The following is a 114409-nucleotide window of genomic DNA, read 5'->3' as shown; positions in this document are numbered from 1 at the left end:
CCGGGCAGCGCGTAGTGGATGGTCATCGTCGCCGGTCCGCCGGAGGCCGAGCTGACCTCGACCGTCTTGATCGGCACCTCCTCATGGGTCGAGAACAGTTCGAGGAATGCCGAGCCCGCCGCGCCGGTCACGTCGGGGGTCATGGGCAGGCGCACCGACGGGAACCTGCCATCGGCGTCGTAGAACTGGCGCTCTCCCGACCGGACCTCGACGTCCGTGCAGTCCTGGGAGTACCGGCCGTTGAGGATCGGCACCATGCGGGAGAGCGCGCGGGGCACGCCTTCCCACCGCTCGTCCGGCAGGCCGGACTCCGCGCCGTAGGAGATGGACACCGAGCACAGGTCGGGAGCGGTGCCCGCCGCGCAGTCGGCGACCGCGACCGTGGCCCCGTTGAAGGTCGTCCCGCTGCGCTGGGCGATCAGCGGGAACGTGCCGGTCGAACCGTCGGATGCCGACCACGGCAAGGACAGCTGGGCCCTGACCATGATCGGGTCGAACCGGGCCACCGCGAAGTCCTGCCGGGTGGTGCTCGTCCGCTGGGCGAAGTAGCAGTGCAGCAGACCGTCCGCGCTGTCCAGCAGGGCGGGAGCGGACGCCAGCTCCGGCTGGGTCAGCAGCACCGCGGTCGCCGTACCCGCTCCCGCGGAGTGCACGGCGGAACTGGGCACCGGGTAGCCCTTGTCGCCGGCGCCGCTGTCGATCACCACGCACTCCAGCGTCGGCGCGGGTTCGGCGACGCTGCCGTCCTCGAACATCGTCAGGTCCAGCACGGCGAGCCCGGCGTAGTCACCGGGGGCGACCTGCTTCTCGACGGGGACGGTCATGGCCAGCCGCATCCCGCGGCGCACGGTGGTGGCGTTCTCGTCCGCCTTGGCGCGTTCCTGTTCGGCGTAGACGGCGACGGCCGGACCGGCGGCCGCGGCGAGTGGGACCCGCGCGCCGGCGATCGAGGCGGCGAGCGGGACGGTGAAGCGGTGCACGGAGGACTCGCGCAGGTCCATCGGGTCGAACTCGGCCTCCTTGCAGGACAGGTAGCTGACCGTGCCGTCGGCCGTCCTGGTCACGAGGTGCCAGCGGTGCAGGTCCATCTCGGAGGTCGGCCCGAGCGCGACGTCGAAGTCGGTGATGTCCTTGCCCAGCAACAGGGACAGCTCGATGGTCGGTTCCAGGAACGGCTCGCCCGCCATGTTGGTGGAGCCGAGGCTGTCGGCGTCACCGGCGGGCACGTCCCTGCGGCCACTGCGCCGGTAGCGGATCTCCCCGAGCCGCTGGAGCTGCCAGCGGGTCGGTTGCTCCTCTTCCGGGTCGCTCGGCCGCTGCTCCGGGTTCTGCACGAGGACGAACCGGTCCAGGTACAGGGAGTTGCCGGTGGAGCGGCGCAAGCAGCAGACGTGCCTGCCGTCGGTGACGACGCGGAACGGCGCGTCGGCCGGGGTGGGGGTCGTCGCGGCCGAGTCGACGGTGATCAGGTCCATCCCGGCCAGCCGCAGCATCGGCTTCCGGTCGGCGCTCGGCTCCGAGGGCTGGGTCAGCGACAGGGGAGACCACCCGCTCCACTCCCGTGGGCTCATCGGCTCGGCGTCGGGTTCGCGGACGTTGTAGTACAGGGTGTCCACGACGGCCTCCGCCTTGCGGGCGAACACCACCGTTGTGCCCTCCACGGTCACGCTGACCGGGTCGATGAGAGTGATCGCGGTGGTGTCGGTCGACGGCAGGACCAAGTTGGACGGAGACACGGGATTCCTCCAGGCAGACGACGTGAGCTCGGCCTAGAAGTCTGGGTCCGGGCGCGCGAGCCGTGCCCTAGGGAAATCGCCTAGTCCGCGTCGGCGGACGGGTGAAACCGGTCGCGCAGTTGCCTGCGCCCGGAGATGCCGAGTTTCCGGAACACGTTCGCCAGGTGGTACTCCACCGTCTTGCCGCTGACGAACAGCTCCGCGGCGATCTCCCGATTGGTCAGGCCACGACCGGCGAGCACGGCGACCTGGTTCTCACGCTCGGACAGCACAGGGCCCGCCGGGCCGCAGCCCGCCGCGGTCAGATCGCCCAACCTGGTCAGCGCCGCGGCGCAGCGCCGAGTGAACGGGGTCGCGCGCAGGGCCTGGTAGCGCCGGTGCGCCGAGCGCAGCCAGCGGACCCCCTCCACCGACGGGCCGTCCTCGGTGAGCAGCCTGCCCAGGGCCTCCTCCAGCATTGCGCGGTACAGCGGGGACTCGTGGCTCTCCTCCTCAGCGTGCGCGGCGTGTTCGTAGCGGGTCAGCGCGCCGGCGCGGTCGCCGCAGCGCACCCGGCGCCACCCGTCCAGCCGCGCGACGAGCACCCGCAGATACGGCACGGTCTCGGCGATCTCTGCGATCAGCCGGACCTCGCGCTCGGCCTCGGCCAGGCGTTCCGTTCCGATCAGCGCTTCCGCGAGCAGCGGCCGCCACCACAGCTGCCACCACACGTGAGTGCCGGTGACCGTCTCCTTCGGCAGGTCGCGCAGCGGCTCCGCCGCTTGGAGCATCCGCGGCCAGTCCGCCAGCGCCTGGGCACGGACCGCGCCAGCGATGGCGGCGTAGCGCGTGTCCTGCGGGGTACCCAGCATCCTGGCTTCCAGCAGCGCGGCCCGGACGTGCTGTTCGGCGCTCTCCTCGTCGCCGCGCCCGGCGGGCACCAGCACCGCGGCGAGCCGGGCGAGGCAGTGGTGGAAGATCTGCCCGCTGCCCTCGACCACGGCCAGCCCCTGGTAGGCGGTCAGCGCCGCGTCGTCCCACGCGCCGAGCAGGTACTGCACGGCGGCGAGGTAGGAGAAAGAGGCGTGGCCCATGGAACAGCGGGCCCCGGCGCGCTGGAGGCGGACCACGACTGTCAGGTCCGCCAGCGCGCCGGCGAGGTCGCCGCGCATGGCCCGGATGGCGCCGCGCCCCGCCAGGCTCTCGATGTCGGAGCGGCCCACGTCGACGGGGACCTCCGGCAGGTGGTCCAGGTCCCGCTCGGCCGCGAACATCCCGTGCACCCGGCTGCGCCCGATCGCCCGGATCATCCGGGTCGCGTCAACGGCTCTTTCGTCCAATGTGGACACCGACAGCGCCAGCTCAGCCGCCTCGACCGTCTCTTCGCCGTGCCCCCGCCACAGGTGCAGCGCGGCGAGGAAGGCCGCGGCCGTACCCAGCACCCACTCGAACAGCGGCGTCCCGGTCACCCCGTCGATCGCCGTCCGCAGCAGGGTTTGCGCCCTGGCCAGCTCGTTGTCCCGCAGCAGCGCCATCACGCCCTCGGTGCAGGCGCGCAGCGGCGAGGGGGCGCAGCCCTCGACCTCGTCGGACAGCCGCGCGGTCCAGTCGGTGCGGAAGTCGCGCAGCGACTGGAGGCATCCCGTCAGCAACCGGCGCTCGTACTCGGCGCGGGTCACCGACAACCGAGCCGACCACAGCAGGTAGTTGGCCGCCGTCTCGTACTCGGTCCGCTCGGCTTCGCGTTCGGCCGCCGCTTCGAGCTCGTCGGCGAGGACCGGGTCAGTGCCCGTGGCCGCCGCGACGCGGTGCACCCAGCCGCTGCGGCGGTCCACGAAGCGCACGGCCGCCCTGTGCAGCAGGGAGCGGCGGATCGGCGACAGGGTCGTGTACACGGCCTTGCGGTGCAAGGGGTGGCGGAACGCCACGAGGCTGGACGGGTCGTCGGGCCACCACTGCAACAGCTCCGCGGTGAGCGCGGGTTCCACGGCCGCGGCCGGATCGTCCACTTCGGCCAGATGCGCCAGCCGGGCAAGTGGGAACGGGGTGTCGAGCACGGCGAGCGCTTCCAGCAGTGCGCGGGTGGCGGGGGACTGGCGGCGCAACCACGTCAGGACCGTCGTGCCCAGCGACCGCGGCCAGGCGACCGGTTCGCCCCGCCCGCCGCCCTCGGCCAGCAGCACCCGCAGGTGCAGGGGGTGCCCGGACGTGTGCGCGCACATCCACCGCGCCGCGGTCGGGCTCACCGGCCCGACGTACCGGGCGGCCAGCTCCGCCACCTCCGACTCCTGGAGGCCGCGGAGCCGGATGCGGGTGACGCGGTCGTCGCCGTCGAGCACGAGGCGCCGCATGGCCGCGTCGCCGTCCCGTGCGATCACGATGACCAGCACGGAGTCGGCGCTGAGCCTGCGCAGCCCGAACGCGAACGCCTCCGCCGAGAGCTGGTCGGCCCACTGGACGTCGTCGATGACCACCGCGACCGGGCCGCCCGCTTGGAGCTCGCCGAGCCTGCCGAGCAGTTCGACAGCCCCGGCAACCGGGGAGGTCATCTCGGCGAGCGCGAGCCGCGGCAGGAGCTGCCCGAGCAGGCTGTACCCGCTGTCCGCGCTGTGCTGGTCCGCGGTCGCCGAAACCAGGGAGAAGCCGTCGAGGCCGTTGACGAACCGCTGCACCAGCGAGGTCTTGCCGATCCCCGCGGGACCCTCGACCACCGCGACCCGCGGCATCCCGTGCCGGGCCCGTCGTGCGCATTCGGCCAGCAGCCCCAGCTCCGTCCGCCTGCCGACGAACTCGGGAGCGTCCTGCCGCTGGCTGGCACGGGGCATGCGGGTTCTCCCTCCGGACCACGAACCCGTCCGAACGGGTTGGAACGCGTTGCTGCTGTCCCGGAAACTAATCGAACGGTCGGTCGCCCGCGCGGGAATCACCCGGACGAGCTGCCGGAATCCGTGCTCTCACAGTGAATCGGGTGAATTCCTTCTCGTCGGGTGTGGGGCGGCCCGGATTGGCCGAAGCGGACCGCTGACCGCTCGTGGTCAGTGTTCCGGCTGATCGACGGCCTGATCGCCACGCCCACCGACACCACCTACGCGGCGCGCGATTTCCTCTGCTGGGCACGGAAACAAGATGACCACACCCGGTTGTCACGCATTCGGAGGCGCCTGCGGGATGATGCGTTCAGGCCCGATGACGGAGAGAAGCTGTAGTTTCTCGTAGCTTTCGCTGCCGGGGGCGGCGGTGTAAACGAGAAGCATGTGTGACTGGTCGGGGTCGAGAAGTGTTTGGCAGGTCAACTCCAGGGCGCCGACCTCGGGGTGCGTGTAGCGTTTGACGCCGTTGTGGTGGATGCCGATTTCGTGTTCGTTCCAGACAGCGCGGAATTCTTCGCTGCGGGCGAGCAGGAGGTCCAGGAGGTGAGCGGCCCGTGATCCGGGCCCGCGGAGTGTGACCACCTTGCGCAGCCCGGAGGCGAAGACGCGGGAGTGCATCGCGTGGTCGTCGGGGTGGTACCGGGACCGGGTGGCCGGGTCGGTGAACCATCGGTAGCCGATGCTGCGGGCCGGGCCGGTGTGGTGGGTGGTGTCGCCGGTGACCGCGACGCCGAGCGGGGTCTGCCGGAGGGTCTCGCCGAGCTCGGTGACGATCTCGGCGGGGGTGTCGGTGAGCCGGTCGAAGATGCGGAGCAGGCCGGGACTGACGTGCTCGCTGTTCGCGCCTCTCGCGGGTGGGTTGTGCCCGGCGAGGCGGAACAGGTGGTCGCGTTCGTCGAGGGACAGGTGCAGGCCCTGCGCGATCGAGGCGATCATCTGCTCGGACGGGTGAGGTCCGCGCTCCCGTTCGAGCCGGCTGTAGTAGTCGGCGGAGATGTGGCAGAGCGTGGCGACCTCTTCGCGGCGCAAACCGGTGGTTCGGCGCCGTTGCCCGCGCGGGAGACCGACGTCTTCAGGTTGCAGTGACGCTCGACGGCGACGCAGGAACTCGGCGAGCCCAGCTCGATCGATCACGGCTGCTTCCTCCCTGGTGCCGGTGCGGTTTCGTTCTACCACCGGTGCCTGGTCTCAGCCTCGGATCGTTGATCCCCCCAAACGGCTGCGGGCTGCCTGGGATCGAGAGGCCGTGGATATCCCGGTGGGTCGGACTCAGACTGAGGTCGCATCCATTTTCCAGAGGAATGGCCACATGGCGAATCTCGCTGGAAAGTCGTTGTGGTCGCCGACGGCGAAATTCAGCAACTGAGCACCGGCCGCATCCACGAGAAACCAGGAGCAACACGTGGCACGCACACAACCGGACATCACCGTTCCCGACCTCGCTGGGAAGCTCGCCGTCGTCACCGGCGCCAGCGATGGCGTCGGACTGGGTTTGGCGGCCCGCCTCGCCGCCGCCGGTGCCGAGGTCGTCATGCCCGTCCGCAACCCTCGCAAGGGCGAAGCGGCGGTCGCCAAGATCAAGCAGCGGCACCCGGGAGCGGCACTGTCCCTGCGGGAGCTCGACCTGTCGTCGCTGGGCTCGGTCGCCGCGCTGGGAGCCGCGCTGCTCGGCGAGAACCGCCCGATCCACATCCTCGTCAACAACGCCGGTGTGATGACTCCACCGGACCGGCAGACCACCGCGGACGGGTTCGAGCTGCAGTTCGGCAGCAACCACCTGGGGCACTTCGCACTCGTCGCCCACCTGCTGCCGCTGCTGCGCGCGGGACGTGCCCGCGTGACCTCGCAGATCAGCGTCGCGGCCAACCAGTACGCCATCAACTGGGACGACCTGAACTGGGAACGGTCCTACCACGGCCGCCGCGCGTACAGCCAGTCCAAGATCGCGTTCGGCCTGTTCGGACTCGAACTGGACCGGCGCAGCCGGGCCGGAGGCTGGGGGATCACCAGCAACCTCGCCCACCCCGGCGTCGCCCCCACCAACCTCCTGGCAGCACGCTCCGAGGTCGGTCGGGCGCGGGACACCACCGGCGTGCGCGTCATCCGCGCTCTCGCCCGCCGCGGCATCCTTGTCGGGACGGTCGAGACCGCGCTGCTCCCGGCCCTGTTGGCCGCCACCTCGCCGGACGCACGCGGCACCCACCTGTACGGCCCCAGCGGTCTCGGGCACCTGTCCGGCGCGCCCGCCGAACAGGCCGTCTACTCGCGGCTGCGCAGCGAGGACGACGCCAAGCGCATGTGGCAGATCTCCGAGGACCTCACCCAGACCTCCTTCCCGGCCGACGAGCGTGCCCGACTCACGCCGGGATCGACAGGTCCTGGCAGTCATCGACCGCGGTGATCAGAGTGGTCAGCACCTGACGCCACGCCTCGGCAGGTCCAGGTCCGCACCCTGGCCGAGACCGGAGCCCTGCCCGACGTCGAACAGCTGGGACCGTTTGGACACCCGACGTCAGTCGACACAGGGGATGCCGCTGCCGTCCACGGCGCCGCCTTGCGGCCCGGCGGCTGGTGGTGTGCCGGTCGAGGAGGAGGTGGCACTCGGAGCCGACGAGCTGGTGGTGCCGACGGGGGCGTCGGCACCGTGCGGACCGAGGGCGGCAGGCAGGGTGAACCCGGTGCCGAGGGTGATCCGGATGTGTCCTTCCGGCACCCGCGTGTCGGCGCTCACCGGCAGCCCGCCGAGCAGACTCGCCGCGGAGGTGGCGTCGTCCTTCGCACCTGCCCCGTAGACGACCGACGAGGCGGCCGGGCCGAGGGTGGTGAGCTCGCCGGTGCGGAACCCATAGGAGGCCAGGGCTCGCGCCACCATCGCGGCCAGCCCGGTCCTGCCGGTGGTGTTCGGGATGTCGACCGTCGACGAGGCGTGCACCTGCGGTGTCTCGGGTGCCGGGGCGGCGGTACCGAACGCGGTACGCACGGCGGCGCGGACCTGCTCGACGTCGACCTTGTTGACGTCTTGGCCGTTGACCTTCTGGTATCCGGCGATCGGCAGCGTGGTGAACTGCACGTTCCCGCCGGTGAGGTTCTGCGCCTGCTGCGCGAAGGACAGGATGTCCCACCGGGCGGAGATCACCACGTCCTTCTTCGCCGCGTCGACGAGGTCCTGCAGCTTGCCCAGATCGGTGAACGTGCCCGCGCTGCGCAGCTTGTGCGCGGCGGAGGCGATGAACGCCTGCTGCCGGTGAGTGCGGTCGAGGTCGCCGTTGCCAAGGCCATGGCGCTGCCGGACGAACGCCAATGCCTGCGACCCGTTCACCGTCTGGTGCCCGGCGGGGAAGTCCGCCCCCGAGTAGCTGTCCTTGACCGGATGGTTCAGGCACACCTCGACCCCGCCGAGCACGGTCGCGAGGTCGTAGAACCCGGCCAGGTTGATCTCGGCGAACCGGTCTATCGGCACGTTCAGGAAGGTCCGCACCGTCTCGATCGTCTTGCGCCGCCCGGCCTCCCGGCCGAGGTGCTCAAGCTCCGCCTTGTCCGTGACCCCCTGCTTGGCCGCGTCCTGCTCGGCGTAGAACTTCGCCAGCCCGTAGGCCTCTTTGATCTTCGCGTGCGTGTACCCGGGAATCCCCGACACCGCGACGTTGTCGTCGCGCGGGATCGACACCGCGGCCACCTTGCCGCCGTTGCCGGGGATGTGCAGCAGGATCAGGGTGTTGGTGTTGTAGCCGCCCTGGGTGCCGTCGCCGGCGTGCAGCTGGTTCAGGATCTCTTGCGGCAGCTGGTTGCCGTCTTGGTCCTTGCGTGAGTCCAGGCCGATCAGCAGCAGGTTCATATCCCCGCCCAGCGACTTCGGCGCGTCCGTCCCCAGCGCGTCCGATGTGCTCAACCCGTCCACCAGGCCGTGCATCGTCATCGACGCCAACCCGGTCCCGGCAAGCACCAGCAGCGACGCCACCGCCGCCGCCACCCGTCCGGCGGTCAGGAAAGAACGCCGTCGACGCGCCGACGGCGTGGTCACCGGACCGGGCCGGACCGTCCGCGCATGAGAGGCCGAGACCCTTGATGCCGCGCGGGAAGCCGCTGGAGGCGGCAGCGGACGGCGAGCTGGTTGGCTCCGACACTGCTCGCGATCCATGTCCACCTCCGTCACCTAGCACCGACCGCCTCACCGGCTCGCGCAAAGGAAGCGTTCACCCGTCGGACGTATCACCCGCCCTGTGGTTGCCCGACCGCGAGGTGAGGGCGATCACGGTCGCAGATGCGGTCGAGCCTCCCTGTTGCCAGGACTCAGAAACGACCGCATCTGGGGGGCGACGGCAAGGACTGAGCTTGCGCTCGCGCGCGTGAAGGACGAGGTCGAAGCGGTCCCGGCGTGATGGCTCATCGCGACGACCACGACGGCGGACATCACCTGAGAAACAGCCCCATTGTCCACTATGGATAAACGGGCGTTATTGATGTGCAGACGGGTGACGGGCGACTGGCATGGAAAAGCAGGTCTAGTTCCCGGGGTTGGTCACCAAGCGGGTGCGGCGCAGTACTCGATCGACGAGCCGGGTTGTCCTCACGCGAACGGCGACACCGAGCAGGCCCACGACAGCGCCGAGAACCAGTCCCGCCAGCACATCGTGCGGGTAGTGCGCTCCCACGTAGACGCGGGACGCGGCCATCAGCAACGCGAAGACACCCGCGATGACACCCCATCCACGTCGCACCAGAAACACAGCCGCGGCGAACGCGGCGACCATGGCCGCGTGGTTGCTGGGAAAGGAGAAATCGGTCGGTGGGTCGCATGGCAGCAGGGGATGCGACCCTGCCACAACCCGGCAAGGTCGCACTTCGGCGACCAAGTGCTTGACCACCAAGTCGATGACGTAGGCGAGCACGACGGCGCAGGGCACCCATACGACGGCCGCCACGGCGGCCGCGCCGCGCGACTTCGCCCACCACAGCATCGCCATGAACGCCGGAACCAGCAGCGCCAGCCCGTACACGCTGAATGCGATGACCAGCCCGGCGAGCCACGGCGTCGACGCCGCGAAGTCGGTTACCGACAGGTACAAAGCGGCGTCGGAACTCACAGGATTCCCTTCGGTTGACGAACTTCCCCGTCGCTGGCGATGACGAGGCGAGGGGCGGCGCGACCGCGAGATGCGGTCCTACAGGCTGAGGAGGGCTCGGTCCGCCGGGAGGACCTGGAGCTTCCAGTCTCGCTGGAACCGCGCGCCGGATCCCTTGGCAGTTCCCTGTTTCCGGACATCAGGCCGGGTGATGATTCGAGCGTTGGCTTCCGGATGCGCCGCTCAGCCACCACGGTACCGGTCGCGCAGGACGGGGTCGGTTTCCCACCACAGGGCGCCGACGGAAGGCGAAGCCGCCTGGCGTGCGGTTTCCTCCTCGGCGTCGAGGTGCCGGTCGACATCGCGGGCGTGCCTTTCGTCCGCGCGCATCCAGCGCAGCAACAGCGCGGCGACGAAGGGCAGTCCGGCGAGGTCGCCACCGATCCAGATGATGCCCGCGCCGAGGATCTGGTCCAGTTGGACGTCTGGTCCCCAGCCGCGGTGGAGGGCTTGGTAGTAGTCGCCGGCGACCAGTGGTCCGAACCAGAGCACGAGCCCGACGACCCCGTCGACGATGGCTTCGGTGAGACTGATCGCGAACGACACGAGGTGCGGGTCGTCCCGAGGGGTGGGGTCCGCGCGCAGCCGCGTCCAGTAGTAGACGAATCCGCTGGCGGCGATCACCAGCAACAGCGGCTCGTCGACGTACGGGCGGCGGATCGTCCACTCGTACAACGGGGTCAGGTACAGCGCCGCTAGTGGCACGGCGAGCGCCGCTGTGATCAGCAGTGGGAAGGTCAGTGCCTTGGCGGCGGTGCCGCGCCCGACGCGCCGTAGTACGCGGGCGGTGGTCGCGGGCACCACCGCGAGCAGCAGCGTGACGGGTGCCCCGATCGCGATCAACAAGGGGGTGACCATCAGGGAGATGATCACTTGAGCGGCGCGTGCCCAGAACAGGGTGTGCGCGTAAACGCCCAAGAACGACGACGTCGCCACGAGATGAGTGGCCAAGCCCGAATGGAAGGCGATCGTGCGCGCCGCGGGCCACCGCTCACCTCTCAGGCGCACCCGGCGCACCGCCCACAGGTGGGCAGCGGCCAGGACGGCAACCAGGGCCAAGGCGACCGGAGCGACCTTCCACACCCCGGCAGCGCGCACCAGCGTGAGCGGTGGGAGGTTCTGGTTGTCGGACAGAAGCGGTAGCAGCGTCATCGGGCACCGTCACAGGAGACGTTGGCTGATCAGCATCGCGGTAGCGTCGCTGGACCGGGCGGTCAGGACCGGTGCCCGCGGTGCGAGCCACGCCGGACCTGTGGACCCGTCGATCCTCGCCGACACCAGTGAACTCGGCCTCAGGTTTGGGCGCTGTGAAACGAGGATGGGTCCTGCTGACCACGCGCCCGGAGTAGGTCGTCCTGCGAGTGTCGCGTTGGGGTCGGCCGACCCTCGCCTCCCGTCGGTCACTCCGACTGGGCCGGACTCGCCGTCGTGTTCTGGCGACTCGACGCGAGGACAGAGGTCGCAGCACGAATGGTTGCCACACCAGGAGGCCCTGCCCAGCAACTCACTACTGGCGCAAGACCCCGCCTCCGCATGCTCGCGCTGGTGGGTTGCTGTGGGGAAACCGCCGTTTCGTCCTCATTGCGGGACTTGGGCAGTGTGCCTCTCCCGCGATGAGGACGGTGCGGGACCTTTCGGTCAGCGCAGTCCTCGACCTCTATGGACGCAGGAGGCGACAGGGGCGGCTGGACACGTGGCCTCGAAAGCCATGGCGGACAACCGATCCCGAGGAGGACCTCGTCCCCTCGATCCTGGAGCGGATCGGCAAGTGGTACAACAGGTGAAGGCCGAGGCGAGAGCGGGCGGCGCGGTCAGGGCAGGACAGCCGTCCCGCTCTTCGCCAGAGTGACGCGGCCCCTCGGTCCGCGCAGGCACTCTGGCGTATGCGGGTCTTCGACCACCAACAGAATCCGCTGACTCGCGGCAGGCGACGACTGGTCCGGGAGTGGTGACATGTTCGGCATGAGCTTCGATCACCTGCTGATCCTGCTGGTCGCGGCGCTGTTCATCCTGGGGCCGGAGCGGCTGCCGGAAGCGGCCTCGTGGTTGGCTCGGACGGTGTCGACGATGCGCGGCTACGTTGTCAGCGCACAGCAACAGCTGCGGGCAGAGGCAGGGCAAGAGTTCGAGGAGCTGCGCAAACCCTTGCAGGAGCTCAGGTCTCTGAGCGGGCTGAGCCCCAGGGCGATGCTCGACAGCGACGTCTTCGACGATCACGATGTCCGTTCTGGCAACGGAACCCGCAGTCCAACAAGCGAACGGCACAACCGGCCGGAGGTGGCGACAGCGCCCCGCGCGGCGCAGCCGCTCCAGCCGGGCCAGCGACCACCGTTCGACCCCGACGCCACCTGACGAACCGGACACACATCCCTGACGCGGCTGTGATGCCGCATTTGTGCGCACTTGCCTGGAACCGCCGGGATTTCCTCGACGAACGGACCGCGGTTGCCCGTGCGTAGGCTGGACGGTGTGAACCTTCCGCGGATCGGAATCTCCTAGCCGCAGCGTCTGTGCGATCGCCCCGTCGACTCCCGTTGGCGGGCTCGGCGCGCCGACGATGCCTTCCTGTGTCTGTGGCTGTGTTGGCGGCAAGCGCGACAACAATGGGCCCAGGCCACGTGTTGCCGCCAGCACTCACGACCGCGTCGATGAGTGAGGTCACCGACCACGCCTACCGTGGGCCTGTTGGAGCAAGACGCTCATGAGCCACAACAAGACAACACCGTGCCGCCGGGGCCGCCGGGTCGCTGCGGTCCGCAGCGCACTGACCGGGTGGCTGGGCCGTCCGCTGGCGGATTTCCACCTGGTGCTCGCGATCCTCTGCCTGGCCACCGCGATCGGCCTGGTGATGGTGCTGTCCGCTTCCTCGGTCGAGTCCTACCGCTCGAACGGTTCCCCCTATTCCGTGTTCGAAAGGCAGGTCGTCTACGCCGCGGTCGGGCTCGTGCTGTTCTGGGTGGTCCTGGTGGTACCGCTGCGCAAGGTCCGGGCGCTGAGCACCCTCGCACTCCTCATCAGCGTGTTGTCTCTCGTGCTGGTGCTCACCCCGTTGGGAGGACGGATCAACGGTGGGCAGCACTGGTTCCGGCTGGGAGTGTTGTCCTACCAACCGGTCGAGGTCGCCAAGGTGGCCCTGGCGTTGTGGGGCGCGCACGTACTGGTCGCCAAGCGAGCGCTGCTGCACCGGTACCGGCACTTGCTCGTCCCGGTCGTGCCAATGGCGTTGCTGTTGTTCACCTTGGTGATGCTGCAGCCGGACCTCGGCAGCACGGTGATCTTGATGGTCGTGCTGGTCGCGTTGTTGTGGAACGTGGGCGCCCCGATGTGGTTGTTCGGCGCGATCGCTCTGGGCACGGCGGCAGGCGTGGTGGTGCTCGCCGTCGACGCTCCCTACCGGCTGGCCAGGGTGCTGTCGTTCCTCAACCCGCACGCCGATCCGCTCGGCGACGGACTACAGGCCCGCCAAGCGCTCTACGCACTGGCCGATGGCGGGTTGTTCGGCAAGGGCCTCGGGCAGGGCAGCGCGAAGTGGTTGTACCTTCCCCACGCGCACAACGACTTCATCTTCGCCGTCGTCGGCGAGGAGCTCGGCCTCGTGGGCTGTGTGGTGGTACTGGCGCTGTTCGCCCTGCTGGCCGTCGTGGGGACGCGGATCGCGCTGCGCAACACAGATCCCTGGATCAGGCTCGTCGCGAGCACCCTGACGATCTGGCTGGTCGCGCAGGCCGCGATCAACATCGGTTATGTGCTGGGGCTGCTTCCCGTCACCGGGATCCCGTTGCCGATGTTCTCCTCGGGCGGCACGTCGCTGGCGGGAACGATGCTGGGGATGGGCATCCTGGCGAGCTGTGCGCGGCACGAGCCCGAAGCGGTCGCCACTTTGCGCGCACTGGGGCCCGGTCGGGTTGGGACGCTGCTGCGTCTGCCCGCACCCGAGCCGTGCCGCCTTCCCATGAGGAGAAGAATCGCGCGACCGTTCGCGCCAGCACGCTCGCAGAGTCGGCGCCCCGCCACGTCCGAGCACGCCAGTCGGCGCCACCGTCGAATCACCGCCGCCGCGAGTGGAACAAGGCGCTACCGGAATTATCCGCCTGTACCAGATGATTCGGCCGAAACGGGTGTTTCGGGTGAGGCCGTGCCACGCGGCCGATTAGGTTGCTACCAGGCGCATCCCCGAACGGAGTTCTCACAGGGCAGAGGACTATATTCGCGGCATGGGCGCTATGAGCGTGACGCACTGGCTGATCGTGGTGCTGGTGGTAGTGCTGTTGTTCGGTGCCAAGAAGATTCCCGATGCCGCGCGTGGCGTCGGGCAGTCCATGCGCATCCTCAAAGCGGAGCTCGCAGCGGATGACCGCAGCACGAACCCGGCCCATGCCACACCGCCGTCCCCGACGCCTCCGCACCACGACCAGCTGACGGTCAAGCCGCCGCGCGAAGACGTGTGATCGTGCCGCTCCGGCAATGGGGCGTGGACCACGCCTACGCACGGGCGTGGTGCACTCCGTCCTCCTCGGCCAACACGGTGCGGCGGCTCCCATGACTCGGGGCAGTCGCCTGGGTAAGGGCGCAGTTCCTCATGCGCAACAAGGGGTTTTCATGCGCGGTCGCGCCGTGCGCGCAGCACGTGCGCGTCCAGCGGCAGCGGATGGCTGCCGGTGAGCTGGAAGCCCGCCTCGGCCAACAGCGCGCGGTAATGGGACTCGGTGCGTTCGCGACCACCGACGTTGCAGAGCATGTGGACGTCCCAGGGCACCGCGAGGGAATCGGCGCCCGCGGTCTCCGGGAGCAGGCGCTCGATGATCAGCAGCTCGGCGTGCTCGGGCATGTTCGCCGCGCAGGTGGTGAGAATCGTGTGGCACTGGGTGTCGTCCCAGTCGTGCAGGACCCGGGCCAAAAGGTACACATCGCCGTTCGCGGGCACGGACTCGGTGAAGTCGCCGGGAACCAGGGTGCAGCGATCGGCCACGGCGGCCAGGGTCTGCCCGGCCGTTGCCAAGGCGTGCGGACGGTCCATGAGGACACCGCGCGTCGCCGGGTTGGCGGTGAGGACCCGGGACAGCAGCTCTCCGTTGCCACCGGCGACATCGACCACGATCCGTGCGGCCGAGAAGTCGACCACGCGGGTGACCTCGGTGAACATGGCGCTGCTGGCGGCCATGGACTGGTGGAACAGCTCCGCCAGCCCGGGGTTGGCCGCCATGTGGGCGAAGTGGTGCGCGCCGAACACTCTCGCGTAGGACTCCTCGCCGGTGCGGACGGCATCGGTGAGCGCGGCGAAGGACTGGTAGAACGGGCCGCCGTACATCAGGGCGAGCGGCCGCATCGAGCCTTCGGCGTCCGAGCGCAGCAGGGAACCGAGGTCGGTGAGCGCGTGACCCGCTGCCGAGGTGTGCACAATGCCCAGGGCGGTCAGATAGCGCAGGAGCCTGTCCAGGCTGTCCTGGTCGGCGCCGGTGGCCGCGGCCAGGCCGGGCAGATCGGCGATCGTGGCGAGGTGGTCCGGCAGGCGCAGCTCGGCCGCGGTCGCGATGGCCTGGGTCGCCCAGGCGCCGGTCATCAGGCGCAGCAGGCCGGTGCCTGGCTCGGACTCGCGCTGGTGTTCGGCGAGCACCTGCGCGAACTGGCCCGCGCAGTTCAGTTCGAGGCGGCGCAGCGCCGGGGCAGGTTGGTGGGCGTCGCGGAAGTACAGGACGGTGGCGTCCTCGTGGACGTTGTAGCCACCCCCGTCGGGGCGCATCCGGGCCGCGATCATCGTCCGGAGTCCGTGGAGGACGATCGGGTCGGCGTCCGCGACGGCCAGCGCGAAGTGGTTCTCCCGGCCGTGCAGGCGTTCATCGGCGGCGATGTGGGCGAACTCCGGCGGGGTGGCCATGGCGAAGATCTCCAGCTCGCACCGCCTCCCCGCGCGGTCGGTCACCGGGGCGCGCAGGATGCCGATCGCCAGGTCGGCGGCGGGCACCGCGTATCGGCGGCTCAGGCGGTCCCGGACGACCGTGCTGGGGGTCATCGCGCCTGCGTCGAGGCCGTGCCGGGCCAGCTCCTCACCCAGCCCGTCGAGCGTGGTCGGGAAGATCAGCACAGCGGCGTGGGTGAGCGGGGCGTGGACGGCCAGTGCCGCGCGTTCGGCCCCGTTGAGGGACGGCATCGCCGAGGCGAGGATCGAATCAGTGTCGTTGGCGCCGATGAGCGTCCTCGCCGCGGCGAGCCGGGCGACGTCCTCAGCGCTCAGTGCTGCGGTGATCATCCTGGTCATGTCCACTCCAGTCAGGAGGTGCCACTGTGACGAGTTGATCTACTTTGCGGTGTTCGGCCACCTCGGCCGACCACGGTCGTGCTCCGCATGAGGAACTCGGCGAGGTAGCCGTCATGCGGCAAGACAGCCTCCATCAGGGCAGGTCAGGTACTCCCCAATGTGGACGTTGCGGATCGGCGGAGCCGCGACGAGGCGGTCGGGCAAGCCATGGTTCTCGGTGAACGCGATCAGCACCAAGGGGTTTCACAGGACGTTGACGCCGTCGCCCGCAGATCCGGCGCCACCGGGGAGCTCGACGGTCGTCGGCCCATCCGCGCCGCGCCGGGTGGACTGCTCCCCGGGTGCGCTTCGAGCGATCTCGCCCGGTCGACGGGAAGGCGGGCAGAAGCGCGTCGGCACTGTCCGGGCGACGTGCGAGGGTTTCGGCCACCGGCGACGGTGCCGGGACGACGCCTCCACTCGCCGTCGGCCTTCGACCGCACCGCCTCCAAGCGACGCGATGTCGTGGAAAGTGCTTCACCAGAAGCAGGCCGCGGACGGGTGATGATCAGCAACCGCACGCGGACCGATACCGTCGTCACCGACCAGCAAACTATCCACAGTGGACTGGCCAGGCCGTGTCCCGCACACGACGACGTCACCTCACCCCGGCCCCTCCTGCCCCCGCCGCCCCTCCTCGCGGCCCCTCATCCTCATTTCGCGTTGTGGCAACTTAACGCGTGATGGAGCGCTCTAATTTCGCGTTAAGTTGCCGAAACGCGAAAACCCCGGCCACGTCAGCACCCACGCGGCGGGGGGCCTGTGACTCGTGGACGGACCGGGCGGCGGGCAGTCGCCGCCCGGTCCGGTCGGGGTCAGGTCGACTTCTGCCCGTCGAGCGTCTCGCGCATGATGTCCGCGTGCCCGGCGTGCTGGGCGGTCTCGGCGATGACGTGCATCAGCACCCGGCGAACGCTGCGCATCGCTCCCGGCTCGTTCCAGGGCGCCTCCGGGAGCGGGTGCGTCGCCGACAGGTCGGGGACGGCGGCGACGACCTCCTCGGTCCGGGCGGCGACCTCCTCGTAGCGCGCGAGGATCCCGGCCAGCGTCTCACCGGGCAGCATCCGGAAGTCGTTCTGGTGGTCGATCGCCCACTGCGGGAACTCGCGTGCGGTACCGGCCGCGAAGTCGGCCCAGGTGACCCCCTCTGGCAGGTCGTAGCGCATCGCCGAAGGGCCCTCGACGGCGAACCGCATCCACCCCTCCTCGATGGACGCCACGTGTTTGATCAGGCCGCCCAGGCACAGCGCGCTGACCGTCGGGCGCTCGCCGGCCTGCTCGTCGCTGAGCCCGCGCGCGGTGGTGGTCAGCGCCGATCGCGCGGTCGCGAGCTGGGCGAGCAGGTCGGCCCGCTCGGCGTCGAGGGGTGAGAGGGGCGCGGTGGTCATGGTGTTCGGACCCTTCGAGGTGGTGTCGTTGTCTGGCACGAGCCCACAGTCGCAGGGGAAGAGGCCAGGTTGTGTCCGCTTCTCCGGGCACTATCGGAGTCATGCCGAAAACCTCAGCGCGACTGCTGTCCCTGCTCTCGTTGCTCCAGGCGCGCCGGGACTGGCCGGGGGCGTTGCTGGCTGAGCGGCTGGACATCAGCCCGCGCACCGTGCGCCGCGATGTCGATCGCTTGCGCGAGCTGGGTTATCCCATAGTGGCCATCAAAGGCCCTGACGGCGGGTATCGGCTCGACGCAGGCACGGAGCTGCCCCCGTTGCTGTTCGACGACGAGCAGGCCGTCGCGCTCGCCGTCGCGCTTCAGATCGCCACCACCACCGGTGCGGGCATCGAGGAAGCTGCGGCGCGCGCGTTGAACACCGTCCGGCAGGTCATGCCCGCACGGCTGCGCCGCCGGATCGACACCCTCCACGTCACCGCCGTCGAGATGCCCGCGACCACACCGAACCCACAGGTCGACAGCAGCGTGCTCATGGCGCTCAGCGCCGCCGTCCACGCCTGCGAGGTGCTGCGCTTCGACTACACCCCCGAAGGCGCGCAGACCCCACCGCGCCGGGTGCAGCCCCACCACCTCGTCACCTGGGGTGGGCGTTGGTACCTCGTCGCCTGGGACCTCGACCGCGACGACTGGCGCACCTTCCGCGCCGACCGGATCACCCCGCGCACTCCCACGGGTCCCCGCTTCACCCCGCGCGAGCTGCCAGGGGGGAACGTGGCCGCTTTCGTGGCCAGCAGGTTCCGGGGCTCCGACGGCACCGGTGACTGGCCCTGTCGCGGCGAGGTGATCCTCGACCTCCCCGCCGCCGAGGTGTCCCGCTACACCCGCGACGGGGTCGTCGAGGAGCTCGGCCCGAACCGCTGCCGGCTGGTCCTGGGCTCGTGGTCGTGGCCCGGTCTCGCCGCCGCCATCGGCAGGTTCGACGCCGAGATCGAGGTCGTCGGCCCGGCCGAGCTCAAGGACGCCTTCGCGCACCTGGCCCGCCGCTACGCCAAGGCGGCGACGTGACGCTCAGAAGACCGACCAGCCGGTCAGGGTCGTGAAGCGGTCCAGCGCCGCGACTCCCGCCACGGAGTTGCCGCGCGCGTCCAGGCCCGGACTCCACACGCACACGGTGCACCGCCCTGGCACCACGGCCAGTATCGCTCCGCTGACCCCGCTCTTGCCCGGCAGGCCGACGCGGTACGCGAACTGGCCCGCCGCGTCGTAGGTGCCGCACGTCAGCATCACCGCGTTGACGCGCTTGGCCTGGCTCCGCTCCAGCAGCCGGGTGCCGTCGTTGCGGATTCCGTGCCGTGCGAGGAAGAGACCGGCCAGGGCCAGCTCCGCGCAGTTCATGGTGATCGAGCACTGGCGCACGTACTGGTCGAGCACCTCCGGCACCGGCGTGCGCATGTTGCCGTAGGACGCCATGAAGTAGGCCAGCGCCCGGTTGCGGTCGGAGTGCGCCGCCTCGGAGGCCAGGACCTCCTCGTCCACTGTGATCGTCGGCGAGCCGCTTTCCTCGCGCAGGAAGGAGATCAGCTCCGCCGCGGCGTCCCCGGTCGCCGCGGCCAGCTCGTCGGTGACGACCAGGGCGCCCGCGTTGATGAACGGGTTCCTGGGGATGCCGTCCTCGTGTTCGAGCTGGACCAGCGAGTTGAACGGGTCGCCGGACGGCTCCCGGCCCACCCGGTCCCAGACCCGGTCCCCGCCTTCGCGGGCGAGGACCAGGGCCAGGGTGAAGACCTTCGACACGCTCTGCACCGAGAACGGCCGCCGCCAGTCGCCGACGCCGTGCACCGTGCCGTCGAGCTCCGCGACGGCCATGCCGAACAGGCCCGTGTCGACTCGGGCCAGTGCCGGGATGTAGTCGGCGGCGTTGCCCTTGCCGATGTCGTCTGCGACCTCGTCGGCGATCTTGGCGAGCAGGTCCGGGATGTGCACCTACTCGACCGTGACGCTCTTGGCGAGGTTGCGCGGGCGGTCGATGTCGCGGCCGAGCTTCGCGGCGAGGTGGTAGGCGAACAGCTGCAACGGGATGGTGAACAGGATCGGGTCCAGCTCGGTCTCGTTGCGCGGCACCCGCAGCTCCGCGTCGGCGAGCCCGGCGGGCAGCTCCGCGTTGGTCACCGCGATCACCGCGCCGTTGCGGGCCTTGATCTCCTCGATGGTGCCGATGTTCTTCGACAGCAGCTCGTCGTCCGGGACGATGATCACGGTCGGCATGGTGTTGTCGATCAGCGCGAGCGGGCCGTGCTTGAGCTCGGAGGCCTGGTACGCCTCGGCGTGCACGTAGGAGATCTCCTTGAGCTTCTGCGCGCCCTCGCGGGCGACCGGCCAGCCGCGCACGCGGCCGACGAAGAACATGCTCCTGGTGTCGGCGAAGCGCTGGGCGACCGCCGCGACCGCCTCCTCCTGCTGCAGGATCTCCTGGACCTGGCCGGGGAGCGCGCGCAGGCCCGCCACGATCCGCTTGCCGTCGGCGGTGGACAGGTCGCGGACGCGGCCGAGCAGCAGGCCGAGCATGGCCAGCGAGGTCGCGGTGTTGGTCAGCGCCTTGGTGGAGGCCACCGAGACCTCCGGGCCCGCGTGCAGGAAGATGCCGCTGCCGCACTCGCGGGCGATGGCGCTGCCCACCACGTTGACGACGCCGAGCAGCTGGCCGCCCTTGCGCTTGAGCTCCTGGGCCGCCGCCAGGGTGTCCAGGGTCTCGCCCGACTGGCTCAGCGCCACGTAGAGGGTGTCCGCCTCCACCACGGGGTTGCGGTAGCGGAACTCCGACGCGGGTTCGGCGTCGGCCGGGATGCGCGCGAGCTCCTCGACGAGCTGGGCGCCCATCTGGCCCGCGTAGTAGGAGGAGCCGCAGCCGAGGAACTTGACCCGGCGGATGGCGCGCAGCTCCCGGGGCTCCATGTTGATGCCGCCGAGGTGCGCGGTGGCGAAGCGCTCGTTGAGCCGCCCGCTCAGCGCCCTGCTCAGCGCGGTCGGCTGCTCGTGGATCTCCTTGCTCATGAAGTCCGCGGAGCCGCCGAGCTCGTAGTCGTCGACCACCAGGTCCACCGTGGTCGGCGACTTGACCACCGGGCTGGCCTCCAGGGCCAGGGTGCTGGTGTGGAACTCGTCGGCGCGCACGACGACCAGCTCGCCGTCGTCGAGGTAGACGACCTGCTGGGTGTGCCGGACCAGGGCGGCCACGTCGGAGGCGACGAACATCTCGCCCTCGCCGATGCCCAGCACGATGGGGCTGCCGTTGCGGGCCACCACCAGCTGGCCGGGGTCGTTCACGTCGAGCACGACGATGCCGTAGGTGCCCTCGACGCGGCGCAGCGCGGCGCGGACGGCCTCCTCCAGGGTCGGCGCGTCCGACCGGCCGATCAGGTGCGCCAGCGCCTCGGTGTCGGTCTCGGACGCGAAGACCACGCCCTCGGCGGTGAGCTGCGCGCGCAGCTGGTCGGCGTTCTCGATGATGCCGTTGTGCACCACCGCGATCCGGCCGGTGGCGTCCAGGTGCGGGTGCGCGTTGGCGTCGCTGGGCTCGCCGTGCGTCGCCCACCGGGTGTGCGCGATGCCGGTGGTGGCGGGGATCTCCTCGCGGATCAGGTTGCGGAGCTGCTGGACGCGGCCCTCGGTCTTGATGACGCGCAGCCCGTCCTGGTCGGGCGTGGCCAGGCCCGCGGAGTCATAGCCCCGGTACTCCAGCCGGTGCAGGCCCTCCACCAGGATCGGGGCCGCCTGCCGTTTGCCAACGTAGCCAACGATGCCGCACACGCCTGTCTGCTCCCTCTCACCCGTACACGATCCGCCGCAGCTGCCGCTCGCTGAACGCGGGGGCGGCGACCGGCCGCCGACGCAGCTCGGCGGAGATCACGCCCCAGATCTCGGCGTTGCGGTACTGCTGCCGCTGGAGTTCGGAGTGCCGTCGCCGAACGTAGTCCTCGGCGCTCTCGCCGAAGTACGCGACGACGTCGGCGACCACCCTGGCCGCCGTGGACGGGGGGAGGCCGGTGGTGGCCGACACGTGCCGGACCAGTTCGGCCGCCCCCTCGTCACTCACGAGGGGCGACCCTGTCAGACCGGACCCCATCGACTCAAGTTCCCTGCCCGAAATCGGGCAAGCCCCCTCATCGTAGCTGGTCACGGCGTTCGACGAACCACTCTCTTCCGAAGAGCGCCCCGAAGACGGGCAGCGGCAGCCGCGCCATCGTCGCGAAGAGGGAGGCGGTGCGCCCTGACCCGGACAGCTGGGAGCGGTGCGCGGCGAGCGCCGCCTGCTTCTGCCGCGCGTAGCGCCGCACGTCGTAACGGTGGGTGATCGCCGACCTGGGACTGTAGACCTCGGGCTCCTCGAACCCCGGCAGGATCCGCAGCAACCGCTTGACGGGCTCCTGCGGCATCGTGGCCTCCAGCACCCGCACCCCGGTCATCTCCGCGGCCCGCGCCGCGACGTGGTGCACCTTCACGTGGTCCCGGTGGCCGTACCCGCCGTTGGGGTCGTAGCTCAACAGCAGGTCGGCGCGCTCGGCCCGAAGCACCTCCGCCAGCCGCTCCGCGGCCTCCGTCACGTCGGCGCGGGCGAACCGCGGCCGGTCCGAGGGGTCGTCGTAGAGCAGCGGACCGTGCCCGCTGTCGGCGTAGCCGAGGTGCACTACCCGTTGCGCGCCAAGCACTTCGGCGCTCGCTCGCAGCTCGTCGAGCCGCACCTGGTCGGCCTCGTCCATGCAGCCGTCGGTGGCCACGACGATCACCACCCGGTGTCCCTCCGCGGCCATCCGTGCCAGGGTCCCGCCGGTGAGCAGGGCTTCGTCGTCGGGGTGCGCGTGAAAAGCGACAACACTTGCCATAACGGCCAATCATGCCAGCCTTGATGATCATGGCTGCTGGGCTTCGACGATGTGCCGGGAGAGGCGGTCCACCGCCTCGCCGAGTCGGCGGAAGTAGGTCGCCCGGCTCAGCGACATCGAGCGGGCGATCTTGTCGTGGCTCTCCCGCGCGTCGAAGAAGCGTCTGACCAGCGCCGTCCGCAGCTGCGCCTCGTGCGCCGTCTCACCGAACTCCAGGTCCACCGCCGAACGCAGCAGGGCGCGCACGTGGTCGGCCCGCTCCCGGCTGCCGACGCCGCGCGCCAAGGGGCTCTCCGCCAGCTCACCCACCGTCGCGAAGCTCTCCAGCGCCGCACGGACGTCCGCCGCGGTGAACCCGCGCCCCGCCGCCGGTGGTTCGAGGCCGAGCTCCCGGTAGACCACGTCGCGCTGCGTCACGTACAGCCCGCCGGGGCCGTAGTCGATGAGGTACACCAACACGCGGCGGCCGTCGAAGACCGTTTCGAGCTCCGGGACCTGCCGTCCGCCCATCGTCGAGCAGAAGGCGCGCACGCGGTGGTTGTGGCTGAACGCGGGCACCAGCGCGTAGCGGGGGTTGCGGACCTCCATGCGCAGCACCACCGACAGGTTCAGCATCGCCAGCACCTGCGAGCCGTCGCCGACCAGGTCCACGGTGTCGCGCCACACCACCGCCCGGCCGTCCGGGCTCAGGCGCAGGGCGTGGCGCAGCAGCCGCGCGCCGAACGGGTCGCTCCGCTCGCAGGCCGGGAGCGCCGACGAGGTGAGGAAGATCGCGTGGCCCACGGGGGAGCCCGCCGCGTCGCGGGCGACCGTGACGTTGGCCGGCCTCCCGGCGTAGTACGGCTCGCTGGCCGCCCACCACTCGCGGTGGCCGCGGGCGGTCAGCTCACGGCCGACGACCTCCGCGTCGCCGGGACGGACGCGGTCGGTGTGGAACCGGGAGCTGCCCTCCCAGCGGTAGCCCCAGCGGATCTCCGGGGTGTCCACCAGGTGCGCGAGATCGACCAGCGCACCGGCGTCGCCCGCGACCGCCCTGCCGTAGAAGTGGTCGCACAGCACGCGCTTGAGCTGGGTGACGCGTTCCGGGCGGCGGTCCCGGACACGCGCGAGGACCGGCATCCGGACCACGTCGTGCAGTGCGAGCGCATCGCCGTAGCTGTCCACGAAGGACCGTTCGGCGAGCCAGGCGAACGCCGCCTCGGCCGAGTTCGGCAGGGTCTGCCGCAGCAGCTCCACGGTGACCTCGCGGGCGATCGCGCAGACCGTCAGCGCGTCGTGGAAGGCCGGGTCCAGCTCGGCCTCGGTGACCACCTCGAACAGCGCGCTGACCGTGGTCGGCTGCGGCCGGGTCTCGCCCGTGGCCAGGTAGGCGCCCGCGGCCAGGGTCAGCGCCAGCGGTGAGCCCGCCGCCCACGTGCCGAGCCGCCCGGCGACCGCGCCGTCGGTGATCCCGTGCGCCGCGAGCAGGGCCAGCGCGTCGGCCTGCTCCAGCGCGGCCAGCGGCAGCTGCGCCACGACCTGGTCCCAGCCGTCCAGCCGCCAGCCGCTGTCCGGGGGCCGCCGCCCGCCGATCACCACCACGGAGTCCTTGTCCAGCTGGGGGAGCACGTCCTGGCGCAGGGTCCGGCCGCACGCGCCGATCCGCTCGAAGGAGTCGATGAACACCACCGGAGCGGGCTCGCCGCCGCGGGCCCGCGCCCCGGCGAGCGCGTCCGCGACCGCGCCCGGCACCGGGGCCAGCGAGCGAGCGTCCACCCAGTGGCAGCGGCGGCCCGCCTCGGTGGCCAGCCGCCGCATCACCCGCAGCAGGCTCGTCTTGCCCAGCCCGCCGGGGCCGTGCACGAACAGGACGGTGCGGTCGAGCGTGCCCGCGAGGGCCTGGCCGAACACCGCGATCTCGGCTGCCCGGCCGACGAAGCGGGACAGCTGCCTGCTCACCAGGCTGTCCCCGATGGTCGTCCGCCGGACGGGTGTTCGGCCTGCCGGATGGCCTGCTTCCAGCGTTGTCATGATCATGCCGCCTTCCGCGCGGAGCGGGTCCCGGTGCGGACCGCAAGGTCCACTCGGCGACCAGCATGATCGAGCCGGTCCGCGGAGGACATGAGTAGACGTTGCTCATTCCTGTCCCGGACGGCGGCAGAAGCCTACGGGGAGAACGCTCTCACCGACCGCGCGGGCGGTCTCACCTTCGTCTCAGCGGCTGTCCGCTCCGCCGGAGGGGCATTAGCGTGATCGGACCAGTCCGGCGGGGGCGAGGATCACGGAGGGGGCGCGTCGATGATGAGTCCGCTCTCCTCGGGCCCCGCGGTGCGGCCGGGGCGGGACGTGCCGCTGTTCGGCCGCGACGAGGAGCTCGGCCGCCTGTGCGCGCTGCTGCGGGACCCGCGCTACGCGGGCGCGGTGGTCGCAGGGCCGAGCGGGATCGGCCGGACCAGGCTGGTCGACGAGGCGGCGTCCTGGGCCTCGGAGCACGGGTGGCGTCCGATGCGCGTCGGCGGGTCGTGGCCGAACCGGCACTCGCTGCTCCTGGCCGCCACCGACCGGGTTCTCGGCGCGGGCGACCAGCGGCACCTGCTGCTCGTCGACGACGCGCAGCTGCTGGACGTGCCGACCGCCGGGCTTCTCCTCCAGCTCGCCCGGATGCGGTGGGCGCGCCTGGTGGTCGGTCTCAACACCGATCGCCCGGCGCCTGGCCCGGTGACGGAGCTGTGGAAGGAGGAGTACCTCGGCAGGGTCGAGCTCGGGCCGCTGGACTCGCACTCCGGCCGCAGGCTGGTACGGGCGCTGACCGATGACCGGCTGGACTACCGGGGCGCGATGCGCCTCGCGTGGTTGGCGCGCGGGAATCCCCAGCTGCTGCGGGAGCTCCTGCACGCCGCCGTCGACCGCGACGCGCTGACCGTCCACTCCGGACGGTGGTCGCTGCGCGGGGGAGTTCCGGTCTCGCCGCGCCTCGCCGGAGTGGTCGGCGCCCGGCTGGCGGAGCTGTCCGAGCCGCAGCTGCGCGGGCTTGAGCTGGTCGCGCTGTCCGGCCCCGCGCCGGTGGACCACGTCGAGCTCATGGTCGGCGCGGACGAGCTGCGGGCGCTCGAAGAGCGTGAGCTCGTTGAGGCGAAGGGGGACGAGGGCAGGTGGGAGGTCTCGATACGGCACCCGCTGGTCGCCGAGGTCCTGCGTGAGCGCATGCCGGCGCTGCGCCGCCGCCAGCTCGTGTCGGCATGGGTGGCGGCCAGTGAGCAGGTGCCCCCTTCCGACGAGCGGGGCAGGCTGCGGGTGGCGGGCTGGCGGTTGGAACTGGGGCAGGAGATCGAGGAGGAGACGCTCATCTGGGCTGCCCAGGCCGCGTACCTCCACCACGACCTGCCCGTGGCACAACGGTTCGCCCACGCCGCATGGACTTCACACGGAACCCCGGACGCCGCGATCTGTTACGCCAACGTGCTGATCGGCCTGGTGCGCCACGATGAGGCGGAGCGCGTGCTCTGCGATGCGGTCGAGAGCCACGGCGATGCCTGCGGGTCTCTGCGCTTCGCGCGATCCCGGAACGCGTTGGTGTCTGGTCGGATCAGCGACGCCATGGCGCTGTTGGAGAACGTCGAGGACCCGCGCCGTGCGGCTGATCTGGCATTCGTCGACTACGCCACCGGGCGACCGGCCGCGGCTTTGGAGAAGCTCGCCCCGTTGCTCGCGGTGGACTCACCCACCCCTGACGTGGTGATCGTGGCGATGGCGTCGTTCAACGCGGTGGGCCGCTCGGCGGAGTCGCTGGCCGTCTACGAACGGATCACCGCACGGCACAGGAGGTCTCCCAGCGAGTGCAACGCTTTCGCTTTCCACCACGAGATCTTCCAGGAGTTGGCCTGCTACGCCCGTGCGGCCGAAGGGGACCTGGCCGAGGCGATCGAGCATGCGCGCACGGCCTTCGAGAGCGCGGTCGGAGAGCAGCGCGTCCGCGTGCAGGCGCAGCGCGCGGTGGCGTTCGCGACCGTGCTGCTCGACGGCGGGCGAGTGCGCCAGACGTACGACCTGCTGCCGTCGTTCGGCTCGCAGGAGAGCCAGTGGGCGCGGTGGAGTGAGCGCGCGCTGCACATGTTCATGACCGCCGCCGCGCAGCTCGGTGAGGAGGAGGCGTGCACCAGCGCCGCTGAGTCGATCCGGCAGTACACGCCCGGCTCGCTGTCGGTGTTCGGCGCGGTGGCCACGGCGTGGCACATGTACGTCAGCTCGCGGCAGGAGGACGCTCGCGATCTTCTGCTCACGCACGCGAGACAGGCGTTGGCCAGCCGCGCGTACGGCAACCTCGCGATGCTCGTGCACACGTTGGGGCGCTTGGGAATGGCGGCCGATGCCGGACAACTCGGTGTTGTGCGGGGCGAGGGGTTGAGCCGGTTCGTGCGGGCGAGACTCGACTACTGTCGCGCGATCGCCGACGCCGACGAGGCGTTGCTGACCGAGATCGCCGATGTCTTTGAGCGGGCGGATGCGCGGCTCTACGCAGCCGAGGCGTTGGCGGAGCTTGCCGCGTCGCAACGCCGAACCGGACAGGGGCGGCGGGCCACCGCGACCGCGCGACGGGCGCGGAGCCTCGCCGAGCGGTGTCAGGGCGCGCGTACACCCGCGCTGTGCCTGGTCAACGAGATTGAGGCGTTGTCGCGGCGGGAGCAGGAGGTCGTCGAGCTGGCCGTGCGTGGTCTCACCGATCCACAGATCGCCGCGCGACTCGGTGTCTCCGTGCGCACGGTGAACAACCACCTCTACCGCGCTTATCAGAAGCTCGGCGCGTGCTGCCGCGAGGAGTTGGACGGCATGGTCTGGCCGCAGTCTCGGCAGCACGGGTGAGGCTGTCTCAAAACCGTCTCAGACAAGGGAAACAGGGCCGATCGGCGGCTTGTCCGGTCGTGTGATCGCTGGTGCGCTACTGGCCGGTCAGTAACCCACGAGGGAGGCCCCGGTGCGTGTTCTCGCCGTCCTGTCGACCGACCGTTGACGCGGTCGGTCCGGCACGTTCTTTTGTCCACATTCGACTGTCTGAAGTGGACTGTTCGAAGCGTCCCCTGCTGGTGTCGGCCCGCTTCACCGCTCGGACTGCGCACAACGAGGTCTGCATGCGCGACTGAGCGGCAAACCCCTGCGAAACAAGGAGAAACCATGCGAACTGCGGCAACTACCGCGGTGACGTTGATGATGTTCTTGACCGCCGGCGCGGCCGTGGCGAACCCGGACCCCGCGTCGGCGTTGAGCGAGGGCAAGGACTCGGTCGCCCGCGAGCTCGCCGCCGATCCCGGACTGGTCTCCCGCATCGGCGTGAGCCTGGCGACGGCGTCGAAGGTCGATCTCGCGCCGCTGACCGAGGGTGCGCTGCGGCACCAGGTGGACGCGGTCGGCTCGCACCTGCGCGCGACCAAGAAGCTGCCCGCCGACCTCGGGCCGTTGCTCCAGGTCCGCGCGGGCAACCGGGCCGCCCAGGCCGGCACGGCGGACGCGCTCGTGGTGGCGGAACCGGCCAGCGACGAGGTCAAGACCGTCACCGCCTACGACTCGCGTGGCGGCGTGCACCGGATCTCCGCCGACGCGCCGCCCACCGACCGGCCGCTGCTCGTCGTCGGTGTCGACCACCAGCGGGTGCTGACCGCGAACCTGGCCAAGCTGCGGCAGGAGCTGCGCAGGCTCGGCGTCCGCGCCGACGAGCCCGGCACGAAGGACGCGGGCGGCTACGACGCGGCGAAGATCACCTCGATCCGGCTGGCCAAGGACCACGAGCCGGACCTGCGCGGGGACGCGGAGATCTACACGCTGGTCGCGGGCGTCGGGCCGGACAACAAGCCGGTCGTGGACACGATCCAGATGCCCTACCTCGACCACGACAAGACGACCTACACCCCGAACCAGGTCCTGGTGAACTGGTCGCACTTCAAGTACGCCGCCGCCGACGCGGTGATGATGGAGGAGGACGACAACTTCAGCTACGAGGAGCTGGCCAGGGCCGCGGTGAAGGCGATCCTCACCGTGGCGGGCGCCGGTGAGTACGTCCAGGTCGTCGACGCGATCCTGGCCGCCGTTCCGGACGACTTCTGGACCAACGACGCGGACTACGTCGACTCCTGGTACACGATCCGCAAGCAGCCCGTCGGCGCGGTGACCACCCTCAACGGGGCCCGCGCCAACGGCGTGATGACCTTGCAGACCATCCACGTCCCCGCGACGTAGTGCGGAGTGCGGCGGACGGTCAGGCCAGCAGCTTCGCCAGTGCGGGAACGACCGTCCGCCGCACGTTGATCATGTCGTGCCCGGCGGGCACCTCCGCGTAGTGCGCGACGTCGTAGCCCTTCGCCAGCACGGTGTCCCGGAAGGCGCGGCTCACGTCGACCATCGACACGTCCTCGACTCCGGGCATTCCGAGCGGGACGTTCTCCAGCGAGCCAACGGTGATCGCGAGCCGCACGGGCCGCCGGTCGCGGTCCCGGTACTCGCGGGTCAGCCACTGCGGGACCCCGCCGGGCGGTGCGAACCAGAACGACCCCGACATGATCAGCGCGGCCCCGAACGCGTCGGCTCGCTCAAGCGCGACCCACGCCGTCGCCAGGCCGCCGTAGCTCATCCCGCTGATCACGACACGCGCCGGGTCGGTGCTCACCGCGTAGTGCTCGCGAAGCCACGGCAGCAGCTCGTCGGCGAGCGCGGCGGGCAGCTGCGGGCTGCACGCCAGCTCCTGCATGCGCGAGCTGACTGTGCGGTTGTGCCAGAGCACCAGGATCACCGGTGGGATCGCGCCCCTGGCGATGGCGCCGTCGAACACCTCGGGCAGGCGGCAGTGTTGGATGAGCATCTCGCCGTCGACCGCGACAACGACCGGGTAGCTCGCCGAGGCGTCGTAGTCCGGCGGCAGGTACACGCTCACCGTGCGCTCGTCGAAGAGCACGTGCTCGTCGAGCGTGCCGCGCAGCGGTGTGCCGTCGAGGTAGGGGAACGGCTCCGCCTTCGGCAGGGTGAGCAGCGTTTCGGGCCCGAGTCCGCCCATCTCTGCCGGGAAGGCCAGCTCCGGGTTGAACTCGTCGGTGCGGGCCGAGGCGGCCAGCTCGCCCATGAACGCGGTCATGGCCTCCTGGTCGGCGACGATCGCGAGCTGCTCGGCCGCCGAGCCGGGGCTGGGCGGGGGATCGACGTGGAAGCGGTAGCTGGTGCTCACCCGTGGGTCGGCCGCGACCGAGTGGTACCAGACGTCGGTGCCGGGCACCCGGGTCATCGGCGTCATTATCCGCGGCGGCGGCAACGGGACCAGCGGGGTGGCGACCGCGACCGACTCGGCGCGGGTGATGTGCACGAAGGTCACCAGGACCTGGTCGCCGAGGTCCTCCAGCAGCGGGCCACGGGCGGCGGTGAGGTCCTCGCGCAGCCGCTTCAGCGCGGCGTCGGGATCAGTGGCGGTCTCGGTGCGGAACCCCCGCATGCGCTGACTGTCGGTCACGTGGTCGAACGTACTCGGCAGCGCTTGTTACCGACTGGTAGCGTACTCGCCGGTAACGAAGTGGACGGAAGGACCGACGGTGGCCGAGAACTCCTACTCCGAGCTGTTCAACCCGGTCACCTACGACCCGGGGCACCTGGACGCCGAGAGCAGAAGGCAGCTGCGCGCGCTGATCGACTGGTTCGAGGAGCGCGGCAAGCAGCGGCTGATCGCCGACCACCTGGACCGGGCCTGGTACACCGAGTTCCTCGACTTCATCAAGCGCGAGAAGATCTTCGCCACCTTCAACACCCCCGCGGCCGACGCCAACGGCGACCCCGCCAAGCGGTGGGACGCCACCCGCAACGCCGCGCTCAGCGAGATCCTCGGCTTCTACGGGCTGTCCTATTGGTACGCCTGGCAGGTCACCGTGCTCGGCCTCGGTCCGATCTGGATGAGCGACAACGCCGACGCCCGTGCCCGCGCGGCGGCCCTGCTCGACAGCGGCGCGGTGTTCGCGTTCGGCTTGTCGGAGAAGGAGCACGGCGCGGACGTCTACTCCACCGACATGATCCTGACGCCCGGTGAAGGCGGCGGTTTCCACGCCACGGGCGACAAGTACTACATCGGCAACGGCAACGTCGCGGGCATGGTGTCGGTCTTCGGCCGCCGCGCGGACGTCGAGGGCGCGGACGGCTACGTGTTCTTCGCCGTCGACAGCCAGCACCCGAACTTCAAGCTCATCAAGAACGTCGTGAACTCGCAGATGTTCGTCAGCGCGTTCCGCCTTGAGGACTACCCGGTCGCCGAGGCCGACATCCTGCACACCGGCGCAGACGCGTTCAGCGCCGCGCTGAACACCGTCAACGTGGGCAAGTTCAACCTGTGCACGGCGTCCATCGGCATCGCGGAGCACTCCTTCTACGAGGCGATCACGCACGCGCACAACAGGATCCTCTACGGCAACCGGGTCACCGACTTCGGCCATGTGCGCCAAGGCTTCGTGGACGCCTACGCCCGGCTGGTCGCCATGAAGCTGTTCAGCGACCGCGCCGTGGACTACTTCCGCTCCGCGACCGCGGAGGACCGCCGCTACCTGTTGTTCAACCCCATCACCAAGATGAAGGTGACCAGCGAGGGTGAGCGCGTCATCGACCTGCTCTGGGACGTCATCGCGGCGAAGGGTTTCGAGAAGGACACCTACTTCAACACCGCGACCGGCCACATCCGCGCGCTGCCCAAGCTCGAAGGCACCGTGCACGTCAACCTGGCCCTGGTCCTCAAGTTCATGCCGAACTACCTGTTCAACCCGCAGGAGTTCGAGCCGGTGCCGACCAGGCACGACGCTGCCGACGACGCCTTCCTGTTCGCCCAGGGCCCCGCGCGCGGCCTCGGCAAGATCACCTTCCACGACTGGCAGCAGGCGTACACCGCCTTCGCGCACGTGCCGAACGTGGCCCTGTTCCACGAGCAGGCCAGGGGACTGCTGGCGCTGCTGACCAAGGCCGCCCCGGACGCCGACCAGCAGAAGGACCTGGACTTCCTGCTCAACCTCGGCCACCTGTTCACCCTGGTCGTCTACGGCCAGCTGGTGCTGGAGCAGGCGCGGCTGACGGGTGAGGCCACCGACGTGCTCGACCAGATCTTCGACGTGCTGGTGAGAGACTTCTCGGAGTACGCGGTCGGCCTGCACGGCAAAGCATCGGCGACCGAGGCGCAGCAGGCGTGGGCGCTGGAGCACGTGCGCAAGCCCATCGCGGACGCCGAGCGGTTCGCGCGGGTGTGGCAGCACGTGGCCTCGCTGTCGGGCGCGTACGAAATGCGCCCCTAGGCGGAGTCGCACGTGTCCCCGGGCCGCATCCCGCGCGTAGCTCCGGGCCGCGTCCCGCGTCCCGCACGTAGCTCCGGGCCGCGTCCCGCACGTAGCGACACCACCCGCGTAGCGACACCACCCGGAGCCCGCCACGCGCGCCCCTCATTTCGCGTTTTGTAGGCTTAATGCGAAATGGGAGCGCTCTTGTGCGCATTAAGCCTACAAAACGCGAAACCCCGACCACGCCAGCCAGCGCGCACGGGAGTGCGGCACGGGGTCGGCGCACCACCTCGGGGGCCTCGGGGCGCGTTGCGGGACGGGCCCTGGTCGTTGGGCAAACGGCCTCTGGTGGTGCGCCCGTTCTGTCAGAATCGGCTTCATGATCGATCCTGCCACCGTGGTGGACCGCCAGCTGGCCGCGTACAACGCGCATGACCTCGAAGGCTTCCTGGCGACCTACGCCGAGGACGTCCACCTCGCCGCGCACGGGGGCAGGACCATCAAGGGGCGCGAGGAGATGCGTGGCCTCTACGCGGAGCAGTTCGCGCAGAAGCAGTGCCGCGCCGAGGTCGTCGGCAGACTCATGGAACGCGGTTGGGTGGTGGATCACGAGGTGGCACACGGCTTAGGCGGCGAGCCACGCCGAGTCCTCGTGGCCTACCGCGTCCGCGACGGCCTGATCGACCGGGTCGAGTTCTTGACCTGACGGTCGTGAGACGAACGAGAGACCGCGACGGGCGGCGCAGGGCATTACGTTCTTGATCACTTGAGGGCTTCCCCCGCAAGAGGAGACGTGAATGTTCCGCCTACTGCTTCCCGTCGTGCTCATATCCGCGCTCGCGACCGTCCCCGCGGCACCCGCCTCGGTCGCGTCCGGCAGCATCGACGTCACCCTGCGCCCCACCGAACAGCTGGCCCCAGGCGCCTCCAGCCTGGTGACCTTCGGTGTCCCGTTCCCCCGCGACACGATGACCGCCGCCGACCTGTCCACGGTCCGAATCCTCAGCAGTGGCAAGGAGATCCCGGCCTACGTCGATCAGCTCACGCCGTGGTGGGATACCACTTCCGTCCGCGTGGCACGCGTCCAGCTCACCCGCGCGTTCACCGGTGAGCAGAAGATCACCGTCGCGTGGGGCGGAGCCGCCCGCGCCCACAACGTACCGACACTGGCCGACGTCCGCTCCGGCTGGCACAAGGTGGCGGGCGCGGGCACCACACCGACCGGAGGCCCCACCTACGGCGACGCGCACAACGTGCACGAGCCCAATGTCTACGCGCTGCTACCCAAGACGTGGCTCGCCGCGAGCGGTCTGAAGAACGGTCTCGCTCCGATGGACGACTCCGTTGCGGAGCAACGAATCCCGCCCGCTTCCGTCTCGGCGTCCTATCCTGGCCATCTCGAAGCCGAACACGCGATGGTCAACTTCTTCTACACGGTCACCAACAACGACGACCGACTCACAGGCGCGCAAACACCGCTGACCAACACGCATCCGTTCCTCACCGACCCGGAACCGTGGCTCTACGACCGCGCGATGACGATGCACATCGGCTACCTGCGCACGGGCTACTACGCGTTCCTCCGCGAAGCGGTCCGCAACGCCGACTACTACCGCCAGAAGCTCTACAAGCCGTCCGACTGCGACAACGGCCGCTGTGTCGGAAGCTTCGCGTTGAAGAATCCCAACGCCACAGCGGGTTGGCACGACCAGAAGTACTCCTACAACGAGTCGCTGGCCACGACTCTGTGGCTCACGGGTGACACCGAAACGCTCTCGCACATCGAGGACGTGGTGAAGGTCTACAAGGACGTGGCCAACACCCCAGCGGGCAGCTTCTACACCGAGCGCCACATCGCGCTGAAGCTGATGGCCAACACGATCGCCTTCGAGGTGACCGGAAAACCCGAGTACCGCACCGCGATCGACGACATCGTCAGGGCACTGCGCGCGGCTCAGCTGGCACCGTCCGACGGCGGCACCGTGGACGGTGGGATCTGGCACCCCATCGGCATCCATGAAGGCACCCAGGAAACCACTCCGATCACGTCCCCGTGGATGTCGGCGTTGCTCGTCGAAGTGCTCGCCCGCACCTGGTCCGTCACGGGCTCCGCAGCGGCGGCCGACCTCGTCCTGGGCCTCGCGGACCACACGTGCGGCGTCGGCAGCTACATGAACACGCACGCCCTCGCCGAGCAGAGCGGTGGCGCGTCACTGCGCTTCCCGCACTACTTCGCGACGCGTGACGGTGCGGGACACGGTGAGTACTTCAACCCCGACGAAGACTTCGAGCACTCCTACGACGCGGCGACGTCGGTGATGTGGGGCGCGTACTTCGCGAAGCGCGCGGGCAACACGGCGAAGATGACGTCCTTGAAGGCGTGCGGAGAGCAGCTGTACACCACGTTCAGCCATGTGGTCACCCACTGGACCCGGCCAGCCGCTCCGGCGAACAACAGCGACGCCTACCGCGTCAACCCGGCGCAGAAGTACAACTGGTGGTTCAAACACTCCAGCGCTTTCCCTTGGCTGGCCTCAACCGTCTAGCACCCGCCCTGCAAGAGACGACATCACCTCACCGCCCCGGCACCCCCGGCACCCCCCGACACCCGCCACACGTGCCTCCAGGTTCGCGTTTTGTCACCTTGATGCGAATTGGGAGCGCTCTTTCGCGCATCAAGGTGACAAAACGCGAAAACCCCGACCACGTCAGCCCGTGTCGCTATGGGGTTGTGGCGAATGCGGGGCTCGTGATCTGATCGGGGCAGCATCGCGTGCCGGTGGCGGACAGCGTCAGGCATGGAGGTGTGGGTTCGAAAGGTCTTCAATGACCACGTTGTTCAATCACACGATCGTCGCCGCGCGCGACAAGCGGCAGTCGGCTTCCTTCTTCACCGAGATGTTCGGGCTCCCCGATGCCGAACCGGGTGGCTTCTTCCTCAGCGTTCGGCTCGATGGCGGCGTGCTGCTCCAGTACGCCGAGCCTGGGGTCGACTTTTCCCCGCAGCACTACGCTTTCCTGGTCGCCGAGGACGACTTCGACGCCATCTACCAGCGGATCCAGGACAAGGGCATCGAGCACTGGGCCGATCCTCGGGGCCAGGTCTCCGGCAGGTACAACACCAACCACGGTGGTCGTGGCGTGTACTTCCGCGATCCGTCCGGGCACTACCTCGAAGCGATCACCCAGCCCTACGGGGCGGATCAGGCGGGGTAGAAGCCGTTGTCCACCAAGGTCTTTGCGCTGTCCTGAGTAGAAGGTGCCCGTCGCCGGTCGAGACCTCGGCGACGGGCACCCCCTCCGGGGGGGCGAGCCGCACCCCGATCGTGCCAGCGCTGGTCCTCGCGATGTGGCACGATCTCGCAGGTGAGCAGCAGTTCCGCCAAGCCGCAGCACCTGCGCGACCTCGCGCTGCTGCGACGCGTCCGCGACCGGATCGACCGGGAGTACGCGCAGCCGCTGGACGTCGAGGCGCTCGCGCGCGGCGTGAACATCTCGGCCGGGCACCTCAGTCGCGAGTTCCGGCGCGCTTACGGTGAGTCACCGTACTCCTATCTGATGACGCGGCGCATCGAGCGCGCGATGGCACTGTTGCGCCGTGGTGACCTCAGCGTCACCGAGGTCTGCTTCGCGGTCGGTTGCTCGTCGCTCGGCACCTTCAGCACTCGCTTCACCGAGCTGGTCGGCATGCCGCCCAGCGCCTACCGGCGCGAGGCCGCGCAAGCGACGGAGGGGATGCCGCCGTGCGTCGCGAAACAGGTGACCAGACCGATCAGGAATCAAGAAGCGCGGTCATCGGCGCGCACATAGTGTGACCGCCATGGACATCACCATTCACCACAGCTTCCTCCCGCACAACGATCCGGACGCCTCGCTGGCCTTCTACTGCGACACCCTCGGCTTCGAGGTCCGCAACGACGTCGGGTACAACGGCATGCGCTGGATCACCGTCGGTCCCGTCGGCCAGCCCAGCACGTCCATCGTCCTGCACCCGCCCGCGGTGGACCCCGGTATCACCGACGACGAGCGTCGCACCATCGTCGAGATGATGGCCAAGGGCACCTACGCCAGCATCAACCTGGCCACCACCGACCTCGACGACACCTTCGCGCGGCTGCAGGCCGGTGACGCCGAGGTCGTCCAGGAGCCGACCGACCAGCCGTACGGCGTCCGCGACTGCGCCTTCCGCGACCCCGCCGGCAACCTGCTCCGCATCCAGGAGCTGCGCTGATCCGTCCGGCCATCATGGCCGTGACCTGCGCAGACGGCACCGACCCCCGCTCGGCGATGCACCGCCGACGGGGGGAGGAGAACCAGACGAACTGCTCGAAGCCGGGGCAGAACGAGCCAGGCGACACCGACGGAGGCCGCGAGGTCGGCCCCGCCCAACAGACGGAGACACGATGAGCAAGGCCAAGAAGTCGGACACGCAGTCGCCTGCGCAGCACCTCGCCGACAGCCACGACCTGATCCGCGTGCACGGCGCGCGCGAGAACAACCTCAAGGACGTCAGCGTCGAGATCCCGAAGCGCAGGCTGACGGTGTTCACCGGTGTCTCCGGATCCGGCAAGAGCTCGCTGGTGTTCAGCACGATCGCCGCGGAGTCGCAGCGGTTGATCAACGAGACCTACAGCGCCTTCGTGCAGGGCTTCATGCCGACGCTGGCGCGGCCCGATGTCGACGTGCTCGACGGGCTGACGACCGCGATCATCGTCGACCAGCAGCGGTTGGGGGCCGACCCCCGCTCCACCGTCGGCACCGTCACCGACGCCAACGCGATGCTGCGCATCCTGTTCAGCAGGTTCGGGAAGCCGCACATCGGCTCGCCTCAGGCGTTCTCCTTCAACGTCGCCTCGATCAGCGGGGCGGGCGCGGTCACGATCGAGAAGGCCGGGCAGAAGGTGAAGGAGCGCCGCAGCTTCAGCGTCATCGGCGGCATGTGCCCGCGCTGCGAGGGCCGGGGCACGGTCAACGACATCGACCTCACCCAGCTCTACGACGACTCCAAGTCGATCGCGGACGGCGCGTTCACCATCCCCGGCTGGAAGTCGGACAGCTGGTGGACGGTACGGATCTACGCCGAGTCGGGCTTCCTCGACCCGAACAAGCCGATCCGCCAGTTCACCAAGAAGGAGATGCGGGACTTCCTCTACCGGGAGCCGACGAAGGTGAAGGTCGAGGGCGTCAACCTCACCTACGAGGGCCTGATCCCCAAGATCCAGAAGTCCTTCCTGTCCAAGGACAAGGAGGCGATGCAGCCGCACATCCGGGCGTTCGTCGACCGGGCGGTCACCTTCACCACCTGTCCCGAGTGCGACGGGACGCGGCTCAGCGAGACGGCCCGGTCGTCGAAGATCAAGCGCGTCAACATCGCCGACGCCTGCGCGATGCAGATCAGCGACCTGGCCGAGTGGGTCGGCGGCCTCGACGAGCCGTCGGCGGCGCCGCTGCTCGCCAAGCTCAGGCACACCCTCGACTCGTTCGTGGAGATCGGGCTGGGCTACCTCTCGCTGAACCGGCCGTCGGGCACGCTGTCGGGCGGTGAGGCGCAGCGGGTCAAGATGATCCGCCACCTCGGCTCCTCGCTCACCGACACCACCTACGTCTTCGACGAGCCCACCACGGGCCTGCACCCGCACGACATCCAGCGGATGAACGACCTGCTGCTGCGGTTGCGGGACAAGGGCAACACGGTGCTCGTCGTCGAGCACAAGCCGGAGATGATCGCGATCGCCGACCACGTCGTGGACCTCGGCCCCGGCGCGGGCACGGCGGGCGGCTCCGTCTGCTTCGAGGGCAGCGTCAAGGAGCTGCGGGACAGCGGCACCGTCACCGGCCGCCACTTCGACGACCGCGCTTCCCTCAAGGAGGAGGTGCGCACGCCCACCGGGAAGCTGGAGATCCGCGGCGCGACGCGGCACAACCTGCGCAAGGTCGACGTCGACATCCCGCTCGGGGTGCTCGTCGTCGTCACCGGCGTCGCGGGCTCCGGCAAGAGCTCGCTCGTGCACGGGTCGATCCCGGCGAGCGAGGGCGTCGTGTCGGTCGACCAGGGCTCGATCCGCGGTTCGCGGCGGAGCAACCCGGCGACCTACACCGGACTGCTCGACCCGATCCGCAAGGCCTTCGCGAAGGCCAACGGTGTGAAGCCCGCGCTGTTCAGCGCCAACTCCGAGGGCGCGTGCCCCACCTGCAACGGCGCGGGCGTCATCTACGCCGACCTGGCGATGATGGCGGGCGTCGCCACCACCTGCGAGGAGTGCGAGGGGAAGCGGTTCCAGGCCTCGGTGCTGGAGTACCGGCTCGGCGGGCGCGACATCAGCGAGGTGCTCGCGATGTCGGTGACCGAGGCCGAGGAGTTCTTCGGCGAGGGCGAGGCACGCACGCCCGCCGCGCACGCCATCCTCGGCAGGCTCGCCGACGTCGGGCTCGGCTACCTCAGCCTCGGCCAGCCGCTCACCTCGCTGTCCGGCGGCGAGCGGCAGCGGCTCAAGCTGGCGACCCACATGGCGGAGAAGGGCGGCGTCTACGTCCTCGACGAGCCGACCGCCGGCCTGCACCTCGCCGACGTCGAGCAGCTGCTCGGCCTGCTCGACCGGCTCGTCGACTCCGGCAAGTCGGTCATCGTCGTCGAGCACCACCAGGCCGTCATGGCGCACGCCGACTGGATCATCGACCTCGGGCCCGGCGCGGGCCACGAGGGCGGTCGGATCGTCTTCGAGGGCACACCCGCCGACCTCGTCGCCGCCCGCTCCACCCTCACCGGCGAGCACCTCGCGGACTACGTCGGAGCCTGAGGGGCGACCGGGACAACCGAAGTGCCAGTTGTCGGGGATGCGCCGCACTATCGCGCACCCCCGACAACTTTCTCGTTGCGGCGCAAACACAATCCGGCTAGCGCCCGTCCCGCAAGTCGTCCCGATTCCCCGAGCTGGCGCTCCGACCCGTGCCCTCGTGCGCGCGTGGGCTGGCTGGCGCGGTCGGAGTTTTCGCGTTTTGTCACCTTGATGCGCGAAAGAGCGCTCTCAATTCGCGTTATGCCTACAAAACGCGAACCTGGGGGCACGTGTGGCGGGTGCCGGGGGGCGGGGGTGCCGGGGCGGTGAGGTGTGCGGTGGTGACGGGACGAGGTGCTTTCGCGGATCGGGCTCTGTTGACGCGGTCGGCCGCATGACCGCATGGAAGGACGACGTCGCCACCGTCTGGTGAGCCCCCGTCGCACGCCGCGAGCCTGGCAAAAGCCTGCCGTTTCCCGCACGTATGCGCGCTTGGGCCGCTCATGTCCGCGTGCTCCCGGACGAGGACTACCACCGGCTGCGCGCCGAACTGGACTCCGGAGACCCGGCTGATCGCCGAACCGCACTGCACATGGCCGTTGTCCGGCGCGACGTCCCCGCCGTGACCGCCGCACTGTCCGATGTGGACCTACGGGGGCCAGCTCTCGCCGCCGCCATTCGGCTTCCCGTACCCGACGACGCCCTTGTCGGCCTCGGCACACCCAGCGTCGATCGGCGCGCGGGGTGTTGCGCCGGTTGCGGCGGATCGCCTGGTTCCCCTTGTGCGCCAAAGGTATGGCGGTGCCGATATCGCCGAGCTGCTGCCCGCGTGCTCGGGACCTGTTGTGGGGCAATGGTTACCCGCCGCTCGTGCGGTGCTGACGAGGCTCTGCCGTTCCGCCCCGAAGGCAGTGATCGAGCGCTTCGCGCGTGAGCTGAAGGGCGCCACCAAGTCAGAGATGTGGCAGCGTTCGCGCCGGACGGGCTGTACCACGTCGGAGAGCGGTGGACCCGGGGAGCTTGGCATCGCGTCGTGCACCGAGGCTGGAGCGCGAGAACTGTCCACTGTGGCCAGTCGGTTGGTGGTGCGGATCACTGAGAGCTCCCCGCAAGCCTGTCAGCTGCTGCGCAGGCTCGCCGACACCTGCGCGCGGGGATGGGCGAGTCCCGGCGATGACAGGAGCTTCGAAGGCGTCGCGCCGCCGGGATGCGGTCGGTCGCCGCGGGCAAGCTGGTGACGCTGGCCTGCCGCACGCTCGACGGGCCACCGGATCTTGCGATCTGGGACGGTCTGGTCGAGCTGGTCGGCGAGTTCCCGGGGCCCTTGGGAGATGCGCGCGACCCCCTATGAGGTGAACGACAGCACGCTGATGGCGGTGCTGGACCACCTCGCGGGCCTGTCCGGGTCGGTGCCGGGGCTGCTCGCGTTCTGGCTGCTGCACCGGGAGGCGCTGGACGTGGGCTGGGCCGATCCCTGGCCGCGACGCCTCGCGGTATGGCGGGAGCACCCCGATCCGGACGGTCGTGAGCGGGCGTTGCTGATGGAGCCGCCGGAGGCCGGGGTGGGCGCTCACGTGCCGTTTCTCTAGGTTTCCGCCCGACACGAGCGGTGACGCCGGAGGTTCGCTCGATAGGGACGGACATCGCTCAGCTGGCCGATGCCGGTCCATCGGGCCGAATGCGAGGGTCGAACGCGCCGTCGCACGAGACCCGAAGAGAGTAGGCGCACATCATGCAGTCGTTCACGCTGCCCGAGTTCTACGTGCCGTACCCGGCCAGGATCAACCCGCACCTGGAGCGGACGCGGCAGCACAGCGCGGAGTGGGCGAAGCGGATGGGCATGCTCGAATCGAGGACTCCGGACGGCGGTCTGGTGTGGACGGACGAGACGCTCGCGAAGATGGACTACGGCCTGATGTGCGCCTACACCCACCCGGACTGCGACGGCGACGTGCTGGACGTGATCACCGACTGGTACGTGTGGGTGTTCTTCTTCGACGACCACTTCCTGGAGGAGTTCAAGTATTCGCGGGACATCAAGGGCGGCCAGGCGTACCTGGAGCGCCTGGAGAAGTTCATGACCATGGACGGCGAGACACCGCCGGAGGTGACGAACCCGGCGGAGGCCGGGTTGAAGGACCTGTGGGAGCGCACGGTTCCCTCGATGTCGGTCGGCTGGCGCCGCCGGTTCATCACCAGCACGCACAACCTCATGGTCGAGTCCATCTGGGAGCTCAAGAACATCGAGCTCGGCCGCATCGCCAACCCGATCGAGTACATCCAGATGCGCCGCCGGGTCGGTGGCGCGCCGTGGTCGGCGAACCTGGTCGAGTACGCCGTCGGCGCGGAGGTCCCGGACCGCGTCGCGGCGTCCCGGCCGCTTGAGGTCCTGCGGGACACCTTCTCCGACGCCGTGCACCTGCGCAACGACCTGTTCTCCTACCAGCGCGAGGTCGAGGAGGAGGGGGAGAACTCCAACGCGGTGCTGGTGTTCGAGCGGTTCATGGACATCCCGACGCAGCAGGCGGCCGAGCTCGTCAACGACCTGCTGACCTCGCGGTTGCAGCAGTTCGAGAACACCGCGCTGGTCGAGGTCCCCGCGCTGGTCGCGCAGCGGGGCCTGCTGCCGCACGAGCAGCTCGCGATCGGCGCCTACGTCAAGGGACTGCAGGACTGGCAGTCCGGCGGCCACGAGTGGCACGCCCGCTCCAGTCGCTACATGAACCAGGAGATGGACGCGCAGGCCCCGCCGAACCCGCTGCTCGGCGGTCCGCTCGGGCTGGGCACCTCGGCGGCGCGGCTGGAGTTCCGGCCCGGTCTGGAGCGCAGGATCCGGCAGCACACCCACACCCCGGAGCGCCCCGTCGGGCCCCTGCCGCTGCCCGAGCTGTACATGCCGTTCCCGGTCCGCACCAGCCCGCACATCGACGCGGCCCGCGAGCACACCATCGAGTGGGCCCGCGAGATGGGCCTGTTCGACTCGGTGCCCGGTGTCGAGGCGGGCGCGGTGTGGGACGAGAAGCGCGCCAGGGGCATCGACCTGGCCCACTGCGCCGCGATGATCCACGCCGACGCGACGAAGGACGAGCTGTTCCTCTCCACGGACTGGTTGTTCTGGGGCACCTACGGTGACGACTACTTCCCGTTGGTCTTCGGCGTCGCGCGCAACACCGCGCAGGCGCGCGCGTGCTGCGAGCGGTTGAAGCTGTTCATGCCGCTGGACAACACCTCATCGCCGGAACCGGTGACCGGGATCGAGCGCGCACTCGCCGATCTGTGGCGGCGCACCGCCGGGCCGTTGGCCCCGGGGGCGCGGCGGGAGTTCCGCGGGGCGGTGGACGACATGCTCGACAGCTGGGTCTGGGAGGTGGACAACCAGGCGCAGAACCGGGTGCCCGACCCGATCGACTACGTCGAGATGCGCCGCAAGACCTTCGGCTCCGACATGACGATCAGCCTTGCCCGCGTCAAGAGCCTCGGCCTGGTGCCGCAGGAGCTCTACCAGACGCGGACCCTGCACGAGCTGGTCACCGCCGCGATGGACTACGCGATGTTCACCAACGACCTCTTCTCCTACCAGAAGGAGGTCGAGTTCGAGGGCGAGCACCACAACATGGTCGTGGTGGCGGAGAACTTCCTCGGCACCGACCGGATCACCGCGCGGGACCTGGTGGCGAAGCTGATGACCGCGCGGATGGAGCAGTTCGAGCACATCGTCGCCAACGACCTGCCCGACCTGTTCGAGGAGCTCGGCCTCGACGAGAGGACCCGCGCCGTGCTGACCCGGCAGGCCGAGGAGCTCAAGGAGTGGATGTCGGGCATCCTGGAGTGGCACGTGAGGTGCGTGCGCTACCAGGAGGCCGAACTGCGCCGACTGTTCAATGTGGACAGTGCGACGAAGGTCTTCTCGTTCCTGCCGACGGGTTTGGGCACCTCGGCGGTTCACCTCGCCCGCAGCGGAAGCAGGTAGTCGGGGTCCTCGCCGACCGGTCGCAGCGGGGTGATCGTCGGATGCCCCGCTGCGAGCAGGGCGGCGTCGGAGTCCGGCTCGGGCTCCGCGGTGCCCTCGACGTCCACCAGCTCCAGGGTGTCGTCGTGGAGCCGGCGGACCCGGCTGCGCACGGTGCCGAACCGCGCGAGCGGTGCCTGGCGCAGTGGCGGCAGCCGATCCGGCTCCACGTTGGGCACGTTCACGTTGAACACCGTGCCCGCGGGGGAGTCGTGCAGCAGCGCGACGGCCTGCTCGACCGCCCCCGCCGCGCTCGCCCAGTGCTCGGGGCCCGTGTGGTCGAGGCCGACGTCCAGCGAGACAGCCAGTCCGTGCAGATCGTTGACCGAGGCGGTGAGCACCGCGCCGACAGTCCCGGAGTGCAGCACGGCACGGCCGACGTTCGCGCCGCGGTTGATGCCGGAGAGCACGATGTCCGGGATGGAACCGAAAGCTCCCTGTGCCGCGACGAGGACGATGAGCCCGGGGTGCCCTGCGACGGCGCAGGACGGCACGTTCGGCAGCCCGGCGAGCTCCTGGGGTGCCACCGCGATCCTGCGGTGTCCCGTCGCGGTCAGCCCCGCGCTGGTCCCGCTGGACTCGTGGGCCGGAGCCGCGACCACTGTGGACAGTCCGTTCGCGACGGACATCCCGGCGAGCGCCGCCAGCCCCGGCGAGGTGATCCCGTCGTCGTTGGTGACCAGTGCTCGGGCCTTGGTCATGTCTTCCTCTCCGTGATCGGGCGCAGCTCGACGCGTTCGGCCAGCCGCCTGATGGCTTCCCCGTCGCCGGTGCCGAGACCGCGGCGGGTGATGTTCAGCGCTCCGGCGGCGGCTCCCGTGCGCAGCGCCGCGTCCAGCGGTTCGTCCCTGGCCAGGCAGGCCGCGACGCCCGCCGTCATCGAGTCGCCGCCGCCGCGGGTGTCCACCGGGCTCAGCGTCGGCGTGTGCAGGGTGAACAGGTCCTCGCCCGCCAGCGCCAGCGCGGGCTCGGCGGCCCGGGACACCACGACCGCCTCCGGTCCCCGCCTCGCGATCTCCCTGGCGGCCTCCACCAGGTCGGGCAGCTCCGCGCTCGCCGCCCTACCGTCCGCGAGCAGCTCCTCGTGGCTGATCTTGACGAAGGACGGCCGGCCCGCGAGCACGTGCTCCAGCCGCTCACCCGCGAGGTCGGCGAGCACCCGGCAGCCGTTGGCGGTCAGGTCCCCGGTGAGCCTGCGGTAGAACGAGTGCGGCAGCACCCGCTCGTTGCCGGGGCCGCTGAGCAGCGCGATCCCGGTCTCCAGCGCGTGCGTCAGCACCAGCTCGTAGAGGTCGTCCAGGTCGTGCCGCGACAGCTCGCCCGAGGGCATCTCGACCAGCTCCTCCCGGCTGCCGTCGCGGCGGTCGTGCACGTAGGCGCCGTTGCGGGCGTCCACGCGCAGCAGCCGGAGCTCGACGCCGGGCTCGTCGAGCAGGTGTCCCAGCACGTGCCCGGTCTCCCCGCCGACCGCCCCGCACAGCACCACCCGCGCGCCGAGCGAGTTGACCATCCGGGCCTGCCAGACGCCCTGGCCACCCGGGTGCACGTGGATGTCGGGCTCACCGTTGAGGTCCTCGACGGTCACGGTCAGCTGCGGCGAGGGCGCGAAGACGACGACCTGTCCACTCACACCGGGAAGGTTCCCGCTCGCGGCCTACTCCATGCCCGAGACCCGCAAAGTGATGTTGAGCCGCCCACCCGCGCGCAACCCGATCTCGGGCGAGGTGCCAGGGATCGTCCTGGTGACGCCGTGGAAGGCCAGCCGCGACGGCCCGCCGAAGACGAACAGGTCACCGGAGCACAGCTCGACGTCGGTCCACGGGCGGTTGCGGTTCTCGGTGTTGCCGAAGCGGAACACGCAGCTGTCGCCGAGGCTCAGTGACACGACGGGCTCCAGGCTCCGCTCGTCCCGGTCCTGGTGCATCCCCATCCGCGCGTCGGCGTCGTAGTAGTTGACCAACGCGATGTCCGGGGCGTACCCGCTGTCCCCGGTGGCCCTGCGGCCCAGGACACCCAGCCGGTCGGGGAAGGGCTTCACCGGCGAACCGTCCTCGGTGGTGCGGGAGTACCGGTACGGCGTCCAGTGCCAGCCGAGGCAGACCGAGCGCACCGACATCACCGAGCCGTTGGGCATCCGCGTTGCGCGCAGCCCGGCGGGCGGCTTCGACCACTCGCGGCACGCCGCGACGAGCTCGCGCTGCTCCTCCAACGACAGCCAGTCCGGCACGTGCACCGCGCCGGGCGCGATCTCGGCGCGGGTCCTGGGGAACAGGCTCACAGCCCGGCTTCCTTGGCCAGCAAGGCGATCTGCACGCGGTTGGCGCAGTCGAGCTTGGTCATGATCCGGCTTACATAAGCCTTCACCGTCGCCTCGCTCAGGTGCGCTCTGCGGCCGACCTCGGCGTTGGACAGCCCGCGCGCGACCAGGCCCAGCACCTCCTGCTCGCGCGGTGCCAGTGCTCCGACGCGTTGCGCGGCAAGGAGTTTGCTCTCGGCGTTGTCGCGGCCGAGCAGGGCGACCACGCGGCTGGTCACGGCGGGGGAGAGGTGCGCGCCGCCTTCGTGCACCGTGCGCACCGCATCGACCAGCTCGCCTGGTGCGGTGGTCTTGAGCAGAAAACCGTTGGCGCCGCTGGACAACGCGCGCCGGATGTTGTCGTCGTCGCCGAAGGTGGTGAGGATGATCGACCGCGTTCGCGGTGCCAGCTCGGCCAACCGCCGCACCGCGCCGATCCCGTCGAGCACCGGCATCCGGATGTCCAGCAGCGCGATGCTCGCGTTGTGCCGCAACACCTCCTGGACGGCCTGGTTGCCGTCCGCGGTGTCGGCGACCACGTCGATGTCGTCGGCGGAGGCGAGAATTGCGCGAATTCCCTGACGCACGAGGGGGTCGTCGTCCGCCAGCACGACCTTGATCACGGTCTCGTCCCTTCGAGCAGCGCGCCGTCTCGGAAACACAGTCTGTACGGGATGATCCTGCCGGACTCCTCGCCGTGGTAGTACCGACAGGTCGCCCTGTCGGGAACCGAGGCCCCGGTGTCTGCGAGCAGCGACTGGCGTTCGGGCAGTCTGGCCATGACGTCGTTCTCCGCCTGCCCCGCGCGAAGCTCCGCGATCACCGCGGCAGGCACCTCACCCCAGTGCCGCAGCTGCGCCATCACGATCACGGCGACCAGCAGGGCCATCACGCCCACCACCGACGCCGCCGCGACGAGCGGCTTCTGTCGGTGCGGAGCCGGTTCTGCGGTTGCCGGCGCGTCGCCGACCCGGTAGGGCAGCACGGCGGCGAGCAGGAAACCGTCGCGGTCGCGCCCCGCGCTGAACACGCCCCCGACGAGCTCGACCCGCTCGCGCAGCCCGGCAAGGCCCTGACCGCTCCCCGTCGAGTACCTGGCCACGGGCGGTGAGCCGCTGCGCACCTGGACGGCGAGGCCGTCGTCCCGGTAGGTGAGGCGGACCTCGACGGCGGCTCCGGGCGCGTGCTTGGCGGCGTTGGTCAACCCCTCCTGGACCACGCGGTAGGCGGTGTGCGCGGACGCGGCGGCCAGCGGCAGGGGTTCCCCCTCGGTGACCAGCTCGGCGTTGTGGGCTTCGACCAGGTCGTCGATCCCGCCGATGTCGCGGTTCGCGCAGCTGTCGGGTTCCTGGCCGGGACGGAGCATGCCGATCACGTCGGCCAGCTCGGTGGCGGCCCTGCGCGTGGCCTCACCGACCCGGGCCACGGCCTCCCGGTGCTCCGGCGACAGCGTCCGGTCGACCTGGAGCGCGCCCGCCTGGATGCTGATCAGGCTCAGCTGGTAGCCGAGGCTGTCGTGCATGTCGCGCGCGATCCGGTTCCGCTCCCGCAGCCGCGCCTGCCGCACGAGCAGCTCGGTGCGTTCGCCCCGCTGCCGGATGTGGCTCCCGGCGAGGGCGGCTCCGCAGTACATCGCCAGCCCCCACCAGATCTGGGCCGCGTCGAAGCGCACCGTGGTGGCGAGCAGCACCGCGCCGACGGCGAGCCACAACCGGGTGGCCTTGGCGGTTCGGTACCCGGCGGAGAAGCACAGCAGCGGGATCACCGCCGGGACCACGTCCAGCACGTGCAGGCCGGTCGCCGCGAGCAGGGCCGTGATCGGGGCGCGGTGCCGCAGCAGCACCAGCAGCGGGGTGAGCACCACGGCCGCGACCACGGAGCTCTCCGACCACGCGGTCGTCACCACGGCGAAGATGACCGTGGCGGCGAGCAGGCTGCACTCGGCGACGAGCCCCGCCACGTCGATCCTGGCCGGGACCGGTGCGCGCCGGGTGAGTGCGGTCATGGGCCCATAATGACGACCATGTCGAAGATCGAGTTGAGCGAGGACCTCCGCGCCTTCTGGGCAGAACGCCACCTGTGCACGCTGAGCACGATCCGACGGGACGGCACCCCGCACGTGGTGCCGGTGGGCGTGACCCTGGACGCCGACGCGGGCATCGCGCGAGTGATCACTTTCAACCACTCCCAGAAGGTCAAGCACGTGCGCGCGGCGGGTGAGGCCGGAGCCACGGTCGCGGTCTGCCAGGTCGACGGCGGCCGCTGGTCCACCCTGGAAGGCCGAGCGGTGGTCCGCGACGACGCGGCCTCGGTGGCCGAGGCGGAGCAGCGCTACGCCGCCCGCTACCGCACCCCTCGCCCCAACCCGGCCCGCGTGGTCATCGAGATCACCATCACCCGCCTCCTCGGCAACACCGGACGGGCTTAGACCGTGTCCTGCACGTGGTGACACCACCTCATCACCCCCTGGCGCTCTCACCCCCGCGCCCGTGTTTTCGCGTTTTGTCACCTAAATGCGCGAAAGAGCGCTCCCATTTCGCATTTAGGTGACAAAACGCGATAAGGGGCACGGGGGTGGAGAGCGCCAGAGGGCGGTGGGGGTGGTGGCGCCACGTGCAGCGCGTGGCTGGTGCTGCGGGGCTTGAGGACAAGGCGCTGGAGCGGGGGTGGCGCCTCTTCGCGGCTCAGGGCGTGGCAGTGCTGCGCTAGGTCCATCGCGAGGGTCGTGGCATCAGGTTGTCTATGGCCGGATTTCGGCTTCCCTCAAGGGTTTTCTGGTCGGCCCGCGGCGCGGGTCCGTGCGCCTAGCGTGCTCATCCCGACACCTTCGTCTTGGAAGAGGATGAGTGTGAGTACCGTTTCCCGCGTGCGCCGCGCCATCGCATCGGCGTTGGGCGCGTTGGTCCTCGTCGCCGGTGTGCTCGTCTTCGCCGCCGCGCCCGCGAGCGCCGCCGCGCAGTGGATCTGCTTCGGTTCGCCTATCCCCGCCAACCACGTGATCACCAGGATCGACGGCAACGGCTGCAACCGCTCCGGGGCCAACTACATCGAGCCGGTTCGCGACGGGATCTGGACCTGCCTCGGTTCTCCGGTGCCCGACCCGTACGTGATCACCCGGTTGCAGGCCAATGGCTGTGGCAGCGTCGGGCGGTACCTGGAGCTGCCGCGCGACGGTCAGTGGATCTGCCTCGGCTCGCCGATGCCCGCCGGATACGTCATCACCCGCTTGCAGCCCAACGGCTGTGGCAGTGTCGGCAGCTACATCGAGCTGCCGAGGGACGGGATCTGGACCTGTCTCGGCTCGCCGGTGCCCGACCCGTACGTGATCACCCGGTTGCAGGCCAATGGCTGTGGCAGCGTCGGGCGGTACCTGGAGCTGCCGCGCGACGGTCAGTGGATCTGCCTCGGTTCCCCGCTGCCCGCCGGGTACGTGATCACCCGCACCGACCCGCGCGGCTGCGGGGGTGGCGGCTCGAACTACATCGTGCGGGCCTGAGCCCGCGGACGGGGCCCGGAGCGGGCCCCGTCCGTCTCGGCCATTCGGCCGCCGGGGGCACTGAATCGTTGACGGGCGTCGTGACCTGTTGCTACAACTTCGCGAGAGCGCTCTCATGCGTGAGCTCCGCCGCCGCTCGACCCCGTGCCCCGCCTCGCTCAAAGGAGAGCAGTCCATGGGATTTCGCAGCGGGCTCAGACCCACCGGCCGACTCGGCATGATCGCGGCGACGACCGCGGCCGCGCTCACCGCCTCGGTGCTGCTCGTCGTGACCCCCGCAGGAGCCGAGCCGGTCGGCGCCGGCAGCTACACCAGCACCCTGCCGCCCGGCGCGGCACTGCCGACCGCGTGCTCGGACCTGGCGACCAACCCCAGGCGGCACCTCACCGCCAACGCGCCCGCCGGCGCCGTCCCCACCAACGACTGGTGGTCCTCGCTGGTCTACAAGCGGACCGAGTGCGCGTTCTCCGACAACCTGATGGCGCACCCCTTCTCCTTCGACACCGTGGCGGGCGGCCTCGGCGTCGACTACTCGACCACGCCGACCATCACCGGCACCGCCACCACCGTCGGGGAGTACCACTACCAGTACGGCGCGGACTTCACCCTCGGCGTGACCGGGCTGAACGCGTCCGAGGCCAAGGTCGACGGCTGGACCGACTGGACCGTCAGCCCGTACTGGTCCGACGGCGCCCGCACCCTGCGCGCCACGATCGGCCACGGTTCCCCGTTCGTCTACGCGCGGGTGACGGGCGGTGACGCACGACTGAGCTTCTCCGCCGCGCCGACCGTGTGGTCCAACAGCGGCTCCCGCATCGGGTTCTCCGTCGACGGACACGACTACGTCGCCTACGCGCCGAGCGGTGCCACCTGGAGCTCCGGCGGTACTGCGATCACCTCGAACCTCGCGGGCAAGGGCTACTTCTCCGTCGCGGTCCTGCCCACCACGCCGAGCTCCAGCAACGCTGACCGCACCGCGCTGGCCAACTCCTACGGCACCTACGCGCACTCGCACATCACCGGCACACGGGTGTCGTGGAGCTACGACCAGGCCGCGAGCACGGTCAGCTCCACCTACGCCTTCACCACTCAGGCGCTCGAAGGCTCCGCGACCGGCACCGTGGTTTCCCTTTACCCGCACCAGTGGCAGAACCTCAGCGGCGGTGGCACTCCGATCGCCAACACCTACGTCTCGCCGCGCGGGCCGATGAAGACGCTTGTCGGCACTTCGTCGTTCACCACGAGCATGCGCTACAACGGTGTGCTGCCGGAGCTGCCCGCTGTCGGCATCACCGGCGGGGATCTGAGCACCCTCAACGGTTTCCTCGACCAAGCCGCGCAAGGCGACCCGCTGGCCGGGTTCAACAACGACACCTACTGGACGGGCAAGGCCGTCGGGCGCGCGGCGCGGCTCGCGGAGATCGCCGACCAGCTCAACCGGACCGATGTCCGCGACAAGATGCTCAACGCGATCAAGGGCAGGCTCACCGACTGGTTCACCGCGTCGCCGGGCAAGTCGGAGCGGGTCTTCTACTACGACCGCAACTGGGGAACGCTGATCGGATATCCCGCCTCCTACGGCTCGGACACCGACCTCAACGACCACCACTTCCACTACGGCTACTACATCGCGGCAGCGGCGACGCTGGCGAAGTTCGACCGGAACTGGGCCTCCGGCGGTCAGTACGGCGGCATGGTGGACCTGCTGATCCGCGACGCCAACAACTACGACCGCAACGACACGCGGTTCCCGTTCCTGCGCGACTTCGACATCTTCGCCGGGCACGACTGGGCCGCGGGGCACGGCGCGTTCTTCGCGGGCAACAACCAGGAGTCCTCGTCGGAGGGCATGAACTTCGCCAACGCGCTGATCCAGTGGGGCCAGGTCACCGGCAACAACGCGATCCGCGACGCGGGCCTCTACATCTACACCACGCAGGCCAGCGCGATCCGCAACTACTGGTTCGACCCGCAGGACCAGGCGTTCCCCGCCGCGTTCCAGCACTCCACGGTCGGGATGGTGTGGGGCGACGGCGGCGCGTACTCCACCTGGTTCACCGCCGAGCCGGAGAAGATCCACGGCATCAACATGCTGCCGATCACCGGTGGCTCGCTGTACCTGGGCCACGATCCCGGCTACATCGACCGCAACGTCGCGGAGATCGTCCGCAACAGCGGCAGCCAGCCGAAGGTGTGGCAGGACATCATCTGGTCGTTCCAGGCACTGTCCAAACCGGACGACGCGCTGGCGGCGTTCCGCTCGACGAACTACACCCCGGAGGAGGGTGAGAGCAAGGCGCACACCTTCCACTGGCTGCGCAACCTCAGCGCCCTCGGGCAGGTGGACACCGGTGTCACCGCGAACCACCCACTGCACGCGGTGTTCACCAAGGGCGGCAACAGGACCTACGTCGCCACCAACCTCGGAAGCTCTCCGATCACCGTGCGCTTCTCCAACGGCACAACGCTGAACGTGCCGGCGGGGAAGACCGCGACGACCGGAGCGCACACCTGGACCGGTGGCAACGCCGTTCCCGGCCCGGGAAACCCGACGACGACCACGACCACCACCACCACCACCCCGCCGCCGGTCGGTAGCTCGACTCTGCACGTGACGAGTCCGAACACGCTGTCGGCCGCGAGTGGTTCCGGTGCGCGCAGTGATGCGATCGAGGGCGCCGGCGGGCGGAACTTCGACGGTGTGCCGACCAATGCGCGCGTCTACACCGCGTGTGGGATCACCGGCAGCTTTGACCCGTCGAAGCAGACCCAGTTCTCGCTCCAGGTGGACTCCGCGACCGGGGTCGGCAACGGAGTGCAGGCCCGGATCTCCTACGACGCCAATGGTTCCGGCAACTACTCGCGTGTCGAGACCTACCGGTACTTCGCGACGGACCCCGTCAACGGCTGGGAGACCTACACCCAGGCGGCCGGGACCCAGTCGCAGACAGGGTCCCTGTCGAACATGACCAACGGCTGCGTGAAGCTGGAGGTCTGGAGCGCCATCGGCAGCGGGGTCAGCTCGCTGCGCGCGAGCGCGACGGCTGCGGAGGGACGTCAGTCCACTGTGGTCATTCCGTTCGTGGTCTCCGGGCGCTGACCGACTCGGCCCGGTCCTTCTCCGTTGCGGGACGGGGGAGGGCCGGGCCGCATCACTTTCCGGCCCTGAGCAGGGTTGAGCACCTCGTGGCAGCGGACAAGGCGCCGCTGTTCCCGTTGTGGGCGAAGGAGTCCGCGGCGGTGTCGGCGAACTTGATCGCATGCGGGTCACCCGTGGACGCCGCGAGCTCGAAGACCTCGTTCAGGGTTGTGGCCACCGGAAGATCCCCCTCCGGGGCGGCCTTCGCCGGAGAGTAGATCGAGGTGACCGCCGCCGTCGCCGCCCACGCCGCGCACAGGCTCGGCACCCACAACCGCTGTGGCAGAGCGGGAAGCGTGCGCAGCAATGCGTTGGGTGCTGTCGCACCGTGGACGGACATGATCGCGGCACCATGGCCGTAGGAGCGGTAGTGCAGCACGGCCGCGTCGACGAGGTCGGCGAGCAGCTCCCGTGCCTGCTCCGCCGTCGTAGGACAGCGCAGCGCTGCCAGAGACTCCGGCCAGCCGCTGAGGAAGGCGAGGCGGGCGAGGCGAACCTGGATGCCGCCGGTCTGGTTGCCCAGCAGCGGCACTCCGGCCAGGGCCTCTTCTGGGTCACGAGAGCCCGCGGGCACGGCGACGCCGGGCACCGGCTCCCAGCGCGCGGCCCAGTAGCCCAGCCCGTGTGCGAGCTCGGCGACGCGGGGCGCGGTGGGCTCGTCCTCCAGCAGCACGCGCACCGCGTGACCGACCCGGATGACACCATGGGTCGCGCCCGCGGCCACGCCCGGCAGCAGGCGTGGCCACCAGGTGGTCAGGACGTCCTGCCACGGCCGGTCCACCAGCTCGACCGTGAAGTGCTTGATCCAGTCACCGATGCGGCGCTCGTCGCCCAGCGCCTCCAGCCACTCGTCCCCGATGCGGTGCGTGGCGGCGGGCAGATCGTCCAACTGGGTGCTGTAGTCGTCGATCCAGCGGTGCACCAGACCCGCGTGCCCGGCCCGGACAAGGGACTCCACGGTCATGGGAGCGTGGTTGGACAGCCAGCCCTGGAACTCCGGACCGGTGCGGTGCAGGCGCTCGTACGCCTCGTCGAGTACGCCCGTGCGGTCGGACATCGTGTGGATCTCCCTGACTCGTCGATGGTGCCTGACCAGTCTGGAACCTCTAGCTAGGTCGAGGTCAATGCTGCGCGGGCGGCGGCGTGCGAAGGCAACGGCGGAGTCACGATGGGGTCGCGAACAGCGGCGCAAAACCCGCTGGCATCGGGCGGACCAGCGGAAACGGACGTAGCGTTGCGTCTTTCCGCAGGCCGGGGACACGGCGGCGGCGTGAACGTGAGGTGGCAGTCGTGGAGTACTTCGTGGTCACCGTGGAGGGCGCTCAGCAGATCGCCGAGAGCGGTGAGTTGTTGCGGGAATGGCATGGTCATCAGCTCTACGAGCTCCTCGTGTACGCGGGGTACCCGCTGACGCGGGGCGACATCGAGGTCGACGGCATCGAGGTGGGCGGCTGCGCGGACTGGTTCGACCTGGCGGTGGACCCGGTCACCGCCGAGGTGGTCGCGCACACCCACGGCGCCGAGCCCAAGGCGCACCACCTCGGCGACGCCGGGCGGGTCCTGCTCGACTGGTACCTGCGCGAGGTCGACGCGTGTTGAGATAGCGCTCGCTGAAAAGCGTTTGCGGCCTTCGTAGACTCGACTCAGAGAGACACCGGTGGAACAGGCGCCCGCCGGCGTTGGGACGTCGTCCCGGATGCTGAGTCGCGCCTCGTACCGGATTGGCCGCACCATGTTTCTCCTTCGTTCCGCGCTCGTCTCCGTTCTCGTCATGTGCCTCGCCCCGGTGGTCGTCTCCGCCACACCCCCGGCGTGCGCCCAGCGCACCGTCTCGGTCGAAGGCCAGCGGATCGCCACCTGGCTCTGCCTGCCGCGCGGGCGCACCCCTCGAACACCCGTCCAGCTCCTCGTGCACGGCGCGACCTACGACCACCACTACTGGGACGACTACGCGCGAGCGGCCGTCGAGCGCGGGTTCGCGACCCTCGCCGTCGACCGGCTCGGCTACGGGCTCAGCGACCACCCAGATCCCACCACGCTGACCCTCGCCGCTCACGGGCGAGTGCTGCACCAGCTGGTGAAAGGGCTTCGCGAAGGGAAGTTCGGCCCGCGCTTCCGCTCAGTTGTCCTTAATGGACACTCGCTCGGCGCGCTCGCGAGCCGCTACGCCGCGACCCACGGCGGAGGCGACGCCATGATCCTCAGCGGGGTTCCGGTCCCCACGGGCACGCCGCGGTCCGCGCGCGGCGGGGACTTCCCGTTCTGGCCCGCCGAGCAGGACCCGAAGTTCGCGGGCCGGAACTGGCCGCCCGGATACCTGACCACTCGTCCCGGCGCTCGCGCGGGACTGTTCCTGCACGCCGGGGACTACGACCCGGAGGTCGCCGCCGCCGACGAGGAGGGCAAGGACACGGTGCCCTCCGCCGAGCTCGGCGAGGCCGACGGCGGCGCGGTTCCGCCGCCCCCACCGGGGATGCCCGTGCTCACCGTGCTCGGCCGCTTCGACGCCCTGTACTGCCCGAGCACCGGGGACTGCCGGACCGATCCGGCTGCCGCCGCGACCCCGCACGTCATCGAGCGCAGCGGGCACTGCCTGAACCTCGGCCACGGCGCCGCGGAGTTCTACCGGCTCACCTTCGACTGGCTGTAGATCAGTCCAGGGAGATCGCGACCTTGGCGCGCTCCGTGGACTCCTCCGCCGGGGGCCGGCCGGGGTTCTCCGTCGCCAGGGCCTGGTTGGCCAGCGCGAACGGCCGCATCCGCCGCTCGTAGGCCGCGAAGCCCGCGACGTGGTCGCCCCCGGCCCGCTCCAGCTCCTCGGCGAGCACGTACGCGCCGACCAGCGCGAGGCTGGTGCCCTGTCCGGAGAGCGGGGAGGCGCAGTAGCCCGCGTCGCCGACGAGCGTGACCCGGCCCGCCGACCAGGTGTCCATCCGGACCTGCGCCATCGCGTCGAAGTAGAAGTCCGGCGCGGTCCACATCGCCTCCAGCAGCTTGGGCGTCTCCCAGCCCACTCCCGCCAGCGCCTCCGCGAGCATCCGGCGGTGCGCGTCGTTGTCGCGGCGGTCGTGGGTGATCGGCCCGGACTCGACGCCGAGGGTCACCCGCAGCTCCTTGTTGTCCCGCACCGGGTAGACCGCGTACCCCGCGTTGCCCTCGCGCACCCAGACCTGCCAGTCGTCCAGGCCGAGGAAGTTCTCCGCGCTGAACACGCCGAGATAGGTGCCGAGGTGGTGCACGAACCGGCTCTCCGGCCCGAACGCCAGCGCCCGCACCCCGGAGTGCAGGCCGTCGGCGCCCACCACCACGTCGAACGTGCGCGGCGCGGCGTTCTCGAAGCTCACCAGGACGCCGTCGCCGGTCTCCTCCAACGCGGTGATCGTGTCACCGAAGACGTACTCGACGGAGTCCCTGGTGCTCTCGTAGATCATCCCCGTGAGGTCCTCGCGCAGCAGTTCGACGTCGCCGCTGTCGAAGCGCCCGCTGCTCAACGCCATCTCGGTGGAGCGCATGATCTCGTTGCCCTGACCGTCGAGCATCTGCATGCCGCGCATGGTGGTCCGCGCCGCCCGCACCCGCTCCAGCAGTCCCATCCGGTCCACCACGTCCAGCGCGACACCGCGGACGTCGATGGCCTGGCCGCCCGGACGCGGCGCCGGGGCCCGCTCGACCACGGTCACCTCGAAGCCCCTGCGCCGCAGCCAGTAGGCGAGCGCCGGACCCGCGACGCTCGCCCCGCAGATCAGCACGTTCCGCATTGTCTTCTCCTTGGCTCGATGAGCTGTACGCAGGTAGCGTACGACGTACAAACAGCTCTGTAGAGCCAAGAAGCAGCTAATCTGTGCTAGCGCAGTGAGGTTCTGTACTAGGACAGGGGAGAGGAAGCGCGATGGCCGAGAACCCGCCGTATGCCCGCATCGTCGCGGAGATCCGCCGCCGCATCACCGAAGGGGAGCTCGCCCCCGGCGACCGGGTCCCGTCCACGCGGCAGATCGCCATCAAGTGGGGCGTCGCCCTGGCCACCGCGACCAAGGCGCTGACGGTGCTGAAGCAGGAGGGCCTCGTCCGGCCGGAGCCCCGCGTGGGCACGGTCGTCGCGGTGGCGCCCGCGCGGGACAAGCCGCGACCGCGCCCACCGGCCGAGCCCGGCGACGAGCTGACCCGCGACCGCATCGTGCGCGCCGCCATGGAGATCGCCGACGCCGAGGGCCTGGCCGCGGTGTCCATGCGCGGGGTCGCGGCGAAGCTCGGCGTCGGCACGATGTCGCCCTACCGGCACGTCGACGGCAAGGACGCTCTGGTGATGCTGATGGCCGACGCCGCGTACGGCGAGCTGGAGCCGCCCGACTCGCGGATCAAGGACTGGCGGGCGCGGCTGGAGCTGGGCTCACGGGGGCTGTGGCGGCTCTACCGCGCGCATCCGTGGCTGGCCCACTTCACGACGCTGACCCGGCCGGTGATGCTGCCCAACCTCGCGGTGCACGCCGACTGGATGATCAGCGCGTTCTCCGGGCACGGCCTGCCCGCGACCAAGGTGATGAACCTGCACGTGCTGCTGTTCACCTACGTGCAGGGCGTCGCGGTGAACCTGGAGCGCGAGGCGCAGGCCGAGGCCACCAGCGGCCTCACCGACCAGGAGTGGATGGACGCCCAGGAAGCCGACTTCGCGTCCTACGTGGAGTCGGGTGAGTTCCCCGCGTTCAGCCACCTGATGCGCAGCTTCGGCCCGGAGGGCTACGACCTCGACCTCGACGAGGTCTTCGAGCTGGGGCTGGCGGCGCTGCTCGACGGCATCGCCGTCCTGGTCCGCCGCCGCTGACCGCGGTCCAGCCACCACTGCGCGGCCAGCAGCGGGATCGTCCACCCCAGCCAGGAGGAGATGGCGCCGATCGACTGCGTCAGCGCGAGCTCACTGCCCCCGAACGCGGTCTCCAGCCGCGGGGTGAGCACCACGCTCGCGAGAACCGACCACAGCCGGTTGGTGATGATCGACATGGTCAGCGCGAAGCTGCGGACCATCCACCGGCGGTGCTCGGCCATCCGCCGCTGCCGCGCGGTGACCAGCCCCATCACGGTGAAGCCGAGCCACATCGCGGACAGCAGCACGTGACTGACCTGCGCCACCGGGCCGAACGGGCTGGTGATCCCGACGACGAAGCCGAGCGCCCCGGCGGGCAGCACCCCCGCGAAGACGTAGACCCGCCCGATGATGCGGTGCTTCGCGGGATGGCGCTGCCGCAGCCACGGCCAGACCTGAAGAGCGCACGTCACCATCGCAACGGCCCCGAAGAGGATGTGCGCGACGAGCACGGGGTAGTGCGCCGGGAAGTCCGGCGGCGCCGGCACGAGCGAGCGCGCCGGGTCGAAGCTGAGGTAGCGCGGCAGCGAGAACGCCAGGAAGGCGATCACCACGAACGCCAGCGGAGCAATCCAGGGCCGTCGAAACATGTGTGTTCCCCCAGGTCGGTTGGTCGTTCCGGACGCTAACCACGCGAATCCCCGACGTCCCTGGTGCTGGCGCCCCCTCCCCAGTGGGGCAAGCCCCCGCTCCCGGCCCTCCGCCTTTCGCCTTCCGCCCCTGCCTTCCGCCTTCCGCCCTCCGTCTGAGCCCGTCCGGCAGGTCCTCGGGCGCGACGCCGAACGGGGAAACCGGGGGCGCGCAACCGATGCGGGCGGTGACTGAGCCGCAGGCGTGGCATCTGCCGCCGTCGTTCGGGGTCGCGATGCCGGGTGACCTCGGCTCACAGCGGTTGATCGGCTGGTCGCGGGCGGCGGCCGCGTGTGCGACCTGATCCGGTCCCAACCCGACCGGGGCACGCCCTTTCCTGCCCCGCCCCGCGCCCTGATCTGTTCCACGAACTTGTCCGACTGAGACACCCCTTGAGCACCCGCCCGACTTTGGCGATAATGCCACGTTCGCCGACAGCGAAAGAATTGGCGCTATTTCACCCTATGGAGCCATGATCACCATTTTCGGCGAGATAGAATAGGAATATGACCCCCGACGAGACCCTCGATGCCATCGAGGACGCCTACCGCGCGGTGAATCACGCGCACGCGGTCCTGGCACGCCGTCTCGCCGATCTGGTGGTCAGCACAGATTTCGCCGAATACCCGTATCTCGGGGATGAGGTCGGGGCGTTGCTCTCGATTTCCTCGCGCAAGGCGAGCACGCTGATCAACCACGCCGAGAACCTCGCCTCCCGCCCCGCCGTGCTCGCCGCCTTGGAGGAGGGCCGGATCGACCAGGGCAAAGCCCTGCTGATCGTGGACCAGCTGGAGCCGTTGACCGCTGTGCACGCCGAGATCGTGGAAGCGGTACTGGTGGAGTACGCCCGTACCCACCACTACAGCCGGATCCGGCAGCATGCCCAGCGCCTGATCGCGAAGGTGGATCCGGAGGCGGCGGCGCGGCGGCATGAGGAGAAGAAGCGGACCCGGCGGGTGGAGAAGCTGAACCTCGATGACGCGATGTGTGCGTTGCGGTTCCAGTTCACCGCCCTCCAGGGTGCGTTGGTGTGGGATCGGATCGACCGCATCGCCCGAGGTCTCGGCGATGATGAGCGCACCATGGACCAGCGCCGCGCCGATGTCGCGTTTGACCTGTTGATGGGCAAGGAGACCGGTGCCCCGCAGGGTGAGGTGAAGGTCCTGGTCACCCTCCCCGCGACCACGTTGATGAGGATGGACCAGGAACCGGGGATGCTCGCGGGCTACGGTCCGATTCCCGCAGATGTGGCGCGGGATATCGCGGCGGGAGGTACGTGGAAGCGGATCCTGACCGACCCGGTGACCGGGGTGGCGGTGGATGTGGGGCGGACGAACTACCGCCCGTCAGCCGCTCTCGCGGACCTGGTGCGGGCGCGGGATGTCACGTGTGTGGCGATCGGCTGTCGGCAACCGGCGCACCGCTGCGACTTGGATCATTGCGAACCCTTCGACGGCACCAACACCATCGCGGATGACCTGGGCGCGAAATGCCGACGACATCACGTGATGAAGCATCACACTCGGTGGAAACGAACCCAGCTTCCCGGCGGTATCCATATTTGGACGACCCCGATGGGAAGAACGTATGTCCGGGAACCCGAACCGATCGCGGATCCTGGTCCACCGTTTTAGACCCGGCCCCGGCTAGCCCGCCACCGTATTAGGTGAGCGGGCTAGCCGGGGTTGGCGCCCAAGGAAATGCGCGCCGGAGTCCGGGAGAATTATCCGGGGGCAACCCGACGGAGTCGGGGCGGCAGCCCGGCCGTAAACGTCACCATGGCCTCAACGCCACCACAACCCAAACGTCACCACGGCGTCAACGCCACCACGGCGTCAACGCCACCGACGCCACCAAACTCCGAACCCACCGCCACGACCGCACGCCCGTGGCGGTGGAATCCGAGACCGCTTCGCGAATCGTGGCCAGACGCGGTGCCGCATCGGGCCGGTGCCGCCTACCCGGCCGTGGTGTGGTCGAGGACCGCGGCGGCCAGCTGCTCGTGCACCTCGGGTGGCAGGGTGTGGCCCATGCCGTCGATCTCCAGGTAGCGGGCACCCGGGATCTCCTGGGCGATCAGCTTGCCGTGACCGGGCTTGACCGGCTCGTGGGTGCCCTCCACCACCAGGGTCGGCGCGGTGATCTCACCGAGTCGGCCCACGGGCTCGAATGCCGGGTCGGCCGCCCAGGCCCGCTGGTGGTTGGACACGGTGCGGGGGTCGCGGTCGCGATCGAGCAGCCGCTCCTCCAGCGCGCGCTGGGCGTCGGCGTCGAAGGGCAGCACCGGGCCGTGCAGCACCCTGGCCAGCTCGATCTGGAAGTCGATCACCTCGGCGCGGGTCGCGGGCGGCGGGCTGGTGGCCGCCCTGGCGAACAGCTCGACGAACGCGGGCAAGGGTTCGGGCAGGCTGCCCGGTTCCTGCGGCTGGGCGGACAGGGCGCGCGTCACGACCAGGCCCTCCTGGCCGCCGAGCGGCGAGGAGCCGATGGCGGTCAGCGACGCGATCCGCTCCGGGTGCTCCACGGCGACCCACTGGCCGAGCAGGCCACCCGCCGAGTGCCCGACCAGGTGCACCCGGTCGATGCCCAGCGCGTCGAGCAGGCCGATGATGTCGTCCTTGACCGCCGCCCAGGTGTAGGGCGTCGCCTCGAAGTCCAGGGCGCTGGAGCGGCCGGTGTCGCGGTGGTCGTAGCGGATCACCCGGCGGCCGCCCGCGGTGATCCGGCCAACGAGCTCGTCCGGCCAGAGCAGGCCCTGCGACATCGAGCCCATCACGAGCAGCACCGGCGGGTGCGTCGGGTCGCCGAACTCCTCGACCCACAGCTCGACCCCGTTGACCTTGATGATGTTTCCCTCGGTTGGCATGTCCGCAACTCTGTCCGCTCGGGGCCCCGGTGCCATCAGTAGGACCACTGGTGGTCACTGGCCAAGTAGTCGCGCGAGCTCGGTGCGGGTGGTCACGCCGAGCTTCGGATAGACCTTGTACAGGTGGTACTCGACCGTGCGCGGGCTGAGGAACAGCCGCGCCGCGACGTCCTTGTTGGACACGCCCTCGGCCACCAGCCGGGCGATCCGCAGCTCCTGCGGGGTCAGCTGCTCCAGCGCGACGGGCTCGGCCCGCTGCCCGGACTCGCCCGCCGCCCGCAGCTCGCCGAGCGCCCGCTGCTCCCACGGCCGCGCCCCGAGCCGCCCGAAGGTCTCCGCCGCCGCGCGCAGATGCCGCCGCGCCTCGCCGACCCTGCGGTCCCGGCGCAGGCGCTCGCCCAGCAGCAGCGCGGTCCGGGCGCGGTCGTAGTCGGCGCCGCTGTCGGCGGCGAGCAGTGTCAGTGCCTGTTCGTACAGTGGCACCGCGTCGTTCTCGATGAGCGCCCGGCACCGCGCGACGAGCGCCCGTGCGCGCGCGGTCGTGGCGTTGACCGACCACCGCTCGATGAAGTCAACGGAAGCCCTCGCCGCGTCGAGGTCTCCGGCCGCCACCGCGGCTTCGACGCGGTCACCGGTGGAGCCCCACACCGCGATCGGGTGGCCCGCGCCAGGGCCGGCCGTGGTCAGCGCGGTGAGGCGTTCGTGCGCGGCCTCGACCCGGCCGAGGCCGAGGTCGAGCAGGCCCAGCGCGTAGGAGGCGACACCGACCCGCAGGCCTACGCGGTGCGGGATCGCGATGGCCAGCGCCTCGTTCGCGTGCGCGCGGCACTCGTCCTCACGGCCCTGGATCGCGGCGACCATCGCGAGGTTGGCCAGGTGCGCGGCGGCCGAGTTGGTGTACCCGGCCTCGCGGGCCAGGGTGAGCGCTTCCTCGGACAGGGCGGCGCTGTGCGTGAGCCTGCTGTTCATCCGCTCGGCGGTCGCGGCGAACTCCAGGACCACGGGCAGCGTGCCGACCATGCCCGAGACCCGCGCGACGCGACCGGCCCGGGTGGCGAAGTCGGCCGCCGCGTCCACCTCGCCGAGGTGGCTCGCGGCCGAGGACGCCCACAGCAACGACACCGCGTCGTCCCCCGGCTCGCGCAACGCCGAGCGGAGAACGGCCGTTCCCCGTTCGGTGTCTCCCGCCTGGAGTGCCGCGGTGCCGACCAGCATCGAGCGCAGGTAGCTGTCGTCGAGCGCCTCCGCTCGCCGCCCCACCTCGATCGCGACGGCCGTGTCCCCGACGTAGGAGGCGGCTTCCGCGGCATCCGACAACAGCTCGACCCGGTCGCCCGCCGCGTCCAGGAAGATCCGCATGGCCTCGGCTGCGTCACCGGAGTTGAGCTCGAAACGGCCGCGCAGCTGGGAAAGCTCGGCCTTCAGGTCCTCGTCGGCCGCGAGGTCCTGCGCGGCTGCCAGCCAGCTCTGCGCCTGTCCCGGCCGTCCGCCCAGCCACGCCGCCCCTGCCGCCTCCGCCAGCCGTCGCGCCCGCGCTCCGGGCTCCGGCGTCAGCGCCGCGGCGCGGCCCAGCGCCTCCGCCGCGTCGGCGTACCCGCCGCGCTCCCGCGCCCGGTGCGCGGACTCGGCCAGCGCCGAGGCGACCGCCTCATCCGGCCCGAGCGCCGCGTCGGCGAGGTGCCGCGCCCGTCGGTCGGCGTCTCCGCCGACGGCGTCGGCGAGCGCGCCGTGCACGCGCCTGCGCAGCGCGGACCCGGCTCCGGTGTAGACGGCCGAGCGGATCAGCGGGTGCCGGAACCGGAGCGCGGCGCCGTCCACGGCGACGAGTCCTGCCTGCTCAGCGGCGTGCAGCGCGTCGGCTCCGATGCCGAGTGCGGTCGCCGCCCGCAGCACGACGCCGACGTCGCCGAGCCCTTCCAGCGCCGCTACGAGCAGCACCAGCCGGGTGTCCTCGGGCAGCCGGGCGACCTGCTCGCCGAAGACGTCGCCGACCGGCAACGGGTCCGGCAGCGGCGCGGCCCCGGAGAGCTGAGCGGGCGTCAACAGCTCGGCCAGCTCGCTCAACGCGAGCGGGTTGCCCTTGGTCAGTGTCGTGAGCTCGGCTGCGACGGCGGGCGTGGAGCCCACCAGCAGCGTGGCGGCGCTTCTGTCGTCGAGCCCGGCGACGCGCAGCTGCTCCGCCCCGCGCAGCGCGTGCCGGACCTCGGCGGTGTCGCGCGCGGCTATCAGCAGGCTGACGCTCTCGGTCCGCAGCCGCCTGGCCGCGAACAGCAGCGTGTCCGCCGAAGCCCGGTCGAACCACTGGAAGTCGTCCACCACGCACAGCAGCCCGTCCGGCTCGGCCGCCTCGACGAGCAGCGAGAGCACTGCGGCCGACACCAGGAACCGGTCGTCGGTGCGGGACTCCGCCAGCCCGAGCGCACCGCGCACCGCGTCCCGTTGCGCTCCCGGCAAGTCCTCGGCGAGGTGCGCGACGGGGCGCAGGAGCTGGTGCAGCGCCGCGAAGGCCAGCCCCGCCTCGGGCTCGGCTCCCGTCGCCCGCAGCACCCGCATCGGACGCGCGCGGTCGGCCGCCTCCGCCAGCAGCGAGGACTTGCCCGCTCCGGGATCGCCGAGCAGCGCGAGCGCGCGGCCGGTGCGGTTCCGGGCTGCGGCAAGGACGTCGTCGAGCGCGGCGAGCTCGGCCGCGCGGCCAGCCAGGCTCATGCGCGCGGGCCGGAGGGCAGTGTCCGGGTCTCGCCGACCGCCAGCGCCCACAGGTGCTCCGGATCGCGTCCTGCCGCCGCCCACGCCTTCCTGACCAGCCGCAGCGGCTCGTCCATCGGCTCCCGAGTCAGCGCGAAGGTGCCCCAGTGCATCGCGGCGAGCCGTTGTGCCCCAACGTCGTCGAGCGCGCGCACGGCCTCTTCCGGGTTGACGTGCACGGGCCGCATGAACCACCGCGGCTCATAGGCGCCGATCGGCAGCATGGCCACGTCGATCCCGGGGTAGCGCTCACCGATCTGCGCGAAGCGCTCGCCGTAGCCGGAGTCGCCAGCGTGGTAAGTCCGCGTGCCGTCCGGGGCGGTGATCACCCACCCGCCCCACAGCGTGGAGCACGTGTCGAGCGGGCCCCTGCGGCTCCAGTGGTGCGCGGGCACGAAGTCGAAGCTCAGCCCGGCCACGGTCGCCGACTCCCACCAGTCCAGCTCGGTGACCTGGTGGAACCCGCGCCTCCGGAACCACCCGCCGAGGCCGAGCCCGGCCAGGATGGGCGTGGACCTGGGCAGGCGTTTGATCGTCGGAGCGTCCAGGTGGTCGTAGTGGTCGTGGCTGATCACCACGGCGTCGATCTTCGGCAGCTCGCTCCACGCGATTCCGGGCGGGGTCCGCCGCTGTGCGCCGCCGGGGATCTTCGGCGACCACACCGGGTCGGTCAGCACCGAGACCCCGTTGAGCCGCACGAGGTAGGTGGAGTGGCCGACCCATGTCCAGCTCGCGGTGCCCGGTTCCGCGGCGGGCAGGCCGGTGCGCAGCACCGGGACCAGGTCGGCGTTGGCTCCCGAACCGCCGAAGCCGCCGCTCTCGCGCAGCAGTCGTGCCATGTCGCGGACCCTCGGTAGCGGCGCGGTGAGCCGGTCGCGGTAGTTCGGGCGTGCCATGCCGCAAGTCTGCCATCGCGTCGCTGAACGCAACGTCAAGTATGACCAGGTCGCACCGGCTTGACATGAACCAACGTTGAGGTTCCACGCTGGGCGCAGGCCAGGTCCTGGTCGAGGTGTCCACAGTGGACGTTCTCTTTCTCGACGTGGACCTGGCCCCGGCTGGGGAGGCGACTACTTCCCGCTCACCTCGCCGTACGTGCCCGGTGGCGGTGTCGCGGGACGCGTCGGCGCGGTGGGCGAGGCCGTCGACCGGGCCTGGGTCGGCAGACAGGTGGTCGCGAAGACGGCGTCCTTCGGTGGCTACGCGGAACGCGTCGTCGTCGGCGCCGAGGATCTGGTCGGTGTGCCGGACGGTCTCGAACCGCGGACCGCGGCGGCGTTGCTGCACGACGGGCCCACCGCGCTCGAACTGTTCGACAACGCCGACGTCAAGACAGGGGACCGGGTCCTGGTGACGGCGGCCGCCGGTGGGCTGGGCATCCAGCTCGTGCACGCGGCCGGGGCGACCGTGATCGGAGCCGCGCGCGGCGCGCGCAAGCTGGACCTGGCGCGGGAGCACGGGGCGGACGTCGTCTTCGATGGCGTCGGCGGCGAGATCGGCCGCGCGGCGCTGGGGATCACCAGGCGGGGCGGCTGGTTCTCCGCGCACGGGGTGCCCAGTGGCAGCTTCACGACCGTGTCGGAGGAGGAGGCGAAGCGGCTCGGCGTGACCGTGCGCGGGATCGACCAGGTGCAGTTCAGTGGGGACAAGGCCGTGCGCCTCGCCGAACGCGCGCTCAGCGAGGCAGCTGCCGGACGGTTGAGACCTGTTGTGGGGCAGACCTTCCCGCTCGCCGACGCGGCGGCGGCACATGCCGCTGTCGAGTCCCGGGCGGTGCTCGGGAAGACCCTGTTGCTGGTGTGATCAGTCCCCGCCGTTGACGGCCTGTGCGATGGCCTCGGCGACGCCGATCAGCGCGACGGAGGCGATGACCGCGATGATGAAGCCGAGCACGTTGAGCTCGAAGATGTCCCCGGTGCCCAACAGGTTCGCGATCGTGCCACCGATCACCGAGCCGACGAGGCCCAGTAACAGAGTGGCGAGAACGCTGAGGTGCTGCTCGCCCGGTTTGATCAGCCGGGCGAGCGCACCGATGATCAGTCCTGCGACGATGAACCCGATCATGTGAGCCTCCAGTGCCTGGGAGTTGCTACGTAACGTAGCGTGACCGAAGGCTCGCTGCCCAGGGCTCAGCGCGCGGTGAACACCACGGCGGGGGACCACCAGTACGACACCAGGGGAGCGACCTCGACCTGGTCGAACCCGGCGTCGGTGAGCTGGCGCCGCCACTGCTCCGCAGGCTGCTCCCACGTGGAGCGGACCGCGCCCCGCACGATCTGGCCGAGCAGCACAGGCAGCAGAAACCCTTGTGCGACAAGGGAGGCGTCCTCGCCGTACTCGGCGATGCCCCGCTCGTAGCGTTCGGCGAGCGACTCCAGGTGCTCGGGCGAGCCCTCGTCGAGCACGGGGACGTCGAACTCGGCGACGACCAGCCGGTCCACCCGTTCGCGCAACCCCCGCAGCACCTCGGCGCGCACGGCGGGTTCCATGGTGTGCAAGGAGAACGTCGCCTGCGCGCTGTCCCACCGGTGCTCCGCCGGGCGTGCGGTGAACTCCTGCGCGGTCTCCTGCCAGGGGTGTGCTCCGGCGATCCGTTGCCGCGCGAGGTCGAGCAGCGCCGCCGAGGGCTCCACGAGGTCGATCCGCGCGGGCTCGTGGGTCGCCGCCTCCAGCGCTGGCGCGATCGCGAGACCGTCGCCGCAGCCGATGTCGAGCAGGGAAGCGGGGCGCACCTCGTCGTATCCCGTTGCCAGGACCTGGCTCAACCGCCGGTACAGCTCGACGTTGCCGCCGCCCCGGACGAACGCGCGGAACGCGGCGGGCTGGTCGTAGACGCGGCCGTCAGCGTCGGAGGCCCAGTGTTCGGCGAGTTCGTCACCGAGTCGTGTGCCCGCCGCTTTCGCGTGTTCCCGTGCTGTTTCCGGGCTCCCGTCCCGCCACGCCGCAAGCGCCTGCGCCACTCTGCTCATGATGATCACGGTACTTCAGTGGGTCCGTGGAAGACGTCGTACACGGTGCCGACCAGCCAGGCCAGGCCCACCAGGACGAGCAGCCCCAGCGCGATCACGAGCACCAGCCGCGTCGTGCCGCCTCGCCGCGGGGCGACGGCGACCGGTGTGGGCGGTGCGGGCGCGGGCTTCGGCGGGGGAGCCGGTTCCTGCGCGTCCTGGGGTGAGTAGATCGTCTCGGGAATGCCGTGCTGGTAGAGCTCAAGCACGTTCGGCACGTGCTCGGTGAGCTTCAGCGCCCGAGCCGCCGCGGCCACGGTGTTGGCGTCCCAGACCTTCTGGCTCCGGCACAGCGTGTGGAAGTACTGGCGCAGCGGCTTCTGGTGCGGCGCGAGAACGACCACGACGCCGTCGGTCTCCGCGCCGTCCGCGAGGTGCACCCGCGCACCTGGCGTGGGCAGCAGCACGACCAGCCCCGGCACGGTTCCCGTGGTGATCCCGGCGGCGCGCAGGGTCTCGCGCACCGCCTTCACGTTGGCGCTGCACAGGTCCAGCGGGTTCTGGGAATGCAGCGCGGCCGGTTGGCCGTCGACCTGCCACGCGCCGTCGGCAGGGGCGTGCAGCGCGCCGTCCTGGCGGCGGGTGAAGCCGTCGATCTCGATGACGACGCAGCCGTAGGGGGAGAGCACCAGCGCGTCGGCCATGCCGGTGGACGTCACCGCGTTGAACACCGTCACGCCGGGCAGGCCGAAGTCGCCCGTCCACGTCCGCATCCACTGCGCGACTTTGGCCTCGGCGCCGGTGAGGCCGTCGCCGCGCGCGCCGCCGGTGTGCTGCACCGCGACCAGCATGACCCCTCCCGTGCTCACCCGGTGACTCCGCGTCCCCTGGTGGTCACCTGGGGTCGCCCGAGTCTAGGTGGGCCTGCCGGACCCGGCGACACCTGCGGTCAGGCAGGACTCGCCTCGTGGGCCAGGAGCGCCGAGCAACGCCAGCCCTGCTTGGTGAGGTTCTCGACTTGGAGCATGCCGGGAACGCTAGGGAGCGGCGGGCCCGTCGGTCAGTACCCGAACGTCGAGCCCGGAGCTGTCGAAGGTCTGCTTCAGCTCGTCGAGCGCGGAGGCGATCCGCCGCTCCTCGTAGCCGAAGTGCGATTCCAAGATCGCGGCGAGACCGTCCAGTTCGGACCGCACGCGCCGGGCGTCGGCGGGGTCGGCCTCGGCGACCAGCACCTCCAGCCTGCGCAGGATGTCGGCCACCAGGTGGTGGTCCTCCCGCAGTTTCTCCAGCGTGGGCCGCAGTTCGGGGAACTCGTCGGCCAGCGCGGGGAAGACGTGGTCGTCCTCGCCGGTGTGGTGCCTGGTGAGCGCGGAGCAGAAGGTCAGGCAGTGCGCCCGCAGATCCCGTGGGCGGCCGCCGACGCCGTCGAGGTAGGCGTCGATGTCGGCGCGGAGCCGGGCAAGCTCCTCGCGGAGCCACGTGTGCGTGTCGATCAGTTCGATGCTGAAGGCCGTGAGGCGCTCGTTCGGGGTTTCCACGGCTGTCCCATGGTTCGGCGCCTCCATGCCCACAGCGGTCTCTTTGCCGGGTGCACCGCGACGCTGGACGGCATCAGACCAGCTTCCAGACCCAGCGTCAATGCGGGTGTGCCCCGAGCCTCACACAGTGTGCTTTCCGGGGTGCAACGCCAGGGCGGAAATCCGCCGGAACGGTGGGCGCGGAGTGGAGAGAGTGGTGGCATGACTGGTTTTCGCATCCACCCGTTGCACACCGCCGTTCTCGACCGGGTCCGCGCGACCGGGCTCGACACCTCCGGCAATCCCGTCGAGTACGTCGCGGCCACGGCTGGCAACCCGCTGCGTTGCTGTCTTCGGGATGCGCGGGAAGGGGAGGAGCTGATGCTCTTCGGTTACGAACCGCTGCTTCCCGCCACCAGTCCGTACCGCGAGATCGGCGCCGTGTTCGCGCATGCCCATCCGTGCGGCGGGCCCGCGAAGGACGAGCCGTACCCGGCGGACTGGGTGGGGCGCCCGCAGGTGCTGCGGGCCTACGACAAGCGGGGCTGGATCCACCCCGTGACCCAGGCGCACGACGGCGCGGACCCGGTCGCCGTGATCGCCGAGATGCTCGCGGAGCCGGACGTCGTGGAGATCCACAGCCGCAACATCGCCTACGGCTGCTACATGTTCTCGATCACCCGGGCCGAGTGACGAGGTTCGCCCGTGCGGCATCACCCCTCACCCACTCCTCATCCCCACCCACCCTCATCTCCACCCACTCCTCATCTCCACCCACCCCTCACCCCGAAACCCGCCATCCGCCCCCGTTTTTCGCGTTTTGTAGGCTTAATGCGATTTGGGAGCGCTCTCTTGCGCAAAAAGGTGACAAAACGCGAAAAGCGTCGACCACGCCAGCCCACGTGTGCAGGGGCGGCGTGGCGTGCACCGGGTCGGCACCCGCCAGCCCACGTGCGTAGGGGCGGCGTGGCGGACGGGTACTGGTGGGTAACGCGTTCGGCCGGGGCGGCACCGCGTGTCAGGATGGACCACCGTGTCCTCACGAGTGGATCCCCTGAGCGGGGTTGTTCTGGCCGTCGCGGTTCTCGCCGTCTCCTCCTCGGGACCGCTGACCGCCTTCGCCGCCGCCCCCGCGCTGGCGATCGCCTTCTGGCGCAACGCGATCTCGGTGGCCGCGCTCACCCCGTTCGCGGTCGCTCGGCGCGGAGCGGAGTTCGCCGCGCTCGTGCGGGGCGACCAGCGCGGCGCCGGGTGGCTCAGTGTGGCGGCCGGGGCGGCGCTCGCGGTGCACTTCGCCACCTGGATGCCCGCGGCGCAGCTGACCTCCGTGGCCACCGCGACCGCGCTGGTGGCGACGCAGCCGGTGTGGCAGTGCGTGATCGCTTCGGCGCAGGGGCAGCGGCTGCCCACCGCGACGTGGATCGGCATGGGCCTCGCCGTGACGGGTGCGATCGTCGCCACCGGGGCCGATTTCGAGGTCTCCGCGTCCGCGCTCACCGGTGACCTGCTCGCCCTCGTCGGCGGGCTGATGGCCGCCGTCTACACCGCGTTCGGCGAGCGGGCCCGCGTCACGGTCAGCACCACCACCTACACGTCGGTCTGCTACTCGGTGTGCGCGGCGCTGCTGCTGGTGGTGTGCCTGGTCGGTGGGGTGCCGCTGGTCGGCTTCGACGGGGCGACGTGGCTGGCGATCCTGGGGCTCGTTGTCGGCGCGCAGCTGCTCGGGCACTCGATGTTCAGCTTCGCGTTGCGCAAGGTCTCCGCGACCACGGTGAGCCTGATGATCCTGCTGGAGGTGCCCGGGGCCGCCCTGATCGCGTGGGTCTGGCTCGGTCAGGTGCCCCGGCCCGCCGCTCTGCCGGGGTTGGCGCTGCTGTTGCTCGGGGTCGCGGTCGTGGTGCTCGCGGGGGCCAGGACCAGGACGAAGGGTGCCGATGTCACATTCGAGACGGCTGTCCCGTCCTAGTGGCGTGAGAGCGGCGGAGACGGAGTTCCTGCGCGAACGACCTCGGTTGGTCGGCATCGCCTACGGCATCATCGGCGACGTCGGCGAGGCCGAGGACGTGGTGCAGGAGGCGTGGCTGCGCCTCGGCAAGGCGCTGGCCGCGGGGGAGATCGACGACGTGACCGGCTGGCTGGTCGTCGCCACCTCCCGGCTCGCGCTGGACGTGATGCGCTCCGCGCGCAAACGCCGCGAGGACTACGTCGGCCCCTGGCTGCCGGAGCCCGTGGTGCGCGCGGCGGACGAGCCGGAGGAGCGGGTCACCCTCGCCGACTCGGTGAACATGGCGATGCTGGTCGTGCTGGAGACGCTGTCCCCGGCCGAGCGGACCGCCTTCGTGCTGCACGAGGTCTTCGGGCTGCCGTTCGCCGAGATCGCCGAGGTCGTCGGTCGGTCGGCCGCGTCCGTGCGCCAGCTCGCGTCGCGGGCCCGCAGGCACGTGCGGGAGCGGTCGCCGCGCTTCGACGCCGATCCGGTCCGGCAGCGCGAGGTGGCCTCGGCCTTCCTCGCCGCCTGCGAGGGCGGGGACATCACCGCGATGCTCCGGCTGCTCGATCCCGACGTCGTCCTGACCAGCGACGGCGGCGGGGTGGTGCGCGCGGCTCGTCGGCCGGTCATCGGCGCGGACCGGGTGGCCCGGTTCCTCGCCGGGATCCGCGCGAAGCTGCCCGACCGCGAGCTGCGGCCCGCCGTGGTCAACGGCGCGGGCGGCTTCCTCATGCTCGACGACGGCCGCCTGGTCGGCGCGTACGCGATCACCGTTGCCGACGGCCTGGTCACCGCGATCGACGTCGTGCTGCACCCCACCAAGCTCGCCCGCGCGAGCGCACTGATCACCAACAAGGAGAACTAGATGCACGCCCCGCGCATGACCAACCTGACCTCCTCGCCCGTCTACAAGCCGATGAGCGAGATCGAGCGCTACCTCGCTTCGAGCCCGCTGCCCAAGACGATCCTGGAGCTTGTCAAGCTCCGGGTCAGCCAGATGAACGGTTGCGCGTTCTGCGTGGACATGCACTCCCACGACCTCAAGAAGCTGGGCGAGGCCGACGAACGGATGTGGTCGGTCGCGGTGTGGCGCGAGGCCCCGTTCTTCACCGAGCAGGAGCGGGCCGCGCTCGACCTCGCCGAGGCCGCGACCCGGCTGGACCGCGACGGTGTCCCCGATGACGTCTGGGACACCGCCGCGAAGCACTTCGACGAGGAGACCCTGATGGCGCTGGTGGCCGCGATCGCGACCATCAACGCCTGGAACCGTTACGGCGTCACGCTTCGCCTCGTTCCGGGGCCGGGGACGAGCCGCCGCTGAACCTCCTCGTGGCGGGGTAGCGCGCCCAGCCGGGATCACCGGTCTCGGCGAACCTGATCCACGTGCCGTGCATGAGCGTCGCGAGCTCGCGCGGTGGTTCGTCCGGGCCGAGGAGGGCCTTGGGGCCGCGCAGCTCCGGGATGTCGGTGGTGTCGAAGACGAAGGGGAGCTCGGTGGCGTGCGCCGCGCCGAGCCTCCCTTCGAACGCCGCCGACCGCCACGCGAACTCGTAGTGGTAGGACGGCCGCGACTCGGCGAACTTCCTTGTCCCAGCGGCGAAAAGCCCCTCTGTGAGTGCCGCTGGGTCGGCGTCGCCGTCGTTCGGCACGACGTAGAGGTTCCCCTCGTCGCTGTTCGTGCCGAGCATCAGGTCCACAGTGGACTCCGCGTGCGCTGGCTGGGTCGGCAGGGTCTCGGTGCCCGCGACGAGGCTGAACGGGGTGAGCCGCAGCAGCGGGTCGGCCTCGCCGGTCACCGTCAGGTCGATGCCCGCGATGCTCGGCAGAGCCGCCACGATCCGTTCGTCGGAGATCTCGGCGAAGGACCCCACGTCCGCGCCGACCCCCAGCTCCGCCGCCAGCGCCGCCGTGACCAGCTCAGCCTGTGCCGTGCTGAACGCGCCGAGGCCGCTGCCGCTCTGCGAGATCGCCCGGTGGAACAAGCCGTCCGGAGCCGTCACCACGGCACCGCCGACGATGGTCGCGCCCGCGGACTCACCGAACAGCGTCACGTTGCCGGGATCGCCGCCGAACGCGGAGATGTTGTCCTGCACCCACTCCAGGGCGGCGAGCACGTCGAGCAGCCCCCGGTTGTCCGGAGCGCCGGGAAGCCGCAACCACCCGTGCGCGCCGAGCCGGTAGTTCACCGACACCAGCACCACACCGTTGCGCGCGAAGCCCGAGCCGTTGGTCGCCGCAGCGCGGCTCGACCCGGCCAGGAAACCACCGCCGTGCACGAAAACCATCACCGGCAGGCCGGAGGCCGACGGGTCCGGGGTGCGGACGGTGACCGCGAGGTAGTCCTCGCCCCGGATCCAGCCGGGGCCGATGACCGGGGTCATGTCCAGCTCCCCGAAGCGCCCGCGCTCCGGGGCGGGAGCCGTCGGCCCCGGCACGGTCGCGTCGCGGACGCCGTCCCATCGCCGCGGTGGCAGGGGAGCGCTGAACCTGGTGCGGTCCAGGGTGTTTGATGCGTACGGGATGCCGTGGAAGACGGTGTGACCGGGCAGGCGCAGTCCACGCACCGCGCCCGCCTTGGTCCGCACCGTGGTCATGGCGAGACCCTGTCGAACGGTGCCCATTCCTTGATCGCGAACTTGCTGCCGTCGCGGCGGACGTGCGCGGCGCCGTGACCGGCCAGGTGTGCGGGCAGGACGAGGGAGTTCGTGTCCGCCGCCCATTCCAGGACGCTGCGCCTGCTGGCACGGGCCTGCTCGGGGTCCTCGCAGAAGCAGCTGTTGAAGTCCGGCTCGACGAGCTGGACGACCGTGTGCAGGAGGTCCCCGACGAACACCGCGCGGTCACCGCCGGAGTCCAGGCGCAGCACCGAGGAACCGGGGGTGTGCCCGGCCGCCAGGTCCAGCCTCAGGTTCTCGTCGATCACGTGCGACTCGTCCCAGAGCTCCACCAGCCCGGCGTCGTGCACCGGCCGGACGCTGTCCTCGAAGAGGGCGTTGCCGTGGAAGTGGGTGAAATCCCGTTGCGGCATGAGGTAGGTGGCGTTCGGGAAGGTCGGGACCCACTCGTCGCCGTCGAGCCGCGTGTTCCACCCCACGTGGTCCGCGTGGATGTGCGTGTTGATCACCACGTCCACGTCCTCCGGCAGGACGCCCGCCGCGGCGAGGTTGTCCAGGAACGGCGTGTCGAGCCGGTGGAAGACCGCCATGTCCGGGCGTTCCTTGTGGTTGCCCGCACCAGTGTCGACCAGGATCGTCCGCCCGCCGCTGCGCAGGACCCAGGTCTGCAGTGCGCAGTGCACGTGGTCGGCTTCGGCGACCCAGTGGTCCGGTGCGAACTCCGGCCAGTGCTCCGGCGAGCTGTCCGGAACGAACTCGCTCGGCGGCATGATCGGCCCGTGCCACTCCAGGACACGGGTCACGCTGACATCGCCGAAGGTCATCGTGTGCACGACTGCGCCTCAGCGATCGCGATCAGCGTGTCCTCGATGCCCCGCGCGGTGAACCGCCGCAGCTCGTCCAGCTGTGAGGCGAACTCGGGCAGCGGCTTCAGCAGCTGCCAGTCGACGGTGATGACCGTGTTGGCGTGGAAGGAATACGTCCAGCGAACGACTCCGTCGCCGGTCTCCCACGAGAACTCTTTGCCCGGCTCCGCGGTGAGCACGCGCGAGCTCGATTCCCAGACGCGGTCGCCCACCTTGTTGACCCCGGTGAACACCGCGCCGACGCGGGGCCCGTCGTTGTCAGCGTAGGCGACCTCGACGACGTTCGGGCTCCACTCGGCCATGCGGGAGACGTCGGCGATGAGGTCGTAGGCGCGGTCGGGGCTCGTGGCCACCCAGGCCCGGCGCCGGATCGGAGGTAGGTCCATGCCGACCACTGTCGTGCGTTCGCACTGGTAGCGGTATCAGTCACGTGACTGCACCCAGTCGCCCCGGAGGGCGCCAGCGCTGGACCCCTGTCGGAGTGCCGTTCGAGGCACCGCTGGTCGAGCGAGTTCAGGTCGTAGCCGAAGTAGTCGTCGTTCCTGGCCATGCTCACACCCCGTTCACTTGCAGGGGACGGAGCGCGTGGAGCTCCCGCCACCGACGAAGCGGACCTCGACCTCGTTCCTCGCGGTCTGCTTGCGCCAGCCCTTCACCCGCATCGACTCCTCCTCCCCCCCCCCCACCCCCATTTCCGCCATTCGCGGGCTTATAGACCTCTTCCAGCCCTCGGAAGCGTCCATAAGCCCGCGAATGGCGAGTTTGGGGCGGTGGGGGACGGTGGTGGTTATGCTCGGAGCGTGACCGTGCAGCGGATGGACAACGTCGCCATTGTCGTCGACGACCTGGACGCGGCTGTCGCGTTCTTCACCGAGCTCGGTTTGGAGCTGGAAGGCAGGGCGCAGGTCGAAGGCATTTGGGCGGACCGCACCGTCGGGCTCGACGGCGTCCGGAGCGAGATCGCGATGATGCGGACCCCGGACGGCCACAGCAAGCTGGAGCTGTCGAAGTACCACAACCCTGTGGCGGTCGTCGCCGAACAGGAGAACCCGCCGCCCAACACGCTGGGTCTGCATCGCGTCATGTTCGCCGTCGACGACATCGACGACACCATTGCCCGCCTGCGCCCCCACGGCGCAGAACTCCTCGGCGAGGTGGCGCAGTACGAGAGCATCTTCCGGCTCTGTTACCTCCGCGGCCCTTCGGGCATCATCGTCGCCTTGGCCGAACAGATCAGCTGACGCGAGCCGGCCGACCGCACTCTGGTCCACAGTGGACATACGAGCCGAAGATGGACCGGAGCAGGAGAAGCAGTTCTCCTGCCCTTGACCACTCACGTGGGGAACGTCGTGGGTGTCTCGGTGACGTTCCACAGGAACAAGCGCGCCAAGAGTGAACTGACGACGACGGAGGTATCCACCATGTGTCAGCGCATCACGTGCCGTACCTGCGGCAAGCCCGGCTACTCCGGCTGTGGCCGGCACGTCGAGCAGGTGCTGGGTGATGTCCCTGCGGAGAACCGCTGCCAATGCGCGTCCGGGCGGGGTGGCGGCTTGGTCAAGCGACTCGGCGGTCTGTTTCGGCGGTGACCGGCGACCCGTCGAGCGGGAGGCGCCGGGCGTGTGGATACGCCGGTGTCCAGGACGAGACGAGGGAGCAGACGATGAGCGGGATCGTGGTGGAGGTCGTGGAGACCTCCTCGCTGGGCGACCGCAGCTACCTGGCGCATGACGGGCAGGTCGCCGTGGTGGTCGACCCCCAGCGCGACATCGACCGGGTGCTGGCGGTGGCGGGTCGGCTCGGGGTGCGGATCACGCACGTGGCCGAGACGCACCTGCACAACGACTACGTCTCCGGAGGGCTGGCGCTGGCCCGGGTGACCGGCGCGACCTACCTGGTCGCCGCCGCCGACGAGGTGGCCTTCGACCGGCAGCCGGTGGCTGACGGCGAGAAGATCGCTGTCTCGGCGTGGATGACCCTCGCCGCGGTGGCCACGCCGGGGCACACCTTCCACCACCTGTCCTACGTGGTGCACGGCCCCGACGGCCCGGTGGGGGTGTTCACCGGAGGGTCGCTGCTGTTCGGTACCACCGGCCGCACCGACCTGCTGGGACAGGAACACGCCCATGACCTGGCCGAGCAGCAGCACGCCTCGGTCCGGCGGCTGGCCGACCTGCTGCCCGACGGGGCGCACGTGTGGCCCACGCACGGTTTCGGCAGCTTCTGCTCCGCCACCCAGTCCGACGCGCCGGCGTCAACGATCGGTCGGGAGCGGCGGGTCAACCCCGCGTTGCGGCTGGAGACCGACTCCTTCGTCTCCGAGACCCTCGCCGGTCTGGACGCGTACCCCGCCTACTACGCCCACATGGGGGTGCGCAACGCCGACGGCGCGGACCTGGTCGACCTCACTCAGGCCCGGCGCGCCGATCCCGACGAGCTGCGCCAGCGGATCGCCGCAGGCGAATGGGTGGTCGACCTGCGTTCGCGCAAGGCGTTCGCCCAGCTGCACCTGACCGGCACCCTCAGCTTCGGGCTGGACGGGCCGATGTCGACCTGGCTGGGCTGGATGGCTCCGTGGGGTGCTCCGATCACGCTGCTGGGGGAGTCGGCCGAGCAGGTCGCCGACGCTCAGCGGGAGCTGGCCCGGATCGGCATCGACCGGCCCGCCGCCGCCGCGACCGGCGTTCCCCAGCAGTGGGCCGACGGCGACGCCGCACGCCTGGGTGAGCTGGCCACCGCCACGTTCGCCGACCTGGCCGCCGCGCGCACCGGCGCCCCGCCGCGTGGGTTGCCTGCCCCCGAGGTGGTGCTGGACGTGCGGATGGGCAACGAGTGGCGCGCTGACCACCTGGCCGACGCGGTCCACATCCCGCTGCCCGACCTGCCCCGACGGCTGGACGAGGTGCCCGAGGCGACGGTGTGGGTGCACTGCGGCTCCGGCTACCGGGCCGCCGCGGCGGCCAGCCTGCTCCAGCGCGCCGGCCGCCGTGTCGTGCACATCGACGACACCTACGCCACGGCCCGCGACGCGGGCCTGACCATCGTTTCCGATCACGAGAACGCCCGCCGATGAGCGCCTCGGCCGACAGCCCCGGCACGGCCGCGCTGCGCGAGCACTCCGGGGAACCTCGCCCGCACCGCGACGAGCGGGACGTGCTCGTCGGCCGCTCCAGGTGGCGGTCGTGACCGCCGCGGTGGTCGCTGCGCTGGGCCTGGGCGCGGTGATCGGCGTGCTGCTCGGGGTTTTCGGCGGCGGCGGGTCGATCCTGGCCGTGCCCGCCCTGGTGTACGGCGTCGGCCTGCCACTGAGCGCGGCGGTGCCCACCTCACTGCTGGTGGTCGGGATCTCCTCGGCCGTCGCCGTGCTGCCACGGCTGCGCGCGAGACAGGTGAGGTGGCGCATCGCCGCCGTCGTCGGCACAGTGGGCGCGGCGGCGGCCCTCGGCGGGACGGCGGTCAACCGGCTGCTCGACCCCCGGGTGGTTCTGCTCGGCTTCGCCGTGGTCATGATCATCGCCGGGGCGCGGATGCTGCGCGACGACGACCACGCCGGCGGGGACTGCGCCCTGCCAGGAAGCGAGGTGAACTGGCGGAGCTGCCTGCCCAAGTCGATCGGCGTCGGCGTCGTCGTCGGGTTCCTGACCGGCCTGTTCGGCGTCGGTGGCGGCTTCCTGATCATCCCCGCCCTCGTGGTGCTGCTGGGGTTGCCCGCGCCCGTCGCCACCGGCACCTCCTTGGTCGTCATCGTGCTCAACTCCGCAGCCGGGTTCGCCGCCCACATCGGCGAGGTGGAGCTCGACTACTCCCTCGCGGGCGCGTTCGCCCTCGCCGCCGTCGTCGGTGCCCTCGCAGCGGGCCACCTGGCGATCCGCCTTCCCGCCGACCGACTGCGCCGCGGGTTCGCCTACCTGGTGTTCGCCGTCGCCGTGTTCGTCGCCGTGCAGGTCCTGATCAACCCCGCGACGGCCTGATCGCCCCACCACGGGCGGCACCGGACTCGGAAGGTTCGCGGGATGGTGGGCTCCACCATCCCGCGAACCGCGGACAGTGCGCGTTCATTCGGCCCGCGCGGACGACCGGGCGCCCCTGAGGGTCGCGGCGGCGATGACCGCGCCGGCGACGGCGATGCCCGCCGCACCGAGGAAGGCCACCGACAGCCCCTGGGTGAGGGCCTGGGTGTCACCGGTCTGGCCGGCACCGAACGAGGCTGCCAGCGCGGTCATCGCGGCCAGCCCGAGCGCCGAGCCGACCTGGTAGCTGGTGTTGACGATGCCCGAGGCCAGTCCGCCCTCCGCCGGGGGCGCACTGGAGATGGCCGTGCCCAGCGAGGGGATGAAGGCCAGGGCCATTCCGGTCGCGGCGACGATCGAGGCGGGCAGCACGTCGGCCAGGAAGGTGCCGTCGGGGCGCACCATGGCGAGCCAGCCCAGTCCGGCGCCGAGCACCGCGAGACCGGTGACGGTCATCGGCTTGGGGCCGAAGCGGCCGATCAGCCTCGGGGCGAGCGCGATCATCATCACCATGATCACGGTGGTCATCGGCAGCAGCGCCGCGCCGCTGGCGAAGGCGCCGAGCCCGAGCACCTGCTGCAGGTAGAGGTTGAGGAAGAACCACATCGGGATCCAGGCCCCGCCGAGCAGCACCTGGGCCAGGTTGGCCGCGGCCAGGTTCGGGGTGCCGAAGATGCCCAGGCGCATCAGCGGCACGCGGCGCTTGGCCTGGATGGCGACGAACGCGGCCAGCAGCACCACCGAGGCGACCAGTCCGGCGATGGTCTGACCGGAGCCCCAGCCGACCTCGGCCGCCTGGACGATCGTGTAGACGGACACGGCGAGGCCCGCGGTCACGGCCACGGCGCCGAGGAGGTCGACGGTGCCCCTGGTGACGCCGCCCTTGGGCATCAGCGCGGGGATCGCGGCCAGCGCGGCCAGCGCGACCGGGATGTTGATGTAGAAGACCCACGGCCAGCTGAGGTACTCGGTGATCACACCGCCGAGGAACACACCCGCCGTGCCGCCGGCGGGCGCCGCGGCGCCGTAGAGGGACAGCGCCTTGGTCAGCTCCTTCGGCTCACCACCGAAGAGCACCATCAGCAGGGTCAACGCGGCGGGCGCGATCAACGCGGCGCCGACGCCCTGCACGGCGCGGCCGGCGAGCTCCACCCACACCTGCTGGGCCGCGCCGGCGACCGCGGACCCGGCGAGCAGGACCGCCCAGCCGGTCGCGAAGATCCGGCGCGCGCCGAAGAGGTCGGACAGCCGCCCGCCGAGCAGCAGCAGCCCGCCGAATGCCACCACGTAGGCGTTGAACACCCAGGACAGGTTCTCCTGGGAGAAGCCGAGATCGGCCTGGATGCGCGGCAGGGCGACCCCGATGATCGAGGTGTCCATGATCACCATGAACTGCGCGGCCGCGATGAGCGCGAGCGCCCACCACCGGCGCGTGTCCTTCTGCTGCTCCACTGTAGACATCGCTACTCCATACCGGGAGGGGGTATATGACGCGGCGAAGCTAGCACGGCCGAGACGCATACACCAGGGGGGTATCAGGTGTCGCCACTTCCGCCCTTGTGCGAACAGGGACGGGCGGGTCGCGCGTCGACCGTCGCGCGAAGGGAGCCTCGTCGCCCCGAACGCCCCACCTGCATCGTCAACCCGGGAAGTAGTGCGCGGCAGCATGTCCGCAGCACAAGTGCGATCGACGTGTGCCAACGGCGGGAGCGCGCGTCTCCCGTGACCCTCGCCAGCTCCCTCATGTCCCGCCTTCCCTCCAGTTGACTGCCCTACCCCCCTAGGGTATACATGCACCTGTCGGCGCTTTGGCAGCTCCGGAACGGGAGTAGGTACCGGTACGGGGTAGCGTGAGGGCGCTGGCACGAACGACCGAAGGAGAGATGTCATGCGCGGATACAGCGAGGGCAAGGACGGCTACCTCAAGCGGCTGCGCCGGATCGAGGGCCAGATCCGCGGCCTGCAGCGGATGGTGGACAACGACGAGTACTGCATCGACGTGCTCACCCAGATCTCCGCGGCGACGAAGGCGTTGCAGGCGGTCTCCCTCGGTCTGCTCGATGAACACCTCAAGCACTGTGTGAGCCAGGCGATCGCCGAGGGCGGCGACACCGCGGACCAGAAGATCCGCGAGGCCAGTGACGCCATCGCCCGCCTCGTCCGCTCCTGACCCGCTCACGAACCAGACGAACCACACCACCCGCGAAGGAGTTCGCCATGTGCGACACCTGCTCCACCGGCGCCACCCGGACGACCTACACCGTCACCGGCATGACCTGCGGGCACTGCGTCGCCTCGGTCACCGAGGAGGTCAGCAAGATCGACGGCGTGACGAACGTGTCCGTGGACCTGCCCACCGGCGCGGTCACGGTGACCAGCACCAAGCCGGTTGACCTCGGCGAGGTCCGGTCCGCGGTCGACGAGGCCGGTTACACCCTGGCCGGGTAGTCCCGGCCCACCAACGGCTTTTCGAGCTGAAGGACTTCAGATGAACACTGCAGCGAAGCTCTCCGCCTACGGTGCGGCGCTCGCCCTGGTCGCCGGTGGCGCCTGGGCCGCCGGATCCGCTGTCGGTCCCTTCACCGTTCCCGCCGGTGCGCATTCCGGTGAGGACGGGACGCGTGGTGGCGAGGACACCGCGCACGGGGACGGTCACAGCGGCGCCGTCGCGGAGGCCACGCGAACCGATCAGCCCGGCGGGCTGGCGTCGTCCAGGGGCGGCTACACCCTCACGCCCACCAGCACGACGCTGACCACGGGAACCACCGAGACCTTCTCCTTCCGCATCCTCGGACCCGACGGCAAGCCGGTCACCCGCTTCGACGTCGAGCACGAGAAGCGGCTGCACCTCATCGTGATCCGCAGGGACACCGCCGAGTTCCAGCACGTCCACCCGGAGCTGGACCCCGACGGAACCTGGCGGGTTCCGCTGACGCTGCCGAGGGGCGGGAGCTATCGAGCCTTCGCGGACTTCACCCCCACCGGCGGGAAGTCGCTGACCCTCGGGGTCGACCTGTCGGCAGCGGGGGACTACCAGCCGAACACCTACCAGCCCTCGCGGCTGTCCACGGTGGATGGTTATCAGGTACGGCTCGACGGGGACCTGGTGCCCGGACGATCGTCCAAGCTGACCTTGACCGTCAGCTCGGACGGCCGTGAGATCACCAACCTGGAGCCCTACCTCGGCTCCTACGGGCACCTGGTGGCGTTGCGGTCAGGAGACCTCGCCTACCTGCACGTGCACCCCGACGGTGCGCCGGGAGACGGCAAGACCGCCGCGGGACCGAAGATCACGTTCTTCGCCGAAGTGCCGACAGCGGGTTCCTACCGGCTTTTCCTGGACTTCCAACATGGCGGACAGGTGCGCACGGCCGAGTTCACCGTGGACTCGACGGGGCTCACCCCCGCGCCATCGCACAGCGCACCACCCGAGCCGGGCCACGGTCACTGAGCCCCGATGAGGAAGGAGCAAGACCATGAGCACCAACGAGGTTGAGCTTTCCATCACGGGGATGACCTGCGCGTCGTGCGCGGCCCGGATCGAGCGCAAGCTCAACAAGCTCGACGGGGTGACCGCGACCGTCAACTACGCCACGGAGAAGGCCAAGGTCAGCTACCCGGCGGGCACCGACACCGCGACGCTGATCGAGCAGGTCGAGGCGGCGGGATACTCTGCCGCACTGCCCCGCCCGGTCGAGGAAGACGAGCCGGAGCCCGACGACCCGCTGCTGTCGTTGCGGCAGCGGCTGATCGGCTCGGTGGCCCTGTCGATCCCGGTGATCGCGATGGCGATGATCCCCGCGTTGCAGTTCACCTACTGGCAGTGGATCTCGCTGACGCTGGCCGCTCCCGTGCTGGTGTGGGCGGCGTGGCCGTTCCACCGCGCCGCGTGGGCGAACCTGCGGCACGGCACCGCGACCATGGACACCCTGATCTCCCTCGGCACGCTTGCCGCGTTCCTGTGGTCGCTCTACGCGCTGCTGTTCGGCACCGCGGGCACGCCCGGCATGACGCACCCGTTCGAGCTGACCATCGCTCCCAGCGACGGCGCCGGGAACATCTACCTCGAAGTCGCGGCCGGGGTGACCATGTTCATCCTCGCCGGGCGGTACTTCGAGGCCCGCTCGAAGCGGCGGGCCGGCGCGGCGCTGCGGGCGTTGCTGGAGCTCGGCGCGAAGGACGTCGCGGTGCTGCGCGACGGCCGCGAGCAGCGGATCGCGATCGAGGCCCTCGCGGTCGGCGACCGGTTCGTGGTCCGTCCCGGCGAGAAGATCGCCACCGACGGGGTGGTCGAGGAGGGCTCCTCCGCGGTCGACGCGAGCATGCTCACCGGCGAGTCCGTCCCGGTCGAGGTCGGTCCCGGGGACACCGTGGTCGGCGCGACGGTCAACGCGGGCGGGCGTCTGGTCGTCCGTGCCACCCGGATCGGCGCGGACACCCAGCTCGCCCAGATGGCGAAGCTGGTGGAGGACGCGCAGAACGGCAAGGCGCGGGCGCAGCGGCTCGCCGACCGGCTCTCAGCGGTGTTCGTGCCGATCGTGATCGCGTTGTCCGTCGGCACCTTGGCGTTCTGGCTCGGCGCGGGCGGCTCGGCCTCGGCGGCGTTCACCGCGGCGGTCGCGGTGCTGATCATCGCCTGCCCGTGCGCGCTCGGTCTGGCCACGCCGACCGCGTTGCTGGTCGGCACGGGCCGGGGGGCCCAGCTCGGCATCCTGATCAAGGGACCGGAGGTGCTGGAGTCCACCCGGCGCGTCGACACCGTGGTGCTGGACAAGACCGGCACCGTCACCACCGGCCGGATGAGCCTCGTCGCGGTGCACACCACCGACGATGTCGCCGACGACGAGGTGCTGCGGCTGGCCGGAGCGCTGGAAGACGCCTCGGAGCACCCGATCGCCCAGGCGATCGCCAAGGGTGCTCGGGACCGGGTGGGTGAGCTGCCCGGTGTGGAGGGCTTCACCAACGTCGAAGGGCTTGGCGTTCAAGGGATCGTCGACGGCCGCGCGGTGCTGGTCGGCCGGACCGCGTTGCTGGAGCAGTGGAGCCAGCACCTGCCCGCCGAGCTCGCCGAGGCCAAGGCCGGAGCCGAGGCGGCAGGGCGCACCGCGGTCGCGGTCGGGTGGGACGGGGAAGCACGCGCGGTCCTCGTCGTGGCCGACACCGTCAAGGACACCTCCGCCGAGGCGATCCGGCAGCTGCGCGCACTCGGCCTCACACCGGTGCTGCTCACCGGGGACAACGAGGCCGTCGCCCGCTCCGTGGCGGAGGAGGTCGGCATCACCGAGGTGATCGCCGAGGTCCTGCCCCGGGACAAGGTCGACGTGGTCACGCGGTTGCAGTCCGAAGGCCGGATCGTCGCGATGGTCGGCGACGGCGTCAACGACGCCGCCGCACTGGCCCAGGCCGACCTCGGGCTGGCCATGGGCACCGGGACCGACGCGGCGATCGAGGCCAGCGACATCACCCTGGTCCGCGGCGACCTGCGGGCCGCGGCGGACGCGATCCGCCTGGCACGCCGCACCTTGAGCACCATCAAGGGCAACCTGTTCTGGGCCTTCGCCTACAACGTCGCCGCGCTCCCCTTGGCGGCGGCCGGACTGCTCAACCCGATGATCGCCGGCGCGGCCATGGCGTTCTCGTCGGTGTTCGTGGTGTCCAACAGCCTGCGGCTGCGTGGCTTCCGCAGCACCACCACCCCGACCGCCGCGCATGCGACGACCGTGGCGGTCGAGAACGCGCGGACACCGGTTCAGGTGAACTGATCGCGCTCGCACTGTGTGCCGCCGCCCGCAGGGGCGGCGGCACACGGACGTGGGTGGGCTCCGGATGCCCCAGGAAGGGGCGGGGCGTCGAGGACTCAGTGCGTTGCGGTGACTGTGCCGGAGAGCCTGGTGTGCAGCTGTTCGCTGTGGGCGTTGAGCCCGACGATCTCGGCATCGACGCCGCGACCGGCGAACTTCGCGGTCAGCACGGTCGCGGCGAACAGGTACTCGGCACCGTGGTCGCGCACCAGCGGCACCGTCACCAGCGCCATCGCCCCGGTCGCCGCGGAGATCATCCCGGGACGTCCGCCGGAGAAGGCGATGGTGAACGACGCGTAGAGCCCGACCACCAGGCCGGAGAGCACGTCCGCGCGCACGTTCGAGAACCAGGCGGCGCGCAGCCGCGAGAGCAGGGGAGTTCGCGGCAGGGCGGTGTTGGAGGACATCAATACCCTTGTTCAGAGCACGAGGAGAACTCCCCGCAGGACAACAAGGGCACACTCGCCCGTAGTCAGGCTGAGCCCGTTCGGAAAGACGCGTCCACGAGGACGGCCGCGGACACCGCGCGGATCACGAGATGGCCTCTCACGGGCGATGTGGTCGAGGGGCTGCGGCTACATCGGCGCAACCGCAGAGAACCCTAACCCGATTTTGGTGTTCGGGGAGCCCTCGTCAGCACCGTCTCGCCCCGGTCAGTCCTCGCGCAGAGCTGCGGAAGCCGCCCTGGCCGCGGGCGCTCGGGACGACCAAGCCGACTGCCTCGAAGCAGCGGATCGTGCGCGGTGACAGGCCCGTTCGCTCAGCGACCTCACCGATCTGCACGTGTCCGCTCACGACAGGGCACGCCCACGCCTCACAGATGGTTCTGCCCACCGCGCCTTCGCGTTTAGCTGATATTTAGGCCGTTCGACCACTGCTGGTGTGTACTTTGCGCGTGACCGCACCCCAGGGCCCGGGTTGGCCTGGGCAGCCTGGCCAGCAGGCGCCGTACCCGCCCCGTCCGCCAGGCCAGCCCTACCCCCAGCAGCAGCCGTACCCGTACCCGCCGCAGTACCCGCCGCCGCCTCCTCCCAAGGGGCGACGGGGACGAACAGCCCTGATCGTGTCGCTGGTGGTCGTGCTCGTGGCCGGTGTCGGCATCGGCGGCTGGGCGTTGTTCGGCGGCGGCAGTGGAGCGGTGAACCCGGACGCACCGCAGGCGGGCGGCACGACGGAGGCCAAGGGGCTGACCGAGGCCGATGTCGCCACGGTCGACCCGAAGAAGCTGCTCGACGACATGTTCCTGGCCTTCCTGACCCAGCCCGTGCAGCACACCAGGATGGACAAGATCTGGTTCGGCCAGGTCACGCCGTACCTGGCGGGGCAGGAGTACCGCGGTGACGTGATCGAAGGCGCCTACGACTACCAGCAGCGCAAGATGAACTACCTCGACCGCAACGTGGTCTGCGTCAACGGCACCAAGCGTCAGCTCAACCGGGACGGCACGACCTCCGACTTCGGGTCGTGTGCCTCCGTTGACGGGCTGAGCTGGCAGTCGAAGGTCGGCAACGGCCTGATCCCCAGCGGGCTGACCCGGGACCAGGCGCAGGCGTTCCTGGACTACCTGCACGTGCCGGAGGGCTTCCTCAGCCCCGGCAAGCCCACGTGGGTCGATCGCGACGGCAAGCAGCACGTCCGGCTGCCCGTCGTGTTCCGCTCGGTGCAGACCTCCATGGGGCGGGCCGGGACGCAGAACTTCATCTGGGCGTTCCAGAAGACGAAGATTCCCTTCGAGCAGCACGCCTTCACCACCGCGGGGGCGAGCCCCGACCAGGTCGAAGGTGTGTTCTACCTGGACCCGAAGACGTTGCTGCCCGCGTACTCGGAGCTGCTGATCTACAACCCGCAGTCCGACCCGACCGGCGGGAAGGGGCAGGTTCGGCGGGTGGAGTACCTGTGGGACGGGCAGCTTCCCGAGCCGGACCCCAACCGACCCGGCACGGCGGCGGGTCCGTCCTGGCCCGCCGAGCGGCTCAAGCCGGGGCAGGTGAACTGAGACAGCCACCTCCGGTTCGACGGGGCGGCTAGTCGTCCGATGCCCCGAGCTGGCGCCGCCCCGCGCCCCGTGCCCCCGCGCCCCGTGCACGCGGTGGCTGGCTGGCGTGGTCCCGCGCCCCGTGCACGCGTGAGCTGGCTGGCGTGGTCGGGGTTTTCGCGTTTTGTCACCTAGATGCGAAATGGGAGCGCTCTTTTGCGCATCAAGGTGACAAAACGCGAAAGGAGGGGCACGCGGGTGAGGACGCCAGGGGGTGGTGAGGTGGTGCAAGGACCTTAGGAGTTCGCCAGCCACGCCAGCAGGCGGCCCTGCGACCAGCAGCGGCCAACGGCCTCGGCGTGCAGAGCCGACTGGTCGAACACCGCCAGGCCGATGATGCTGTGACCTGAGGCGCGGCGATCGCCGAGTGTCGGAATCGCCGGCGCGACTCCGACCCCCTCCGCGGACACCCACGCCACCGGTCTGCCGGTGGCCGCTTCGTCGAGGCGGTGCAGGAAGCGCAGGCGGCTCTCCAGCGAGAAGTGCGACAGCGCCCACGTCGTGGTGACGACGGGCAGGGCGTCCTCGGGCACACGGGCGAAGGCGTCGGGCAACACCTCGACGGCGTCACCCCGCAGCAGCAGCGGAGGGTCCGTCGCCGCCAACGCCATCTCCGCTTCGAGCCTCGCGACCGGCTCCGGCTGATCCGGCCACAGGCAGGCGCGCAGCCACCGGGCCTCATCCGCGTCAGTCACGTCAACCGGGTCGAGGTCGATGCCGACCCGGGCGACGACCTCGGGCATCGCCCGCGCCGGGACGGGCCGGTCTCCCACGATCGAAGACGACAGCCGCACAGGAGATGACGCCTCGCCCAGCGATTGCCCGTTGCTGTACGCGATGGCGACGCGATCGACATTGAGGTTGAACCCGGCCGAACACCCCACATCGATCAGCCCGACCGCGTTCGCACCCACCCGGCGCGCAGCCTCGGCGATGGCCGGGTACAGCACAGCGCAGCGCCCGGTCTCGTTGGTCAGCGTCTTCCGGCGCACGGCGATGGCCACGACCGAGTCGGTCATCCGCAGCAGCGTGTCGATCGCCGCACCAGCGGCAGCGTCGCCATCCGCGGCGGCATAGGCCGCGGCGAGCTCCGGAGCGCGTCCGGCGAGGGCGAGGTCGTGCAGGGCGGCGAGGATCACCGTGGGGTGCCGCTTGCGCGCTGGCGCCGACTCGATGGCGCGCACTGCCTCGTCGGACTCACTCAGAGCGACGGCGACGCGCTCGTACAGCGGCGAAACCCCGGCAGCATCGACCTCACCGAAGTGGCGGTACACCTGAGCCAATGTGCGGGCTTTACCCATGAGTGCGGCGCTTCCTGCTGTCCTGCCCTCGCATTCCGGCGATACTAACCACCGCGACGAGCCCTTCGAACCTTCGCTTGGCGGCTCAGGTCGTGTCCTGCACGTGGCAACACCACCTCACCACCCCCCGGCGCCCTCACCGTCCGGCATCCTCACCCGTGTGCCCCTCCTTGCGCGTTTTGTCACCTTGATGCGAAATGGGAGCGCTCTTTTGCGCATCGAGGTGACAAAACGCGAAAACCCCCGCCACGCCAGCCCGCCACCCCGGCCACGTCAGCCAGCCCGCCAGCCAGCCCGCCCGCGCGCACGCCGGGGCGCGGGGCTTGGGGGTGGTGCCGCCTTGGGGCGTCGGGACGGATTGCAGGGCAGGCGCCAGCGGCCCAGGGTGTGTCGGTCTCCGAGACGCGGGAACGCCGTGGCGCTCGGCTCTGAGACCGCACGGCCTGTTCTCGCGCTTGCACCGCTCTGGCCGAGACCGAACCTCAGCGCGGTAGGCGTTGTTCATGGGCTCGGCCGAGAACTGAGTGGAGAACCTCGCTGCCCAGCCGTAGCTTGTCCGACGTGATGCAGTTCTTCTTCCGCCTCAGCTGACTCGGTCCCGAGTCCCGGTGCCGCGCCTGTGCTCGGCGCCTTCTGAGTCATTCCCTGGAGGAGAACCATGCTGTTGCTCGCCTGTGGCGCCTCTGGTGTCGGCAAGACCACCGCGCGTCTGCACGCGCGCCGCCTGCTCGACGACACCTACGAGACCGCCGAGCTGTTCACCCTCGGCCCGATTCCGGCTGTTCCGACCATCGCCTGGCGTCAGGAACAAGTGGAAGCCGCGGTCCTGCGCGCTATCGCCCTTGAGGCCGAGGGCAGGCATTTGCTGTTCGCGGGTGATCCGGTGCCGCTCGGTGAGGCGCTGGCCGCTCCGAGCGCCGACCGGATCGACATCGCCGCGTGCCTGCTCGACGTCAACGAGGAGGCTCATCTCGCCCGTCTCGCCCAGCGCAACGAGCCGGAGGAGCTGATCCCGCTCCATCAGGGCTTCGTCACGTGGCTCCGGGCGCACGCCACCGATCCCGGCCACGTCACGGAGGCGATCACCACCGATGCCTGGCCCGCGATGCGCTGGGAGCGCTGGGTCGGTCGTACGCCTGGACCGGAGTGGGCGATGACGGTACTCGACACCTCACGACTCGCGCCCGAGCAAGTGGGGGCCGAGGTCACCGACTGGTGCCGGCGTGCGGTGGCCGGGGACGCCCCGGTCTTCCGGGCCGGTTGGTTCCGGGATCGGGCCGTGGACCAGGTGTAGGAGCGCCGCGGAGCAGGGCACAGCGAGTTCGCGGTGTCCTGCTCTTGGCCCGTACTCAGGCACTGGTCCGTCCGATGAGGCCATCCTCGGCATCACGGACTCGGCCGCCGCCACCGCCAGGATTGAATGTCCATTGTGGAGGGTGCCCGTTCGCTTCGAAGCGGGCGGAGATGGTGGTCGGCAGGCGCAGCGGTTCCGGGCTGTGGCGCTGCCATGACCGTGCCGCACGGGCGAGCTGACCGGCCTCCTGCGGGAAGGCTGCGTCCCGCGTGGCCCGGGCAGTTGCCGGACAGGACCCTGGTGCGGGCGAACCCCCGTGATCGCCGTGGCCGCGCCCGGAGAGGCGGCTGGCCGCGGGCGTCGGAACCCTGTCTTTTCCTTAGCTTTGTGTCTCGATTCAGTCATAGCGGTTGAAACCAGACATTTCACAGAGTGTGCTGCGCCCCATGTCTGTGATCTCACCCACGATGCCGCCGCTGGCGGCGGACAGTGGCCTGCTCTCCGGGGTGGAGAGCGCCATCAACGGGGTCTTCGACCCGATCTCCGAGGCCGTGTCCGGCTTCGTCTTCGCGAAGGTGACCCTGTTCGGTGTGACCTTCCCCTGGATCGTGGCCTGGTTGGTGGTCGCCGCGGCCTTCTTCACCCTCTACTTCGGGTTCATCCAGGTCCGCGGCTTCAAGATGGCCATCGACATCGTGCGCGGCAAGTACACCCGCGACGACGAGCCCGGGGAGATCAACCACTTCCAGGCGCTGGCCTCGGCGGTCTCGGGCACCGTGGGGCTGGGCAACATCGCCGGCGTCGGCGTGGCGGTCACCATCGGTGGCCCCGGCGCCACGTTCTGGATGATCATGTGCGGGCTCCTGGGCATGTGCACCAAGTTCGTCGAGTGCACCCTCGGGGTGAAGTACCGCGAGCAGCACGAGGACGGCTCGGTCTCCGGTGGCCCCATGCACTACCTGCGCAAGGGCTTGGTGGAGCGGTTCAAGGGCGCGCCAGGGGTGGTGATCGGCAAGATCCTCGCCGCCGGTGCGGCGCTGATGATCCTGTTCTTCGCCATCGCGGGCGGGAACATGTTCCAGGCCAACCAGACCTACGAGCAGCTGCGCAACGTCACCGGTGGCGAGGAGGGCTTCCTCGGCGGCGACGGCGCGGCGCTGGTGTTCGGCGTCGTGCTGGCGGCCGTGGTCGGTGCGGTGATCATCGGTGGGATCAAGTCCATCGGCAAGGTCACCGGCAGACTCGTCCCGGCGATGGCGATCATCTACATCGCCGCCTGCCTGATGGTGATCCTGTTCAACATCTCCTCCCTGCCGGCGGCGGTCGGGGAGATCGTCAGCGGCGCGTTCGCCCCGGAGGGGGTGGCCGGCGGCGCGATCGGCGCGCTGATCGTCGGCTTCCAGCGGGCCGCGTTCTCCAACGAGGCCGGTCTGGGCTCCGCCCCGATCGCGCACTCGGCGGTCAAGACCAAGCACCCGATCACCGAGGGCTACGTCTCGCTGCTGGAGCCCTTCATCGACACCGTGGTCATCTGCACGATGACCGCGCTGACCATCGTCATCGCCAAGACCCAGTTCTGGACCGACGCGCGCGCGACCGTGGCCGCGGGCGGGGACAGCCCGGGCGGGGTGACCGTGACCTCCGACGCCTTCGGCTCGGTGCTGCCGTGGTTCCCCTACATCCTCACCATCGCCGTCGTGCTGTTCGCGGTCTCCACGATCATCACCTGGGCCTACTACGGCGAGAAGGCGTGGACCTACCTGTTCGGCCGGAGCAAGACCAGCACGAACACCTACCGCGTGCTGTGGTGCGTCTTCACCGTGGTGGGCAGCGTGCTGTCGCTGGGCAAGGTCATCGACTTCGCCGACGCCGTGCTGTTCACGCTGGCGCTGTTCAACATCGTCGGCCTGTACATCATGGTGCCGATCGTCAAACGCGAACTGCGCTCGTTCCACCAGAAGATCCGCGACGGCGAGATCACCAAGGTCGGCTGAACCGGCTCACTCGTCGCGCTGGTCCCGCCACATCGGTGCGGAGGCCAGCGCGGCGAGTGATCTGACGAAGAGCGGAACGCGATTTCCCGCCACGCACAACGAGATCAGTACTACGGTCAAGATCAGCAACATCGGTGAGCTCGTGCGTCCGGCCTCGGTGGGAGCCAGCCGACCTCACGGCGAACCCCAGAACCTGGGACGCGCTCGTGGTCGGCGTCATCCGTCACGTGAACGCCCGGTATAGGCGTCCCCGGCGGCGAGGTCGGCCAGTGCCTCGGGAACCTCGTCGATGACCAGGTGGCCCGCGGAGGCGATGACATCGAGTTCCGCGCCGAGCTTGCCGCGCACGACGGGGGCCAGCGCACGGGCGGGCAGGAACACGTCATCGCCACCGACGACGACCGTGCGCGCCACGTCACGGCGGGCGATCACCGTGGCACCCGGATCGGTGCTGGAGCGCACGTGCCGGGCCACCAGCGTCATCCACTCCACCAACTCCGGCCGCGGCAGGTGCCCGCTCCCGTGCATGACGCGCAGCAGCCGGGCGCTGGCAGCAGGACGACGGGTGAACAGCCACTCCATCGACGCCACCGCGACCCGAGGTGTGATGCGCAGTCGCATCACCCCGCCCGGAGACACCAGGATCTGCTTGCGGACGAGCGCGGACGTGCTCGCCAGCGTGATCGCCGCGCCCAGCGAGTGGCCCAGAACGGTCACCGGCGAGGACGAGACCTGCTCCACCACCTCGCTGAGCCACCGGCCGTACCACGCAAGACGACCCGCTGCCGGAACCCGCTCGGCGGCGCTGAGCCCCGGCTGTCCCGGCAGGTCGACGACCACGACACGGCACCGCGCCGCCACCGCCGACGCCAACGGAAGACACGACGCGGCGCAGAAGTTGGTTCCCGGCACGACCACCACGGTGTGGTTGCCGCTGCCCGCGGTGACCACGTGCGTCCGCGTGCCCTGCGCGGTGATTACGGCACGCTGGTGCGCGACCGGCCAGGCGTCGAGCTGGTCATGGCACCACCCGGTGACGGCGTTCCGCCCCGCCAGGCTCCGGTAGATCGACGCCATGTCAGGACCACCGTCCGCGAATGCGGGCGAGTGCCAGGGGGAGGGGAGATGTGGGCATGGGACTCCGTCCAGGGCAGCGCGAACACCATCGCCGACCAGACTTCCCGGCACACCCGCGATCACTTTAGTGCTCGGAGAAGCGCCTCACCGGCCAGCTTCGCCAGCGTGGCGATACTGGCTGCTGCGGCGGTGACGCGGGGGCTTGGGCGTCGGCGGATCGGTTGCCGCGCGTCCGCGTAGGTACCTCGCCGGCTGCTCGTCGTGCCCGTTTTGTCCGAAAACCTGGCGATCATGGCAAGCGTCAAGGAGGATGGAGATCCTCTTCGGCAGCTGCGGTGCTCCGCTTCCAGTCCGGTTGTCCACCGGCGATGTGGGGCGAGCCGCTGGAGAGTGCCTTCTGCTGCGCGGAAGGCCGAATGATGCCGGATCACGAGGCGTCGCCCTCGACCGGCGCCTCGTGATCCCCTTCGCCGCCCGGGTTAGCGCCTGTCCTGCAAGTCGTCCCGACACCCCGAGGCGCCGCCGCCCCCGTGTGCCCCCGTGTGCGTGTGCCCCCGTGTGTGCGCGTGGGCCAGTTGGCTGGCGTGGTCGGGGTTTTCGCGTTTTGTCACCTTGATGCGCAAAAGAGCGCTCCCAATTCGCATCAAGGTGACAAAACGCGAAAGGAGGGGCGCGGGGGTGAGGGTGCCGGACGGTGAGGGTGTCGGAGGGTGAGGGCGCGGGGGCGCGGGGGGTGAGGGCGCGGGGGCGCGGGGGGGTGAGGTGGTGTTGGCACGTGTAGGACACGACCTCGGTAGGAGCTCAGGACGCGGGCGGCTCCTCGGGTGCAAGGTGGAGCGCCGCTGTCATGGCCGCTGCGCTCGAGGTTCGGTTTCCTCCTGTGCGCCGGCTTTGTCGCCGCAGGGAGATCTTGATGCGTTCTTTGCGGCCACGCACCCCCACGTGGCTGAACAAGCGTTTAGTATCCTGTTTATGCGTTCAGTTGATGACCTCACCGCGCGGGCACGGATCCGGGACGCCGCGTTGGAGCGCTTCGGCGCCGACGGGGTGGCCGGGACGAGCGTGCGGGCGATCGCGGCCGCCGCGGGTGTCTCGCCTGCCTTGGTGCTGCACCACTTCGGCTCCAAGGAGGGCTTGCGGCAGGCTTGTGACGAGCATGTGCTCGCGGCGATCCGCTCTGGCTCCGGCGATGGCGGGGTGATCGAGCCGGGCGCCCTTGGCGAGATGCTCAACGCCGCCACCCCGGTTCGGCGCTACCTCGGCCGGTCCCTGTTGGAGGGTTCCGAGGCCGCGACCGCGATGTTCACCGAGATCGTCGATGCCACGCAGCGGTGGCTGGCCGACGGCGAAGAGCAAGGCTGGGTCAAGCCCGCCACGGACGCACGAGCGCGTGCGGTGACCTACGTGGCCTGGTTGCTGGCTCCGCTGGTGCTCAGTGATCAGGTCGGCCGGTTGCTCGGTGGCGATGTCGCCGAGACCGAGACCTCGCTGCGGGGAGCGCGAGCCGGGCTGGAGATGTTGACCGGCGGGCTGTTCACCGACGACCGCTGGCTGTCCGCGTTCACCGCTGTCATCACGAAGGGACAAGGGGGATGAAGGCACTCCTTGTCACCCACGGCACGCGCGGCGACGTGCAGCCGTTCCTCGCGCTCGCCCTCGCCCTGCGCGCCGCGGGGCACGACGCTCGCCTAGCCGCTCCGGAATCCTTTGCCGCGCAAGCACACCAGCACGGTGTGGAGTTCGCCGCCTTGGATGAGGGGCCGAACCGGTTGCTGGACGACCCGGTCGTCCGTGAGGCCATCGGCAACGGATACCGAGGCTTGCGGGGCAAGATCAGTGCCGTGCGCACGGCGCGGCGGATCAAGCCGTTGATGGCCGCTGTGCTGCACGATCTGGGCCTCGCTGCCCGCGACGGCGCGGACGTGGTGGTGCACTCGCCGACGCTTCCCGCACAGCACGTCGCGGAGATGCTCGGCGTGCCCGGCGTGCTCGCGACGTTGCAGCCCGGGTGGGTACCGAGTTCGCGATTCCCGTGCCCGATGCTGCCGCTGCCACGAGTGCCGAAGGTGTTCAACCGCGCCACGTATCTGGCTGTCTCGGCCACGTTGCGCGCCCACTCCGGTGTCGCGAACACCTGGCGCGCCACCGAACTCGGCTTGCCGGTTCGGCGGAACGGACATGACGTGCTGCATGACGCCGACGGCGCGCATCGCTTGGTGTTGCAGGCATTCAGCACCCATGTGACGCAGGTCGACCCGGAGTGGCCGGATGCGGTGCGCACCAAAGGGTTCTGGTTCCTGCCCGCCGCTGACTCGTGGTCGCCCTCGGAACGGCTGACTCGGTTCCTCGACGCCGGACCGCCCCCTGTCTACATCGGGTTCGGCAGCATGGCCGGGCCGCAGGCGGGCAGAACAGGTGCGGTTGTCGCCGAGGCCGTGCGCCGTGCCGGGGTTCGTGCCGTGCTGGCGACCGGGTGGGGCGGTATCGGCGAGGCCGAGTCCTCGGATGAGGTCCTGGTGATTGACCAAGCGCCCCATGACTGGTTGTTCCCCCGTACGGCCGCGGTGGTGCATCACGGCGGGGGTGGCACCACTGCCGCTGCGCTGGCGGCAGGACGCCCGCAGATCGTGTGCCCATTTGTGGCTGATCAGCCGCATTGGGCGCAGCGCATGCACGCCGTCGGAGTCGCGCCCGCGCCAGTGCGCCAGCAGCAGCTCACCGTCGAGCGACTGGCCACCGCGATCACCGAAGCCGTCTCCAGCCCCGCGATGCGCGAGAACGCCGCAGCTCTCGGTGCCGCAATCCGCGCGGAGGACGGCGCGGTGGCCGCTGTGCGGGCGCTGGAAGAACACCTGAGCTGACAGGAGATCACCATGGGCATCGCGAAGACCATCGCCGGACTGTTCCGGATGAACGACGACGCCTGGAAGCGGCACGCCAACCCGTGGAGCGTGTGGACCCGCTTCGCCGCTGTTCCGGCCATGCTGCTGGCGATCTGGAGCCGAACCTGGATCGGCTGGTGGAGCCTGCTCCCGATCGCGGCGGTGATCATCTGGTTGTTCGTCAACCCCTCCGCCTTCCCGCCAGTGGGACCCGACTCCTGGGCCGCCCGGGGGATCTACGGCGAACGCGCCTGGGTCCGCGAGGGCAACCGGGTACCCGCCGACCACCGGCGGATCATGCGGCTGCTGGTCGCCGTGGGGCTGTGCGGGTTCGCCCTGATCGTGTGGGGCCTGGTCGCGCTCCAGGGGTGGCCGACCGTGTTCGGCGCCACCGTGGTGATCCTGGCGCAGCTGTGGCGCATCGACCGCTTCGGCTGGCTGTGGGAGCGCCTCTCCCACTGATCGTCATTCACGTCACCGGTCCAGGCAAACCGTGTGCTGCGGGGAGAACTGTGGGCAGAGGTGTGAGCGCCAATGCTTATCGCCGCAAGCAAAAGGTTCACTCAATTCACTCGAACTTCGCATGTCAACAATCTGTCCCGGACCGTAACTTGAGGTTGGGGTATCGCATCGGAATCGGCGTCGTCGCATAGCTGTGGCCCTTTCCTTCGACGTCACTGCCCCTCAAGTTCTGATGTCCGGCGGCGATGTGGCGCGGAGTCGGTGAGAGCGGGAACAGCGAACGAAGAGAGGCGCTGCCGTGTTCGATATCAAGGTGATCGAAACGTCATCCTTGGGAGATCGCAGCTATCTGGCCACCGACGGGACAGTGGCGGTGGTGGTCGATCCGCAGCGTGATGTCGATCGGTTCTTGGCGGTCGCGGGCCGCCTGGGGGTGCCGATCACGCATGTGGCCGAGACGCATCTGCACAACGACTACGTCTCCGGCGGACTGGAACTGGCTCGCCTGACCGGAGCGACCTATCTCGTTGTGGCGGCCGAGGACGTGGCCTTCGAGCGCGTCGGTGTCAGCGACGGTGATGTGATCGAGGTGTCGCCGCGGATGCGGCTGCGGGTGGTGGCTACCCCTGGGCACACGTTCCACCACCTGTCGTACGTGCTTGAGGACCCCCAGGGGCCGGTCGGGGTGTTCACCGGCGGTTCGCTGTTGTTCGGAACGACCGGACGGACCGACCTGCTGGGCAGCGAGCACACCGTGGAGCTCGCCCGTGCGCAGTACGCCTCGGTCCGGACACTGGGAGAGTTGCTGCCCGATGGGACCCAGGTCTGGCCCACGCACGGGTTCGGCAGTTTCTGCGCGGTCGGCCAGGTCAGTGGCGATGCGTCCACGATCGGCCAGCAGCGAGCGGTCAACCCCGTGTTCCGGCTGGCGCGAGATGAGTTCGTCAAGCAGACCCTGGCGGGAATGGGCGACTATCCGGCGTACTACGTGCACATGGGAGTCATCAACGCCGCCGGCCCCGCCCCGGTGGACCTGCGCCCGGCGCGCCGCATCGACAAGGATGAGTTGGCCGGTCGGCTGCGCCGCGGTGAGTGGGTGGTTGACCTGCGGGCCCGTAAGGCCTACTTCGCCTCGCACCTGGCCGGCACGATCAGCCTCGGGTTGGACGGTCCGATGGCGACCTGGGTGGGCTGGCTGATCGACTGGGGCGCCCCGATCACGTTGGTGGGCGAGACCGGCGAGCAGATCGCCCGGGCGCAGCGGGAGTTGGTGCGCATCGGCATCGACCGGGTCGCAGGCGCGGCTGTCGGATCTCCGGAGCGGATGGCCGCCGACCCGACGCAGGTGGAAAGCGTTCCCGCGGCGAGTTTCCGCGATCTGGCGGCCGTGCTGTCCGGGGCTCCGCCAGCGGATCTGCCGCCCGCCGATGTCGTGCTGGACGTACGATTCGACATCGAATGGAACACGTCACACATTTCCTGTGCGGTGCACATTCCGCTGCCCGAACTGTCGAAGCGAGTCGCGGATGTTCCGTCGGGGACGGTGTGGGTGCATTGCGCCAGCGGCTATCGCGCCACTGCGGGAGCCAGCCTGCTCGCCCGCGCCGGACGCTCTGTGGTCGTTATCAACGACGTCTACGACAATGCCGCACGCGCGGGTGTTCCGCTGACAATTAACGCGAACGATCCGGGCATTCAGCTCGTGCCCGATTGCTGACGGCGGCCCGGGGGCCGCACGAAGAACGCTCGCGGTCCTCAGGAGCCCTGATCGGCGTTCTGACTTTCACCTGGTGCGCCTCAACGTCCTGCGGCACAACGGCTTCCGCCGGGTGAGATGGGTGGCCCGCCGCCGACCTGTGCGACGAACGTCCTAACGAGACAGTCGTTGACGTCGCAGTGGAATCGGTACACCTCGTGCCACGTCGTGATTCTAGTCATGAAGGTTTCAGGGAAGACTGAATTCAATAGGTTGCTCGGTGGCTCGCCAGGTGCCGTCCGCACAGCCAGCAACAACAACGCCCAGACGCCAGGGAAAAGATCCGCCGGGTGCCGGGCTGGCGAGTCCGGCCAAGCGCACAGTGATGAACCCGTGTTTCGGCCGGGAAGCGGTGCCGGAACGCGGAGACACTCGGCGCCTGCCGAACCTCATGCCCCGGGTTGGCGTCGCCCCCGTGCCCGTGCCCGTGCCCGTGCCCGTGCCCGTGCCCCGTGTCTCGTGTGCGCGTGGGCTGGCTGGCGTGGTCGGGGTTTTCGCGTTTTGTCACCTTGTTGTGCAAAAGAGCGCTCCCATTTCGCATTTAGGTGACAAAACGCGAAATGAGGCACGGGGCGGGGCGATAGGGGCGAGAGGGGTGAGGGGGTGAGGGCGCCAGGGGGTGGTGAAGGAGAGCGGGTGAGGGCGCCAGGGGGCGGTGAGGTGGTGTGGGAGGGGGTGAAGGGGAGAGAGTGTTGCCGCGTGCGGGACGCGGGCTGGGTGCAGGGTCTGCCAGCTAGGCGGTGTTGAGGTCCGTGCGGCCGCTCATCTTCTTTCGTCGTCCCCTCGAAGCGGGTGTCTTTCGACCCTGGCAAGGCATGGTGGACCGCCGTACCACAGGGCCATGACCTCTTCCACACCTGCTGGCATCCGGATAACGATCGACGAGAACGTCCTGCCGGGAACCGCCGACTACGCCCGGGACAAGATCGGCGCGCTGCTCCACCTCGCCCATCGCCCGGTGCTGTTCGCGAGGGTCAGGGTGTCGCGGCACGGTGATCCGGCCGTGTCGCGTCCCGTGGTGGCGCAGGCCAACCTCGACGTCAACGGCCGGCTGGTCCGTGCTCAGGCTGTGGGGGAGAGCTCGTGGGAGGCGGTCGACCGGCTTGAGGCACGCCTGCGGCACCGCCTGGAACGGGTCGCCCGGCACTGGGAGGCGCACCCCGGTGGGAGGCGCTCACCTGAGCCGCACGAGTGGCGGCATGAGTTCGAGCCCACTCACCGCCACCGCTGGTTCCCGCGCCCGGAGGGGGAGCGCGAGATCATGAGGCACAAGTCGTTCACCCTGCCGCGCTGCACAATCGATGACGCGGCGCTCGACATGGGGATGCTGGACTACGACTTCCACCTGTTCACCGAGGTCGGTACCGGTCAGGACAGCGTGCTCTACCGCGCAGGCGCGACCGGTTACCGGCTGGCGCAGCTGACTCCACCCGGGCCGCACGAGCTTTCCCCGTTCCAGCTCCCGCTGACCGTCAGCACCCAGCCGGCGCCCGCACTGACCACAGGCGAGGCTGTAGCACGGCTCAACCTGCTCGGGCAGCCGTTCCTGTTCTTCCTGGACGCTGATCGTGGTCGCGGCGCGGTGCTCTACCACCGCTACGACGGGCATTACGGACTCATCACGCCCGCTGATGAGGAGTCGTGAGCGAGCGGATGAGCTTCGCCGGACGAGGACGTTCGCCTCTGGCTCGGACTCCGGTCGCCAGGTCCACTGCCAGCATGGGCACGAACTGCACGGCAGAGCCGGAGGCGGTCGCGCCGCAGGGGCAAGCCGACGATGTACGGCCCTGCTCGGTGGTGCTCGATGTCTGAGCCCACGACCACGCGCACCAGCGTGACGGTCTTCCTCTGCGGCGACGTCATGACCGGGCGCGGCCTCGACCAGATCCTCCCGCACCCCGGCGATCCCACCCTGCACGAGCCGGTCATGTCGGACGCTCGCGCCTACGTGACGCTCGCCGAGCAGGTCAGCGGCCCGATCGCGAGACCTGTCGGCTTCGGCTGGCCGTGGGGGGACGCGCTCTCGGTGTTCGACGAGCACACGCCCGACCTCCGAGTTCTCAACCTGGAGACCTGCGTCACCGGCGACGGCACGTTCGCGAAGGGCAAGGCCGTCCACTACCGGATGCACCCCGGCAACCTCGCGTGCCTGACCGTCGCCCGGCCCGACGTGTGCGTCCTGGCCAACAACCACGTCCTCGACTTCGGGAGCAGGGGACTCGCCGACACCCTCACCGAGCTGACCAAGGCCGGGATCCGCCGAGTGGGCGCAGGGCTCGATGCCGCACAGGCGCACAGCCCGGCGTCGCTGGCCCTCCTCGGTGGCACGCGGGTGGTGATCGCAGCGGGCGGAACGGAGTCCAGCGGCGTCCCGCGCCAATGGGCCGCGACGCGGGACGGGCCGGGCGTGGCCTTCGTGCCCGACCTGTCCAACCGCAGTGCCGAAGCCATCGCGGAGCGGACGCTGGCGCTGAAGCGCCCGGGCGACATCGCGATCGCCTCCCTGCACTGGGGCTCCAACTGGGGGTACTACGTCGAACCAGGCCAGGTTCGCTTCGCGCACCGGCTGGTCGACGCCGGCGTCGACCTCGTGCACGGGCACTCTTCGCACCACCCGCGGTCGATCGAGGTCTATCGCGGCAAACTGATCCTGTACGGCTGCGGGGACCTGATCAACGACTACGAAGGCATCAAGGGCTTCGAGGCCTACCGAGGCGAGCTGCGGTTGCTGTACTTCGCCACGCTCGACCCCGACAACGGCAAGCTCCTCGCCCTGCGCATGGTGCCCGTGCGAACCGAGAAGATGCGCCTCCGACGCGTCTCGTGGGACGACGCCGAATGGCTGCGCTCCGCGCTCGAACACATCAGCCTGCGGTTCGCGACCCGAGTCCACATCGAGGCCAACGGCACGCTCGTCGTCCGTGCCAGGTGATCAGCGCGGCGTCTCGCGAACTCGCGGTCGTGCCCGGTGCCACCCGACTGCGTCCACCGTGGCCAACCCGACGAGCACTACGGCGCGAGACCGCCGCGCTGGCTGGTGAAAGCCGGCACGTCTACACGCGGTCGCGGATCCCGACCACGTTCGCGGCGGTGGCGCAATGGGCGCAGCAGTAGACCGTGTCGCCGGATTCGACGCCGTGCCCGATCACCCTGCACCCGCACTGGGCACACGTGGGCGCAAGCCGGTGCGCCGCGCATTCGAAGCTGTCGAAGACATGGGAGTCTCCGTTGACGATGACTTGGAACGCCTTGTCGTAGTCGTTGCCACAGACCTCGCACAGTGCCACGGCTGCTCCTCAACGGGTCGCGCAGATGGCTTCGACGAAGCGGCCGAGCGTGGCTTCTGGCAGATGCCTGGCGAGGTCGGCTTCGCTGATCATGCCGACTAGTCGGTGGCCGTCGAGGACCGGGATGCGTCGGATCCGGTGTTCCTCCATCACATCGAGCACGTCGTCGATCTGGGTGTCCGTGTGCACGAGGTGGGGAACGCCCTGTGCCAGCTCGCCCGCGGTCGTCGTGCGCGGGTCCCCGCCGGTGGCGATGCATTTGATCACGATGTCGCGATCGGTGATGATGCCGTGCAGGCGGTCGTCGTCACCGCAGATCGGCAGCGCGCCGACGTCGAGATCGCGCATTCGCTGCGCCGCGGCTTGCAGGGTGTCGTGCTCTCCGATGCAGGTAGCGCCCACGTGCATGATGTCTCTTGCGGTTGTCATCCTGGCCTCCTGTCCGTGATTCGGCGGGGAGACTTCGCAGGGTGCACTCGCCACTGTGGTCAGATGAAGAGTCGAAGGTCCTCGGTCCGGCGGTCGGCGCCGCGATTCGTTGCGAATGCCTTCGTCGCCCGCGTTCTCCATTGAGGCCTTTGGTCCCTGTCGGGTGATCTGCCGCAGGACGAGTCTGGAAAGCCCTACCAGATCCCACAAGGAGGGCGCGATGACGCATGAGCCCGATCCGTTCTCTGCGGCGCATCAGACAGCTCATGATTGGTTGTCCACGATCGCGCACCACCTGGGCACCGAGGATCGTCACTACGCCTTCCGCGTGCTGCGGGCCTGGTTGCACCTCGTGCGCGACCGGCTCACCGTCGACAGCGCGGCGCATTTCGCCGCCCAGCTGCCCGAGCTGCTGCGCGGGGTCTTCTACAGCGGCTGGGCGCCCAGCAGGGTGCCCGTCCGCTACGACGCCTCCTGGTTCACCAACCTGTTCGCCCACACGGCCAACATCAGCCCGGCCGACGTCCCGGCCGCCGCGGGTGCGGTCTCCGCGGGGCTGAACGCGCTGTGCTCACCAGGCCAGCTCGACCATGTCTTCGCCTTGATGCCGGCGAGCTTGCGTGGCGAGCTGGAGGGCGAAGCCGCCGCTCCGGAGGCCCCGCCGCCCGCCACTGCGGAGCGCCGCCGCCTCGACGTGCTTGAGGACAAGGTGCAGGCACTGGTCGATGCCGTGGGCGTGCTCGTCCGTGGCCTGGAACAGCTCCCGGCCAGCGAACCCCTGGCCGACCGCACCGCCAAGGCCGCGCAGGAAGCGCACCGCATCCTCATGGCGCAGGCCACGGCGCGGACGTAGCACACACAAGGCCCGACCGAGTGCGGCGCTTCCGCTGGAGAGGACTGCGCGAAAGTCAGCCTGCGCCAACACTTCCAAGGACGCGCCTCGATCCAACCCGTCCACTGTGGATTGTCGTTTCCCTCCTTGGTCCGGTCACCCAGCGCCGCATCGGGGCTTTGGTCCCTGACTGGTAGGGACGAGCCTCCCTGTGTTTCCAGGGGGACAAGGCGTTCTGTGGAGGTGTCGGAGCACAACTGCCGCAAAGGGGGCAACAGATGACGACGCTGGTTCCACGCGGATCCCGGGTGCCGGAGGTCTTCCACTGGCTCAAGACCGGGTTCCCCTTCGGGCTGTTCGCCGATCGCCAATGGCTTCGCCTGGAGGACTGCGTCATGGATGACAAGTACGTCCTGCGCGCCGAGTTGCCTGGCATGAACCCGGACGACATCAAGGTCACCATCAAGGGTGGCGAGCTGAGCATCGAGGCGGAGCGGTCCGACGAGCGGATGGAGAAGACGCGCAGCGAGTTTCGCTACGGCGCGGTGAAGCGCACCATCAGCCTGCCGCCGAGCGTCGACCCGTCCGCCATCGAGGCGCACTACAACGCCGGAATCCTCGAAGTGAGGATGCCCAGGAGAGACATCGACGAAGCGCACCGGATCCCGGTCGCGAAGACATAGACGATGCGACAGCGCCAGCAGGACACGAAGGGCCGCGCGCTCCCGAACGGACGTCGGCCCTGACCCGCCGCGCGCACCGTGGGTGGAGGCAGGCAGTGGGCTGGGAACCGATTCACAAGGACAGGGCCGGGACGGTCACGTCGAATCTCGCTGACTACGAACGGACCTGTGCGGAGTTCTCCTGGGCCGCGGCACGGCGTGAGCTGAGCGGGCTGCCGGGCGGACGCGGGCTGAACATCGCCCACGAAGCGGTGGACCGCCACGCGGAAGGCGACCGCGGCGAGCACGTGGCTCTGCGCTGCCGTGGCCGGAACGGGCGGGTCACCGACGTCACGTACGCCGAGTTGCGCCGCGCCACCAACAGGTTCGCCAACGTTCTGCGCGGTCTCGGTGTCGGCAAGGGGGATCGGGTCTGCACCCTGCTCGGCCGCGTTCCCGAGTTGTACGTCACGGCGTTGGGAACGCTGAAGAACACGAGCGTGTACACGCCGTTGTTCTCCGCGTTCGGGCCCGAGCCGATACGCCAACGGCTCCGGCTGGGTGATGTCCAAGTGCTGGTCACCACCCCGGAGTTGTACCGGCGTCGGGTCGCCGCCGTGCGTGACAGCCTCCCGGCTCTGCGCCATGTGCTCCTGGTCGGCGAAGGGGACAAGCCGCTGGGCACCACCGATTTGGCCTCGGCGATGGCCGGGGCCTCCGACGAGTTCACGATTCCTCCGACCGCGCCGGAGGACATGGCACTGCTGCACTTCACCAGCGGGACCACCGGTGCGCCCAAGGGGGCCATCCACGTGCACGCGGCGGTGATCGCCCATCATGCGACAGCGGCACTCGCACTCGACCTGCGGTCGGAAGACATCTTCTGGTGCACTGCCGACCCCGGCTGGGTCACGGGCACCTCCTACGGCATCATCGCACCGCTCAGCCACGGGCTCACCTCGATCGTGGACGCCGCGGACTTCGACGCGCGGAACTGGTACCGCGTGCTGGAGGGGCAGCGGGTGACGGTCTGGTACACCGCGCCCACCGCGCTGCGCATGCTGATGCGACAGGGTGCCGAGCTCGCCGAGCGGTACGACCTGTCCGCGCTGCGGCACATCGCCAGTGTCGGTGAGCCCCTGAACCCGGAGGTGGTCGTCTGGGGCGAACGCGCATTCGGGCTGCCGGTTCACGACACCTGGTGGCAGACCGAGACCGGCGCGATCATGATCGCCAACTACGCGTCGGCGGAGATCCGCCCCGGGTCGATGGGCAGGCCGGTGCCGGGGGTCGATGCCGCACTGCTGGAACGCGACGCGAGTGGCCGGGTCCGCAGGACCGGGGGCCGGGTGCACGAGGTCGGTCGGCCGGAGGAGGTCGGCGAGCTCGCGCTGCGGCCCGGCTGGCCGTCGATGTTCCGCGGCTACCTGCACGACGAACAGCGGTACGCGCAGTCCTTTGTAGACGGTTGGTACGTCAGCGGGGATCTGGCCCGCCGGGACGAGGACGGTTACTACTGGTTCGTCGGCCGGGCCGACGACGTGATCAAGTCGGCCGGTCACCTGGTGGGCCCGTTCGAGGTGGAGAGCGCCTTGATGGAGCATCCCGCGGTGGCCGAGGCCGGCGTGATCGGCAAACCCGACCCGGTGGCAGGAGAGGTCGTCAAGGCCTTCATCACCCTGCGCCCCGGGTTCGAACCGACCGACGACCTGCGCGCCGAGCTGATCGCGTTCGGACGGCGGCGCCTGGGCGCGGTGGCGCCCAAGGACATCGCGTTCGAACAGCACATGCCGCACACCCGCAGCGGCAAGGTGATGCGCAGGCTGCTGAAGGCGCGCGAGCTCGGCCTGCCGGAAGGCGACACGTCCACCCTGGAGGTGACCGGATGAGCGCTGAGCCCCGTGCCGCGCTGCTGCGCGAGATGGTGCGCATCCGCAGGTTCGAGGACAAGTGCGCGGAGCTGTACAGCGCGGCGAAGATCCGGGGGTTCCTGCACCTCTACGTCGGCGAGGAAGCCGTCGCGGTGGGTGTGCTCGCACGGTTGCGGCCCGACGACGCCGTGGTGTCGACCTATCGCGATCACGGTCACGCGCTGGCACGTGGTGTCCCGATGGCCGCGGTGATGGCCGAGATGCACGGCAAGGTGAGCGGGTGCAGCCGGGGCCGTGGCGGCTCGATGCACCTGTTCGACGCCGAACACCGCTTCTACGGCGGCAACGCGATCGTCGGCGGTGGTCTGCCGGTCGCCGTGGGGCTCGCGCTGAGCGACGCGATGCGCGGCCACGACCGGATCACCGCGTGCTTCTTCGGTGACGGAGCGGTGGCCGAAGGCGAGTTCCACGAGTGCATGAACCTGGCCGCGCTCTGGAAGTTGCCCGTGCTGTTCTGCTGCGAGAACAACCTCTACGCCATGGGAACCGCGCTGAGCAAGGCTCAGGCCGAGACGGACCTGGCACTGCGGGCGGCCTCGTACGGCATGGCGTCCTGGCCGGTTGACGGGATGGACGTGCTCGCCGTCCGGGCGGCGACCGAGCGGGCCACGCAGGTCATCAGAGGTGGAGGCGGCCCGTGCTTCCTGGAGCTCCACACCTACCGGTTCCGCGCGCACTCCATGTACGACCCGGAGCGCTACCGGGACAAGTCCGAGGTCGAGCGGTGGAAGCGGCACGACCCGATCGACCGGCTCGCCGAGGCGATGCGCGCCGACGGTGAGCTCACCGACGCCGCTGTCGAGGAGCTGGAGCGAGCGGTTGACGAGGAGATCGCCCACGCGGTCGACTTCGCGGAGTCCGCCCCCGTGGAACCGGTCGAGGACCTCACCAGGTTCGTCTACGCGGAGCGGCCATGAGCACCACGCGGACCACCTACCGGGAGGCGTTGCGCGAGGCTCACCGGGAGGCGCTGCGCAAGGACGACAGGGTCTTCCTGATGGGCGAGGACGTGGGCAGCTACGGCGGTTGCTACGCGGTGAGCCTCGGCCTGCTGGAGGAGTTCGGACCGGAACGCGTCCGCGACACCCCGTTGTCGGAGTCGGCCTTCGTCGGCGCCGGTGTCGGCGCCGCACTCGCAGGCATGCGCCCCATCGTGGAGATCATGACGGTCAACTTCAGCCTGCTGGCACTGGACCAGATCCTCAACAACGCCGCGACGCTGCGGCACATGTCCGGCGGGCAGGTCGGCGTCCCGCTGGTCATCCGGATGACCACCGGGGCGGGCAGGCAGCTGGCGGCTCAGCACTCGCACAGCCTGGAAGGGTGGTACGCGCACATCCCCGGCCTGCGAGTGCTGGCCCCGGCCACCGTCCAGGACGCGCGGGGCATGCTGTGGACGGCGCTGTGCGACCCGGACCCGGTTGTGCTCTTCGAGCACAGCTCGCTGTACAACGCCTCCGGAACGCTCGACGACGAGGTCGGTCCGGTCGACATCGACCGAGCAGTGGTGCGCAGGCCCGGCGACGACCTCACCCTGATCGCCTACGGCGGAACGCTCGCCACCGCGCTGGCCGCCGCCGACGAACTGGCGTCGCAGGGGATCAGAGCCGACGTGATCGACCTGCGCTCGCTGCGCCCGCTGGACGACAGGACCGTTCTCGACTCCGTGCACCGCACGAACCGCGCCGTGATCGTTGCCGAGGAGTGGCGCAGTGGCGGCCTGGCCGCGGAGGTCAGCGCGCGCATCACCGAGCGGGCGTTCTTCGACCTCGACGCCCCGATCGAGCGCGTGTGCGGCGCCGAGGTGCCGATCCCGTACGCCAAGCACCTCGAAGAAGCGGCACTGCCGCGTGCGGCCGATGTCGTCGCCGCGGCCGTGAGGGTGGTGCGCGGCGATGGCTGAGTTCCGGATGCCCTCACTGGGCGCCGACATGGACGAGGGAACACTCCTGGAGTGGTTGGTCAAACCGGGCGACGCCGTCCACAAAGGAGACATCGTCGCCGTGGTCGACACCGCGAAGTCGGCGGTCGAAGTGGAGTGCTTCGACACCGGAGTGATCGAAGAGATCCTTGTGCGGCCGGGAGAAGTGGTTCCGGTGGGCACCCTGCTCGCGACGATCAGCACCGGTGCTGGACCCACCGGCGCGCCCGCCGCCGCTGCCGAACCGACCGAACCCGCGCCACGACCGGACGAACGGCCGAAACCGCTCGCCGGGCCCCTGGTGCGCAAGCTGGCGGATCAGCTCGGTGTCGATCTCACCACGGTGCGCGGCACCGGCAAGGGCGCGGGTATCACCCGCGCCGATGTGCAGCGCGCGGCTGGCTCGCGCGAAGCAGAACCGCCCACCGCGGTGCGACCCCGGGTCACGCCGTACGCGCGACGGCTGGCCAAGGAACTCGGTGTCGACCTGGCGCGGGTGGTCGCAGCCGGCGCCGACGGAGTGGTTCGCGTGGCCGATGTCCGCAGCGCGGCCGAGCCTCCTGCTCCCGCTCAGCGGGAGCAGGCGGCTCCGACTGCCGCAGCCGGTCGTGTCGAGGCGATGCGGGCGACCACCGCGCGTCTGATGGCGCGGTCCAAGCGCGAGATCCCGCACTACTACCTGAGCACGACGATCGACATGACGACCGCGATGGCGTGGCTACGCGAGGTCAACCGCGAACTGCCCGTCGAGGAGCGCGTCCTGCCCGTGGCCCTGATGCTGAAGGCTTGCGCTGTCGCCGCGCGACGGGTGCCGCAGCTCAACGGCTTCTGGATCGACGACCACTTCGAGCCCGCCACCGCCGTCCACATCGGCGTCGCGGTCTCCCTGCGAGGTGGCGGCCTGGTCACCCCCGCGATCACCGACACCGCCGACCTCGCACCGGCCGACCTGATGGACCGGCTTCGCGACCTGGTCGCGCGGGCGCGGGCGGGACGGTTGCGGGCCAGCGAGCTGACCTCGGCCACCATCACCGTGACCAACCTCGGTGACCGCGGTGTGGAGTCCGTCCTCGGCGTGATCTACCCGCCGCAGGTGGCCCTGGTGGGCCTGGGCAAAGTGCTCGATCGGCCGTGGGCGGTGGGCGGCATGCTCGGGGCTCGCCCGGTGGTGACCGCGACGCTGTCGGCCGACCACCGGGCGACGGACGGCCACGTGGGCGCGCGGTTCCTGGAGAACGTCGACCACTCGCTCAACCACCCGGAGGAGCTATGACGCCGGAGCAAGCCCGCACCGCGGTCAGCGAGTCGCTGCTGCGGGTGGCGCCGGAGGCGGAGCTGGACAGGCTCGGCTGGGAGGAGGACCTCAGGGAGGCCCTGGATCTCGACTCGCTGGATTTCCAGGCGTTCCTCGCGGAGCTGAGCGCGCGCTCGGGCCACCGGATCGACGAGGAGGACTACGGCCGACTCAGCTCGATGGCCGGATGCGTGCGGTTCCTCACCGGGAGGTGAGCAGTGGAACGGATCGGCTGGAAGGGGCGGATCGTGGACTGCGGCAGGACTGTGCGGGAAGAGCTGCGGGAGCCCACCCGGGCGCTGCGACAGGCGATTCCCGAGGTGTACCGCGGGTACGGCGCGCTGCACGACGCCGCGCTGGCGTCCGGGGCGCTGGACACGAAGACCAAGGAGTTGGTCGCGCTGGCGATCGCCGTGAGCAAGGAGTGCGACGGCTGCATCGCCGCCCACGCTCACGCGGCGGTCCAGGAGGGTGCGACGCCTCGGGAGGCGGCGGAGGCGATCGGGGTCGCCTTCCTCATGAACGGCGGGCCCGCCACGGTGTACGGAGCCAGGGCGTTCGCCGCGTTCGAACAGTTCCACGCCGAGCACGCCGACACATGAGCGGACCGGCAGGAGACTTGTCGCGCGGCGGCTTTTTCTTGAGGTGGCGCGGTCATGACTGAGCCGAGCAGGCGGCCTTCGGGCATCGCCGTCGTTCTCCTGGTGGCCACAACCAGCCTGTTGCTGGTGGGGGCGGCACTGTTCTGGGCGAAGTGGCCGGGAGCCGCCGTGGCCTGGGGTGTGGGCGGAGCGCTGGCCCTGGTGCCTGCCGTCTGGTGGGCCTGGGAGGACCTGCGTGCCGGGCGCTTCGGGGCCGATGTGCTCGCCGTTCTCGCGCTGGCGGGCACTCTCGCGGTTGGTGAGCATCTCGCCGCGGTGCTGGTCGGCGTGATGCTGGCTACCGGCAGGGCGTTGGACACCATGGCCCAGCGGCGGGCGCACCGTGATCTCAGCGCTCTGCTCGGCCGCGTTCCTCGCGAGGCGAACCTCCTCCACGACGGCCATGTGACAACCGTGCCGGTCGAGCGGGTGCGGCCGGGAGATCTGCTGGTGGTCCGCGCCGGGGAGATCGTGCCGGTCGACGGCATGCTCACCGGGGACGGCAGCTTCGACGAGTCGGCGTTGACCGGGGAACCGGCGGTTGTGGAGCGCGGGCGAGGTGAGCCCGTGCGCAGCGGTGTGCTCGCGGTGGGAACCCCGGTGGAGCTGGAGGCCACCCGCAGCGCGCGGGACAGCACCTACGCGGGTGTGGTCCGGCTGGTGGAACAGGCGACCGCTGCCGGCGCGCCCGTCGTGCGCCTCGCCGACCGGATCGCGGCGGTGTTCCTGCCGATGGCGCTGGCCATCGCCGCGCTGGCCTGGCTGCTGACCGGAGAGGTCGTGCGAGCGGTGGCGGTCCTGGTCACCGCGACGCCATGCCCCTTGCTGCTCGCCGTGCCGGTCGCGGTGACGGCGGGCATGTCCAGAGCCGCGCGCCGGGGAGTCGTCGTCCGTGACGGCGCCGCGCTGGAGTCGTTGGGCCGGGCCAGGACCGCCGTCCTCGACAAGACCGGCACGGTGACGGCCGGACAGCCATCGGTGATCGGTGTCGTCACCGTTGCCGGGGAGACAGTGGAGCACGTGCTGAGCGTCGCCGCCGCGGTGGAGCAGCTGTCCGGTCACCCGCTCGCCAGGGCGGTGGTGCTGGCGGCGAGGGCGATGGACCTGCGACCGCCGCCCGCGAGCGAGGTGAGCGAGCGGGCAGGGCGCGGCGCGGTCGGCCGGATCGGTGACCGGTGGGTCGCGGTCGGCCGGATCGACTCGGCCGAGCGCGAGCGGGAGCCCTGGATGCGGCGTGCGAGCGCCAGAGCGAGAGTGGAGGCCGCTTCGCTGATCTGGGTCACCGAGGACGACCGGCCGCTGGGCGCGGTGCTGGCCAGGGACGACATCCGGCCGGACGCGGCGCACACCATCCGCAGGCTGCGCCGGGCCGGGCTGCGGCGGGTGATCATGCTGACCGGGGACCGGCTGGAGAACGCGCAGGACGTCGCCACCGTGCTGCACCTGGACGAGATCCAGGCACGGTGCGCTCCCGAGGACAAGGTGCGGCGGGTGGGCCAGGAGCAGGCACGAGCGACCACGATCATGGTCGGTGACGGGCTCAACGACGCGCCCGCCCTGGCCGCCGCGGGGGTGGGCGTCGCACTGGGCGCGCGGGGATCGGCGGCCTCGGCGCAGGCGGCAGACGCGGTGCTCACGGCTGATCGGCTGGATGGGCTGGCCGATGTCGTGGAGCTGGCCCGCAGAGCGCGTCGCATCGCGGTGCAGAGCGCGGTGACCGGGGTGGCGCTGTCGCTGGCCGCGATGGGGTTCGCCGCGGCAGGGCTGCTGCCGCCGGCGGCGGGAGCCCTCGTCCAGGAGGCGATCGACCTCGCGGTGATCGTCAACGCGTTGCGGGTGCTGGTGCCCGCGCGGACCGAGCGGAGCCGGTCGCGGGCGGTGGACGCGCTGCTGCGGCGTTTCGCCGCCGAGCACCCCGCGCTGGCCGAGGTCCGGCTCGCGGTGCGACAGGCCGCCGACCTGGTGCGCGGCGGCTACACCCCGGCCGCCGAAGCCGCGACTCGGCGCGCCCACCGCCTCCTCGTCGAGCGGCTGCTGCCGCACGAACACGCCGAGGAGACTCAGCTCTACCCCGCGCTGAACCCCGTGCTCGGCGGCCCGGAGAGCACCGCGACGATGAGCCGGGGGCACGCGGAGATCGAGCGCTTGGTGCACCGCATCGGACGGCTGGTCGAGGAACCGGGCGACCAGGGCGGTGAGCTCTGCGCCGCGCTGTACGGCCTGGACGCGGTGCTCACCCTGCACTTCGCCCAAGAGGAAGAGGGTTACTTCGTGCTTGCCCAGCCGAGCAGGAACACGGAACCAGGTGGCACCTCCGGTCACGGTGATCGCCCCTCGCCGGGGTGACGCCGTTGGCGGGGGTCTCACAGGGCACAAGGTCTCCTGCTGGGGAACCCTTCGATCCTGGTGGTCCCGTGTCCTCGCCCGGAAGGTGGTATCGGGTCAAGCGTCCGCACCGAGGAAGGAGTGCGATGAAGGCACAGGTCGGTGACTGGATCATCGTCGAGGGCAACCGGCTCGGCGAACCCCGCAGGGAAGGCGAGGTCGTGGAGGTGCCGCACGCCGACGGCTCGCCGCCTTACCGCGTGCGCTGGACCGACTCGGACCGCACCACTCTGGTGTTCCCCGGTCCTGACGCGCGGGTCCAGCACGGCGGCGCGTACACGCGACCGACCAGCGGCTGAGGATTCGGTCGCAGAACGGAATCTCCTTGGGGGAGGGCGAGTGTGTCGGGGCTGGAGACGGACCTCTACGAGATCAGGATGGCGGTCAGCTATCTGCGCAACGGAATGACCGCGGACGCGACCTTCAGCCTGTTCGCGCGGGCGTTGCCGCCGCACCGCGGGTTCCTGGTGTGCGCGGGACTGGCCGACTGCCTCGGCTTCTTGGAGTCCTTCCGGTTCACGCCGGACGAACTGGACTACCTCCGCTCGGCCCTCGGGCTCGGTGCCGCGGACCTGGGTGCGCTGGGTGAGCTCAGGTTCACCGGTGACGTGTGGGCCGTCCCGGAGGGGCGGGTGGTGTTCGCGGATGAGCCCCTGCTGGAGGTCACCGCTCCGGTCGCGCAGGCGCAGCTGGTGGAGACGGCCCTGCTCAACCGGGTCACCTTCCAGACCTGTGTGGCCACCAAGGCGGCGCGGTGCCTGCTCGCCGCGCCGGGCGCGGAGCTCGTGGACTTCGCCGCCCGGCGCACGCACGGGTGGGACGCGGCGGTGGCCGTCGCCAGGGCCTGCGCCATCGGTGGCTTCACCGGGACCAGCAACGTCGCCGCCGCGCGGCGGCACGGACTGCGGCCGGTCGGGACGATGGCGCACTCCTACGTCCAGGCGTTCCCAGCGGAACGCGCCGCGTTCGTCGCGTTCGCCCGCGACTTCCCCGAGGCGACGGTGTTCCTCGTGGACACCTACGACACGCCGGCCGGTGTCCGCTCCGCGATCGCGGTCGCACGTGAGCTCGGATTGGACACCGCGTTCGGGGTACGGCTGGATTCCGGGAATCTCGGCCAGCTGGCACTGCGGGCACGGGACCTGCTGGATGAGGCCGGGTTGCCCTCGGCGCGCATTGTGGCCAGCGGGGCGCTGGACGAGTACGCGCTCGCGGAGCTCACCAGGACCGGCGCGCCCATCGACGTCTACGGCGTGGGGACCAAGGTCGGCGTGTCCGCCGACGCCCCGTCGCTGGACAGCGTCTACAAGCTCGTCGAGTACGACGGGCGGCCGGTCATGAAGCTCTCCCCGGGCAAGGTGACGGCGCCCGGGGCCAAGCAGGTGTTCCGGACGCTGGACGCCAAGCTCGACGCGGAGCCGGATCTGCTCGCGCTGCGCGGAGAACCGCCACCACCCGGGCGGGAGGCGCTGATGGTGCACGTGCTGCGAGCGGGCAGGCGGGTGGACGCGCCCGAGCCGGTGGCCAGGACGCACCGGCGGCTGGTCCGCGACCTCTGGCGGCTGCCGGAGACCGCACGCCGCGTGCGAGACCCCGTCCCGGTCGACGTGCACCGCACACCGGCCCTGCGCGAGCTCACCGATCGCGTGCGGCGCACCGCGCCAAGAGGCGGCACCTGAGCCAGAGCTCCGGGTTCACAGCGGGGTGCGGTCGGTCGCGCCCAGTTCGCGCAGCACCGCCTCGACCAGCTTCGGAACCGCCGCGGCGACCTCGGGGCACAGCCCGACGCCGAAGTCCACCGCAGCCGCCTCCACGCTGTAGACCACGAGCGTGCGTGGCATCCGGTCCAGGACGCGGGCCAGCTCGACCGCCTCCGGGATGCCCAGCCCGTGCGAGCTCGGCGAGCCGTGCGCGGTGGGCAGCCGATCAATGGTCGTGCGGTGCACGTGGCCGGGCATCGGTGGTTCGCACAGCGACGCGTCGACCAGCACCGCCAGATCCAGTCCCTGCCACGCCTCCAGCAGCCGCACCGGGTCGCCGTCGGTGACCACGAGCCGCACCGTCGCCCCGACCCGATCGGCGAGTGCGGCGACGACGGCGGGACCGACGCCGTCGTCGCGGCGGAACTCGTTGCCGACCGCGATCACCCCGGCGCTCATCGCCCCGTGACCCGGAGCCGCAGGAAGTGCGCCGAGCAGGAGATGCACGGGTCGTGGTTGCGGATCGCCCTCTCGCACAGTGCGGTCAGCGGTTCGTCGGCCAGGTCGAGGTTGGCTTGGACGAGCCGGACCAGGTCCTCCTCGATGGCGTCCTGGTTCTGCGCGGTGGGCGGCACGATGACCGCGCTGCGCACCAGACCGGCGGAGTCCAGCTCGTAGCGGTGGTAGAGCAGGCCGCGCGGAGCTTCGGTGGCGCCGTGCCCCACCGCCGCACGCGGTGGGACTGGCACCGCCGGGTGCGGCGGCGGGTCGTACGCGGTGATGAGGCGCAGCGCCTCCTCGATCGCGTAGATCGTTTCCACGGAGCGCACCACGATGCTCTTGAACGGGTTGCGGCACTCCGGTCCCAGCCCGGCGTCGTCGGCGACCTGACTGGCGACGGGGGAGAGCAGGGTCGAGTTGAGCGCATACCGTGCCAGTGGGCCGACGAGGTACCGGCTGCCGTCCAACCGCGCGTGCAGCGCCGTGGAGTGCGGTACCTGGTGCTCGACCACGTGCTCGGCGAACTCGGCGACCGGCACGTCGAGGCCGGTGCTGGACCGCAACCGCCCGCGCTCGATCGGGTAGCGGCCGGGGTCGTGCAGCGCCAGCAGCGGACAGTCCAGTTCGAGGTCGGGGAACTCGAACCCGGCCACCCAGGTCGCGGTGGCCACCGCGAGGTCCAGCGCACGCCGCAGCCGCTCGGCGACCGGTGCCAGCTCGGAGCGGGCAGGCACCCGGTGGAACCCGCCCAGCCGCGGGTTGACCGGGTGGATGGCGCGCCCGCCCAGCAGGGCCATCAGCTCGTTGCCCGCCTGTTTGAGGGCCAGGCCCCGCTCCACCACGTCCCGGTGGTCCTTGGCCAGCGCGATGGCGTCCGGGTAGCCGAGGAAGTCCGGGACGTGCAGCAGGTAGATGTGCAGGGCGTGGCTGGAGATCCACTCGCCGCAGTACAGCAGCCGCCGCAGGTCCGCGAGCGCGCCGCCGACCTCGACCCCGCACGCGGACTCGACGGCCTGGCAGGCCGACAGCTGGTAGGCCACCGGGCAGATCCCGCAGATCCGCGAGGTGACGTCCGGTGGTTCGGTGTGGGCGCGCCCCCGCAGGAACGCCTCGAAGAACCGGGGTGGCTCGTAGATCCGCAGGTCGGCCCGCTCGACACGTCCATTGTGGACGGTGATGTCGAGTGCGCCCTCGCCCTCGACCCTGGCCAGCGCGCCCACCAGCAGGGAACGGCTGCGATGCGTCACGGTCACCTCCGTCAGCAGATGCGGGGCAGTTGCTCGCCGATCACCATGTCCACGACGCGGGTGGAACCGACCAGGGTGCGGGCGGTGACGCGGCCGGGCGCTCCTTCGAGCACCCGCCCGATCGCCAGGGCCTGCGCTCCCTCGGGCCGGGCGCGCATGGCGGCCAGGACGGCATCGGCGGCCTCGGGCGCGACCAATGCCACCAAGCACCCCTCGTTGGCCACGTGCAACGGGTCCAGGCCGAGCAGCTCGCAGATGGCGGCGACCGGCTCCGGCACCGGCACGCCGGGCTCGTCGATCTCGACGGCCACCCCCGACGCCGCGGCCAGCTCGTTGAGCGCGCTCGCCAGGCCCCCTCGGGTCGGATCGCGCAACGCGTGCACGGCCGCGCCGCCCACAGTGATCATCGCGGCGACCAGGTCGTGCAGCGGCTGGCTGTCGGAGCGGATCTCGGTGTCGAAGCCCAGCCCCTCACGGGCGGTGAGGACGGCGGTGCCGTGGGAGCCGATCGGCCCGGACAACAGGACGACGTCCCCCGGCTTGCCCGCCGCGGCCGACGGCCGTGCGCCCGGCAACCGCAGCCCGACGCCCGTGGTGGTCAGGTACAGCCCGTCGGCGGCCCCGCGCCCCACGACCTTGGTGTCCCCGGTGACCACCGGGACGCCCGCCGCCCGCGCGGCAATGGCCACGGACTCGGTGACGGCCCGCAGCTCGGCCAGCGGCAGTCCTTCCTCCAGCACGTAGGCGAGGCTCAGCGCGATCGGTCGGGCACCGCGCATCGCCACGTCGTTCACCGTGCCGTGCACCGCGAGCGAGCCGATGTCGCCGCCCGGGAAGAAGCGCGGACTGACCACGAAGCTGTCCGTGCTGAAGACCAGCTCGGTGCCCGCGGCGTCGAGCACGGCGGCGTCCTCAAGCGGACCGGGCACGTCGAACGCCGGGATGATCACCTCGGTGAGCAGTTCGGCCATCAGCTGCCCTCCCGACCCGTGGCCGAGCAGCACGCGTTCGTTCTCGGCCAACGGCACCGGGCAGGTGGCGGCGAGTGGGTCAACGGTCATCGTTCCTCCACTGTGGACAGCGGTCGGCGGCCGGCGTTGTGGAACGCCGCGCAGGTGCCCTCGCTGGACACCATCGGGGCGCCCAACGGCCGCCTCGGTGTGCACGCGCCGCCGTAGGCCGCGCAGTCGGTGGGCAGGCGCGTTCCGCGCAGGATCTCGCCCGCGATGCACTCGGGGTGTTCTGCGGTGGCGGTGGGGCCGATGGCGAACCGGCGCTCCGCGTCGAAGGCGTGGTACTCCGGGGACAGGGCGAGCCCGCTGGCCGGGATCGGGCCGATGCCGCGCCAGGTGCGCGGGGTGACCTCGAAGACCTGCCGCACGGCGGCCTGTGCGGCGAGGTTGCCGGAGCGGCGCACCGCACGGATGTACTGGTTGGTGACCTCGGCGCGGCCGTCCTCCAGTTGGCGCACCGCCATCAGGATGCCTTCCAGCAGGTCCAGCGGTTCGAAGCCGGTGACCACGATCGGCACCCGGTAGCGGGCGGCGATCGGCTCGTACTCGGTCCAGCCCATCACCGCGCACACGTGCCCCGCTGCCAGGAACGCCTGCACCTGGTTGTCCGGGGCGTCGAGGATCGCGGTGATCGCCGGGGGCACGAGCACGTGGCTGACCAGCACGCTGAAGTTCCCCAGCCCGGTGCGGGCGGCGTGCAGCACCGCCATGGCGTTGGCCGGAGCGGTGGTCTCGAACCCCACGGCGAAGAACACGACCTGCCGATCGGGGTTGTGCTCGGCCAGCCGCACCGCCTCCAGCGGCGTGTAGACGACCCGGACGTCGCCGCCGCGCGCCTTGACCTGGAGCAGGTCCGAGGAGCTCCCCGGAACGCGCAGCATGTCGCCGTAGCTGGTGAAGATCACCTCGGGTCGGGCGGCGAGGGAGACCGCGGCGTCCACGGTCTCCAGCGGTGTCACGCACACCGGGCACCCGGGCCCGTGGATCATGCGGATGCCCGGGGGCAGCAGCTCGTCGATGCCCTGCCGCACGATGGTGTGGGTCTGGCCGCCGCAGACCTCCATGATCGTCCACGGGCGGGTCGCGGTGGCGGCCAGCTCGGCCAGCAGCCGCCGGGCCAGGTCGGGGTCGCGGTACTCGTCGAGGTACCTCATGTCGGTTCCAGGCCGAGGGTCTGTTTCAGGGGTCTCGTTCGATGAGAGCCGGGATCGAGGTCGTTCCTGGCTAGACGACGGGAAGACCGCGTACCGGTGTTGTACGTGGGCTTTTCGTCGGCGCCGCCAGGGGCGGGCTCGGCCCGGCTGTCGCGAACACGGACCTCTGAAACAGGCCCTAGCTCGGTCGCCATCGCCTCGGGCATGGCTCGGATGACCGCCAGCGTCCGCGCGGCCTCCTCCCTGTCCACGCGGCTGATCGCGAAACCGACGTGCACGATGACGTAGTCACCGACAGCGGCCTCCGGCGTGTAGTCCAGGCAGACGGGGCGGCGCACGCCGTCGAAGTCCACGGTGCCCATGCGCAGGCCCTCGTCCTGGGCGAGGTCCACGAGTCGGCCGGGGATGCCGAGGCACATCGGTCTCACCCGGCCAGCCTGGCGGCGGCGATGACCGCCTGCCCGTAGCTGATCCCGCCGTCGTTCATCGGTACCTCCTGCCCGATGTGGGTCGTCATGCCGA

Annotated in this window: 101 protein-coding genes (2 of these 101 cut by a window edge); 56 read left to right on the top strand and 45 right to left on the bottom strand. The window is 70.4% G+C overall.

Features of this window, described 5'->3' with window-relative positions:
- The 3 genes from ACFFQA_RS16280 to ACFFQA_RS16270 form a co-directional block, all read right to left on the bottom strand.
- On the bottom strand, positions 1–1736 hold the beginning of the coding sequence (locus ACFFQA_RS16280) for a LamG domain-containing protein (RefSeq protein ID WP_377852792.1). It extends 4822 nt beyond the left edge of the window; only the first 1736 of its 6558 coding nucleotides appear in the window; the start codon lies at positions 1734–1736; its stop codon lies beyond the left edge, outside the window.
- 80 nt (positions 1737–1816) lie between these two features.
- On the bottom strand, positions 1817–4540 hold the full coding sequence (locus tag ACFFQA_RS16275; RefSeq protein WP_377852791.1) for an AAA family ATPase: 2724 nt from the start codon (positions 4538–4540) through the stop codon (positions 1817–1819).
- Between the two features lie 318 nt (positions 4541–4858).
- Entirely contained in the window at positions 4859–5719 is an 861-nt protein-coding gene (locus ACFFQA_RS16270; protein ID WP_377852790.1) for a helix-turn-helix transcriptional regulator, read from the bottom strand.
- A gap of 268 nt (positions 5720–5987) precedes the next feature.
- On the opposite strand from ACFFQA_RS16270, the gene ACFFQA_RS16265 reads away from it, so the two are divergent.
- Complete coding sequence (locus ACFFQA_RS16265; protein WP_377852789.1) at positions 5988–6986, top strand: SDR family oxidoreductase; 999 nt, start codon at positions 5988–5990, stop codon at positions 6984–6986.
- 111 nt (positions 6987–7097) lie between these two features.
- Here ACFFQA_RS16265 and ACFFQA_RS16260 read toward each other — a convergent pair whose 3' ends face one another.
- The 3 genes from ACFFQA_RS16260 to ACFFQA_RS16250 form a co-directional block, all read right to left on the bottom strand.
- A complete protein-coding gene (locus tag ACFFQA_RS16260) occupies positions 7098–8606 on the bottom strand; it encodes an LCP family protein (protein ID WP_377852788.1) in 1509 nt (502 codons plus the stop codon).
- Between the two features lie 481 nt (positions 8607–9087).
- The gene (locus ACFFQA_RS16255) at positions 9088–9669 is read right to left on the bottom strand and encodes a phosphatase PAP2 family protein (RefSeq protein ID WP_377852787.1); all 582 of its coding nucleotides are present in this window, start codon (positions 9667–9669) and stop codon (positions 9088–9090) included.
- A gap of 222 nt (positions 9670–9891) precedes the next feature.
- Entirely contained in the window at positions 9892–10860 is a 969-nt protein-coding gene (locus ACFFQA_RS16250) for a cytochrome c oxidase assembly protein (RefSeq protein ID WP_377852786.1), read from the bottom strand.
- An 810-nt stretch (positions 10861–11670) separates the two neighbouring features.
- Between ACFFQA_RS16250 and ACFFQA_RS16245 the strand changes: the two genes are divergently transcribed.
- The 3 genes from ACFFQA_RS16245 to ACFFQA_RS16235 all read left to right on the top strand — a co-directional run bounded on the left by ACFFQA_RS16245 (position 11671) and on the right by ACFFQA_RS16235 (position 14156).
- Complete coding sequence (locus tag ACFFQA_RS16245; RefSeq protein WP_377852785.1) at positions 11671–12060, top strand: twin-arginine translocase TatA/TatE family subunit; 390 nt, start codon at positions 11671–11673, stop codon at positions 12058–12060.
- Between the two features lie 349 nt (positions 12061–12409).
- Entirely contained in the window at positions 12410–14062 is a 1653-nt protein-coding gene (gene ftsW / locus ACFFQA_RS16240; protein ID WP_512699659.1) for a putative lipid II flippase FtsW, read from the top strand.
- Entirely contained in the window at positions 13977–14156 is a 180-nt protein-coding gene (locus ACFFQA_RS16235; protein WP_377852809.1) for a twin-arginine translocase TatA/TatE family subunit, read from the top strand. Before ftsW ends, ACFFQA_RS16235 begins: the two co-directional genes overlap by 86 nt.
- 149 nt (positions 14157–14305) lie before the next feature.
- Here ACFFQA_RS16235 and ACFFQA_RS16230 read toward each other — a convergent pair whose 3' ends face one another.
- The gene (locus tag ACFFQA_RS16230; protein WP_377852784.1) at positions 14306–15964 is read right to left on the bottom strand and encodes a methyltransferase; all 1659 of its coding nucleotides are present in this window, start codon (positions 15962–15964) and stop codon (positions 14306–14308) included.
- 854 nt (positions 15965–16818) lie between these two features.
- A complete protein-coding gene (locus tag ACFFQA_RS16225; protein WP_377852783.1) occupies positions 16819–17391 on the bottom strand; it encodes a DinB family protein in 573 nt (190 codons plus the stop codon).
- Positions 17392–17492: 101 nt separating this feature from the next.
- Between ACFFQA_RS16225 and ACFFQA_RS16220 the strand changes: the two genes are divergently transcribed.
- Positions 17493–18455, top strand: a complete 963-nt coding sequence (locus ACFFQA_RS16220; RefSeq protein WP_377852782.1) for a helix-turn-helix transcriptional regulator — start codon at positions 17493–17495, stop codon at positions 18453–18455.
- Positions 18456–18458: 3 nt separating this feature from the next.
- On the opposite strand, the gene ACFFQA_RS16215 is transcribed toward ACFFQA_RS16220, so the two are convergent.
- From ACFFQA_RS16215 to ACFFQA_RS16195, 5 genes are read right to left on the bottom strand one after another with little or no spacing between them, the layout of a single operon-like run.
- On the bottom strand, positions 18459–19373 hold the full coding sequence (locus tag ACFFQA_RS16215) for a glutaminase (protein ID WP_377852781.1): 915 nt from the start codon (positions 19371–19373) through the stop codon (positions 18459–18461).
- Complete coding sequence (gene glmS, locus ACFFQA_RS16210) at positions 19374–21197, bottom strand: glutamine--fructose-6-phosphate transaminase (isomerizing) (RefSeq protein ID WP_377852780.1); 1824 nt, start codon at positions 21195–21197, stop codon at positions 19374–19376. It lies immediately after the preceding gene.
- A 16-nt stretch (positions 21198–21213) separates the two neighbouring features.
- Positions 21214–21513: a hypothetical protein gene (locus ACFFQA_RS16205; protein ID WP_377852779.1), complete on the bottom strand. Its 300-nt coding sequence runs from the start codon at positions 21511–21513 to the stop codon at positions 21214–21216.
- A 37-nt stretch (positions 21514–21550) separates the two neighbouring features.
- Positions 21551–22270 (bottom strand): PIG-L deacetylase family protein, encoded by a 720-nt coding sequence (locus ACFFQA_RS16200; RefSeq protein WP_377852778.1) that lies wholly within the window; start codon positions 22268–22270, stop codon positions 21551–21553.
- Between the two features lie 27 nt (positions 22271–22297).
- Positions 22298–24280: an ATP-binding protein gene (locus ACFFQA_RS16195; protein WP_377852777.1), complete on the bottom strand. Its 1983-nt coding sequence runs from the start codon at positions 24278–24280 to the stop codon at positions 22298–22300.
- A 267-nt stretch (positions 24281–24547) separates the two neighbouring features.
- Between ACFFQA_RS16195 and ACFFQA_RS16190 the strand changes: the two genes are divergently transcribed.
- Positions 24548–27109, top strand: coding sequence for a helix-turn-helix transcriptional regulator (locus ACFFQA_RS16190; protein ID WP_377852776.1), 2562 nt, complete (start codon positions 24548–24550; stop codon positions 27107–27109).
- Positions 27110–27418: 309 nt separating this feature from the next.
- Positions 27419–28477 (top strand): DUF3103 family protein, encoded by a 1059-nt coding sequence (locus tag ACFFQA_RS16185; RefSeq protein WP_377852775.1) that lies wholly within the window; start codon positions 27419–27421, stop codon positions 28475–28477.
- A 19-nt stretch (positions 28478–28496) separates the two neighbouring features.
- Here the strand turns inward: ACFFQA_RS16185 and ACFFQA_RS16180 are convergent, their stop codons facing one another.
- Positions 28497–29735 (bottom strand): alpha/beta hydrolase-fold protein, encoded by a 1239-nt coding sequence (locus ACFFQA_RS16180; RefSeq protein WP_377852774.1) that lies wholly within the window; start codon positions 29733–29735, stop codon positions 28497–28499.
- A gap of 79 nt (positions 29736–29814) precedes the next feature.
- Between ACFFQA_RS16180 and ACFFQA_RS16175 the strand changes: the two genes are divergently transcribed.
- From ACFFQA_RS16175 to ACFFQA_RS16135, 9 genes are all read left to right on the top strand, one after another.
- Positions 29815–31545 (top strand): acyl-CoA dehydrogenase family protein, encoded by a 1731-nt coding sequence (locus ACFFQA_RS16175; RefSeq protein WP_377852773.1) that lies wholly within the window; start codon positions 29815–29817, stop codon positions 31543–31545.
- Between the two features lie 361 nt (positions 31546–31906).
- Positions 31907–32233: a nuclear transport factor 2 family protein gene (locus tag ACFFQA_RS16170; RefSeq protein ID WP_377852772.1), complete on the top strand. Its 327-nt coding sequence runs from the start codon at positions 31907–31909 to the stop codon at positions 32231–32233.
- Positions 32234–32324: 91 nt separating this feature from the next.
- Positions 32325–34073 carry a hypothetical protein gene (locus ACFFQA_RS16165; RefSeq protein ID WP_377852771.1) on the top strand — a complete coding sequence of 583 codons (1749 nt, stop codon included), beginning with the start codon at positions 32325–32327 and terminating at the stop codon, positions 34071–34073.
- 280 nt (positions 34074–34353) lie between these two features.
- Positions 34354–34743: a VOC family protein gene (locus ACFFQA_RS16160; protein ID WP_377852770.1), complete on the top strand. Its 390-nt coding sequence runs from the start codon at positions 34354–34356 to the stop codon at positions 34741–34743.
- A gap of 150 nt (positions 34744–34893) precedes the next feature.
- Positions 34894–35337 (top strand): helix-turn-helix transcriptional regulator, encoded by a 444-nt coding sequence (locus ACFFQA_RS16155; protein ID WP_377852769.1) that lies wholly within the window; start codon positions 34894–34896, stop codon positions 35335–35337.
- Positions 35338–35347: 10 nt separating this feature from the next.
- Positions 35348–35758, top strand: a complete 411-nt coding sequence (locus ACFFQA_RS16150; protein ID WP_377852768.1) for a VOC family protein — start codon at positions 35348–35350, stop codon at positions 35756–35758.
- Positions 35759–35930: 172 nt separating this feature from the next.
- Positions 35931–38324 (top strand): ATP-binding cassette domain-containing protein, encoded by a 2394-nt coding sequence (locus tag ACFFQA_RS16145; RefSeq protein ID WP_377852767.1) that lies wholly within the window; start codon positions 35931–35933, stop codon positions 38322–38324.
- Between the two features lie 1331 nt (positions 38325–39655).
- Entirely contained in the window at positions 39656–39892 is a 237-nt protein-coding gene (locus ACFFQA_RS16140; RefSeq protein ID WP_377852766.1) for a hypothetical protein, read from the top strand.
- A 143-nt stretch (positions 39893–40035) separates the two neighbouring features.
- The gene (locus ACFFQA_RS16135; RefSeq protein WP_377852765.1) at positions 40036–42273 is read left to right on the top strand and encodes a terpene synthase family protein; all 2238 of its coding nucleotides are present in this window, start codon (positions 40036–40038) and stop codon (positions 42271–42273) included.
- On the opposite strand, the gene surE is transcribed toward ACFFQA_RS16135, so the two are convergent.
- From surE to ACFFQA_RS16110, 5 genes are read right to left on the bottom strand one after another with little or no spacing between them, the layout of a single operon-like run.
- The gene (gene surE / locus ACFFQA_RS16130; RefSeq protein WP_377852764.1) at positions 42246–43013 is read right to left on the bottom strand and encodes a 5'/3'-nucleotidase SurE; all 768 of its coding nucleotides are present in this window, start codon (positions 43011–43013) and stop codon (positions 42246–42248) included. The genes ACFFQA_RS16135 and surE overlap by 28 nt on opposite strands.
- The gene (locus ACFFQA_RS16125) at positions 43010–43942 is read right to left on the bottom strand and encodes a 1-phosphofructokinase family hexose kinase (RefSeq protein ID WP_377852763.1); all 933 of its coding nucleotides are present in this window, start codon (positions 43940–43942) and stop codon (positions 43010–43012) included. The genes surE and ACFFQA_RS16125 overlap by 4 nt, the downstream gene beginning before the upstream one ends.
- A 24-nt stretch (positions 43943–43966) precedes the next feature.
- Positions 43967–44590 carry an alpha-ketoglutarate-dependent dioxygenase AlkB family protein gene (locus ACFFQA_RS16120; protein ID WP_377852762.1) on the bottom strand — a complete coding sequence of 208 codons (624 nt, stop codon included), beginning with the start codon at positions 44588–44590 and terminating at the stop codon, positions 43967–43969.
- Positions 44587–45231, bottom strand: a complete 645-nt coding sequence (locus ACFFQA_RS16115; protein WP_377852761.1) for a response regulator transcription factor — start codon at positions 45229–45231, stop codon at positions 44587–44589. Before ACFFQA_RS16115 ends, ACFFQA_RS16120 begins: the two co-directional genes overlap by 4 nt.
- Positions 45228–46613 (bottom strand): sensor histidine kinase, encoded by a 1386-nt coding sequence (locus ACFFQA_RS16110; protein ID WP_377852760.1) that lies wholly within the window; start codon positions 46611–46613, stop codon positions 45228–45230. The genes ACFFQA_RS16115 and ACFFQA_RS16110 overlap by 4 nt, the downstream gene beginning before the upstream one ends.
- A gap of 9 nt (positions 46614–46622) precedes the next feature.
- On the opposite strand from ACFFQA_RS16110, the gene ACFFQA_RS16105 reads away from it, so the two are divergent.
- From ACFFQA_RS16105 to ACFFQA_RS16095, 3 genes are all read left to right on the top strand, one after another.
- Complete coding sequence (locus ACFFQA_RS16105; RefSeq protein ID WP_377852759.1) at positions 46623–47036, top strand: pyridoxamine 5'-phosphate oxidase family protein; 414 nt, start codon at positions 46623–46625, stop codon at positions 47034–47036.
- 438 nt (positions 47037–47474) lie between these two features.
- Complete coding sequence (locus ACFFQA_RS16100; protein ID WP_377852758.1) at positions 47475–48104, top strand: hypothetical protein; 630 nt, start codon at positions 47475–47477, stop codon at positions 48102–48104.
- Between the two features lie 175 nt (positions 48105–48279).
- Positions 48280–51204 (top strand): glycosyl hydrolase, encoded by a 2925-nt coding sequence (locus ACFFQA_RS16095; RefSeq protein WP_377852757.1) that lies wholly within the window; start codon positions 48280–48282, stop codon positions 51202–51204.
- A 52-nt stretch (positions 51205–51256) separates the two neighbouring features.
- Here ACFFQA_RS16095 and ACFFQA_RS16090 read toward each other — a convergent pair whose 3' ends face one another.
- Entirely contained in the window at positions 51257–52300 is a 1044-nt protein-coding gene (locus tag ACFFQA_RS16090) for a hypothetical protein (protein ID WP_377852756.1), read from the bottom strand.
- Between the two features lie 233 nt (positions 52301–52533).
- Here ACFFQA_RS16090 and ACFFQA_RS16085 point away from each other — a divergent pair, with 233 nt between their 5' ends.
- Together ACFFQA_RS16085 and ACFFQA_RS16080 are read left to right on the top strand one after the other, a co-directional pair.
- Positions 52534–52842, top strand: a complete 309-nt coding sequence (locus ACFFQA_RS16085; protein WP_377852755.1) for a hypothetical protein — start codon at positions 52534–52536, stop codon at positions 52840–52842.
- Positions 52843–52975: 133 nt separating this feature from the next.
- Complete coding sequence (locus ACFFQA_RS16080; protein WP_377852754.1) at positions 52976–53893, top strand: alpha/beta hydrolase; 918 nt, start codon at positions 52976–52978, stop codon at positions 53891–53893.
- A 1-nt stretch (position 53894) separates the two neighbouring features.
- Here the strand turns inward: ACFFQA_RS16080 and ACFFQA_RS16075 are convergent, their stop codons facing one another.
- A complete protein-coding gene (locus ACFFQA_RS16075; RefSeq protein WP_377852753.1) occupies positions 53895–55001 on the bottom strand; it encodes an FAD-dependent monooxygenase in 1107 nt (368 codons plus the stop codon).
- A gap of 131 nt (positions 55002–55132) precedes the next feature.
- Here ACFFQA_RS16075 and ACFFQA_RS16070 point away from each other — a divergent pair, with 131 nt between their 5' ends.
- On the top strand, positions 55133–56062 hold the full coding sequence (locus ACFFQA_RS16070; RefSeq protein WP_377852752.1) for a TetR/AcrR family transcriptional regulator C-terminal domain-containing protein: 930 nt from the start codon (positions 55133–55135) through the stop codon (positions 56060–56062).
- Here ACFFQA_RS16070 and ACFFQA_RS16065 read toward each other — a convergent pair.
- On the bottom strand, positions 55978–56691 hold the full coding sequence (locus ACFFQA_RS16065) for a DUF2306 domain-containing protein (RefSeq protein ID WP_377852751.1): 714 nt from the start codon (positions 56689–56691) through the stop codon (positions 55978–55980). The two genes, ACFFQA_RS16070 and ACFFQA_RS16065, sit on opposite strands and share 85 nt — an antisense overlap.
- Before the next feature lie 546 nt (positions 56692–57237).
- On the opposite strand from ACFFQA_RS16065, the gene ACFFQA_RS16060 reads away from it, so the two are divergent.
- A complete protein-coding gene (locus ACFFQA_RS16060) occupies positions 57238–58365 on the top strand; it encodes an HNH endonuclease signature motif containing protein (RefSeq protein ID WP_377852750.1) in 1128 nt (375 codons plus the stop codon).
- Positions 58366–58688: 323 nt separating this feature from the next.
- On the opposite strand, the gene ACFFQA_RS16055 is transcribed toward ACFFQA_RS16060, so the two are convergent.
- The 3 genes from ACFFQA_RS16055 to ACFFQA_RS16045 are packed head-to-tail and all read right to left on the bottom strand — an operon-like array spanning position 58689 to position 63238.
- Positions 58689–59597, bottom strand: a complete 909-nt coding sequence (locus ACFFQA_RS16055) for an alpha/beta fold hydrolase (protein WP_377852749.1) — start codon at positions 59595–59597, stop codon at positions 58689–58691.
- Between the two features lie 54 nt (positions 59598–59651).
- Positions 59652–62303 carry a helix-turn-helix transcriptional regulator gene (locus tag ACFFQA_RS16050; RefSeq protein WP_377852748.1) on the bottom strand — a complete coding sequence of 884 codons (2652 nt, stop codon included), beginning with the start codon at positions 62301–62303 and terminating at the stop codon, positions 59652–59654.
- Positions 62300–63238, bottom strand: coding sequence for an MBL fold metallo-hydrolase (locus ACFFQA_RS16045; protein WP_377852747.1), 939 nt, complete (start codon positions 63236–63238; stop codon positions 62300–62302). Before ACFFQA_RS16045 ends, ACFFQA_RS16050 begins: the two co-directional genes overlap by 4 nt.
- A 199-nt stretch (positions 63239–63437) precedes the next feature.
- On the opposite strand from ACFFQA_RS16045, the gene ACFFQA_RS16040 reads away from it, so the two are divergent.
- Positions 63438–64145 (top strand): zinc-binding dehydrogenase, encoded by a 708-nt coding sequence (locus tag ACFFQA_RS16040; protein WP_377852746.1) that lies wholly within the window; start codon positions 63438–63440, stop codon positions 64143–64145.
- On the opposite strand, the gene ACFFQA_RS16035 is transcribed toward ACFFQA_RS16040, so the two are convergent.
- From ACFFQA_RS16035 to ACFFQA_RS16020, 4 genes are all read right to left on the bottom strand, one after another.
- The gene (locus ACFFQA_RS16035; RefSeq protein WP_377852745.1) at positions 64146–64406 is read right to left on the bottom strand and encodes a GlsB/YeaQ/YmgE family stress response membrane protein; all 261 of its coding nucleotides are present in this window, start codon (positions 64404–64406) and stop codon (positions 64146–64148) included.
- Positions 64407–64471: 65 nt separating this feature from the next.
- Positions 64472–65311, bottom strand: coding sequence for a class I SAM-dependent methyltransferase (locus ACFFQA_RS16030; RefSeq protein WP_377852744.1), 840 nt, complete (start codon positions 65309–65311; stop codon positions 64472–64474).
- A 5-nt stretch (positions 65312–65316) separates the two neighbouring features.
- Entirely contained in the window at positions 65317–66159 is an 843-nt protein-coding gene (locus ACFFQA_RS16025) for a nuclease-related domain-containing protein (protein WP_377852743.1), read from the bottom strand.
- A 168-nt stretch (positions 66160–66327) separates the two neighbouring features.
- Positions 66328–66828 (bottom strand): hemerythrin domain-containing protein, encoded by a 501-nt coding sequence (locus ACFFQA_RS16020; protein WP_377852742.1) that lies wholly within the window; start codon positions 66826–66828, stop codon positions 66328–66330.
- A 201-nt stretch (positions 66829–67029) separates the two neighbouring features.
- On the opposite strand from ACFFQA_RS16020, the gene ACFFQA_RS16015 reads away from it, so the two are divergent.
- From ACFFQA_RS16015 to ACFFQA_RS16000, 4 genes are all read left to right on the top strand, one after another.
- A complete protein-coding gene (locus ACFFQA_RS16015; RefSeq protein ID WP_377852741.1) occupies positions 67030–67500 on the top strand; it encodes a DUF1203 domain-containing protein in 471 nt (156 codons plus the stop codon).
- 340 nt (positions 67501–67840) lie between these two features.
- Entirely contained in the window at positions 67841–68773 is a 933-nt protein-coding gene (locus ACFFQA_RS16010; RefSeq protein ID WP_377852740.1) for a DMT family transporter, read from the top strand.
- Between the two features lie 4 nt (positions 68774–68777).
- Positions 68778–69662, top strand: a complete 885-nt coding sequence (gene sigJ, locus ACFFQA_RS16005) for an RNA polymerase sigma factor SigJ (RefSeq protein ID WP_377852739.1) — start codon at positions 68778–68780, stop codon at positions 69660–69662.
- Entirely contained in the window at positions 69663–70118 is a 456-nt protein-coding gene (locus ACFFQA_RS16000) for a carboxymuconolactone decarboxylase family protein (RefSeq protein WP_377852738.1), read from the top strand. It begins immediately after the preceding gene.
- Here the strand turns inward: ACFFQA_RS16000 and ACFFQA_RS15995 are convergent.
- The 3 genes from ACFFQA_RS15995 to ACFFQA_RS15985 are packed head-to-tail and all read right to left on the bottom strand — an operon-like array spanning position 70075 to position 72664.
- Positions 70075–71391 carry a carboxylesterase/lipase family protein gene (locus ACFFQA_RS15995; protein WP_377852737.1) on the bottom strand — a complete coding sequence of 439 codons (1317 nt, stop codon included), beginning with the start codon at positions 71389–71391 and terminating at the stop codon, positions 70075–70077. The genes ACFFQA_RS16000 and ACFFQA_RS15995 overlap by 44 nt on opposite strands.
- Positions 71388–72236, bottom strand: a complete 849-nt coding sequence (locus ACFFQA_RS15990; RefSeq protein WP_377852808.1) for an MBL fold metallo-hydrolase — start codon at positions 72234–72236, stop codon at positions 71388–71390. Before ACFFQA_RS15990 ends, ACFFQA_RS15995 begins: the two co-directional genes overlap by 4 nt.
- On the bottom strand, positions 72233–72664 hold the full coding sequence (locus ACFFQA_RS15985; protein WP_377852736.1) for an SRPBCC family protein: 432 nt from the start codon (positions 72662–72664) through the stop codon (positions 72233–72235). The genes ACFFQA_RS15990 and ACFFQA_RS15985 overlap by 4 nt, the downstream gene beginning before the upstream one ends.
- A 414-nt stretch (positions 72665–73078) precedes the next feature.
- On the opposite strand from ACFFQA_RS15985, the gene ACFFQA_RS15980 reads away from it, so the two are divergent.
- The 4 genes from ACFFQA_RS15980 (at position 73079) to ACFFQA_RS15970 (ending at position 76249) form a co-directional block, all read left to right on the top strand.
- Positions 73079–73519, top strand: a complete 441-nt coding sequence (locus ACFFQA_RS15980; protein WP_377852735.1) for a VOC family protein — start codon at positions 73079–73081, stop codon at positions 73517–73519.
- Positions 73520–73699: 180 nt separating this feature from the next.
- Complete coding sequence (locus tag ACFFQA_RS38090; protein ID WP_512699658.1) at positions 73700–73867, top strand: DUF8730 family Cys-rich protein; 168 nt, start codon at positions 73700–73702, stop codon at positions 73865–73867.
- Between the two features lie 74 nt (positions 73868–73941).
- Positions 73942–75351, top strand: a complete 1410-nt coding sequence (locus ACFFQA_RS15975) for a rhodanese-like domain-containing protein (protein WP_377852734.1) — start codon at positions 73942–73944, stop codon at positions 75349–75351.
- Positions 75352–75460: 109 nt separating this feature from the next.
- Positions 75461–76249, top strand: a complete 789-nt coding sequence (locus ACFFQA_RS15970) for a sulfite exporter TauE/SafE family protein (protein ID WP_377852733.1) — start codon at positions 75461–75463, stop codon at positions 76247–76249.
- A gap of 84 nt (positions 76250–76333) precedes the next feature.
- Here the strand turns inward: ACFFQA_RS15970 and ACFFQA_RS15965 are convergent, their stop codons facing one another.
- The gene (locus tag ACFFQA_RS15965) at positions 76334–77749 is read right to left on the bottom strand and encodes an MFS transporter (RefSeq protein WP_377852732.1); all 1416 of its coding nucleotides are present in this window, start codon (positions 77747–77749) and stop codon (positions 76334–76336) included.
- A gap of 427 nt (positions 77750–78176) precedes the next feature.
- Here ACFFQA_RS15965 and ACFFQA_RS15960 point away from each other — a divergent pair, with 427 nt between their 5' ends.
- From ACFFQA_RS15960 to ACFFQA_RS15945, 4 genes are read left to right on the top strand one after another with little or no spacing between them, the layout of a single operon-like run.
- Entirely contained in the window at positions 78177–78458 is a 282-nt protein-coding gene (locus ACFFQA_RS15960) for a metal-sensitive transcriptional regulator (RefSeq protein WP_377852731.1), read from the top strand.
- A 47-nt stretch (positions 78459–78505) separates the two neighbouring features.
- Entirely contained in the window at positions 78506–78736 is a 231-nt protein-coding gene (locus tag ACFFQA_RS15955) for a heavy-metal-associated domain-containing protein (protein ID WP_377852730.1), read from the top strand.
- A gap of 40 nt (positions 78737–78776) precedes the next feature.
- On the top strand, positions 78777–79739 hold the full coding sequence (locus ACFFQA_RS15950; RefSeq protein WP_377852729.1) for a DUF8832 domain-containing protein: 963 nt from the start codon (positions 78777–78779) through the stop codon (positions 79737–79739).
- Positions 79740–79764: 25 nt separating this feature from the next.
- Positions 79765–82050, top strand: a complete 2286-nt coding sequence (locus ACFFQA_RS15945) for a heavy metal translocating P-type ATPase (protein WP_377852728.1) — start codon at positions 79765–79767, stop codon at positions 82048–82050.
- A gap of 95 nt (positions 82051–82145) precedes the next feature.
- Here ACFFQA_RS15945 and ACFFQA_RS38040 read toward each other — a convergent pair whose 3' ends face one another.
- Complete coding sequence (locus ACFFQA_RS38040; protein WP_446681682.1) at positions 82146–82496, bottom strand: hypothetical protein; 351 nt, start codon at positions 82494–82496, stop codon at positions 82146–82148.
- Positions 82497–82722: 226 nt separating this feature from the next.
- Positions 82723–82872, bottom strand: coding sequence for a MerR family DNA-binding transcriptional regulator (locus ACFFQA_RS15935; RefSeq protein WP_377852807.1), 150 nt, complete (start codon positions 82870–82872; stop codon positions 82723–82725).
- A gap of 112 nt (positions 82873–82984) precedes the next feature.
- Between ACFFQA_RS15935 and ACFFQA_RS15930 the strand changes: the two genes are divergently transcribed.
- Complete coding sequence (locus tag ACFFQA_RS15930) at positions 82985–84085, top strand: hypothetical protein (protein WP_377852727.1); 1101 nt, start codon at positions 82985–82987, stop codon at positions 84083–84085.
- 275 nt (positions 84086–84360) lie between these two features.
- Here the strand turns inward: ACFFQA_RS15930 and ACFFQA_RS15925 are convergent, their stop codons facing one another.
- Positions 84361–85398, bottom strand: a complete 1038-nt coding sequence (locus tag ACFFQA_RS15925) for a DUF2332 domain-containing protein (RefSeq protein WP_377852726.1) — start codon at positions 85396–85398, stop codon at positions 84361–84363.
- A 685-nt stretch (positions 85399–86083) separates the two neighbouring features.
- Between ACFFQA_RS15925 and ACFFQA_RS15920 the strand changes: the two genes are divergently transcribed.
- Both ACFFQA_RS15920 and ACFFQA_RS15915 read left to right on the top strand, forming a co-directional pair.
- On the top strand, positions 86084–86719 hold the full coding sequence (locus ACFFQA_RS15920) for a hypothetical protein (RefSeq protein WP_377852725.1): 636 nt from the start codon (positions 86084–86086) through the stop codon (positions 86717–86719).
- A gap of 446 nt (positions 86720–87165) precedes the next feature.
- Complete coding sequence (locus ACFFQA_RS15915; RefSeq protein ID WP_377852724.1) at positions 87166–88713, top strand: alanine/glycine:cation symporter family protein; 1548 nt, start codon at positions 87166–87168, stop codon at positions 88711–88713.
- Between the two features lie 216 nt (positions 88714–88929).
- On the opposite strand, the gene ACFFQA_RS15910 is transcribed toward ACFFQA_RS15915, so the two are convergent.
- Positions 88930–89790 (bottom strand): alpha/beta fold hydrolase, encoded by an 861-nt coding sequence (locus ACFFQA_RS15910; RefSeq protein ID WP_377852723.1) that lies wholly within the window; start codon positions 89788–89790, stop codon positions 88930–88932.
- A 972-nt stretch (positions 89791–90762) separates the two neighbouring features.
- On the opposite strand from ACFFQA_RS15910, the gene ACFFQA_RS15905 reads away from it, so the two are divergent.
- The 6 genes from ACFFQA_RS15905 (at position 90763) to ACFFQA_RS15880 (ending at position 97822) form a co-directional block, all read left to right on the top strand.
- Entirely contained in the window at positions 90763–91386 is a 624-nt protein-coding gene (locus tag ACFFQA_RS15905; RefSeq protein ID WP_377852722.1) for a TetR/AcrR family transcriptional regulator, read from the top strand.
- Positions 91383–92651, top strand: coding sequence for a glycosyltransferase (locus ACFFQA_RS15900; RefSeq protein ID WP_377852721.1), 1269 nt, complete (start codon positions 91383–91385; stop codon positions 92649–92651). Before ACFFQA_RS15905 ends, ACFFQA_RS15900 begins: the two co-directional genes overlap by 4 nt.
- 12 nt (positions 92652–92663) lie before the next feature.
- Complete coding sequence (locus ACFFQA_RS15895; protein ID WP_377852720.1) at positions 92664–93134, top strand: DUF6653 family protein; 471 nt, start codon at positions 92664–92666, stop codon at positions 93132–93134.
- A 298-nt stretch (positions 93135–93432) separates the two neighbouring features.
- On the top strand, positions 93433–94851 hold the full coding sequence (locus ACFFQA_RS15890; protein WP_377852719.1) for an MBL fold metallo-hydrolase: 1419 nt from the start codon (positions 93433–93435) through the stop codon (positions 94849–94851).
- Between the two features lie 880 nt (positions 94852–95731).
- On the top strand, positions 95732–96535 hold the full coding sequence (locus ACFFQA_RS15885; protein ID WP_377852718.1) for a ribosome hibernation promotion factor: 804 nt from the start codon (positions 95732–95734) through the stop codon (positions 96533–96535).
- Positions 96536–96694: 159 nt separating this feature from the next.
- Positions 96695–97822, top strand: coding sequence for a CapA family protein (locus ACFFQA_RS15880; protein WP_377852717.1), 1128 nt, complete (start codon positions 96695–96697; stop codon positions 97820–97822).
- Between the two features lie 121 nt (positions 97823–97943).
- Here ACFFQA_RS15880 and ACFFQA_RS15875 read toward each other — a convergent pair whose 3' ends face one another.
- On the bottom strand, positions 97944–98177 hold the full coding sequence (locus ACFFQA_RS15875) for a metallothionein (RefSeq protein ID WP_377852716.1): 234 nt from the start codon (positions 98175–98177) through the stop codon (positions 97944–97946).
- 9 nt (positions 98178–98186) lie between these two features.
- Positions 98187–98606 carry a CBS domain-containing protein gene (locus ACFFQA_RS15870; protein WP_377852715.1) on the bottom strand — a complete coding sequence of 140 codons (420 nt, stop codon included), beginning with the start codon at positions 98604–98606 and terminating at the stop codon, positions 98187–98189.
- Positions 98607–98826: 220 nt separating this feature from the next.
- On the opposite strand from ACFFQA_RS15870, the gene ACFFQA_RS15865 reads away from it, so the two are divergent.
- The 11 genes from ACFFQA_RS15865 to ACFFQA_RS15815 all read left to right on the top strand — a co-directional run bounded on the left by ACFFQA_RS15865 (position 98827) and on the right by ACFFQA_RS15815 (position 109951).
- Entirely contained in the window at positions 98827–99459 is a 633-nt protein-coding gene (locus ACFFQA_RS15865; RefSeq protein WP_377852714.1) for a DUF2267 domain-containing protein, read from the top strand.
- Positions 99460–99716: 257 nt separating this feature from the next.
- Positions 99717–100121, top strand: a complete 405-nt coding sequence (locus ACFFQA_RS15860; protein WP_377852713.1) for an Hsp20/alpha crystallin family protein — start codon at positions 99717–99719, stop codon at positions 100119–100121.
- Between the two features lie 95 nt (positions 100122–100216).
- Positions 100217–101989: an acetate--CoA ligase gene (acsA, locus tag ACFFQA_RS15855; protein ID WP_377852712.1), complete on the top strand. Its 1773-nt coding sequence runs from the start codon at positions 100217–100219 to the stop codon at positions 101987–101989.
- The gene (gene pdhA / locus ACFFQA_RS15850; protein ID WP_377852711.1) at positions 101986–102948 is read left to right on the top strand and encodes a pyruvate dehydrogenase (acetyl-transferring) E1 component subunit alpha; all 963 of its coding nucleotides are present in this window, start codon (positions 101986–101988) and stop codon (positions 102946–102948) included. Before acsA ends, pdhA begins: the two co-directional genes overlap by 4 nt.
- Positions 102945–103934 (top strand): alpha-ketoacid dehydrogenase subunit beta, encoded by a 990-nt coding sequence (locus ACFFQA_RS15845; protein WP_377852710.1) that lies wholly within the window; start codon positions 102945–102947, stop codon positions 103932–103934. Before pdhA ends, ACFFQA_RS15845 begins: the two co-directional genes overlap by 4 nt.
- Positions 103927–105225, top strand: a complete 1299-nt coding sequence (locus ACFFQA_RS15840) for a dihydrolipoamide acetyltransferase family protein (protein WP_377852709.1) — start codon at positions 103927–103929, stop codon at positions 105223–105225. The genes ACFFQA_RS15845 and ACFFQA_RS15840 overlap by 8 nt, the downstream gene beginning before the upstream one ends.
- A complete protein-coding gene (locus ACFFQA_RS15835) occupies positions 105222–105461 on the top strand; it encodes a phosphopantetheine-binding protein (protein ID WP_377852708.1) in 240 nt (79 codons plus the stop codon). The genes ACFFQA_RS15840 and ACFFQA_RS15835 overlap by 4 nt, the downstream gene beginning before the upstream one ends.
- Before the next feature lie 3 nt (positions 105462–105464).
- Positions 105465–105848, top strand: coding sequence for a carboxymuconolactone decarboxylase family protein (locus ACFFQA_RS15830; RefSeq protein WP_446681681.1), 384 nt, complete (start codon positions 105465–105467; stop codon positions 105846–105848).
- Positions 105849–105902: 54 nt separating this feature from the next.
- A complete protein-coding gene (locus ACFFQA_RS15825; protein WP_377852707.1) occupies positions 105903–108233 on the top strand; it encodes a heavy metal translocating P-type ATPase in 2331 nt (776 codons plus the stop codon).
- A 125-nt stretch (positions 108234–108358) separates the two neighbouring features.
- A complete protein-coding gene (locus ACFFQA_RS15820; RefSeq protein WP_377852706.1) occupies positions 108359–108571 on the top strand; it encodes a DUF1918 domain-containing protein in 213 nt (70 codons plus the stop codon).
- 42 nt (positions 108572–108613) lie between these two features.
- A complete protein-coding gene (locus tag ACFFQA_RS15815; protein ID WP_377852705.1) occupies positions 108614–109951 on the top strand; it encodes a nicotinate phosphoribosyltransferase in 1338 nt (445 codons plus the stop codon).
- 15 nt (positions 109952–109966) lie between these two features.
- On the opposite strand, the gene ACFFQA_RS15810 is transcribed toward ACFFQA_RS15815, so the two are convergent.
- The 6 genes in view from ACFFQA_RS15810 to hypF are tightly spaced (at most 11 nt apart) and all read right to left on the bottom strand, a layout consistent with a single transcriptional unit that may run on beyond the window.
- Positions 109967–110431, bottom strand: a complete 465-nt coding sequence (locus ACFFQA_RS15810) for a hydrogenase maturation protease (protein WP_377852704.1) — start codon at positions 110429–110431, stop codon at positions 109967–109969.
- Positions 110428–111720 (bottom strand): Ni/Fe hydrogenase subunit alpha, encoded by a 1293-nt coding sequence (locus ACFFQA_RS15805; RefSeq protein WP_377852703.1) that lies wholly within the window; start codon positions 111718–111720, stop codon positions 110428–110430. Before ACFFQA_RS15805 ends, ACFFQA_RS15810 begins: the two co-directional genes overlap by 4 nt.
- An 11-nt stretch (positions 111721–111731) precedes the next feature.
- A complete protein-coding gene (hypE, locus tag ACFFQA_RS15800; RefSeq protein ID WP_377852702.1) occupies positions 111732–112781 on the bottom strand; it encodes a hydrogenase expression/formation protein HypE in 1050 nt (349 codons plus the stop codon).
- The gene (hypD, locus tag ACFFQA_RS15795; RefSeq protein WP_377852701.1) at positions 112778–113887 is read right to left on the bottom strand and encodes a hydrogenase formation protein HypD; all 1110 of its coding nucleotides are present in this window, start codon (positions 113885–113887) and stop codon (positions 112778–112780) included. The genes hypE and hypD overlap by 4 nt, the downstream gene beginning before the upstream one ends.
- Positions 113884–114306: a HypC/HybG/HupF family hydrogenase formation chaperone gene (locus tag ACFFQA_RS15790; RefSeq protein ID WP_377852805.1), complete on the bottom strand. Its 423-nt coding sequence runs from the start codon at positions 114304–114306 to the stop codon at positions 113884–113886. The genes hypD and ACFFQA_RS15790 overlap by 4 nt, the downstream gene beginning before the upstream one ends.
- A gap of 5 nt (positions 114307–114311) precedes the next feature.
- Positions 114312–114409 carry the end of a carbamoyltransferase HypF gene (gene hypF / locus ACFFQA_RS15785; RefSeq protein WP_377852700.1) on the bottom strand. 2236 nt of this gene lie beyond the right edge of the window, so the window shows 98 of its 2334 coding nt (coding positions 2237–2334); its start codon lies off the right edge, out of view; the stop codon is at positions 114312–114314.

This window comes from Allokutzneria oryzae, assembly GCF_042429765.1.
GTDB lineage: Bacteria > Actinomycetota > Actinomycetes > Mycobacteriales > Pseudonocardiaceae > Allokutzneria > Allokutzneria oryzae.
The sequence above is the reverse complement of the archived record's forward strand: the minus strand, read 5'-3'. Positions and strand labels throughout refer to the sequence as shown.

Bases quoted from the DNA above. Each gene is read 5' to 3' on its own strand.
- ACFFQA_RS16275 (WP_377852791.1), bottom strand. From the start codon at position 4,540: ATGCCCCGTGCCAGCCAGCGGCAGGACGCTCCCGAGTTCGTCGGCAGG.
- ACFFQA_RS16250 (WP_377852786.1), bottom strand. From the start codon at position 10,860: ATGACGCTGCTACCGCTTCTGTCCGACAACCAGAACCTCCCACCGCTC.
- ACFFQA_RS16245 (WP_377852785.1), top strand. From the start codon at position 11,671: ATGAGCTTCGATCACCTGCTGATCCTGCTGGTCGCGGCGCTGTTCATC.
- ftsW (WP_512699659.1), top strand. From the start codon at position 12,410: ATGAGCCACAACAAGACAACACCGTGCCGCCGGGGCCGCCGGGTCGCT.
- ACFFQA_RS16230 (WP_377852784.1), bottom strand. From the start codon at position 15,964: ATGACCAGGATGATCACCGCAGCACTGAGCGCTGAGGACGTCGCCCGG.
- ACFFQA_RS16225 (WP_377852783.1), bottom strand. From the start codon at position 17,391: ATGACCACCGCGCCCCTCTCACCCCTCGACGCCGAGCGGGCCGACCTG.
- ACFFQA_RS16220 (WP_377852782.1), top strand. From the start codon at position 17,493: ATGCCGAAAACCTCAGCGCGACTGCTGTCCCTGCTCTCGTTGCTCCAG.
- ACFFQA_RS16205 (WP_377852779.1), bottom strand. From the start codon at position 21,513: ATGGGGTCCGGTCTGACAGGGTCGCCCCTCGTGAGTGACGAGGGGGCG.
- ACFFQA_RS16200 (WP_377852778.1), bottom strand. From the start codon at position 22,270: ATGGCAAGTGTTGTCGCTTTTCACGCGCACCCCGACGACGAAGCCCTG.
- ACFFQA_RS16195 (WP_377852777.1), bottom strand. From the start codon at position 24,280: ATGACAACGCTGGAAGCAGGCCATCCGGCAGGCCGAACACCCGTCCGG.
- ACFFQA_RS16190 (WP_377852776.1), top strand. From the start codon at position 24,548: ATGATGAGTCCGCTCTCCTCGGGCCCCGCGGTGCGGCCGGGGCGGGAC.
- ACFFQA_RS16185 (WP_377852775.1), top strand. From the start codon at position 27,419: ATGCGAACTGCGGCAACTACCGCGGTGACGTTGATGATGTTCTTGACC.
- ACFFQA_RS16170 (WP_377852772.1), top strand. From the start codon at position 31,907: ATGATCGATCCTGCCACCGTGGTGGACCGCCAGCTGGCCGCGTACAAC.
- ACFFQA_RS16165 (WP_377852771.1), top strand. From the start codon at position 32,325: ATGTTCCGCCTACTGCTTCCCGTCGTGCTCATATCCGCGCTCGCGACC.
- ACFFQA_RS16160 (WP_377852770.1), top strand. From the start codon at position 34,354: ATGACCACGTTGTTCAATCACACGATCGTCGCCGCGCGCGACAAGCGG.
- ACFFQA_RS16150 (WP_377852768.1), top strand. From the start codon at position 35,348: ATGGACATCACCATTCACCACAGCTTCCTCCCGCACAACGATCCGGAC.
- ACFFQA_RS16145 (WP_377852767.1), top strand. From the start codon at position 35,931: ATGAGCAAGGCCAAGAAGTCGGACACGCAGTCGCCTGCGCAGCACCTC.
- ACFFQA_RS16135 (WP_377852765.1), top strand. From the start codon at position 40,036: ATGCAGTCGTTCACGCTGCCCGAGTTCTACGTGCCGTACCCGGCCAGG.
- surE (WP_377852764.1), bottom strand. From the start codon at position 43,013: ATGACCAAGGCCCGAGCACTGGTCACCAACGACGACGGGATCACCTCG.
- ACFFQA_RS16110 (WP_377852760.1), bottom strand. From the start codon at position 46,613: ATGACCGCACTCACCCGGCGCGCACCGGTCCCGGCCAGGATCGACGTG.
- ACFFQA_RS16105 (WP_377852759.1), top strand. From the start codon at position 46,623: ATGACGACCATGTCGAAGATCGAGTTGAGCGAGGACCTCCGCGCCTTC.
- ACFFQA_RS16095 (WP_377852757.1), top strand. From the start codon at position 48,280: ATGGGATTTCGCAGCGGGCTCAGACCCACCGGCCGACTCGGCATGATC.
- ACFFQA_RS16090 (WP_377852756.1), bottom strand. From the start codon at position 52,300: ATGTCCGACCGCACGGGCGTACTCGACGAGGCGTACGAGCGCCTGCAC.
- ACFFQA_RS16080 (WP_377852754.1), top strand. From the start codon at position 52,976: ATGTTTCTCCTTCGTTCCGCGCTCGTCTCCGTTCTCGTCATGTGCCTC.
- ACFFQA_RS16075 (WP_377852753.1), bottom strand. From the start codon at position 55,001: ATGCGGAACGTGCTGATCTGCGGGGCGAGCGTCGCGGGTCCGGCGCTC.
- ACFFQA_RS16070 (WP_377852752.1), top strand. From the start codon at position 55,133: ATGGCCGAGAACCCGCCGTATGCCCGCATCGTCGCGGAGATCCGCCGC.
- ACFFQA_RS16065 (WP_377852751.1), bottom strand. From the start codon at position 56,691: ATGTTTCGACGGCCCTGGATTGCTCCGCTGGCGTTCGTGGTGATCGCC.
- ACFFQA_RS16060 (WP_377852750.1), top strand. From the start codon at position 57,238: ATGACCCCCGACGAGACCCTCGATGCCATCGAGGACGCCTACCGCGCG.
- ACFFQA_RS16055 (WP_377852749.1), bottom strand. From the start codon at position 59,597: ATGCCAACCGAGGGAAACATCATCAAGGTCAACGGGGTCGAGCTGTGG.
- ACFFQA_RS16050 (WP_377852748.1), bottom strand. From the start codon at position 62,303: ATGAGCCTGGCTGGCCGCGCGGCCGAGCTCGCCGCGCTCGACGACGTC.
- ACFFQA_RS16045 (WP_377852747.1), bottom strand. From the start codon at position 63,238: ATGGCACGCCCGAACTACCGCGACCGGCTCACCGCGCCGCTACCGAGG.
- ACFFQA_RS16035 (WP_377852745.1), bottom strand. From the start codon at position 64,406: ATGATCGGGTTCATCGTCGCAGGACTGATCATCGGTGCGCTCGCCCGG.
- ACFFQA_RS16030 (WP_377852744.1), bottom strand. From the start codon at position 65,311: ATGAGCAGAGTGGCGCAGGCGCTTGCGGCGTGGCGGGACGGGAGCCCG.
- ACFFQA_RS16015 (WP_377852741.1), top strand. From the start codon at position 67,030: ATGACTGGTTTTCGCATCCACCCGTTGCACACCGCCGTTCTCGACCGG.
- ACFFQA_RS16000 (WP_377852738.1), top strand. From the start codon at position 69,663: ATGCACGCCCCGCGCATGACCAACCTGACCTCCTCGCCCGTCTACAAG.
- ACFFQA_RS15995 (WP_377852737.1), bottom strand. From the start codon at position 71,391: ATGACCACGGTGCGGACCAAGGCGGGCGCGGTGCGTGGACTGCGCCTG.
- ACFFQA_RS15990 (WP_377852808.1), bottom strand. From the start codon at position 72,236: ATGACCTTCGGCGATGTCAGCGTGACCCGTGTCCTGGAGTGGCACGGG.
- ACFFQA_RS15985 (WP_377852736.1), bottom strand. From the start codon at position 72,664: ATGGACCTACCTCCGATCCGGCGCCGGGCCTGGGTGGCCACGAGCCCC.
- ACFFQA_RS38090 (WP_512699658.1), top strand. From the start codon at position 73,700: ATGTGTCAGCGCATCACGTGCCGTACCTGCGGCAAGCCCGGCTACTCC.
- ACFFQA_RS15975 (WP_377852734.1), top strand. From the start codon at position 73,942: ATGAGCGGGATCGTGGTGGAGGTCGTGGAGACCTCCTCGCTGGGCGAC.
- ACFFQA_RS15965 (WP_377852732.1), bottom strand. From the start codon at position 77,749: ATGTCTACAGTGGAGCAGCAGAAGGACACGCGCCGGTGGTGGGCGCTC.
- ACFFQA_RS15960 (WP_377852731.1), top strand. From the start codon at position 78,177: ATGCGCGGATACAGCGAGGGCAAGGACGGCTACCTCAAGCGGCTGCGC.
- ACFFQA_RS15955 (WP_377852730.1), top strand. From the start codon at position 78,506: ATGTGCGACACCTGCTCCACCGGCGCCACCCGGACGACCTACACCGTC.
- ACFFQA_RS15950 (WP_377852729.1), top strand. From the start codon at position 78,777: ATGAACACTGCAGCGAAGCTCTCCGCCTACGGTGCGGCGCTCGCCCTG.
- ACFFQA_RS15945 (WP_377852728.1), top strand. From the start codon at position 79,765: ATGAGCACCAACGAGGTTGAGCTTTCCATCACGGGGATGACCTGCGCG.
- ACFFQA_RS38040 (WP_446681682.1), bottom strand. From the start codon at position 82,496: ATGTCCTCCAACACCGCCCTGCCGCGAACTCCCCTGCTCTCGCGGCTG.
- ACFFQA_RS15920 (WP_377852725.1), top strand. From the start codon at position 86,084: ATGCTGTTGCTCGCCTGTGGCGCCTCTGGTGTCGGCAAGACCACCGCG.
- ACFFQA_RS15915 (WP_377852724.1), top strand. From the start codon at position 87,166: ATGTCTGTGATCTCACCCACGATGCCGCCGCTGGCGGCGGACAGTGGC.
- ACFFQA_RS15910 (WP_377852723.1), bottom strand. From the start codon at position 89,790: ATGGCGTCGATCTACCGGAGCCTGGCGGGGCGGAACGCCGTCACCGGG.
- ACFFQA_RS15905 (WP_377852722.1), top strand. From the start codon at position 90,763: ATGCGTTCAGTTGATGACCTCACCGCGCGGGCACGGATCCGGGACGCC.
- ACFFQA_RS15900 (WP_377852721.1), top strand. From the start codon at position 91,383: ATGAAGGCACTCCTTGTCACCCACGGCACGCGCGGCGACGTGCAGCCG.
- ACFFQA_RS15895 (WP_377852720.1), top strand. From the start codon at position 92,664: ATGGGCATCGCGAAGACCATCGCCGGACTGTTCCGGATGAACGACGAC.
- ACFFQA_RS15885 (WP_377852718.1), top strand. From the start codon at position 95,732: ATGACCTCTTCCACACCTGCTGGCATCCGGATAACGATCGACGAGAAC.
- ACFFQA_RS15880 (WP_377852717.1), top strand. From the start codon at position 96,695: ATGTCTGAGCCCACGACCACGCGCACCAGCGTGACGGTCTTCCTCTGC.
- ACFFQA_RS15870 (WP_377852715.1), bottom strand. From the start codon at position 98,606: ATGACAACCGCAAGAGACATCATGCACGTGGGCGCTACCTGCATCGGA.
- ACFFQA_RS15865 (WP_377852714.1), top strand. From the start codon at position 98,827: ATGACGCATGAGCCCGATCCGTTCTCTGCGGCGCATCAGACAGCTCAT.
- ACFFQA_RS15860 (WP_377852713.1), top strand. From the start codon at position 99,717: ATGACGACGCTGGTTCCACGCGGATCCCGGGTGCCGGAGGTCTTCCAC.
- pdhA (WP_377852711.1), top strand. From the start codon at position 101,986: ATGAGCGCTGAGCCCCGTGCCGCGCTGCTGCGCGAGATGGTGCGCATC.
- ACFFQA_RS15845 (WP_377852710.1), top strand. From the start codon at position 102,945: ATGAGCACCACGCGGACCACCTACCGGGAGGCGTTGCGCGAGGCTCAC.
- ACFFQA_RS15840 (WP_377852709.1), top strand. From the start codon at position 103,927: ATGGCTGAGTTCCGGATGCCCTCACTGGGCGCCGACATGGACGAGGGA.
- ACFFQA_RS15835 (WP_377852708.1), top strand. From the start codon at position 105,222: ATGACGCCGGAGCAAGCCCGCACCGCGGTCAGCGAGTCGCTGCTGCGG.
- ACFFQA_RS15825 (WP_377852707.1), top strand. From the start codon at position 105,903: ATGACTGAGCCGAGCAGGCGGCCTTCGGGCATCGCCGTCGTTCTCCTG.
- ACFFQA_RS15820 (WP_377852706.1), top strand. From the start codon at position 108,359: ATGAAGGCACAGGTCGGTGACTGGATCATCGTCGAGGGCAACCGGCTC.
- ACFFQA_RS15810 (WP_377852704.1), bottom strand. From the start codon at position 110,431: ATGAGCGCCGGGGTGATCGCGGTCGGCAACGAGTTCCGCCGCGACGAC.
- hypE (WP_377852702.1), bottom strand. From the start codon at position 112,781: ATGACCGTTGACCCACTCGCCGCCACCTGCCCGGTGCCGTTGGCCGAG.
- hypD (WP_377852701.1), bottom strand. From the start codon at position 113,887: ATGAGGTACCTCGACGAGTACCGCGACCCCGACCTGGCCCGGCGGCTG.
- ACFFQA_RS15790 (WP_377852805.1), bottom strand. From the start codon at position 114,306: ATGTGCCTCGGCATCCCCGGCCGACTCGTGGACCTCGCCCAGGACGAG.